At 47.9% G+C, this 115,343-nt stretch carries 89 protein-coding genes and 1 pseudogene (2 of these 90 only partly in view); 31 read left to right on the forward strand and 59 right to left on the reverse strand.

Annotated features, from left to right (window positions below):
• The 8 genes from I3X05_RS17600 to I3X05_RS17635 form a co-directional block, all read right to left on the reverse strand.
• On the reverse strand, window positions 1–813 hold the 5' portion of the coding sequence (locus I3X05_RS17600) for a hypothetical protein (RefSeq protein ID WP_045572184.1). It extends 24 nt beyond the left edge of the window; 813 of the gene's 837 nt are visible here — the first part of the coding sequence; the start codon lies at window positions 811–813; its stop codon lies off the left edge, out of view.
• Window positions 813–2,078 carry a radical SAM protein gene (locus I3X05_RS17605; protein ID WP_337971351.1) on the reverse strand — a complete coding sequence of 422 codons (1,266 nt, stop codon included), beginning with the start codon at window positions 2,076–2,078 and terminating at the stop codon, window positions 813–815. The genes I3X05_RS17600 and I3X05_RS17605 overlap by 1 nt, the downstream gene beginning before the upstream one ends.
• Window positions 2,079–2,259: 181 nt before the next feature.
• A complete protein-coding gene (locus tag I3X05_RS17610) occupies window positions 2,260–3,537 on the reverse strand; it encodes a glycosyltransferase family 2 protein (protein ID WP_337971352.1) in 1,278 nt (425 codons plus the stop codon).
• Between the two features lie 52 nt (window positions 3,538–3,589).
• Entirely contained in the window at window positions 3,590–4,000 is a 411-nt protein-coding gene (locus tag I3X05_RS17615) for a hypothetical protein (RefSeq protein ID WP_337971353.1), read from the reverse strand.
• A 304-nt stretch (window positions 4,001–4,304) separates the two neighbouring features.
• Window positions 4,305–4,958 (reverse strand): hypothetical protein, encoded by a 654-nt coding sequence (locus tag I3X05_RS17620; protein ID WP_337971354.1) that lies wholly within the window; start codon window positions 4,956–4,958, stop codon window positions 4,305–4,307.
• A 295-nt stretch (window positions 4,959–5,253) separates the two neighbouring features.
• Entirely contained in the window at window positions 5,254–8,313 is a 3,060-nt protein-coding gene (locus tag I3X05_RS17625) for an efflux RND transporter permease subunit (protein WP_337971355.1), read from the reverse strand.
• Complete coding sequence (locus tag I3X05_RS17630) at window positions 8,313–9,374, reverse strand: efflux RND transporter periplasmic adaptor subunit (RefSeq protein WP_045572179.1); 1,062 nt, start codon at window positions 9,372–9,374, stop codon at window positions 8,313–8,315. The genes I3X05_RS17625 and I3X05_RS17630 overlap by 1 nt, the downstream gene beginning before the upstream one ends.
• Complete coding sequence (locus I3X05_RS17635) at window positions 9,374–10,447, reverse strand: efflux RND transporter periplasmic adaptor subunit (protein WP_045572293.1); 1,074 nt, start codon at window positions 10,445–10,447, stop codon at window positions 9,374–9,376. The genes I3X05_RS17630 and I3X05_RS17635 overlap by 1 nt, the downstream gene beginning before the upstream one ends.
• Window positions 10,448–10,607: 160 nt before the next feature.
• Between I3X05_RS17635 and I3X05_RS17640 the strand changes: the two genes are divergently transcribed.
• Window positions 10,608–11,321 (forward strand): TetR/AcrR family transcriptional regulator, encoded by a 714-nt coding sequence (locus I3X05_RS17640; RefSeq protein ID WP_045572178.1) that lies wholly within the window; start codon window positions 10,608–10,610, stop codon window positions 11,319–11,321.
• On the opposite strand, the gene I3X05_RS17645 is transcribed toward I3X05_RS17640, so the two are convergent.
• The 3 genes from I3X05_RS17645 to I3X05_RS17655 all read right to left on the reverse strand — a co-directional run bounded on the left by I3X05_RS17645 (window position 11,267) and on the right by I3X05_RS17655 (window position 14,545).
• Window positions 11,267–12,415, reverse strand: a complete 1,149-nt coding sequence (locus I3X05_RS17645; RefSeq protein ID WP_082069799.1) for a S1 family peptidase — start codon at window positions 12,413–12,415, stop codon at window positions 11,267–11,269. The genes I3X05_RS17640 and I3X05_RS17645 overlap by 55 nt on opposite strands.
• Window positions 12,416–12,496: 81 nt before the next feature.
• Window positions 12,497–13,630 carry a glycine cleavage system aminomethyltransferase GcvT gene (gene gcvT / locus I3X05_RS17650; protein ID WP_045572177.1) on the reverse strand — a complete coding sequence of 378 codons (1,134 nt, stop codon included), beginning with the start codon at window positions 13,628–13,630 and terminating at the stop codon, window positions 12,497–12,499.
• Window positions 13,631–13,921: 291 nt separating this feature from the next.
• A complete protein-coding gene (locus I3X05_RS17655) occupies window positions 13,922–14,545 on the reverse strand; it encodes a helix-turn-helix domain-containing protein (RefSeq protein WP_045572176.1) in 624 nt (207 codons plus the stop codon).
• A 375-nt stretch (window positions 14,546–14,920) separates the two neighbouring features.
• Between I3X05_RS17655 and I3X05_RS17660 the strand changes: the two genes are divergently transcribed.
• The 3 genes from I3X05_RS17660 to gcvP all read left to right on the forward strand — a co-directional run bounded on the left by I3X05_RS17660 (window position 14,921) and on the right by gcvP (window position 19,621).
• Window positions 14,921–16,216, forward strand: coding sequence for a serine hydroxymethyltransferase (locus tag I3X05_RS17660; RefSeq protein WP_045572175.1), 1,296 nt, complete (start codon window positions 14,921–14,923; stop codon window positions 16,214–16,216).
• A 40-nt stretch (window positions 16,217–16,256) separates the two neighbouring features.
• The gene (gcvH, locus tag I3X05_RS17665) at window positions 16,257–16,637 is read left to right on the forward strand and encodes a glycine cleavage system protein GcvH (protein WP_045572174.1); all 381 of its coding nucleotides are present in this window, start codon (window positions 16,257–16,259) and stop codon (window positions 16,635–16,637) included.
• Between the two features lie 119 nt (window positions 16,638–16,756).
• Window positions 16,757–19,621, forward strand: coding sequence for an aminomethyl-transferring glycine dehydrogenase (gene gcvP / locus I3X05_RS17670; protein ID WP_337971356.1), 2,865 nt, complete (start codon window positions 16,757–16,759; stop codon window positions 19,619–19,621).
• A gap of 164 nt (window positions 19,622–19,785) precedes the next feature.
• Here the strand turns inward: gcvP and I3X05_RS17675 are convergent, their stop codons facing one another.
• From I3X05_RS17675 to I3X05_RS17685, 3 genes are all read right to left on the reverse strand, one after another.
• Window positions 19,786–20,754, reverse strand: a complete 969-nt coding sequence (locus I3X05_RS17675; protein ID WP_045572172.1) for a carbohydrate porin — start codon at window positions 20,752–20,754, stop codon at window positions 19,786–19,788.
• 504 nt (window positions 20,755–21,258) lie between these two features.
• The gene (locus tag I3X05_RS17680) at window positions 21,259–21,609 is read right to left on the reverse strand and encodes a DMT family protein (RefSeq protein ID WP_045572171.1); all 351 of its coding nucleotides are present in this window, start codon (window positions 21,607–21,609) and stop codon (window positions 21,259–21,261) included.
• Window positions 21,610–21,828: 219 nt separating this feature from the next.
• Window positions 21,829–23,364 carry a methyl-accepting chemotaxis protein gene (locus I3X05_RS17685; protein WP_045572170.1) on the reverse strand — a complete coding sequence of 512 codons (1,536 nt, stop codon included), beginning with the start codon at window positions 23,362–23,364 and terminating at the stop codon, window positions 21,829–21,831.
• Between the two features lie 459 nt (window positions 23,365–23,823).
• Between I3X05_RS17685 and I3X05_RS17690 the strand changes: the two genes are divergently transcribed.
• On the forward strand, window positions 23,824–24,825 hold the full coding sequence (locus I3X05_RS17690) for a substrate-binding domain-containing protein (protein ID WP_045572169.1): 1,002 nt from the start codon (window positions 23,824–23,826) through the stop codon (window positions 24,823–24,825).
• A gap of 43 nt (window positions 24,826–24,868) precedes the next feature.
• Here I3X05_RS17690 and galM read toward each other — a convergent pair whose 3' ends face one another.
• From galM to I3X05_RS17720, 6 genes are all read right to left on the reverse strand, one after another.
• Window positions 24,869–25,927 carry a galactose-1-epimerase gene (gene galM / locus I3X05_RS17695; protein ID WP_045572168.1) on the reverse strand — a complete coding sequence of 353 codons (1,059 nt, stop codon included), beginning with the start codon at window positions 25,925–25,927 and terminating at the stop codon, window positions 24,869–24,871.
• 17 nt (window positions 25,928–25,944) lie between these two features.
• Entirely contained in the window at window positions 25,945–27,105 is a 1,161-nt protein-coding gene (gene galK / locus I3X05_RS17700) for a galactokinase (RefSeq protein ID WP_045572167.1), read from the reverse strand.
• A 104-nt stretch (window positions 27,106–27,209) separates the two neighbouring features.
• On the reverse strand, window positions 27,210–28,262 hold the full coding sequence (locus I3X05_RS17705; protein ID WP_337971357.1) for a UDP-glucose--hexose-1-phosphate uridylyltransferase: 1,053 nt from the start codon (window positions 28,260–28,262) through the stop codon (window positions 27,210–27,212).
• Window positions 28,263–28,311: 49 nt separating this feature from the next.
• The gene (gene galE, locus I3X05_RS17710) at window positions 28,312–29,322 is read right to left on the reverse strand and encodes a UDP-glucose 4-epimerase GalE (protein WP_337971358.1); all 1,011 of its coding nucleotides are present in this window, start codon (window positions 29,320–29,322) and stop codon (window positions 28,312–28,314) included.
• A gap of 252 nt (window positions 29,323–29,574) precedes the next feature.
• The gene (gene melB, locus I3X05_RS17715; RefSeq protein ID WP_045572164.1) at window positions 29,575–30,948 is read right to left on the reverse strand and encodes a melibiose:sodium transporter MelB; all 1,374 of its coding nucleotides are present in this window, start codon (window positions 30,946–30,948) and stop codon (window positions 29,575–29,577) included.
• Window positions 30,949–31,281: 333 nt separating this feature from the next.
• Window positions 31,282–33,402, reverse strand: coding sequence for an alpha-galactosidase (locus tag I3X05_RS17720; protein WP_045572163.1), 2,121 nt, complete (start codon window positions 33,400–33,402; stop codon window positions 31,282–31,284).
• Between the two features lie 451 nt (window positions 33,403–33,853).
• Between I3X05_RS17720 and I3X05_RS17725 the strand changes: the two genes are divergently transcribed.
• From I3X05_RS17725 to mglC, 4 genes are all read left to right on the forward strand, one after another.
• The gene (locus I3X05_RS17725; RefSeq protein ID WP_045572162.1) at window positions 33,854–36,949 is read left to right on the forward strand and encodes a beta-galactosidase; all 3,096 of its coding nucleotides are present in this window, start codon (window positions 33,854–33,856) and stop codon (window positions 36,947–36,949) included.
• A 305-nt stretch (window positions 36,950–37,254) separates the two neighbouring features.
• A complete protein-coding gene (gene mglB, locus I3X05_RS17730; RefSeq protein ID WP_045572161.1) occupies window positions 37,255–38,229 on the forward strand; it encodes a galactose/glucose ABC transporter substrate-binding protein MglB in 975 nt (324 codons plus the stop codon).
• A 100-nt stretch (window positions 38,230–38,329) separates the two neighbouring features.
• The gene (gene mglA / locus I3X05_RS17735) at window positions 38,330–39,838 is read left to right on the forward strand and encodes a galactose/methyl galactoside ABC transporter ATP-binding protein MglA (protein WP_045572160.1); all 1,509 of its coding nucleotides are present in this window, start codon (window positions 38,330–38,332) and stop codon (window positions 39,836–39,838) included.
• A gap of 10 nt (window positions 39,839–39,848) precedes the next feature.
• Window positions 39,849–40,856 carry a galactose/methyl galactoside ABC transporter permease MglC gene (mglC, locus tag I3X05_RS17740; protein ID WP_193157938.1) on the forward strand — a complete coding sequence of 336 codons (1,008 nt, stop codon included), beginning with the start codon at window positions 39,849–39,851 and terminating at the stop codon, window positions 40,854–40,856.
• A 123-nt stretch (window positions 40,857–40,979) separates the two neighbouring features.
• Here the strand turns inward: mglC and I3X05_RS17745 are convergent, their stop codons facing one another.
• The 4 genes from I3X05_RS17745 to I3X05_RS17760 form a co-directional block, all read right to left on the reverse strand.
• Window positions 40,980–44,027 carry an AAA family ATPase gene (locus tag I3X05_RS17745; protein ID WP_337971359.1) on the reverse strand — a complete coding sequence of 1,016 codons (3,048 nt, stop codon included), beginning with the start codon at window positions 44,025–44,027 and terminating at the stop codon, window positions 40,980–40,982.
• A 12-nt stretch (window positions 44,028–44,039) separates the two neighbouring features.
• Window positions 44,040–45,173 (reverse strand): exonuclease SbcCD subunit D, encoded by a 1,134-nt coding sequence (locus I3X05_RS17750; protein ID WP_193167805.1) that lies wholly within the window; start codon window positions 45,171–45,173, stop codon window positions 44,040–44,042.
• 185 nt (window positions 45,174–45,358) lie between these two features.
• On the reverse strand, window positions 45,359–48,238 hold the full coding sequence (locus I3X05_RS17755) for a two-component regulator propeller domain-containing protein (RefSeq protein ID WP_337971360.1): 2,880 nt from the start codon (window positions 48,236–48,238) through the stop codon (window positions 45,359–45,361).
• Between the two features lie 259 nt (window positions 48,239–48,497).
• Window positions 48,498–49,454, reverse strand: coding sequence for an AEC family transporter (locus I3X05_RS17760; protein ID WP_337971361.1), 957 nt, complete (start codon window positions 49,452–49,454; stop codon window positions 48,498–48,500).
• 334 nt (window positions 49,455–49,788) lie between these two features.
• Between I3X05_RS17760 and ylqF the strand changes: the two genes are divergently transcribed.
• Both ylqF and cqsA read left to right on the forward strand, forming a co-directional pair.
• Window positions 49,789–50,733 carry a ribosome biogenesis GTPase YlqF gene (gene ylqF, locus I3X05_RS17765; RefSeq protein ID WP_045572154.1) on the forward strand — a complete coding sequence of 315 codons (945 nt, stop codon included), beginning with the start codon at window positions 49,789–49,791 and terminating at the stop codon, window positions 50,731–50,733.
• A 273-nt stretch (window positions 50,734–51,006) separates the two neighbouring features.
• Window positions 51,007–52,185, forward strand: coding sequence for an alpha-hydroxyketone-type quorum-sensing autoinducer synthase (cqsA, locus tag I3X05_RS17770; protein ID WP_045572153.1), 1,179 nt, complete (start codon window positions 51,007–51,009; stop codon window positions 52,183–52,185).
• A gap of 38 nt (window positions 52,186–52,223) precedes the next feature.
• Here the strand turns inward: cqsA and I3X05_RS17775 are convergent, their stop codons facing one another.
• Together I3X05_RS17775 and I3X05_RS17780 are read right to left on the reverse strand one after the other, a co-directional pair.
• Complete coding sequence (locus tag I3X05_RS17775) at window positions 52,224–54,269, reverse strand: ATP-binding response regulator (protein ID WP_193157942.1); 2,046 nt, start codon at window positions 54,267–54,269, stop codon at window positions 52,224–52,226.
• Between the two features lie 276 nt (window positions 54,270–54,545).
• Window positions 54,546–55,094 (reverse strand): GNAT family N-acetyltransferase, encoded by a 549-nt coding sequence (locus I3X05_RS17780; protein ID WP_045572151.1) that lies wholly within the window; start codon window positions 55,092–55,094, stop codon window positions 54,546–54,548.
• A gap of 154 nt (window positions 55,095–55,248) precedes the next feature.
• Between I3X05_RS17780 and I3X05_RS17785 the strand changes: the two genes are divergently transcribed.
• The gene (locus I3X05_RS17785) at window positions 55,249–56,385 is read left to right on the forward strand and encodes a fatty acid desaturase (RefSeq protein WP_045572150.1); all 1,137 of its coding nucleotides are present in this window, start codon (window positions 55,249–55,251) and stop codon (window positions 56,383–56,385) included.
• Window positions 56,386–56,445: 60 nt separating this feature from the next.
• Here the strand turns inward: I3X05_RS17785 and I3X05_RS17790 are convergent, their stop codons facing one another.
• From I3X05_RS17790 to rbsD, 7 genes are all read right to left on the reverse strand, one after another.
• Window positions 56,446–57,423 (reverse strand): chemotaxis protein, encoded by a 978-nt coding sequence (locus I3X05_RS17790; protein WP_045572291.1) that lies wholly within the window; start codon window positions 57,421–57,423, stop codon window positions 56,446–56,448.
• An 838-nt stretch (window positions 57,424–58,261) separates the two neighbouring features.
• Entirely contained in the window at window positions 58,262–59,272 is a 1,011-nt protein-coding gene (locus tag I3X05_RS17795) for a substrate-binding domain-containing protein (RefSeq protein ID WP_337971362.1), read from the reverse strand.
• A 21-nt stretch (window positions 59,273–59,293) separates the two neighbouring features.
• Window positions 59,294–60,214 carry a ribokinase gene (rbsK, locus tag I3X05_RS17800; protein ID WP_045572147.1) on the reverse strand — a complete coding sequence of 307 codons (921 nt, stop codon included), beginning with the start codon at window positions 60,212–60,214 and terminating at the stop codon, window positions 59,294–59,296.
• Between the two features lie 155 nt (window positions 60,215–60,369).
• Window positions 60,370–61,248: a ribose ABC transporter substrate-binding protein RbsB gene (rbsB, locus tag I3X05_RS17805; protein ID WP_045572146.1), complete on the reverse strand. Its 879-nt coding sequence runs from the start codon at window positions 61,246–61,248 to the stop codon at window positions 60,370–60,372.
• Window positions 61,249–61,302: 54 nt separating this feature from the next.
• Window positions 61,303–62,286 (reverse strand): ribose ABC transporter permease, encoded by a 984-nt coding sequence (gene rbsC, locus I3X05_RS17810; protein ID WP_045572145.1) that lies wholly within the window; start codon window positions 62,284–62,286, stop codon window positions 61,303–61,305.
• Complete coding sequence (gene rbsA, locus I3X05_RS17815; protein WP_045572144.1) at window positions 62,283–63,788, reverse strand: ribose ABC transporter ATP-binding protein RbsA; 1,506 nt, start codon at window positions 63,786–63,788, stop codon at window positions 62,283–62,285. The genes rbsC and rbsA overlap by 4 nt, the downstream gene beginning before the upstream one ends.
• Window positions 63,789–63,812: 24 nt before the next feature.
• A complete protein-coding gene (gene rbsD / locus I3X05_RS17820; RefSeq protein WP_045572143.1) occupies window positions 63,813–64,232 on the reverse strand; it encodes a D-ribose pyranase in 420 nt (139 codons plus the stop codon).
• 278 nt (window positions 64,233–64,510) lie between these two features.
• On the opposite strand from rbsD, the gene I3X05_RS17825 reads away from it, so the two are divergent.
• The gene (locus I3X05_RS17825; RefSeq protein WP_045572142.1) at window positions 64,511–65,131 is read left to right on the forward strand and encodes a LysE family translocator; all 621 of its coding nucleotides are present in this window, start codon (window positions 64,511–64,513) and stop codon (window positions 65,129–65,131) included.
• Window positions 65,132–65,138: 7 nt separating this feature from the next.
• On the opposite strand, the gene I3X05_RS17830 is transcribed toward I3X05_RS17825, so the two are convergent.
• The 4 genes from I3X05_RS17830 to I3X05_RS17845 form a co-directional block, all read right to left on the reverse strand.
• Window positions 65,139–65,573, reverse strand: coding sequence for a DUF962 domain-containing protein (locus I3X05_RS17830; RefSeq protein ID WP_045572141.1), 435 nt, complete (start codon window positions 65,571–65,573; stop codon window positions 65,139–65,141).
• 20 nt (window positions 65,574–65,593) lie between these two features.
• The gene (locus tag I3X05_RS17835; RefSeq protein WP_045572140.1) at window positions 65,594–65,938 is read right to left on the reverse strand and encodes an MmcQ/YjbR family DNA-binding protein; all 345 of its coding nucleotides are present in this window, start codon (window positions 65,936–65,938) and stop codon (window positions 65,594–65,596) included.
• 132 nt (window positions 65,939–66,070) lie between these two features.
• Entirely contained in the window at window positions 66,071–67,516 is a 1,446-nt protein-coding gene (gene viaA / locus I3X05_RS17840; RefSeq protein ID WP_337971363.1) for an ATPase RavA stimulator ViaA, read from the reverse strand.
• Window positions 67,517–67,525: 9 nt separating this feature from the next.
• Complete coding sequence (locus I3X05_RS17845) at window positions 67,526–69,193, reverse strand: ATPase RavA domain-containing protein (RefSeq protein ID WP_045572138.1); 1,668 nt, start codon at window positions 69,191–69,193, stop codon at window positions 67,526–67,528.
• Window positions 69,194–69,472: 279 nt separating this feature from the next.
• Here I3X05_RS17845 and I3X05_RS17850 point away from each other — a divergent pair, with 279 nt between their 5' ends.
• From I3X05_RS17850 to I3X05_RS17890, 9 genes are all read left to right on the forward strand, one after another.
• Complete coding sequence (locus I3X05_RS17850) at window positions 69,473–69,988, forward strand: NUDIX hydrolase (protein ID WP_039461640.1); 516 nt, start codon at window positions 69,473–69,475, stop codon at window positions 69,986–69,988.
• Window positions 69,989–70,045: 57 nt separating this feature from the next.
• Window positions 70,046–71,050 carry a low-specificity L-threonine aldolase gene (ltaE, locus tag I3X05_RS17855; protein ID WP_045572290.1) on the forward strand — a complete coding sequence of 335 codons (1,005 nt, stop codon included), beginning with the start codon at window positions 70,046–70,048 and terminating at the stop codon, window positions 71,048–71,050.
• A 109-nt stretch (window positions 71,051–71,159) separates the two neighbouring features.
• Window positions 71,160–72,155, forward strand: coding sequence for a succinylglutamate desuccinylase/aspartoacylase family protein (locus tag I3X05_RS17860; RefSeq protein ID WP_337971364.1), 996 nt, complete (start codon window positions 71,160–71,162; stop codon window positions 72,153–72,155).
• Window positions 72,156–72,259: 104 nt separating this feature from the next.
• Entirely contained in the window at window positions 72,260–72,976 is a 717-nt protein-coding gene (locus tag I3X05_RS17865) for an amino acid ABC transporter ATP-binding protein (RefSeq protein WP_277914548.1), read from the forward strand.
• A 20-nt stretch (window positions 72,977–72,996) separates the two neighbouring features.
• Window positions 72,997–73,788: an amino acid ABC transporter permease gene (locus I3X05_RS17870; protein ID WP_045572289.1), complete on the forward strand. Its 792-nt coding sequence runs from the start codon at window positions 72,997–72,999 to the stop codon at window positions 73,786–73,788.
• A 20-nt stretch (window positions 73,789–73,808) separates the two neighbouring features.
• On the forward strand, window positions 73,809–74,651 hold the full coding sequence (locus I3X05_RS17875; protein WP_337971365.1) for a transporter substrate-binding domain-containing protein: 843 nt from the start codon (window positions 73,809–73,811) through the stop codon (window positions 74,649–74,651).
• A gap of 3 nt (window positions 74,652–74,654) precedes the next feature.
• Window positions 74,655–75,548, forward strand: a complete 894-nt coding sequence (locus tag I3X05_RS17880; RefSeq protein ID WP_193167818.1) for an amino acid ABC transporter permease — start codon at window positions 74,655–74,657, stop codon at window positions 75,546–75,548.
• A gap of 48 nt (window positions 75,549–75,596) precedes the next feature.
• Window positions 75,597–75,941 (forward strand): hypothetical protein, encoded by a 345-nt coding sequence (locus I3X05_RS17885; RefSeq protein ID WP_045572132.1) that lies wholly within the window; start codon window positions 75,597–75,599, stop codon window positions 75,939–75,941.
• A gap of 61 nt (window positions 75,942–76,002) precedes the next feature.
• Complete coding sequence (locus I3X05_RS17890) at window positions 76,003–76,398, forward strand: PPC domain-containing DNA-binding protein (protein ID WP_045572288.1); 396 nt, start codon at window positions 76,003–76,005, stop codon at window positions 76,396–76,398.
• Window positions 76,399–76,464: 66 nt separating this feature from the next.
• Here the strand turns inward: I3X05_RS17890 and I3X05_RS17895 are convergent, their stop codons facing one another.
• From I3X05_RS17895 to I3X05_RS17910, 4 genes and pseudogenes are all read right to left on the reverse strand, one after another.
• Window positions 76,465–77,370, reverse strand: coding sequence for a dienelactone hydrolase family protein (locus I3X05_RS17895; RefSeq protein WP_045572131.1), 906 nt, complete (start codon window positions 77,368–77,370; stop codon window positions 76,465–76,467).
• Between the two features lie 113 nt (window positions 77,371–77,483).
• A complete protein-coding gene (locus I3X05_RS17900; RefSeq protein ID WP_337971366.1) occupies window positions 77,484–77,939 on the reverse strand; it encodes a GNAT family N-acetyltransferase in 456 nt (151 codons plus the stop codon).
• Window positions 77,940–78,069: 130 nt separating this feature from the next.
• A complete protein-coding gene (locus I3X05_RS17905) occupies window positions 78,070–79,959 on the reverse strand; it encodes a methyl-accepting chemotaxis protein (RefSeq protein ID WP_045572129.1) in 1,890 nt (629 codons plus the stop codon).
• A 185-nt stretch (window positions 79,960–80,144) separates the two neighbouring features.
• Window positions 80,145–80,423 (reverse strand): annotated as a pseudogene (locus I3X05_RS17910) (methyl-accepting chemotaxis protein); the annotation flags it as partial.
• A 588-nt stretch (window positions 80,424–81,011) separates the two neighbouring features.
• Here I3X05_RS17910 and I3X05_RS17915 point away from each other — a divergent pair.
• The 8 genes from I3X05_RS17915 to I3X05_RS17950 all read left to right on the forward strand — a co-directional run bounded on the left by I3X05_RS17915 (window position 81,012) and on the right by I3X05_RS17950 (window position 92,835).
• Complete coding sequence (locus tag I3X05_RS17915) at window positions 81,012–81,518, forward strand: cytolysin secretion protein (protein WP_337971367.1); 507 nt, start codon at window positions 81,012–81,014, stop codon at window positions 81,516–81,518.
• A 1-nt stretch (window position 81,519) separates the two neighbouring features.
• Window positions 81,520–82,935 (forward strand): leukocidin family pore-forming toxin, encoded by a 1,416-nt coding sequence (locus I3X05_RS17920; protein WP_337971368.1) that lies wholly within the window; start codon window positions 81,520–81,522, stop codon window positions 82,933–82,935.
• 348 nt (window positions 82,936–83,283) lie between these two features.
• Window positions 83,284–84,648: a glycerol-3-phosphate transporter gene (gene glpT / locus I3X05_RS17925; protein WP_045572125.1), complete on the forward strand. Its 1,365-nt coding sequence runs from the start codon at window positions 83,284–83,286 to the stop codon at window positions 84,646–84,648.
• 139 nt (window positions 84,649–84,787) lie between these two features.
• Entirely contained in the window at window positions 84,788–85,846 is a 1,059-nt protein-coding gene (gene glpQ / locus I3X05_RS17930) for a glycerophosphodiester phosphodiesterase (RefSeq protein WP_193157874.1), read from the forward strand.
• 264 nt (window positions 85,847–86,110) lie between these two features.
• Window positions 86,111–87,496 carry a TldD/PmbA family protein gene (locus tag I3X05_RS17935; RefSeq protein WP_193157873.1) on the forward strand — a complete coding sequence of 462 codons (1,386 nt, stop codon included), beginning with the start codon at window positions 86,111–86,113 and terminating at the stop codon, window positions 87,494–87,496.
• On the forward strand, window positions 87,496–88,839 hold the full coding sequence (locus tag I3X05_RS17940; RefSeq protein WP_193157872.1) for a TldD/PmbA family protein: 1,344 nt from the start codon (window positions 87,496–87,498) through the stop codon (window positions 88,837–88,839). Before I3X05_RS17935 ends, I3X05_RS17940 begins: the two co-directional genes overlap by 1 nt.
• Before the next feature lie 256 nt (window positions 88,840–89,095).
• Window positions 89,096–91,306 (forward strand): EAL domain-containing protein, encoded by a 2,211-nt coding sequence (locus I3X05_RS17945; protein ID WP_045572121.1) that lies wholly within the window; start codon window positions 89,096–89,098, stop codon window positions 91,304–91,306.
• 275 nt (window positions 91,307–91,581) lie between these two features.
• Window positions 91,582–92,835 (forward strand): aromatic amino acid transport family protein, encoded by a 1,254-nt coding sequence (locus I3X05_RS17950; RefSeq protein WP_045572120.1) that lies wholly within the window; start codon window positions 91,582–91,584, stop codon window positions 92,833–92,835.
• Between the two features lie 14 nt (window positions 92,836–92,849).
• On the opposite strand, the gene I3X05_RS17955 is transcribed toward I3X05_RS17950, so the two are convergent.
• From I3X05_RS17955 to I3X05_RS18025, 15 genes are all read right to left on the reverse strand, one after another.
• A complete protein-coding gene (locus I3X05_RS17955) occupies window positions 92,850–94,034 on the reverse strand; it encodes a sel1 repeat family protein (protein ID WP_197541325.1) in 1,185 nt (394 codons plus the stop codon).
• The gene (locus tag I3X05_RS17960) at window positions 94,003–94,905 is read right to left on the reverse strand and encodes a hypothetical protein (RefSeq protein ID WP_045572119.1); all 903 of its coding nucleotides are present in this window, start codon (window positions 94,903–94,905) and stop codon (window positions 94,003–94,005) included. The genes I3X05_RS17955 and I3X05_RS17960 overlap by 32 nt, the downstream gene beginning before the upstream one ends.
• Before the next feature lie 26 nt (window positions 94,906–94,931).
• Window positions 94,932–95,501, reverse strand: coding sequence for an HD domain-containing protein (locus I3X05_RS17965; protein WP_045572118.1), 570 nt, complete (start codon window positions 95,499–95,501; stop codon window positions 94,932–94,934).
• A 53-nt stretch (window positions 95,502–95,554) separates the two neighbouring features.
• On the reverse strand, window positions 95,555–96,154 hold the full coding sequence (locus I3X05_RS17970; RefSeq protein WP_193157871.1) for a hypothetical protein: 600 nt from the start codon (window positions 96,152–96,154) through the stop codon (window positions 95,555–95,557).
• Window positions 96,155–96,213: 59 nt separating this feature from the next.
• On the reverse strand, window positions 96,214–98,442 hold the full coding sequence (locus I3X05_RS17975) for a DUF1566 domain-containing protein (RefSeq protein WP_052702608.1): 2,229 nt from the start codon (window positions 98,440–98,442) through the stop codon (window positions 96,214–96,216).
• A 16-nt stretch (window positions 98,443–98,458) separates the two neighbouring features.
• Window positions 98,459–98,989, reverse strand: coding sequence for a tetratricopeptide repeat protein (locus tag I3X05_RS17980; protein ID WP_045572117.1), 531 nt, complete (start codon window positions 98,987–98,989; stop codon window positions 98,459–98,461).
• Window positions 98,990–99,101: 112 nt separating this feature from the next.
• Window positions 99,102–100,064, reverse strand: coding sequence for an ATP-binding protein (locus tag I3X05_RS17985; RefSeq protein ID WP_045572116.1), 963 nt, complete (start codon window positions 100,062–100,064; stop codon window positions 99,102–99,104).
• Window positions 100,057–101,130: a hypothetical protein gene (locus I3X05_RS17990; RefSeq protein WP_045572115.1), complete on the reverse strand. Its 1,074-nt coding sequence runs from the start codon at window positions 101,128–101,130 to the stop codon at window positions 100,057–100,059. Before I3X05_RS17990 ends, I3X05_RS17985 begins: the two co-directional genes overlap by 8 nt.
• Window positions 101,130–101,540 (reverse strand): hypothetical protein, encoded by a 411-nt coding sequence (locus I3X05_RS17995; RefSeq protein WP_045572114.1) that lies wholly within the window; start codon window positions 101,538–101,540, stop codon window positions 101,130–101,132. The genes I3X05_RS17990 and I3X05_RS17995 overlap by 1 nt, the downstream gene beginning before the upstream one ends.
• On the reverse strand, window positions 101,537–102,583 hold the full coding sequence (locus I3X05_RS18000; RefSeq protein WP_226972461.1) for a hypothetical protein: 1,047 nt from the start codon (window positions 102,581–102,583) through the stop codon (window positions 101,537–101,539). Before I3X05_RS18000 ends, I3X05_RS17995 begins: the two co-directional genes overlap by 4 nt.
• A gap of 324 nt (window positions 102,584–102,907) precedes the next feature.
• Window positions 102,908–103,048, reverse strand: a complete 141-nt coding sequence (locus tag I3X05_RS18005) for a hypothetical protein (RefSeq protein ID WP_171816770.1) — start codon at window positions 103,046–103,048, stop codon at window positions 102,908–102,910.
• Between the two features lie 188 nt (window positions 103,049–103,236).
• On the reverse strand, window positions 103,237–105,840 hold the full coding sequence (locus I3X05_RS18010) for a hypothetical protein (protein WP_337971369.1): 2,604 nt from the start codon (window positions 105,838–105,840) through the stop codon (window positions 103,237–103,239).
• A 10-nt stretch (window positions 105,841–105,850) separates the two neighbouring features.
• Complete coding sequence (locus I3X05_RS18015) at window positions 105,851–106,297, reverse strand: hypothetical protein (protein WP_337971370.1); 447 nt, start codon at window positions 106,295–106,297, stop codon at window positions 105,851–105,853.
• Window positions 106,298–106,462: 165 nt separating this feature from the next.
• Window positions 106,463–106,999, reverse strand: coding sequence for a DUF1566 domain-containing protein (locus I3X05_RS18020; RefSeq protein WP_045572110.1), 537 nt, complete (start codon window positions 106,997–106,999; stop codon window positions 106,463–106,465).
• A gap of 134 nt (window positions 107,000–107,133) precedes the next feature.
• Entirely contained in the window at window positions 107,134–108,522 is a 1,389-nt protein-coding gene (locus I3X05_RS18025) for a DUF1566 domain-containing protein (RefSeq protein ID WP_337971371.1), read from the reverse strand.
• Window positions 108,523–108,891: 369 nt separating this feature from the next.
• Between I3X05_RS18025 and I3X05_RS18030 the strand changes: the two genes are divergently transcribed.
• Complete coding sequence (locus I3X05_RS18030) at window positions 108,892–110,367, forward strand: histidine kinase N-terminal 7TM domain-containing diguanylate cyclase (RefSeq protein ID WP_337971372.1); 1,476 nt, start codon at window positions 108,892–108,894, stop codon at window positions 110,365–110,367.
• Between the two features lie 66 nt (window positions 110,368–110,433).
• Here I3X05_RS18030 and I3X05_RS18035 read toward each other — a convergent pair whose 3' ends face one another.
• The 3 genes from I3X05_RS18035 to I3X05_RS18045 form a co-directional block, all read right to left on the reverse strand.
• A complete protein-coding gene (locus tag I3X05_RS18035) occupies window positions 110,434–114,084 on the reverse strand; it encodes a leucine-rich repeat domain-containing protein (RefSeq protein WP_337971373.1) in 3,651 nt (1,216 codons plus the stop codon).
• Between the two features lie 37 nt (window positions 114,085–114,121).
• Window positions 114,122–115,102, reverse strand: coding sequence for an autotransporter outer membrane beta-barrel domain-containing protein (locus I3X05_RS18040; RefSeq protein ID WP_193167770.1), 981 nt, complete (start codon window positions 115,100–115,102; stop codon window positions 114,122–114,124).
• A 194-nt stretch (window positions 115,103–115,296) separates the two neighbouring features.
• Window positions 115,297–115,343 carry the 3' portion of a helix-turn-helix transcriptional regulator gene (locus tag I3X05_RS18045; RefSeq protein WP_337971374.1) on the reverse strand. Its footprint extends 751 nt past the window's final position, so the window shows 47 of its 798 coding nt (coding positions 752–798); the start codon falls outside the window, past its right edge — the gene reads right to left on this strand; it ends in the stop codon at window positions 115,297–115,299.

Genomic DNA, 115,343 nt, shown 5'->3' on the forward strand with positions numbered 1-115,343 from the left:
GTCTGTGGAACTCTGCGCAACGCAAAGATAATCGGTATAAATCTGCGGTGATCCAGAAAATGACGCGAACTGTTTCCACTCCTCATACATTTGTTTGGTATCACGGTGTGCTTTGGCAAAGCTCACTGCCGCGTCAGTTGCGATATCGGGCTCTGGATAGAAAACATCCAATGCCGCGAGGCTGGCTATTTCCATCATCACAACGTATTGGTCAAGGCGATTGCCGCGCTCCCCTTTGAGTAAACGAAACTTCCAATCTGGGTAGTCTTCTATCCGCTGATGATTGTCTGCAATGAAGCGTTCAAACTGCTGCGCGGTCACTCCTTCACGCAACGCCACGTTGTGAATGCCGATAACGCGGGCGATGGTATCTTCATTTGGGCTCTGAGCAGCCTGATATCTTGGGCCTTGTGTCACGTTGCTTTTGACATTCTCAGCCACAAGGCGATAGTCGGTAAAAAGCGTCGGGAGTTGGCTAAATGTCGCCAATTTGCGCCATTGGTGCAAAATCGCCAGGGAATCCGCATGTTGTTGCCAAAAAGCATGAGCGAATACGGTTCTTTCTCCTGTGCGGTTTACGTATCGATCGCGCTGCTTTGTACTTTCAATTTCATAGAGCATGAGGTACTGCCCTACTCGTTCACCGCGCAGACCACGCAGCAGCGTCCAATTCCAGCCCGGATAGTTCGGGAGATGGACACCTTGTTCCCGAACAAAAGATTCAAACTGCGCCTGAGTAACACCCGCTTCGGTATCAATACCGATGTAGTAAAAGCTAAAAACTGGTTTTGTGGATAAAGTTTGCACCTTCATTAACCGTCTCCCTCACCGATTGTCATCGAAAACTGGGTGTTAATAATCGCTTCCACCAAGGTGACACCAATTGGCGTGAGGGTGATCTTATTGCCACTGATGGTGACCAGTGCTTTGCGCTCCAAACGTTTTAGCGTGTGATAGATGGTTGGATTGTCAAATAAGCTTTTCCCATCAAACCGCATTTGGAACACGCTATCGTCGACAGGTACTAACGTCGAAAGCGCCATTTTCACTGCATTCACTTCACGTTGGTTTGCCGAAAAGCCTCGGCTTTCTTCGATGGGCATACGATCTTGATCCAGCGCTTCTTTATACCGCTTATAACTGGTGATATTGATGGCCTCAGAAAGACGAGACTTGGAACTGCCACCCAGCCCTATCGCGACTTCTGGGTATTGTTGATCGAGATCGGTGATCAGCCCTTTCCACTTCTCAGCGGGTTGGTCATTGCGGTGAAAGTACATGGTGGGATGTTCGGTGTAGCGCTTGGCCAATGAGTTTTCGATAAGCTCGCGCATTTGGTACTGTTTACCTAGCCCAGGAAAAGTCATGTTGTTAATACTAATCAGCCCTTTCTTTTGCCAAAGGCTTTCACGCTCACCTGATACGCCAGTGCGGTGTTTAATGAACTCATCTAAATGCAGTTTTGTCCACACCACATGAGAGAGATCGAGTTCCAGCGTCTTTTGCATGTCGAACTTAACGTCATCGACACTTTGCCCAAGCATGCCGTAGATAAGGTCCACGCTCACCCAATCAATACCGATTTCTCGTGCTTGATGGATCGTCTCTTCACACTCGTCTGCCGTGTGCATACGCCCACAAGCGGAGATGATTTCATCTTTAAACGATTGTGTACCAAAACTTATTTTACTGAAGCCGAGCTCTTTCAATAACTCAAGATAATCTCTTTTCAGCGTCCCAGGTTCTCCTTCAAAGCGCATCGTGGCATGCGAGAAGTTAAAGTGACTTTTGTAAAACGCCATCATGCGACGCAACTCTGGCCCAGGTAACAGTGATGGCGTGCCGCCAAAAATATTAAACTCAGCCACTTCAACGTTTGCCAAACTAGGCACTCGCTTTAGCCACATTTGTGCTTCCTTGATGTTGAAATTCACCACATCATTAAACACTTGCTGCGACGAGGGCGCTTTGGGATTGAGGATCACCGTCGGGTACTGACAGAAGTGACAACGATAGCGACAAGTTGGAATGTAAGCCCATAAATGAATTTTACCCGCCTTTTTAATGTCACTTTCCATGTCGGAAAAAAATTGCCTAAAGGATAATCGACAATGTCTCCTGGAAAGACGTGACAACCGAACGGATCTTTATAAACGTATTCAAGAAAAGCGTGATTTTCCGGTTGAGCCAAAAATGAGCCGACTAACGGAACTGGGTAGTTTTCATCGATATCCAGAAGAGATTGCAATGCATCACTCATTAGAAGACCCCTCCATTGCCGAAATAGTTATGCGCCTCTCCCGATTCCCTGTCTTCACAGAAATAATGAACAAAGCGTTTAAAATCCTCCTCTTGCACGGATTCAAAACACGTTGGCAAGGGCGGTGGAAAACCAATTTCATCGCCAACAGCGCGGCGCATTGCCGAAAAAAGTGCGTCGCGATATTCAAAATACAGGCGGTATGCAGGTGTTTTGTAAGCGTGTATTGCTTTGAAATCCACAATACGCATTTCATGTTTTATTTCATGAATACGTCGATATAACTCATCAGCAAGAGATTGTGAAAAGAAGTCTCGTACCGCTGGATTCTCTAACAACATATAAGGATTAAGCAGGACTGGTAGAATAATATTCTTGGGTGTGTAGTCTTTAACAGAATAGAACCAAGCCTGCTGAGATTGCTCCACGTTGGTATCGGATAGCCTCGTATTCTGCTTTTCGCTCTCCGGTCTAACATCCTTCATAATAATGATGCCATCTTTGCCATAGGCGATACCACTAATGACCTCGTCAAGAATAGTATCTACTCGCCTACTATTAATTTCCACATAAGCGTGTTTGGCATAAACAGGTTTACCACCATATGCGATGATCTTAATGCCGAAATCCCAGTCATCAGACAAATGTTCGACAAATCGTCCTTTATTCAATTGGTAAAGTATTTCGATGCCACCTATCGCGTCATAAAGGCGACGCTCTACACCAAAACCTTTACCATCGGGGAATCCACCAAATAATGAGAAAGAGAAATCACGCAGACGCAACGTTTTTTGTATTTCGTTAAACAGATTTGGACGAGTTTTGAAGTCTTCTGCATTGTAGTAGTAGTTGCAAGTGCCCAAATCCCCATTTTGGGTGACCATGGTATTGACCAGCTCATACAACCAGTAGTCATTGACTGTACAATCTGCGTCTGCAGAAACAATATAATGTTTTCTGCTTTTGCCTAATCGGCTATCACGCGCCTTAGAGCGTAAAGAGGCGTAATCCATGCCTCGTTTTCTTGCAGAAGAAACGCCTTGAACCTTCTCATCGATAACGTAAATATCCAGTTCTGGATTGCACCTAGAAAACGCGTTAATCTTTGCTACTGAATCATCAGTTGAATTGTTATCAACAATAATCAATTCATAAGTATCATGAGTAACTAACTCATTTTTAGTTTTTTGATTAAATAATGACTGCAATACTGCATCAATACGAACACTTTCATTATAGACAGGTAGCACTACAGATATTAATATCGAATCTCTCATAATCCCTCCAGAATAGCGATGATTTAAAACACGAATAAATATATTTTTAACGTTATTTAATATTAAAGAATTCTGTCACGTTACTAGAGAGAACCCGGCGACCTAAGTGGAAGTTTTCTTCTGCTACACGTTTCATTTCTTTGCTATTATTAAGAAATTTATATAATTCAAAGATAAATTCATTTGTTGGTAATCCATCTTGCTCAGCAGATATTTCCATAATTGGTGCTTTGAAACCGTATTGACCATAGACCTCATGATAATATTCATAACTCGTTGCTATATAGCAACGTTGTTGGCTTACGGCTTCACCAATTGGGTTGCCATAACTGTCGTAATCATAGGACGTTAGAAAGGAGACTAAATCGCAAGAAAAATATAGGTCTTCAATACAAATTGGATCGAATTCTGTTTTAATATCTTCGTGCGGTAATGCGCCTAAGAATTTAACATATCTACTCACCTTATTTCTTCAGCAAAAGATATTAATTTTTGATAACATTGATTGTCTTCATTTATATCACCAGCAATAACTAAAAACACTCTTCTTTTACTATTTGACTCTTCGAACATTTCATTCAACTTACTGACTAAGATTATATCTCTATCTAATCTTTTCTGGAAAATGACTCTCGTCGTTCGAGCAATTAAAATATCATTACTGTTTATGTTGAGTTGACACCTGATGTTAGTTCTTTTGCCTACAGTAGAGAAATTGTAAGTATTCTTCTTAACTTTGACTTCCACATTATGGTTGCACCACTCTTCTAAGTTTTTTTCAAGTCATTATTGAGTGTTACGTAGGTAATATACCTAGATTTCACAGGTTTAACCGCATAAGTGTAAGGAGGAAGACCATACTTCATTATTGCCTTTTCACTGTTCCACATTAAGTCATTATCTCGCCATATGACAAAGTTATCCAAATTATTTTGATAACCATATTTATCAATTGCAATATATAACGCTTTCGTGTAGATAATATTTTCTGGTAGCGTTCCGTTTTCTACAACAACATGGCCTATATCAAGTTTCTGCCAGCAAGCAACGATAAGATCTGAAATTTCTTCTGCTGTCTTCTCTATTTTCATCAGAAGAGAACTGACTTCCTCATCCGAAATATACAGACTTTTATTGATGAGTGTATTGTGAACATACTCGATAAATGCTGTGTTGTAGTTTGCTATAGAGGTAATAGCTTCAATTCTGATTAACTTGAACACATCTCGATAGATATCTTTTTCAATGCCATAAGGTTTGTTAAACTTCCCTTTATCAACTTTAATGTCATACCCCAAATCCAAGTACGATTGAATCCCTTTCATTTTGAGTGATTTGGCAATCTTAGCGGCTTCAACAGTAATACCGGATACTGCAACCGCATCGAATGAGATAAATATTGCACTTTTTTTATATGTCATGTGCTTACCTCTACATCCCTGCTGGCAAAAAACATATATATCAACAGATTAAATATCACCTAGATACATTCACTAAATTAAGTCTAGCGTTTAACTTTTCTTAAAATCCAGAGTGATATTCGGAACAAACCGTTCCAAAGGAGCACGGCGATGATTTCTAGCCAAATATTCGTTGAAATGTAGATTACAGAGCTTTGAAAACAAAAATGAAATGCTGTGGCGCTGCCCACTGAATACAAAAAAGCCCCATTAGTGTTTCAATGGGGCTTTTTATTAACACATTAATTAGCTTTGTTTAGCATGTCGCATTGGGCTTTATGTGAAACAAAATGGCAAACATCACGGGGACGATAATCAATGTCAGAACCGTAGCAAAGCCTAGGCCTGCCATAATTGTGATCGCCATTGAGCCGAAAAAGGCATCAAACATCAGTGGGATCATACCCAAAATCGTTGTCAACGCGGCCATGCTGACCGGACGCACCCGGCTCACCGCACTGTCGATAATCGCCTGATAAGGTTCTTTACCCGAAGCAAGTTCAATATTGATTTGATCCAGCAGCACAATGCCATTTTTCAAAATCATGCCACTTAAGCTCAATAGCCCCAAAAACGCGGTGAAGCTAAACGGCATGTTGGTGGTCAACAAGCCAAACGAGACACCAATGATCGAAAGTGGCACAGTAAACCAAATCACCAGTGGTTTTTTCAGCGAGTTAAACAGCAATATGGTGATGACAAACATCAGCAAGTAACCCATAGGAAGCGAGCCGAACAGCGCTTGCTGGGCATCTTTCGACGACTCATACTCACCACCCCAAGTGATGCTGTAGCCATCGGGCAGAGGCAGTGCCATCACTTTCGGCTGGATACGCGCGAAAAGACTGGCTGGCGTATCGTCACTCAAAATGTCGTGGTCAGCCAGCACCGTTAGGGTGCGCTTACGGTCACGACGCTGAATCAAAGGCTCTGTCCAATCAAGCGTCACACCATCGATGACCTGATCTACCGGAACGTAAGTCTGTAGCGACGGGCTCCAGATCTTCACATTCTGCATCGATGCAAAATCGACCCGCTCGGATTCGGGTAAACGACCGACGATCGGCAAAATGTGCGTCCCATCTCTCAGTAGCCCCATGGTATTGCCGCCAAACGCCATTTGCAGGGTGTTTGACAGTTCCTCTTTGGAGATCCCCAAACGACGCGCTTTCGACTCGTTAAATTGCGGTACTAGTTCTTTGGTGCGTTCACGCCAGTCGTGACGAATGTTTCTCGCTCCCGGATCAGTGTGCAGCACATCTTCAACTTGCTTTGCTATATCTCGCAATACTTGTGGATCAGGACCTGAAATACGCGCTTCTATCTTAGATGCAGGCGATGGGCCAAATTCCATCAATTTAAACTGGAACGTCGGTTTGTCAAACTGGCTCGGCAGCGCTTGCGTCAGTTCATCCAGCAGTGCAAACATGCTTTCTCTGTCGAGGGCACGCACCTGCAATTGCGCATACGCTTCATAGCTTTTTTCCGGTTGGTAGGTCAAAGCAAAACGCTGCATCCCTTGACCAATGGACGTCGACACAAACTCCACTTGCTCATGCTGGCGAATAAAACGCTCTACCTTTTCGGTCTGCAACGTCGTTTGGCGGATATCGGTTCCTTGCGGCATCCATATATCGACGTAAAACATCGGCGTATTCGACGGCGGGAAGAATGACTGTTTCACCATGCCAAAAGCGAATACCGCCGCCACTAATAGCCCCACCATGGCGGTGACGGTCAACCAACGAAAACGCAGGGCAAATTTTAGCATCGCAGAGAAAATCACAAATAACGCGCCTTTGTAAGGATCTTCCTCTGTGTCACTGCCTTTTTCTTCCTCTTTGAGCAGCAAATCGGCTAGAAATGGCGTAATGGTTAACGCGGTCACCCAACTGAGGAAAAGGGAGTAGCACAGCACCCAAAACAGCGATCCCATAAACTCCCCAGTCGCATCCTGCGACAAGCCAATCGGAGCAAAAGCGGTAATCGCGATCACCGTTGCACCAAGCAGTGGCCATTGTGTTTGCTTGACGATATCAACCGCTGCCTGCACTTTACTGCGCCCTTTCTTCAGACCAACCAGTATGCCTTCCACCACCACAATGGCGTTATCCACCAGCATGCCCAGTGCGATGATCAACGCGCCAAGCGAGATACGGTGAAGTTCTATCTTGTTGTAATCCATCAAGATAAAGGTACCAAACACGGTAAGAAGCAGTACGAGGCCAATGATGATGCCACTGCGCATGCCCATGGCAAACAGCAAAACGATGATCACAATGGCAACGGCTTGCGCGAGGCTGACGATAAAATCTTGCACCGAGGTATCGACTTCGGCGGCTTGATTATAGAAATAGTTCAGCTCAACGCCCGCAGGTTTTATCGATTCGAGCAAAGCCAACTCTTGGCTGACTTTCTGCCCGACTTCCACCACGTTGACACCTGAGGCAAAGGAGATCCCTAAACTGATTGCTGGCTTGCCGTTGAAGGTGACGATGTTGGTCGGCTTCTCTTGGATATCTCGGCGGATGGTAGCCACATCTTTGAGACGGATCAGGTTGCCCGTGTCACGGCCGTGAATGATCAGATTTTCCAGCGCTTGAACAGACGTAAATGTGCCGCTCGGGCGAATGGTCAGGCTTTCACCGTTCACCATCACTTCACCAGAGGCCACCACATTATTCTGTTGGTTGAGCAGCCCAGCAACGGTATTCATGTCGAGGTTTAACGCAGCCAGACGATCAAGCGAGATCTCGACAAACAACATCTCTTGCTGATCGCCAGCAATCGCCACCTTGCCCACACCGTTAATCAACTCCAGTTCACGGGTCAAATGGTCGGCGTAACGTTTGAGCTCCACATAATCGTAGCCATCACCACTGAGCATGATCATCACGCCGTAAACATCACCGAAATCATCAATGATCTGCAAAGACTGGACACCCGAAGGCAATGTGGGCTTGAGATCATTAATCTTGCGCCGCATTTCATCCCAAATCTGTGGCAGCTCATCGGGACCATAATCCATCTTCATGCTCACCATGATTTGCGACATACCATTCGATGACGTCGAAGTAATATGGTCTATATACGGAAGCTGACGGATCTCTTTCTCCAGCGGATAGGTCAGCTCCTCTTCCACCTCTTTAGAGGTCGCGCCGGGATAAGTTGCAATAATCATCGCATCTTTAATGGTAAAAGCGGGATCTTCCAAGCGGCCGAGATTAAGGAAAGAAGTCACGCCACCAATGGCTAGAATAATAATAAACAGCCAGCTAATGACGCGGTTCTTGATGGAATATTCTGCGATATTCATTATTGATTGCTCTCCACCATTTTGACGGTTTTTCCTTCACGCAGTTTGCGCAGATTGGAATTCACTACCACATCCCCTGACGTAATACCTGAAGAGATAATGGCACCTTGACCATTGATTTGACTGACCTTAACTGCCACTCGCGTCACCTGCCCTTGATTGAGCTTCCAGACAAAGAATTCGCCAGACTCACGTCCGGCATCCAAGCTGGTCATTGGTAATTGATAGCCGTCCACCGAGGTGATGCCCGCCGCCTGCATATCCACTTCAACACTGGCGCTGGTACCGGGCAAAATCGGCGGTGAGATCTGCTCCATCGCTAACCACATGGCATAACTGCGAGACTGCGGATCGGGTTCACTGGTGTACTCCAAGTAGTGCACCGGAAACTCGCCCTCGACGCCAGAGAAACGCGCTTTCGGCTGATATGTCGCTGATTGACGATCGGGATCCACTTTGGCGAGCACGTTATCGGATAGCTCAATTTGCACGTAGACCTTATCATCCTGATAGAGATTAAGAATTGGTTCACCAATTTCTGGGCGTTCATAACGCTCTTTGAACACATCGGTGACGGTCCCCGAAAATGGCGCCACCAAGCGGGTGTATTCCAGCTGATTTTTGGCCATCTGATACTGTGCATTGGCGAGCTGGCGATTGGCCGTGAGTTCATCAAGCTCCGCTTGAGAGATCATCGCTCGCTCAAACAGCTCCTTACCGCGTTCATGCTGCTTAAGCGCCAACGCATGTTTCGCTTTGGCATCTTCCAGTGCCTGCTTTTGTTTGCTGTCGTCGAGTTTGGCCAGCAGTTGGCCTTGTTTTACGCGATCGCCCGCACGCACCAACACTTGCAAAATTTCGCCAGTGGTACGAAAGGCAATCGGCGTCTGCTCCGCGGCCACCACTTGCCCTTTAAACACGCGATATTGCGTTGTCACTGGCGCCCCGACTTGGTAAGTCGAAACGGTCAGTACATCACTTTGATGGTCTGGAACGTGCTCTTGGCAGCCGGCTAAACCCAATAAAGAAAGTAGGGTCAGCGTGATTAACGATTTGTTCATTAGATCCCTTCCTCACGTTGCCACGCTTTGACTACCTGCCCTTCGGTAAGATTTTCCACTCCGGCAATCACCACTCGATCTTGACGATTCAAACCTGAAATCACATCCCCGTTCGCATTGAGTGACAATGTCACCTTCTTCAATTGTTGATTCTCTTCATCCAACAGCCAAACGTCACCTTGCGAGCCTTTCTTTGACACCCAAGCCGCTTCTGGCAAGGTTAAAAACGGGGTTATATTCGCTTTACCAATCGAAACTTGTCCTGTCATCCCACTGAGTAAGTTCCTGTCTTGCGGACGTGTGATGGTCACAATCGCCGTGTAGCTGTTGGTATCAGCATCACGGCGCGTGGTGATCTCTTTGAACTGAGCCGGGATAGGCTTATCGGGTTCGCTGTCCATCGTTACCCACATAGGAAGATTCTTCAGCTTGTCTAAGCCATTCGCCTCAACATAAGAAATAGGAACGGTAAACGAAACGTCTAACGAACTGTTGTCGATCAAGTTAAGGATTTGCTGTTTGGCGGCAACCACCTGATTGGGTTTGACGTAGGTATAGGAAACCACGCCACTAAACGGCGCTTTCAACATCGCATAACTTAAATCCGTTTTTGCCTGTTCATAGGTCGCTCTCGCCGCGGTAAATGCGGTTTCTGCTTGATCATAAACATCGGTACTAATGAGCTTCTTGTGATACAAGCTTTGTGCTCTTTGCCACTGAGTTTGCGCCAGCGCGTATTGCGCACTCGCCGCATCTAACTGCAACTGCAGATCGGCTTGATCTAATCTGGCTAACAGCTCTCCTTGTTGTACTTCATCGCCCATGCGCACAGTCAATGCATCAATTTGACCCGCCACTTGAAAAGAAAGTTGCGCTCGTTTGGTAGCATCAATTTGCGCAAGGAAACTGTCCGCCGAACTCGCCATCAAATCGTTCACCGACAAAAGCTTTACAGGTTTCACCGTCAACACCGTCGTTTCAGAAACAGCCTGATTACACCCAACAAGCAAGCCAATCGTAGCTAAAAGCACACTGCTATTGAGCAAAGTGCGTTTTATCAAAGGTTTTCGCACAGTCGCTTCTCCAATCATCCATTTATTACACAGATGTGCAGTATATTAAGATTCAAGAAACGATCAATATATTTTCCAACTGTACAGCAAAAAAATTAGTCAATTGACGCCCTTGTGGTTACACTAGGTCGTTTTTGCAAAAGGGGAAAAATGCTCGGTTATGTCAGAAAGAAAGCAAGGTCGTCGTAGCGCTGAAGCGGCAGAGCAAACCAAATGCGAGATCCTCAAAATCGCGGCAGATATGTTTGCTACCCTCGGCTTTGAGCGGGTTTCGTTACGTAATATCAGCGAGCGAGCGGGTGTCTCGCACAGCCTGATCCGCCATCATTTCGGTAGCAAAGAGAAGATTTGGCAAGAGATCAGTGACGCTTTGGATGACTATCTGCAAACCTACATTACCGAATTGATTCGTGAGATTTCGCAGCAAAATAGCGATTGTGCTCAGCAAATTTACGAATTTTTAGTGCGCATGTGCGCGTTTACGTTGGTGCACAAACAGCCGATCCAATTGATTGCCGATGCGGTTCGCCAAGACGACAATGCGCTACTGGAATATTTCCTGCGTTCCAAAGACGAATTCGCTGCCGCGTTTGAGCCGCTTTACACCCAATACAACTTACGCCACCCTGAAAAACCGATCTGCATGTGGGAAATGAAATGGCAAATGCTACTGCATGCCCATGGCGCATGCAGTTTAACGCCATTTCTTGGCGAAACCTGGCCGGGCATCAGCGATGCCGATACACTTCTACTTAAGCATTGGGAATTGTTTAACCAGCAGATTGCTAGACAACTCAATATCCATCAGGACAAGATGATTCATCCCAGCAAACTGGACGATATTGTTATTGAAGTGGCCTGCCGTACCCAGTAATCCCTCACAATGAAAAATTGCACGAAACGCCGTTGCCAAGCAAGGGCGTTTCTGCACCAGCAAAGCAGTAAGCACATCATTAAGCCAACCCCGAACGCTCCACCTTCTCTCTTCAAGGCCAGCGCGGCTTCCAGCCCAGCCGTTGTATTTGCCGCCTCAGGTACATAATCGCCGTTGAGATAATCGACACGCATCTGTTCTGTGATCACTATTTTGGCCGTTTCTTTGCCGCTAAGCACACGGTTGATCCAAGTCGAGTAGTCTTGAATTTCAGTAAATACCGACGTAACGGGCCACTGCGGATCACCACACGTCTGCGGGCCAAAACTGGTCAAGCCCACTTGGACAAGCGTGCCGTTGTTGTTCCAGTAGACAGGGCCACCAGAATCGCCATGACAAGTGCTGTTTTTCAGCTGCGATGCACTGCTATAGTTGCCATCGAAACAGATCTGCTTTGAGGTAAGGTAACGACCCGCGGAAAATGTCGCAGCGCAAATATCGTTTGCAACATAGTTAAGCGAAGCGGCTAGTAGGCGCGTGTCACTGTCATCATTGGTTTGGGTATTACCATGCCCGACAGTGAAAAATGGCTGCCCGGCACTTCGATACGATTCATCGCTTGGTCGCACTATCACATCATTAATCGCATCGATATTCATCGCTGTGGCCAGTTTCAACACCGCGATATCATCGGGAAACAACACTTGCGCGCTGTCGATAAAGCTGTCCGGGTAGTAGATCTCGCTCACCCGTAGCCTTTGAATATTGCCAAAGGGATACTGCTTTTCATCTTGCAGTTGTGGCACCACCACCATAAATAAAGGCAGTGAAGCGGAACCCGTCACGCAGTGCGCTGCGGTTAATACATGCAGAGGGTCGAGAATACTCGCACCACAATAGGGGCCTGAATAATAGATACCGTTGTATTCGAGCGAGTCATAGTAAAGGCTGGCAATTGAGGAATAATCGGAAACACTGACCACATCGCCATTGACCACACGAGTTTGTGGCAAAGATTGCGCGCATAGCACAGCTGATGCCAGCATGGTGGCGGCAACCAGCGAACAACGGGATAAAGAAGTGATAGAAAACATAACACCGCGCCCCCAGATAGAAGCGCGGTGTTGATTGGAGAAAGCAAGCTCACTTGCTTAGGGATTCAGCACAACGCTTCGTTAACCACGGTAGTAGCGTTGCGGTACAAAAGGCATTTTCTCTACCGCCATCGGTAGCAGCTTGCCACGAACTTCGGCAAACACTTCGGTGCCAATCTCAGTAAGGTCCGCTCGTAAGTACGCCATAGAAACTGGTTTACCTGCATTCGGACCTGCGGTACCACTGGTTACTACACCCACTTTATTACCATCTGCGTCGAAAAGTTCAGCCCCTTCACGAACGGGAGCTTTAGTTAAACCCACCAAACCAACACGTTTGCGGGATACATCTTTGCTTTCAATTTGTTTTAGGATGATGTCTGCGCCGGGAAAGCCACCCTCACGCTCACCGCCTGTGCGACGCACTTTCTGAATTCCCCAAAGCAGGCTCGCTTCCACTGGCGTGGTGGTTTGATCGAGATCGTGACCATAGAGACACAAACCACACTCCAAACGGAGAGAATCACGCGCGCCCAGACCAATCCATTCCACTTCTTGCTCCGCAGTCAGTGCACGAGCCAGCGCTTCTGCTTTGTCGGCGGGAACCGAGATTTCGTAGCCGTCTTCTCCAGTATAGCCGCTGCGAGAGATGATGCATTCTTCGCCCAGCAATTCGAGTTTCTGCACATCCATAAACAGCATCTCAGCCACTGCTGGTTGGAAACGCGCGAGAACTTCAGCGGCTTTCGGACCTTGAATCGCCAACAGAGCGCGATCATCAATCACTTCCAGCTCAACATCCGAAGGAATGTGTGCTTGCAAATGGTTAATGTCCTGCTCTTTACAAGCCGCGTTCACCACAACGAACAAATGGTCGCCAAGGTTTGCCACCATCAGATCATCCATGATGCCGCCCTGCTCATTGGTAAAGAAGGCATAACGCTGCTTACCTTGCGCAAGATCGATAATGTCAACGGGAACCAGAGACTCAAGAAACGCCGCTGCACCTTCACCGTGTAATCTGAGCTGTCCCATATGAGAAACATCAAACAAACCTGCTGCGTCACGCGTGTGCAGGTGCTCTTTCTTCACACCTAGCGGATATTGAACTGGCATATCGTAACCAGCAAACGGCACCATTTTGGCGCCCACTTCAATGTGTAGCGCGTGAAGCGGTGTTGTCAGTAATTCTTGGTCAGAGTGTTCTTGAGTCATTTTCGTCTCCATTAGCTAGACCCAGCACAGCGATCTATCAGCAATTAAGTTGAGCAGTTTTCCACCAAGGGAAAATTCTGTTTCCTATAATAAACACGAGCTAACGAGTTTTGCACGATCAACTCGTTTAGAACCGTTCAAAATGTGACATTTAACAATTTAGTCACAACCGAAAGAGGTAACAACAACGCCGAAATGCGGGTTTTATCAGCAAATCGGCGCTATTGTAATTAAGATTTCCGTAAAAGCAAACGTTTGCCTTCACTATAGGAAATTTACATCTTGTTAGCACTATTTGGCGGTCACCCACAAAATGTGTGCATCTTCGTCACTGACCGACACCAACATGTGCCCCATATTGGCATCGTAGTAGACACTGTCACCTTCGCTAAGCACCACAGGTTCGTAGAATTCTGAGAAGAATTGTACCGCCCCAGAGAGAATCAACAGGAACTCTTCCCCGTCATGGCGAACCCAATCCCCGTACTCATCAAAACTACGCGCATGAACCACGCTTTTGAATGGCATCATTTTCTTATTGGAAAGTTGTGTTGCTAGTAACTCATGCTCGTAGGTTTGGGTTGGGTGTGACTTACCCAGCCCTTTCTTGGTGATATCCCGACGGCCAGTGGCCACTTTTTTTCTTGGTGGCTCAAAGAGTTGTGGCATATCAATCTTCAGACCGTGCGCCAATTTCTGCATCGCTTGAAAGGTTGGCGAGATCTGTTCGTTCTCAATTTTACTTAAGGTTGAACGTGCCAAGCCCGTGCGTTGACTCGCCTCTTCGAGGGTGATTCCCAACTTGGCGCGCACCTCTTTAATTCGCTGACCGAGCTTAAGCGGCTCGATATTTTGCTCTTGCGACTCTTTCGCCAGTGTCAGAGATGGGTACTCATCATAGAAATCTTCCGACATATTTCCCTCGTATTTATTCTTCGCTTCCTGTTCAAAAATCATTGTGCATGAAGCCTAAAGTGGAGAAAAGTGCAGCAGGGTAAATAAAGCGTGCTCTTGTTAACAAAAAACGCAACCATGTTTCCTATAGGAAATTTTCGGTTGATTGTTCAGTTAACAACGGGTATGTTACCAACTTGTTAGTTGAAGAGATGCTTTTTCCGCACGCATTGACCGAAGGAAGTAACGTCGATCTGCGGCCTTTTGTACCCATTTGGGATGGATTTCGCTCTGAACAGGACGGCTAATTTATAGCCGGTTCAGCTAATACAAAGGACTGTCGAATCAGAGAACGACGGTACACAGATTCGACAGATGATTGAAAGGTTATCTACCATGAACAGCACTTACCAAAACCACAGCTTGGAAAATTTTTTCTCCACTAACTTGTCAGCAACCGACGATGCGGTGTTTGCTGGTATCCAAGCTGAATTCACCCGCCAAAACGAACAGATTGAGCTCATCGCTTCTGAGAACATTGTCTCGAAAGCGGTGATGCAAGCCCAAGGCACCTGCCTGACCAACAAATACGCTGAAGGTTATCCCGGTCGCCGCTATTACGGTGGTTGTGAACACGTTGATACCATCGAAGCGATTGCTATCGAGCGCGCGAAAAAACTTTTTAGTTGTGAGTACGCAAACGTTCAACCCCACTCTGGCGCGCAAGCCAACGGGGCCGTTAAGCTCGCTCTCCTTCAACCGGGCGACACCATTTTAGGTATGTCGCTTGATGCTGGTGGCCATCTTACTCACGGCGCTCGCCCTGCGCTTTCAGGCAAATGGTTCAACGCGGTGCAATACGGGGTGGATAGCCAAACACTCGAGATTAATTACGATGACGTTCGCGCCTTAGCGCTTGAGCATCAACCGAAGATGATCATCGCAGGCGGCAGTGCCATTCCACGCACCCTCGATTTTGCCAAGTTCCGGACGATTGCCGATGAAGTTGGCGCGCTGCTGATGGTCGATATGGCGCACATTGCAGGCTTAGTCGCAACCGGCGCTCACCCTAGCCCACTGCCACATGCTCATGTAGTCACGACGACAACGCACAAAACTCTGCGCGGCCCTCGCGGCGGTATGATCTTGACCAATCACGAAGAGATCAGCAAAAAAATCAATTCTGCGGTTTTCCCCGGTTTGCAAGGCGGACCATTAATGCACGTTATCGCGGCTAAAGCGGTGGCGTTTGGTGAGGCGCTTGGCCCTGAGTTCAACACTTATATCGATTCGGTGATCAATAACGCAAAAGTTCTGGCTGAAGTGTTGCAAACTCGCGGCTGTGACATTGTGACTGGCGGAACGGATACGCACTTGATGCTGGTTGACCTGCGTCCGAAAGGACTAAAAGGCAACAAAGCAGAAGAAGCATTGGAGCGTGCAGGGATCACATGTAACAAAAATGGCATCCCATTCGACACGGAAAAACCTATGATTACATCGGGTATCCGTTTGGGTACACCAGCAGGCACCAGCCGAGGCTTTGGCGCACAAGAATTCAAACTCATTGGTCATTGGATTGGCGATGTACTGGATGGATTGGTAGACAACCCTGAAGGTAACGCTGAAGTAGAGCAACGCGTGCGCAAAGAAGTGAAAGCACTGTGCGGCCGCTTCCCTCTTTACCAATAAACCGATTTTAAATCCTAGTAAGATATTTGGAGATTAAGCAATGGACAAAACACTGAAGTTTACAGATAGCCACGAGTGGGTACGTGACAACGGTGATGGTACTGTAACTATCGGTATCTCTGAGCACGCACAGGAATTGCTGGGCGATGTGGTATTCGTCGACTTGCCAGAACTGCAAGCAGAATTCGAGGCAGGCGATAGCTTCTCATTGGTCGAATCCGTGAAAGCGGCTTCTGACATTTATGCGCCTGTCACTGGTGAGATTGTTGAAGTCAACGAAGAGCTTTCTGACAGTCCAGAACTAATCAACGAAGAACCTTATGAGGGCGGTTGGATTGCGAAGATCAAGATGGCTGACCCATCTGAACTGGATAATCTCAAAGATGCAGAAGAGTATCTAAGCTCTATCGAAGAAGATTAATTAAGACATTTCGACATAAAGCTGCCGGCACCGTGGGCAGCTTTTTTTCAAGGCTGAACGACCCAAAGCGCATGCTAAGAAACGCAGAGGACACACAGCTTATTTGAAGGTAAAGGACCATGACTGAATTACTTCAAAGCCTCAACACACAACATGAGTTCGTTGCTCGCCACAACGGACCGAATCAATCTGACCAGCAAAAAATGCTGCAAGCGATCAACGTCGCAAGCCTTGACGCCTTGATCGAGCAAACCGTTCCTGCGCAAATTCGCTTGGAAAAGCCGATGCAGCTTGCGCAAGCGAAAAGCGAAGCAGACATGCTACTAGCGATGAAACAGTTCGCCAATCTAAACCAAGTGAAACGTACTTTCATCGGCCAAGGTTACTACAACACGCTGACACCGAATGTCATTTTGCGTAACGTGCTGGAAAACCCGGGTTGGTACACCGCCTACACGCCATACCAACCAGAAATTTCTCAAGGTCGATTGGAATCGCTGTTGAACTATCAACAGATGGTGATGGACCTAACCGGCATGGACATTGCGAACGCGTCGCTGCTTGATGAAGCCACTGCAGCGGCCGAAGCGATGACCCTTTGTCAACGTGCTGGTAAGAGTAAGAGCCAAGTGTTCTTCGTCGCCGACGACGTTCACCCACAAACCATCGAAGTGGTTAAAACGCGGGCCAAATACTTTGGTTTTGATGTGGTCATCGGCGCGCTAGATGCTCTGCCTCAAACTGAAGCGTTCGGCGCACTACTGCAATACCCGGGCACAACCGGTGAAGTCCGCGATCTCACCGAGATCATTGCTAAAGCGCAAGCGAACAAAACATTGGTTTCTGTCGCCACTGATTTGCTCGCGTCTACCCTACTCAAGCCAGCAGGCGAAATGGGCGCTGACGTGGTTATTGGCAGCGCGCAGCGTTTCGGCGTTCCAATGGGCTACGGTGGTCCGCACGCAGCGTTTATGGCCACGCGCGAGCAACACAAACGTACTATGCCGGGCCGCGTGATTGGCGTTTCTATTGATGCCAAAGGCAACCAAGCATTGCGTATGGCGATGCAAACTCGTGAGCAACACATTCGCCGCGAGAAAGCGACGTCAAACATCTGTACGGCTCAGGCGCTGCTTGCCAATATGGCCTCTTTCTATGCCGTTTATCACGGCGCGCAAGGCCTTCGCACCATCGCTCGTCGCACGCACCACATGACCGCGATTTTGGCAGCTGGCCTGACCAAAGCGGGTTTTGAACTGGCCCACAACGCTTTCTTTGACACCATCACCATCAACACCGGTGACCAGACTCAAGCGCTTTACGCTAAAGCGCAAGCCGCCGACCTCAACCTACGTTTGCTTGAGGGTCAGATCGGCATCAGCTTTGACGAAACCACCACGGTTACTGACGTCGAAGCACTCTTTGCTATCTTCGGCGTGAATGAAACCGTCAACGCTCTTTCAAGTGACATTGCAAGCAACGAATTTGCCGCGATTCCAGAAAACTGTCGTCGCACGAGTGAGTATTTGACCCACCCAGTATTCAATACCTACCACAGTGAAACGCAAATGATGCGTTACCTGAAAAAGCTTGAAAACAAAGACTTCTCGCTGACACACGGCATGATTCCACTCGGCAGTTGCACGATGAAGCTCAACGCAGCGGCAGAGATGATTCCGGTCACTTGGCCAGAATTTGGTGCTCTGCACCCATTTGCGCCGATTGAACAAGCCGCGGGTTACACTGCGCTTGCGGAAGATCTTAAAGCTAAGCTGTGTGAGATCACGGGTTATGACGCGTTCTCGCTGCAACCCAACTCGGGCGCATCTGGCGAATACGCTGGCCTAGTGGCGATTCAACGCTACCATGAAAGCCGTGGTGAAGGTCATCGTAACGTCTGCTTGATCCCAAGCTCAGCCCACGGCACGAACCCAGCCACGGCCTCTATGGTGTCGATGAAAGTCGTGGTGGTGAAATGCGATGAAAACGGCAACGTTGATCTGGTTGATTTGGCAGACAAAATCGAGAAGCACAAAGAAAATCTCTCTAGCATCATGATCACTTACCCTTCAACGCACGGCGTGTATGAAGAGCAAGTGAAAGAAGTATGTGAAATGGTTCACGCTGCTGGCGGTCAGGTTTACCTTGATGGTGCCAACATGAACGCGCAGGTTGGCTTAACCTCTCCGGGCTTTATTGGTTCAGACGTGTCGCACCTTAACCTGCACAAAACCTTCTGTATTCCGCACGGCGGTGGCGGCCCGGGTATGGGCCCTATCGGTGTGAAATCGCATCTTGCGCCTTTCCTTCCGGGCCATATCGAAAACGGCGTGCAAGGCAAAGAGTTCGCGGTTTCGGCTGCCGATCTCGGCAGTGCGTCTATCCTGCCAATTTCTTGGGCCTATATCGCCATGATGGGTGCCGACGGCTTAGCAGAAGCGACGAAAGTAGCTATCCTCAACGCGAACTACGTGATGGAGCGTCTACGCCCGCACTACCCTGTGCTTTACCGCGGTAAGAACGGCCGTGTCGCGCACGAGTGTATTATCGACATCCGTCCGCTCAAAGAAGAGACAGGCATCAGCGAGGAAGATATCGCTAAGCGTTTGATGGACTACGGTTTCCATGCGCCAACCATGTCTTTCCCAGTGGCAGGCACCTTGATGGTTGAGCCAACTGAATCGGAAGATCTGGCGGAGCTTGATCGTTTCTGTGACGCGATGATCGCGATTCGTCAAGAAATCACCGCAGTGAAAGAAGGGGCATGGCCACTTGAAGACAACCCGCTGGTCAATGCGCCGCATACTCAAGTCGATCTGATGGCTGAAGAGTGGGCACACCCATACCCACGTGAATTGGCGTGTTTCCCTTCAACTGCAACCAAGAAGTCCAAATACTGGCCGACGGTTAATCGCGTGGATAACGTCTACGGCGACCGTAATTTGATTTGCTCTTGCCCGAGCATTGATAATTATGCCGAGTAGTTCCGTATAAATACACATCAAGGCGGGCCAATTGTTGGCTCGCCTTTTTTCTATTACTTGGTTTATCGCTTCGGAAAAGACTAAAAACGTTCTGTCCGAGTTGCACATAAAAAAAGGCCCACCAACAAGTGGTGGGCAAAAAAGCAGTTGATCGTAATGGTTAATTAGAAGAAGTATTTGAAGCGAATACGTGCGCCTAGATCTTTATTGTCGCTGTCGCTTTGTTTTGAGTAGTAAGTACCTAAGTAGATGTTTAGAGCATCAACATCCCAAACATTTGCGATTTCGTAAGATGCGTAAGTGGTGTTTAGCTTCGTTTTTGTCGCATTGGTTTCGTCTTGTGAATAAACGTGACCTAGACCAAAACCGCTTACCAACAGGTTGGCGCCAATGGTTGATTGCTCTTTAGTTTGGCTATCAAAATCACGGAACGCGTAGTTCAGGTTTACACTAACTGCATCTGCAGAGTAGTTTGCTGTTACGCCGTAGCCCATGAAATCGTTGTCGGCATCTTTCTTATCAGCCGTTACGTTGGCTTCTAGACCACCCGCTACGCGGAAAGAATCTGTCGCTTGGAACGAAACAACTGGACGCAGGAACACAGCGTTGTTGTCAGCATTTGACTCGTCTTTGAACAGAGAAGCCACTTCGAAGTACACGCTATCGAACGTTTTAGAGAAAGCAACTTGACCGTTGTCACCACGACCACGCGCTGCATTAGCACGGTATGGTTCATCACCCGCATACGCCAGCATAGTGTCTTGGCCTACAGGGAACAGATCGTATGCTTCAAAACGACCCACTTTTAGTTCCCAATCGGCTTTTTTACCCATCGCAAACCAAGCGTCATCTAGATTTACGTTACCTGAAGTATCCAGTAGAGGCTGCGCTTGCATCTTGATGTAGCGATCGCCAGAAACCGTGTGCTCAGCGGCAACTTGTACCAAAATACGGCCATTTTGATTCAGTTCTTGTTTATTTGTTGCATTTTTATCGGTGTAATCAAGGTTAAATTCCACATCACCACCGATAGAGAATGCACCCATATCGTTTTCAATAGAAACGCCCGCTTGAGCGTTAATGGCAGCAGATACAAGTACAGAGGCAAGCGAAAGTTTTACAAGAGTGTTCATTATTGGTTTTCTCCAATGATTTATATCATTTGTAATTATCAAATCATATTTAGGGCGATGTTGCTGCCCTTAATCCCTGCACATCAAAGTGGGTTTTCTCCGATGTGACTCCCGAACGATCACTGCATTGTAAGATTTACACGACCGGAAGCGCTTGCATCATACATTCACCATTCATATTTATTAAGTGATCATGGTCACGAGTGGGAACGTTCCATAGCGATGTGTTTGATAATAATCTATAGGCATCACGAATTTGGAAAATAGTTCGAGCAGTAAAATAAATGTTGGCATGATTTTTATGTTAATTTATTTCACGAATTAAAATAAATCCGTGTGAGACGGATTGTTTCTCAACCTTAAATCAACATTTGTTTTATTTAGAAAAAGCTAATAAATAGAAACCTATTAGCTTAAATGAAGGCATTTCCACTTTAGCAGAAATTAAAATGTGATACAGATAACACTATTAATATAGATGTAACTAAATTAGAAATAACGTTTTTAAGAAAATTTACTGCGGAAAACAAAATACACAGCGCCAAGCAGACATAATCCAGCCCACAAATAGTCCAACTTCAACGGTTCGCGCAAATAAAAGAGAGAGAATGGAACAAAGACGGTCAGAGTAATCACTTCTTGAATAATTTTTAACTGACCGACATTCAACTCCGTGTAACCAATACGGTTCGCAGGAACCTGTAACAAGTATTCAAACAGTGCGATACCCCAGCTGATCAGCGCAGCAACAATCCATGGCTTATTGTTCAGTTCTTTAAGATGAGCGTACCAAGCGAAAGTCATAAAGACATTACTGCATACCAACAGCCCAATGCTGACGACGATAGGATTCATGACCGACTAGACTACAGAGAACCGCAATATTACGGCGGCGATAGCATAGCGTAAATCCATAAGCTGGCAATGGTATCAAGTGTCTATTTTTTCAAGCGCTCAACTGTCGATAACGTCACTCAAACAATCTACTGAACGTGAGGAGTTGCGGTACCGCAAAATAAAACCGCTGACCATAGAAATCGCAATGGTTCAGCGGCTGTTTTGGCTAACGCCAGATTAAACACGAAATGAAAGACCCAAGGCGGCCATCTTATCGGCCATTCCGCGTACATCCTGCGCTTGACCCGCCAACTCATCCACATCTCGCGCATTCGAGTTTGATGCAGTTTTTATGTTAATCAAACTCTGGCTGATCTCTTTAGCCACCACGCTTTGCTGCTCAGCGGCGGTCGAAATATGGATGGCGGAATCATCAATCGCTTCTACCGCTTGATTCAGCGATTCTATCTCAGCACGCGCTTCCCGAGTCGATTCAATACAAGATTGCGCTACGTCAGTGCCACTTTGCATGGTTGATTTCAAAAGATGCAGCGCATCAAAGATCTCTTGCATGGAACTTTGTATTCCTTCGACTGCTTTTTGCGTTCTTTGACTGAGTACCCGAACTTCGTCCGCCACTACCGCAAAGCCCCTTCCCTGTTCGCCCGCACGTGCCGCTTCAATTGCGGCATTCAGCGCCAACAAGTTGGTCTGCTCCGCAACCCCCTGGATTTCAGACATCACGTTATCAATGGCGGAGATTTTGTTCGCCATCAGTTCGGTGTTTTGCGCCGAGGCATTCACTTCTTTGGCCAACATCGAAACCTGCTGTTCTGCCGCAATCACTTTCTCATTAGATCGCTGACAGAGTTGAGCAGCAAGATGCACTTGTTCCGATGAAAGTGCGCTGTTTCTGGCCACTTCAGAAATGGTCGCGACCATCTCTTCAACCGCAGTCGCGATGGAGTCGAGATCCTCGTTCTGAATGCGAATGCTGTTGCTGGTTCTGCCGGAGATTTGTTCCAGTGTTTTGACTCGGGTGAGTAAATCCCGACTGGCGTCCAAGACTCGCCCGAGAATAGTCTGATTGCGCCCTTCATCCATCAACAAATGAAACTCGGCTTGATTGGACGGATTGGTGCAGAAAATCCAACGAGACACACTGTCGTATTGACGCTGAAGTTGTTGGTTAAAGTTCGGATAAACCACCAACTCGTTGTAAAACAGAGTGAAGAAAAGCACAGGAAACAAAAGACTGAGGTAAGCACTATGCAGAATGCTTCCCGCCGTGATCGCCACAGAACAGAGGGCTACAAGCACGAGCTTGAGCTGATTACTGATCACCAAACGGGATTTGACGGGTTTGCTTTGCCGCAGTGCTTGATACGCCATTTCGGCCCTCGCACGTACTTTCGGATCGAGCTGACGCCTTACCGACTGGTATCCAACCAGCTGATTGTGTTCATAAATCGGGGTAACAAAGGCATCCACCCAATAGTAGCGGCCGTCTTTACAGCGATTTTTTACTGCCCCACGCCATGCCGTGCGCTGCTTCAGGTGTTCCCAAAGATCTTTAAACGCCTCTTTAGGCATATCCGGGTGTCGAACCATGTTGTGGTTCTTGCCGATCATCTCTTCACGCTCATACCCCGCGACCTGACAAAACGCGTCATTGGCATAAGTGATCACCCCTCTTGTGTCTGTCGTCGAGACTAACTCCATCTCCTTTCCAAACTTAACCTCTTCGTCAACAATGTGATTATGCTTTTTCATGCTGCCCCCAACTGAGCTCTTTTTTTACAGTATAGGTGCAAATAAGCATATCAATTGATTTTAAAGCTCTGTTTGTTCAATACTCTGATTTATATAGTGATTTCTATCAACACAATTTGTAACAGAATTTAACTTCTTTTAATTCAGCACGATATAAAAATAGTTCGTTAGATAGCGGCACTGAACTACTCAGGGAAAAGTACTAATCCAACCGGTTTACAGGCTTGTTAATTGACTAAGAACGTTCTGAGCGGGTTGCTGCTCTCTTAATCCTGATCACGCTCCTCAATCGGCATTGACCATGGGTCTTCATCGGCATCATGTGAAAACGTTAGCAAGATCTCTAATGAATTGTTTTAGATGGTAAAATTAATACCTATTTTCTTAAACTGCGATGCCAGCAATTGCTTTGTTTTCATTGAGACGGTTTAATAGCGGCAAGCAAAAATGAGGTAGACCATGATCACCATTAAAGAGGTTGCGAAAGAGGCTGGCGTATCCATCGCAACGGTTTCTCGGGTTATTAATAAATCCCCAAAAGCAAGCAAAGCATCGGTAGAAGCCGTTACCCAAGCAATGACTAAGTTGGGCTACCGCCCCAACGCCGCCGCTAAAGCGCTAGTCAGCCAGAGTACCAATACCATTGGCGTATTGGTTGGCGATGTGTCCGACCCGTTTTTCGGAACCTTGGTCAAAGCGGTGGACCAAGTTGCTCGAGAAAACGGCAAACATTTGTTGATTGGCAACGGTTATCACAACGCCGACGAAGAACGTCAGGCGATTGAGTTGCTGATTAATAACCGTTGTGACTCTTTAGTGATTCATTCCAAAGGATTGACCGATCAAGAGTTAGTTCACTTTGCCAACGAAGTCCCCAGTTTGGTCATCATTAACCGCCACATCCCGGAAATCGCTGAGCGCTGCATCTCGTTGGACAATTTCAAAGGGGCCTATTTGGCGACGCGTTTTCTGATCCAAAATGGCCATGAGCAAATCGCCTGTATCGCCTCTAGTCACACGATTGAAGATGCGGATCAGCGCGTGCAAGGCTATCTCGCAGCCCTGCAAGAACACAACATCCAGCTTTCCAACCTGTACATTGAATACGCAGAACCAAATAGCGATGGGGGTGAAAAAGCGATGACCAACTTGCTGAGTAAATCACTGCCTCTAACTGGCATTGTCGCTTACAACGATTACATGGCTGCAGGTGCGCTATCCGTGCTGGATGAAAATGGGCAGAAGGTTCCAGAGCAGGTCTCCATCGTCGGTTTCGATGACGGCTTAATCGCGCGTTATGTTCATCCGCGGCTGACAACGGTACGCTACCCTATCCAAATGATGGCGGAAAGAGCGGCGCAACTTTCTATCGAATTGTCAAAGCAGCAGCCCATTAACGACCAAAGCACGATTCTTTTTTCGCCCACGTTGGTACGACGAGACTCAGTCAAACGTCTGTAGCGCATGAGTTAACCCCTGAAAACGCAGGGCTTAACTCACACTTTCAAAAGGCAAACTGATAACGGGTGGTGAAGTCGTAGTTCTCCTCTGGCCTGAGAATACAACTTGCTTGCGGCCACTCTAAGTGATTTGGCGAATCGGGTAAAAACTGCGTTTCCAGCGCAAGCCCTTGATAATCATGATACTTTTCACCCAATCGATTTGGCGTACCCGCCAGCCAGTTTCCGGTATAGAGCTGCATCGCGGGTTTGTCTGTGACCAGTGTCATTTGCACTTGGCCATCGCTCGACATGACGCGCGCAACAGGCTGCGAAATATCGCGATCTCGCCTAAACAAATAGCTGTGGTCATAACCTTTGGCCAGCTCTTGCTGTGGATCTTGCAAAAGGCGATGAGCAATACGTTTAGGCTGAGAAAAATCAAAACTGGTCTGTTGCACCGGCTGACACTTACCGAGCGGGATACCTGCCGCATCAATCGGCAAAAATAGATCCGCCTCAATCTGCAATTGATGCTCAAGACAAGTGGCACCCTTGTCTGCGCCATCTAAGTTAAAGTACGCGTGATTGGTTAAATTAAGCGGCGTCGCTTTGTCTGTGGTCGCCAAAAAGCGAATGACCATCTGATTGTCTTCACTTAATGTGTAGCAAACTTGCGCATCGACATTGCCAGGGAAACCTTGATCACCATCGCTTGAGTGTAAAGAAAAAGTGACGCTATTGGCTGATTGCGCGGCCACGTTCCAGCGACGTTTGTTAAAACCCTCTTTGCCGCCATGTAAACAGTTACCCGCTTGGTTGGTCGAAACCTGATACTCAATGCCGTCGATTTTAAAGTAGCCATTGGCGATGCGATTGGCATAGCGTCCCACCGTTACCCCCATGTAACTTGCTTGACGCTGGAAATCTTGCATGTTCCCCACTCCGAGCAGGACTTCCCTTCGCTCACCACTCGCCAACGGCAAACGGCAGCTCAACCATGTCGCACCAATATCCATTAGTGTGACCGACATCCCTGAGCAATTGACCAGTTCAATGACACGGACAGGCAACCCATCTTCCGCAGCCTGCTTTGTCATCGACTCTTTGAGTTTCATCATCATAGCGTTCACTTCTTTCTCTACAGCACGGCCATTAAACCTGCGCCCGCTTTCGCTTGGCAGACATAGATAGATGCGTTTAGACCTGTTGCCTGCGGGTATTTCTCTTCGACCACCGCTTTGACAGGTTCGACGAGCGCAGGTGGAACCAGCGCCACCACGCAGCCTCCGAAACCGCCCCCCGTCATGCGCACACCGCCTTGTTCGCCAATCACGCCTTTGACGATCTCAACCAAGGTGTCTATCTCTGTGACGGTAATTTCGAAGTCATCGCGCATTGAGGCGTGTGACTGCGCCATCAGTTCGCCCAATCGTTTCATGTCTTGGGCGCGTAGGGCTTGAGCCGCTTCAACGGTGCGCTCGTTTTCGCTGATCACGTGGCGAGCACGTTTTGCCACCGTTTCATCCAACTGAGCAACTTTTGCCTTGAACTGCTCCATCGTCACATCACGCAGCGCTTTAACGCCGAAACTGCGTGCGGCGTCTTCACATTGCAGACGACGGGTGTTGTATTCACTATCGACCAAGCCGCGTTTTTTGTTTGAGTTGATGATCACCACCGCCATCTCTTCCGGCATGGATACCGCCTCGGTTTCTAAGCTGCGGCAATCTAACAGCATTGCGTGGTTGTCTTTTCCTTGAGCGGAAATCATTTGATCCATGATGCCGCAGTTACAGCCGACAAACTCATTTTCAGCTTGCTGGCCGTTTAGCGCGATCTCCGCTTGGCTGATGTCTAGATGATACAGCTCTTTGAACGTTTGCCCGATAACCACCTCTAAGGCCGCCGATGAACTCAAGCCCGCGCCTTGTGGCACATCACCGCTGACGGAAATATCAGCGCCGCCAAACGGATAACCGCGTGCGAGGAGGCACTTCACCACGCCGCGAATGTAGTTTGCCCACATCTTGTCTGGCTGGAAGAGAATCTCTTGCGTGATGTCGAACTCATCAAGCGCATTGCCGTAATCGACCGAGACCACGCGCACCAGGTTGTCCTCCCGCTTTGCTGCCGCCACAACGGTTTGGTAGTTAATCGCACAGGGCAAGACAAAACCGTCATTGTAATCAGTGTGCTCACCAATCAGGTTCACCCGCCCCGGCGCTTGAATAAGGTGGGTAGGCGTATAGCCAAGCACCGTTTGAAAGGCGCTTTTTACTTTTTGGATCAATTCAGACATTGGACTTCTCACTTCATCTAATTTCAATTTGGGGGAGAATGTCTCACCCAAACATCGCCACGGCGACTGATGTCATGCGCATTGTTGTTGACGATACGCGCTATTTATTGCTCTTTGTAGTGGACATCACTGAGATCGCGTAGACGCTGCGCGGCTTGCTCAGCCGTTAAATCGCGTTGGTTTTCGGCAAGCATTTCATAACCGACCATAAATTTACGCACGGATGCGCTACGCAGCAGTGGCGGGTAGAACAACGCATGCAGTTGCCAGTGGTCAATATCAGTGCCTTCTGCAAAAAATGGTGCGTAGTGCCATCCCATCGAATACGGGAACGAGCATTGGAACAAGTTGTCGTAGCGGCTGGTGAGCTTCTTGATTGCAAGGGCGAGATCATCTCGCTGCGCGTGATTCAACTCACTCATGCGGCGAATATGCGTTTTGGGCAGCAGCATGGTTTCAAACGGCCACGCCGCCCAGTAAGGGACGAGCGCCACCCAGTGCTCAGTTTCGACCACGATGCGCGAGCCGTCTTGCAACTCCGCTTGCACATACTCAAGCAGTAAATTGCGTCCATGCTGTTGATAATACGCTTTCAAGTTCTGCTCTTTGCGTTCAATTTCATTAGGGAGAAAGCTGTTTGCCCATATTTGACCATGCGGGTGCGGCTGAGAACAGCCCATGGTTTCACCCTTGTTTTCAAACGCTTGCACCCAAACATAAGCTTTGCCAAGCTCTTCGATTTGCTCATTCCAGGTGTCAATCACCCCACGAATTTTCTCCACTGGCAGTTCTGGCAAAGTTTTGCTGTGATCTGGGGAGAAACAGATCACTCGGCTAAGGCCGCGCGCCCCTTGGGTTTTAAATAGTGGGTTGTCTGACTCTGGCGCTTCCGGTGAATCTTCTATCAAGGCGGCGAAGTCATTGTTAAACACATAAGTGCCTTGGTAATCTGGATTGACATCGCCAGAGATGCGTTCGTTGGTCGGGCAAAGGAAACACTTTTCATCGTAGCTGGGCAGTGTCGTTACTGCTGGTTTCTCATCAGCACCGCTCCAAGGACGCTTTGCACGATGGGGAGAAACCAGTATCCATTGCCCAGTTAATGGGTTGTAACGACGATGAGGATGGTCCACTGGATTAAATTCAATATTCGACATCTTACTTACTCAATGTTATGTAAAACCGTCGCCTTGCGACGGAGAAATATCAGTACCCTTGCGGATGGTTCGATTGCCACTTCCAAGTGTCTGCGGCCATTTCCGCTAAGGTGCGAGTCGCCTTCCAACCCAACTCACGCTCAGCTTTCTCGGTGCTGGCCCAACACTGCGCGATGTCGCCCGGACGGCGCGGACAAAGCTCATAGGGCACCGCTTTACCACTCGCTTTAGAAAAAGCATCAACCATTTCTAAGACACTAGAACCCTGCCCCGTACCGAGGTTATAAATGTGTAGGCCTACATTTTCGCCCACCTTTTGCAAGGCCGCGATATGTCCATCAGCCACATCCATCACGTGGATGTAGTCACGCACGCCAGTGCCATCGACTGTTGAGTAATCGTTTCCATAGATCGACAGTTTCTCGCGTCGGCCAACCGCCACTTGCGCAATAAACGGCATCAAATTATTCGGAATTCCTTGTGGATCTTCTCCCATCAAGCCAGATGGATGCGCCCCTACTGGGTTGAAGTAACGCAATAAGGTGATGCTCCAATCTTTCTCGGCGTAGTAGAAGTCGCTTAAACACTGCTCTACCATATGTTTGCTACGACCATAGGGATTAGTGGTTGCCCCAGTAGGAGAAGATTCGGTAACCGGGACTTGTGCAGGATCGCCATACACCGTCGCCGAAGAGCTAAATATCAGGCTCTTTACACCCGCTTTACGCATGCAACGAGCTAACACCAAAGATCCATTGACGTTGTTGTCGTAATAGTCTAGTGGTTTACTCACCGATTCTCCGACCGCTTTTAAACCAGCAAAGTGAATCACTGCCTGAATATCATGCTGACGAAAAAGAGAATCGAGAAACGCTTCGTCACGAATATCGCCTTGATAAAAAGTCGCAGGTTCACCGCTTAAGGTTTCAATACGCTCTAACACCGCAATGTTTGCGTTGCACAGATTATCGATGATGATCGGTTTTATACCCGCTTCAATCATCTGCACACATGTGTGGCTACCGATATAGCCGATCCCACCCGTTACCAGTACGTTCACTTGTTATCTCCACCTTGTGCTTATCTCATCTCGGCAATGCTACTTCAGCCAGCCAAATGCTTTGTTACTGACAGTTTAACAATGAAGTGATTGGTGGGTCCGTGATCAAAGCCGCAAAGTGTAAACGTTTCCATGTGCATTTAAATCTTGTGGAGGTGCGGCTCAATATTGATTCATCGTGAAGCGAGAGCGAGCAAAAAAAAAGCCAGCGGGTCACGCCGCTGGCTCAATCATGGACAAAAGGTTGAAAGCTTACTGCGCTGAAACGGGCTCAACGGCGACGTGATCTTGCTGCATGAGCTCCGGCGTAAAACCTTCATGCAAACGGTAAAAACGCCAATAAACGATGCCACTGAGCACCATCATGATGGCGGGAAAGCCGATCATCATAAACTCTAGTCCTGCGATCGTGGCCGCCGATTGCGCCACATTCGGTTGATAACCCACCACGGAAAGGCCAATACCAACAATGAAACCGCCAGCTGCACCCGCGAATTTAACCAGCATGGTCTGCACCGAGAAGATAACACTCTCACTGCGACGGCCCGTTTTATGTTCACCATAGTCAACCACATCTGCCAGCATCACGGTTTGCAAGGCGTTGGCGATACCGACACCAAATTTAATCGCCGCGCCAGCCATCCCTATCATCAATGCGTTGGCTGGTGCAATAAAGCCCATCAGCAGTAAGAGCACGCAAGAAAGCACCGGGAAGCCGCAAGCAATCAGCCAGAGATTTTTCCGTGGTAAGGCTGCGGCGATACGTGGGAACAAAAATACCCCAGCCACTTCAGCCACGCCCGCCACCATCATATACACGGGGAATAGATCCGCATCGCCAAGGGCATAGGAGAAGTAGTAAATCGCGAAACCGCCCACCAATAGGTTAGCAATTTGGAATGAGAGCACAGTACCAATCAAGGCTTTCAACTGATCGTTTTTACCAATAATGGTCAGCACATCTTTAAAGTTAAATTTTTCTGCCGAAGGCGTTTTGACTGGCACCGCTTGCTCTTTCACGTTTCGTGCAATCAAGAAAGCACTCATCACAAACAGCACTGCAATCAGCATCGCCACGTTAAAGAAACCATCGCCTTGATTGCCATTGCCCAACTCACCAACAATATGCAGACCATACGTTCCGGTAATAAACCAAGCTAGGCTCGCAAACAGTCGTGGCCACACCACCAGTTTTTCGCGCTCTTGACGTGAACTCGACAGCGCTGGGATCATCGACCAGTAAGGGATATCCATAATGGTATAGGTCAGCCCCCAGAGGATGTAAGCGGCAGCGGCATAGATGTACAGCGCTGTGCCTTCAAACATATGTGTACTAAAAAGGCCAACCAACACAATCGCGTTTAGCAGTGTGCCGATCACAATCCATGGACGGAATTTACCGAATTTGGAACGGGTGTTATCGACAATCACCCCCATCATCGGATCGGTGACCGCATCGATAATCCGTGCGGCTAAAAAGATCGTACCGACGAAAGCGGCCGATAAACCAGCCACATCGGTGAAGTAGAACATTAAAAAGATGTAGATGGGCGCGCAGGCAAAATCTTTGCCGAGCGCACCCAAGCCGTAGGAGAGTTTGGTTTGTAGAGTAATTTTATCAGACATAATCAATCCTTAATGCCATTTAACTAACCCCATCTCCGAGGTTACGTTGGCGGTTTGTATTTATCGTTCGTATGGAATTTAGCGACTAAGCGGATGGGTTACTGTGATCGGCCATGACTTATTGGAAACGTTTACAATAAGTATATCAAAATGAGATCCAACGCAGGATTAGGTACTTGAACAAGCCGCAAAATCCGCAGGGTAAGCGCATAGATAACGCATAAGTGCTAGTGTGATCGATTACATTATTCGCCGAGAAAAGCACAACGCCAAACGGCAGGTTGCTCATTTGGCGTTGTGTTACCTCTCAGATCGAGAACATGGATAGGAAACTCAGGATGGCACTCGCTCGAATCGGACCAACATCGCGCTTTCGGCATCCAAAATCGGCATGGTTAACCCGACCGTCTCACACCACGCCCCAGACAGCTCACAGCCTGATTCTGTCCAGGGCGGCTGATAGTTCACTATCTCTTGGTAGTTGCTCGGCTTATCCAACACCGTCACCCGGTAGATCGCTTCTGCGGCTAATCCCGGCAGGCGAAAATGACCGCTCAGCGAACTGGTTGGCATCGCCAGTTGAGCGATCAAAACCACCGCTTCGGATTGGTCATTGGCAACCACGGCATGAATTTGATGAGCGTCATCGTCACTGGGCACCCGCCACGTTTTGCCACTGTGCAGTAGCGGACGCAACATTTTGTGCAGCTCAATATAGCGCTCAAAACCCTGCTTTTCAGCTTGCTCTTCTTTGACAGGATCAAGCTCAATCCCCATGTGGCCAAAGAGTGCCGTCAGTCCACGAAATTCGATACTGTGACGGCGACGCGTGCTATGACAATGGCTGGCACCAATATGGCTACCCATCACCTCAGGAGGGAAGAAATAGCTCATGCCTCGCTGAATGGTTTGCCGTTCCAGCGCATCGTTGTTGTCTGAAGGCCAAAAACGGTGAGTGCGTTTTAACACCTCAAAATCAATCCGACCTCCACCCGCCGCGCAAGATTCAATCTCCACCTGAGGATGTTTGGCACGCACTTTATCCACCAATTGGTAGTAACGCACAGTTTGCTGATGCGCTGCCGCTCGGCCGAAATGCGCAGGCTGAACCACTTCACGGTTCATGTCCCATTTGATATAGGCAATGTGGTAAGTCAACAAGAAATGATCCAAGCGCTCAAATACGTAGTGGAACGCCTCATCATTTTGCAGATCGATCACATACTGATGACGACCGGTTGGCTGCTCATACCCCTCGATGGCCAGCAACCAGTCTGGATGTGTGCGGAACAAGTCCGAATCTTTGTTGATCATCTCAGGTTCAAACCACAGACCAAACTCCATGCCGAGTTGGTTGACCCGCTCGATGATCGGCTGCAAACCATTTGGGTATTTCGCCTCACATAAGAACCAATCGCCAAGCCCAGCTTTGTCACCATTACGTCCTTTAAACCAACCATCATCAATGATAAAACGCTCAACACCCATCTGCGCCGCTTGTTCCGCCATGGAAAGGATGTAGTGCGGATCATGGTCGAAATAGATGCCTTCCCACGTGTTCAGATGGATCGGGCGCGGCTTGTTTTTAAAATCGTTTGGCAAGATAACGTGACGAACGTGCGCGTGAAAATGGTGGCTCATGCCATTAAGGCCCATATCGCTGTAGCTAGCGTACAGCCAAGGAGTGGTCACGCTCTCCCCTTCGTTAAGCGCCACTTCACCAGGCAGATAAATCACTTCTGCCTGTATAGCGCGTCGACCATCCGCTTTGACATCGACGCGTAACCTGTGGTTTCCACTCCAAGCAAAGTGAAAGCCCCACACATCGCCACTCATTTCATCAAAATGGCGAGTGCCGACCACCAGAGCCGGATAGTGCTCATGGGAAGTGCGCCCGCGGCGGTTCTCCTGTTGATAACCGCCTTGCAGCAAAGGCTGGCGAACGGTTTGAAACTCATGCACCCAGCGCCCGTAATAAGTCATCAGTTCCTTGGCTCGTGCAGGCAAAGGCAGCGTATTGGCCAAACGGTTGACTTGATACACCCCAGTTTTGATGTTGGTTAAAGTGTGGCGCGTTTGCAGCACGTCATGCTCATCGAGTAGAAGCTCCGTAGTTAGCCGCAAGCCAGCAACACAATCGTCACTTTCAATCAGCACTCCGTTTCGGCCTTGTTCAACTTGGTGAATAACGAATACCGGAGCCCAATCTTGGCCATCACGATGCCCTTCTACGCCTGGGCTGCTGAAAATGCCTCGCCCAAGTTCGGGGCTGAGCGTCATTGCGACATCATTATCCAAACGTCCATAAGGGACAGGCCGCGATAAAGAGAGCGTTTGTTCCGCCAACTCGCCGCCGATTTTCTTCCCCCAGTGCAAAATTTCTGCGTATTCTCCCAACTCCAAAACGATCTGCGTCTGCTGGCCACAAAGCGTAATGATTTTTTTGTCTACCATATTGATTAACCCATGATTGGTGATGCGAGCATGATAACCAACGCAGAGATTCTTTCTGTGAGCCAGTGCAAATCAGTGGAAACGATTACAAACAAGGGTCGTGAATGATGAAATAACCAACAACCATGCACCAACCAAAGTAGAGATACTGAATTCCGCCTGATTACCCGACTTCATACTCCTCAACACGCTTGGTGCTCACACTGGTCAACTCTTATTCTCACGGAACTGAGCCATTTATGGCAGTATAATTTGATCTGCATCACACGGTTTTTGCTGAAATGGTCATGCTAACAAAAATGCCACACACATCATGAAAACGTTTCCAAACTATCTTTACAATCTTATACTGGTTAGCACACCGCCAATACGCTTTACTTGTGCCAATCGACGCAGACGATTTGCTCTGAGTAAGTAGAGCCATTTGAATTCCAAGATACGTAGGCAAACTATGACTGCATTTTCATCTATTCTCCAACGACGCGACTGGGAGAACCCGCAATCCGTCAATATTCACTGCCTTAAAGCGCACAGCCCACTTTCTAGTTTCCGTGACACCATGCACGCTCGGGATGGCATACATGCTCAGCGTCGTTCGCTTAATGGTCGGTGGAAGTTCAAGCTGTTTGATGCACCAGAGCAAGTCGATGCTCAGTTCATGCAATCTGATTTTAATGACACCGATTGGGAGGAGATAGTGGTTCCTTCTAACTGGCAGTTACAAGGCTATGACAAACCCATTTACGCCAACGTCAAGTACCCGTTTGAAGTGAATCCTCCGTATGTTCCGAGTGACAACCCAACCGGATGTTACCGCGTCACTGTGGCACTTTCACCTGCCGATCTGGCACACACGCAACGCATCATCTTCGATGGGGTGAATTCAGCGTTTCATCTCTGGTGCAACGGTCGTTGGGTTGGCTACAGCCAAGATAGCCGCTTGCCCGCAGAGTTTGACCTCACTCCGTACCTGATGGCTGGCGAAAATACCTTGGCCGTGATGGTGATCCGTTGGAGCGATGGCAGCTACCTTGAAGATCAAGATATGTGGTGGCTGAGCGGCATTTTCCGCGATGTCACCTTGCTGTCCAAACCGCAACACTGCATTGAAGATGTGTTTATCACTCCAGATTTGGACGCTTGCTATCGTGACGGTTGGCTATCGATTGTCACCACCCTTTCCGCGCCAGACACTTACCAAGTGCAAGTGCAGCTGTTTGAGGGTGAAACGGCCGTGACGGCGGCGAGCATTGATCGCCCACACAACCGCCGTATTGATGAGCGAGGCACCTATAACGATGTGGTTTTCCAAACACTGCACTTGCGCGAGCCAAAGAAATGGAGTGCAGAAACGCCCCATCTGTATCGTTTGGTGGTCTCTCTTTTGGATGAAAGCGGCGAACACATAGAGAGTGAGGCTTATCACGTCGGTTTTCGTAAAGTGGAGATCAGCGCTGGTCAGTTGAAGCTCAACGGAAAACCTTTACTGATCCGCGGCGTCAATCGCCACGAGCATCACCCAGAGCTGGGCCATGTGATGACGGAAGAGGATATGGTCCGCGACATCTGCCTGATGAAGCAATACAACTTCAACGCCGTACGCACCGCGCACTACCCGAACCACCCGCGTTGGTATGAGTTGTGCGACCAGTATGGCTTGTATGTGTGCGATGAAGCCAACATTGAAACCCACGGCATGCAGCCGATGAATCGCTTGTCGAGCGATCCGCAATGGGCGCATGCGTACATGAGCCGATACACACAAATGGTGCTGCGCGATAAAAACCACCCGTCAATCATCATCTGGTCTTTAGGTAACGAATCGGGCCACGGTAGCAACCACAATGCGATGTATGCGTGGTCGAAAAACTTCGATCCTTCTCGCCCTGTGCAATACGAAGGTGGCGGTGCCAACACCAGCGCCACCGACATCATTGTACCGATGTACGCCCGGGTTAATACCACGATTGAAGACGATGCGGTGCCCAAATGGCCGATCAAACAGTGGATTTCACTGCCCAATGAAACCCGTCCGTTGATATTGTGCGAATACGCCCATGCGATGGGCAACAGCTTAGGAAACTTCAACCAGTATTGGGAGGCGTTTCGCCAATACCCTCGCCTGCAAGGTGGTTTTATTTGGGATTGGGTAGACCAAGGCCTTAGCCAATGGGATGAAAACGGCCAACATTTTTGGGCTTATGGCGGCGACTTTGGCGATGAAATCAACGATCGCCAGTTCTGCATTAACGGTTTGGTCTTCCCTGATCGCACTGTGCATCCTACCTTGGAAGAGGCCAAATATTGTCAGCGCATGATCACTGTGTCACTGCAAGAGCAAACCCACGGATTGTACAGAATGCGGGTAACGAACGAACATCTTTTCCGCGCAACCGACAACGAGCAGTTGAACTGGTCACTGTTGGAAAATGGTCAAGCAATTCAATCTGGTTCACTCGCTCTCGATCTGCCAGCCGACAGCCAAGCAAGCTTTGATATCGCGCTCAACTTTAGCGCAAAATCAGGCGCCAGATATCACCTCAACACCGACATCATGCTGATAGAAGCAACACCTTGGGCAGCCGCAGGTCATGTCATTGCTAGCGAACAGTTTGCGTTGCGCAATCACGCCTCACTCACATTACCAACGCTGGAAAACCAACCTGCGCCATTGCTCACCCTGCAAGGCGATACGATGATTGTCACCAGCCGAGATGAAAAACATCAGTGGCACTGGGATAAGCAAACGGGTTTGATGACAAAATGGACGGTAGACGGCATCGCACAACTGCTTGCCGCGCCAGAAGAGAACTTCTTCCGCGCCCCGCTGGATAACGACATCGGCGTGAGTGAAGTGGACAATATCGACCCGAATGCATGGGTATGCCGTTGGCAGATGGCTGGCATTGGTCAATGGCAGCGCGAATGCATCGCTTGTCACAGTGAAATGCGTGCACAAGCGGTCATGGTGAGCTCGGTTTTCACCTACCACTTCAACGGTAATATTCAGGCCATCACGACTTGGACCTACACACTCAGCAATGATGGTGAGATGCAACTCAGCGTCGAAGTGAAACTGGCTGATAGCCTTCCGCCGATGCCACGTATCGGTTTAGAGCTGCAACTGCCGCTCAATGAGCCAAACACGCTGATCACTTGGCAAGGTTTAGGCCCATTTGAGAACTACCCTGACCGTTTGGCCGCCGCCCGTTTTGCACTGCACAGTCAAACACTTGAGCAGATGCACACGCCTTACATCTTCCCGACCGACAATGGCTTACGCTGTGGCACACAGTGGTTAAAAGTTAACCAACTGGTCATTTGTGGCGAGTTCCAGTTCAGCGTCAGTCAATACGCGCAGCAGCAATTGGCACAAGCCAAACATACTCATGATTTGCAAGCAGAAGAGAAGATTTACCTGCGTCTTGACCACCAACACATGGGCGTGGGTGGCGATGACTCTTGGAGCCCGAGCGTGCATCCAGAGTTTCAACTGACAGACAAACGCTATTGCTATCGCCTGAGCTTACAACCGTGTGAAGGGTAAGTTCTCAATTCAAGTAAACCCAGCGCTTCTCGATTAGAACAGCGCTGGCATCCTCTCGCCTCAGCACACCAATGTAAACGTTGTTTTTGCAACGTTTACATTTGTATAAAAACCACACTCAAATCACAAAAGTCTTACAAAAACTCACATTTATTTACCAGTTTTATGGAAATTTTAGCTACCTCACATTAATTGACTCGATTGTCACTATACTCAATCAGGTAAACGTTTTCATACCCCAATCAAGTTAATCTTGTCGAAAACGGATTACCCTACATAAATCAATAACAATTCGGGATTTTTCTATGAGAAAGGCTACTCTACTTGCTCTGCTGACTGCTGGTTTAGGCTTTGGAACACAAGCATTCGCAGATACGACTCTTGGATTCACTATCTACAAATACGACGACAACTTCATGTCGGTTGTCCGTCAGGCGATCGAAAAAGAAGCGGCGGGCGACAAAAAAACCCGTGTGCTGATGAACGATTCGCAAAACAGTCAATCAATGCAAAACGACCAAGTCGACGTCATGCTAGCGCGTGGTGTTCAAGGATTGGCGATCAACTTGGTTGACCCTGCCGCTGCGGAAACCATCATCAAGAAAGCCAAAATGGACGATGTTCCCGTGGTGTTCTACAACAAAGAACCGAGCCCAGAAGCGTTGGCGAGTTACGATAAAGCCTACTATGTCGGCACCGACTCCAAAGAATCTGGCATCATTCAGGGTGATTTGATCGCCCAGCAGTGGAAAGCGAACCCAGCGTGGGATAAAAACGGCGATGGCGTACTGCAGTACGTGATGCTTAAAGGAGAACCTGGCCACCCAGACGCAGAAGCTCGCACCAGTTACTCGGTACAAACGATTAACGAAAACGGCATCAAAACCGAAGAGCTGCACATGGATACAGGCATGTGGGACACCGCCATGGCGAAAGACAAGATGGACGCTTGGCTCTCTGGTCCAAATGGCAGCAAAATTGAAGTGGTGATTGCCAACAACGATGGCATGGCGATGGGCGCTATCGAAGCCCTGCGCGGCGCTGGCGTTAAACTCCCTGTTTACGGCGTTGATGCACTGGCCGAAGCGCTGGCACTGGTTAAATCCGGTGATATGGCGGGCACCGTGCTCAACGATGCCGAATCTCAAGCGAAAGCGACGTTTGAGCTTTCACGCAACTTAGCTGAGGGCAAAGCACCGACCGAAGGCACACGCTGGCAGCTGAATAATAAAGTCGTCCGTGTCCCTTATGTCGGCGTCGACAAAAACACACTTAACTAAACGTTGTACTGGGGAAGCCTCTCTTCCCCAGTTTTTCTTTCTCGCTATGTCGTTAGAACACATTTCTGTTGTCCGTTCATTAAAGAAATAAAGAGAAGCTATGGTAAGTCAAACGCATGAATTCCTGTTAGAAATGACGGGGGTAAGTAAAGAATTTCCTGGCGTAAAGGCATTAGATAACGTTAATTTAAAAGTCCGCCCCCATTCTATTCATGCCTTAATGGGTGAAAACGGCGCAGGAAAATCCACGTTACTAAAATGCCTTTTTGGCATTTATGAAAAAGATGCCGGAAATGTTCTTTTCTTGGGAAAAGAAATTAATTTTTCTTCTTCTAAAGAAGCATTAGAGTCGGGTGTTTCCATGGTTCACCAAGAGCTAAACCAAGTTAAGCAGTGCTCGGTGATGGATAATATCTGGCTAGGTCGCTATCCGAAAAAAGGATTTTTTGTTGATCACGACAAAATGTATCGTGATACCAAAAAGATCTTTGCCGAACTCGATATTAATATTGATCCCAAGGTGAAAGTCGCCACCCTTTCTGTTTCACAAATGCAAATGGTTGAAATCGCCAAAGCGTTTTCCTATGACGCCAAAATTGTGATCATGGATGAACCGACATCATCGCTGACCGAGAAAGAGGTCAGTCACCTGTTTACCATCATCAATAAGCTTAAAGAGAAAGGGTGTGGCGTGGTGTATATCTCGCACAAAATGGAAGAGATCTTCGCCATTTGTGACGAAATTACTATTTTACGCGATGGGCAATGGGTCGATACAAGGCCACTGAAAGGGCTCGACATGGACCAAATCATCGCCATGATGGTTGGTCGCGAACTCACTCACCGCTTCCCAGAAAAAACCAACACACCCAAAGAGGTGATTCTCGAAGTCGAAAACCTGACTGCACTAAACCAGCCCTCGATCCAACAGGTATCCTTTGAGCTTAAAGCGGGGGAAATCCTTGGCGTAGCAGGGTTGGTTGGTTCTCGTCGTACCGACATTGTCGAAACCATTTTTGGCGTGCGTGAGCGCAGTGATGGCCACATTCGTTTGCATGGGCGAGAGATGAAAAACCGCGACGCCCACGAAGCGATTCAAAACGGCTTTGCTTTGGTTACCGAAGAACGTCGTTCCACCGGTATCTATGGCAACCTTGACATCACGTTCAACTCACTGGTGGCCAATGTCGACGAGTACAAAACCAAAACTGGGCTACTTAGCGACAAAAAAATGAAGAGTGACACGCAATGGGTGATTGACTCAATGCGGGTAAAAACCCCCTCTCATCAGACGCACATCAGTTCTCTTTCTGGCGGCAACCAGCAAAAAGTTATTATTGGTCGCTGGCTATTGACTCAGCCTGAAATATTGATGCTAGATGAGCCAACGCGCGGTATTGACGTTGGGGCTAAATTCGAAATCTATCAACTTATTCTTGAACTGGCGAATAAGAATAAAGGCATTATTATCATCTCCTCAGAAATGCCTGAACTTATTGGTATCACAGATAGAATATTGGTGATGAGCAATGGCCGCGCCGCTGGCATTGTTAATACGAAAGAAACTTCACAGAATGAAATATTAGAACTGGCTTCTCGCTACCTCTAGGAAATAAATTATGGACGCGATTAAATCTTTTGCTTTGAAGCATTTAAAAGAAAGCGCAATTTATGCTGTGCTACTTATTCTACTGGCGGTGATTGTCATTCAAGAACCCTCGTTTTTGAGCTTACGAAATTTAAGTAATATTCTTACTCAGTCTTCTGTTCGAGTGATTATTGCGCTTGGTGTTGCCGGACTGATTGTGACCCAAGGCACCGACCTTTCCGCAGGTCGCCAGGTGGGTTTAGCGGCGGTAATTTCTGCCACCCTACTGCAATCAATTGATAATGTTAACAAAGTCTTCCCTGGAATTGGCGAAGTACCGATTGTGGCGGTCATTCTGTGTGTCTGTCTGATCGGGGCGATTATCGGATTAGTCAACGGTGTGATCGTCGCGTATCTTAAAGTCACGCCGTTTATTGCCACGTTAGGCACCATGATCATCGTCTACGGCATCAACTCGCTCTACTATGACGCAGTTGGCGCTTCACCGATTGCTGGTTTTGACGAACGCTTCACTGCTTTTACCCAAGGCTTTATTCAACTCGGCGGTTTCCGTTTCTCATATATCACCTTCTACGCCATTATCGCCATCATCTTTATGTGGGTGCTGTGGAACAAAACCGTTTTTGGCAAGAACATCTTCGCCGTTGGCGGCAACCCAGAAGCGGCCAGAGTATCCGGTGTTAATGTGCCGCTCACGCTACTCAAAGTCTACGCGCTCTCCGGTGTGTTGTACGCTTTTGGCGGCATGTTAGAAGCGGGACGTATCGGCAGTGCCACCAACAACCTTGGCTTCCTTTACGAGTTGGATGCGATTGCGGCGTGTGTCGTCGGTGGAGTCTCTTTTGCTGGCGGTGTGGGCAGTATCGCCGGGGTTGTCACCGGGGTGCTGATTTTCACCGTGATCAACTACGGCATGACTTACATTGGCGTCAGCCCATACTGGCAATACATCATCAAAGGCTCGATCATCGTCTTCGCAGTGGCACTCGATTCGATGAAATACGCCAATAAAAAGTAAGCTTGTCGGCATCGCTCAGAGTCTCTGGCGATGCCGTTTTTACTTCGCCCTGCGTGGCTTTATCTGTGCGAATTCTTTATCTGCACGAATTTGGAGCCCATCTTTTCGCGACTCTCAGTCGCCTCAGTGCAGTGCCCCGTTAACAGAAATCGCAGAACCGCTTCGCGACGGCACTACATCAATACGCTGCGCCATTTGCTCTTTCATTTCCGCGACATGGGAAATCACCCCGATCATCCGCCCACTCTGCTGTAAATCCACAAGCGTTTGCACTGCCAGATCGAGCGATTCCGGATCCAAGCTGCCGAATCCTTCATCGATAAACAGCGTCTCGAGGCGAATACCACCACTGTAAGATTGCACCACATCCGACAAACCGAGCGCTAAAGAGAGCGCCGCCATGAAGGATTCTCCGCCAGATAAGGTAGCGACGTCGCGCGATTTGCCGGTGTAACTGTCTTCCACCACTAGATCTAAGCCTCGCCCCGCCACGCCTTTAAAGCCGTCGGTTTTGCGGCTGAGGATGTATCGACCACGACTCATTAAGCTCAAACGTTGCGACGCTTGGATCAACACATCATCCAGCAGCACGCCAAGCACAAAGCGATGTAAACTGATTCGGCTGCCCGTTTTACCACTGGCGACATCGTAAAGCGTACCGTAAACCTTGTATTCCTCTTCAAGGCGATGATTGTGTTGGTGTAACTCGGCGATCTTGCGCTGCACACTTTCCAGTTTGGTGACCAAAGAGCGCACACTATCTCGCTCATTTTTGACTTGCAGATAGCGCTGCTCACACTCTGTCACCGCCAGCTCTTGCTGCGCCAGCTCAGGCGGCTGCTTATCTTGCAATCGCTGCTGAAAATCCTGATAAGTCTGCTGCAAACGGGTGGTTTGCAGTTGGAACTGCTCCAACTCTTGCTTCCATTGCTCCAACTGGCTGGGCTCTGCCCGCTGCGCCAAATAGTGCTGCTCGTCGCTAAAAGCTGACGCGTCGAGAGCCTCACGCCAAGCCAATTGATGTTGTTCACTCCGATGCTGCATTTGCGACAACATGTCGCTGTGCGCTTTTAGTTCACTACGCAGTGCCGATAGCGTTTGTTTTATCTCATCAAGGCGTTTTTGACTGCGATCTTTAGCTTGTTGCCATGTTTCAATCTGTTGGCTGAGTATGGCAATTTTCTGCTCAACCAAAGTCACGTCGCGCCATTCGCTGGCGATCTGCTGACTAAATTTGCTTAGCTGTTCACGCTTTTCTTTTAACGTCGCAGAGGCAGAAATGAGTTGTTGGGTGAGCTCTTTCTCCATGGCATCACCTTTGCCACAGCGCTCGGTCAGTTGCTGGACATTACTCTCCAACTGAGCGAGGTTGATCGCTTGCATTTTTTTGAGCTCGGCTTGCAGCTCCAGTAACTGGGCTTGCAGCGCCTCAATTGAGGTATCCAATAAGGCGCCCAGCTGTGCTGCGCTTTGTGCCACCGCTTCTTGCTGTTGAGTGATTTTAGACAGGTGTAACGCCAGCGCATTCTCGCTCTGGTTAAAAACGGCGAGCACGTTTTTCTCCCGCTCGCGTGCCTGCTCCACTTGCACTTTACTAACTGGCTCTCCGACAAAGGTCGCTTTAGCCGGATGCTCTCGGCTGCCACAGACCGGGCAAGGTTCGCCTTGGCTAAGACGTTCAGCAATGATCGCCGCTTGTTCATTGTGCCAGCTCAGCTCAATCCGATCGGCACTTTGCTGAGCGTTTAACCAGTGCTGCTTTGCCTGTTGTTGCACCTGCTGCTTGGCTTGCGTCTGCGAGTGCAAATCGTGCAAACCTTGCTGAAGTTTCAGGTGGTGCGTGTAGTCGTTGATCTGGCGTTTCAGCTCCCCTTCACGCGCTTCAAGCCGTGGCTGCTCCGCCAATGCCTGCTTGCCTTGGTCAAAAGCGCTGGTGGCCGATTGCAGCTCTTGCTGCATCACCGCTTTGTGCGCTTGTACGCGTTGCAATTGATGCTCAAGCTTTTCTACTTCTGCGCCCAAATGGGCAATCTCTTGTTCAAATTGCGCTTTTTGCGTCAGCTTGGCCTTGGCGGTTTCTAAGGCAAACTTTTCTTGCTGTAGATCAGGAATACGTTCGACTTGTTGCTGGGCCTGAGTTAATTGTTGCTCTAACTCATTCGCTTGCTGTGTTGCACTGCTTAGTGAAGCATTAAGCTCATCAATCTTGCTTTGCTGTTGAACAATATCGTTAAGGATACTCTTCCACTGATGATAAGGCCCATCGAGTTGCTGCGCTTGGCGGGCATGCTCAAGCTGCAGCGCTAAAGCTTGCATCGACGTCTTTTTGGCCAGATGAGTATCGAGCGCACTTTTCGCTGCCGCCTGTTTATTGAACTCTTCCAGCAAGGATTTGGCCGCAATCAGGGCTTGCTTGGCGTCGTTGTAGCGGCCTAAATGTTGTTGTTCTTGCAAGTTCAACTCAGTGAGCGCACTTTGCTGCTCTTTCAATGTCTCTGTCAGAGACGATTCATCGCTGACCTCAGCCACATCCAGCGCACCACGGATCTGCTCATCGAACTTCTCTTTGGCGCTGCTGATCGCCTGCGCTTTCTCTTTCAGGGCAAATTCAATGCGTTTGTATATTTCCGTTTGGAACAACTGGCCAAATATCTCTTCACGCTCTTTGGAACTCGCAAGCAACAGTTCGCGAAATTTCCCTTGGGGTAGCACCATCACTTGGCGAAACTGAGTCTCGCTCAGACCAATCAACTCAGTTACTTTGCCTTTCACTTCGTTGGTTTTGGCGGTGATCAGTTTCTCTTCGTCATCGAGTAAATAGAGCGACGCGGTGTGTTTTTTCACCGTCGTCCCTTCGCCACGCGCCTTGGCCGCTTCTTGCTCTGGCGAACGTTGAACGCGGTAACGTCTACCGTGCAAGGCAAATTCGAGAGTCACTTCGGTCGGTGTTTTCACATCAGCGAGATCACAACGCATCTGCGTGCCCTGCCGTTCGTTGCCTGTGGTTTCGCCATACAAGGCGTAACAGATGGCATCCAATATCGAGGTTTTCCCTGACCCCGTTGGCCCGTTGATCAAAAACAGCGGGTTAGAGCCGAGTAACGTAAAATCGACCTCTTCACGGCCAGCAAAAGGGCCGAATGCTTGCATGGTGAGTTTGATGGGTTTCATGCTGTTTCGCCCTTACTGTTTCAACAAATCTTTGACAATGGCGCTGAGCGCCTGATCTTGCGCGCTGCTCAATTCGCTCTCTTGCGCTTCGCGGAAAAAATCACGGAACATATCCGCTTCGCTACGCGCCAGTTTTGCTTGCGCCATTTGTTGTTCAACGCCAATCAACATGCCCGGTTTCTCTAAATGCAAAACGTTCGGATAGACCGCACGAAGCTTGTCCATCGGATTAAGGATCGCGTGCTTATCCAGCAAGCGCACCAATAGGTAATCGTCCGCGTTAGGATCTGTTTTGCCACGTGCAATGATGTCATCCAGTTCCCCCTCTAGCACGCGCATTTCTCGCGGTGCTTTGAACGCGACATGTTCAGCGTTGGCAAATCCGTTTTCATCGAGCGTTACCAGCGTAAATCCTTTCTTTTGGTGCTGCTCGGAAAAGCTGTATTTCATCAGCGAGCCACTGTATCGAATGTGGGCTTCACTGCGCTGCTGCGGCTGATGCAGATGGCCAAGCGCAACGTAATCAAAGCAGCGAAAATAGTCCGCACTAACTCGATCCGAACCACCGATGGAGAGCGGCCGCTCCGAATCACTGCTCTCTCCACCATCCACAAAACAGTGGCTCAGCAGCACATTTTTCTGCGCGTGTTGGAAACGGCCCTTAATCTCTTCAACCAATACTTGGTGCGCTTGGTCGTAGTCTTTCACATCAGCGCCAAAGGCAAAACGCACCTGCTCTGGATCGCTATAGGGCATGCCGTAAAAAGCCACCAGACCCGCTTGCTCACTTTCCAGCACGACGGGTTCCAGCATTTGGCTGAAGTTACTGATGATGTGCAGCCCGGCTTGTTTCATTTGCGAGGCACCAAAACCGAGTCGCTGCGCGCCATCATGATTGCCAGGAATGATGATCATCGGCGTGTTCAGATCGCCGCAAATGCGCCTTACTGTCTGGTCGAGCAACTCCACCGCCGCAGTTGGTGGCACCGAGCGATCAAAAATATCCCCCGCCACGACAACGGCGTCGACCGGATGCTGCGCAATGTATTCAATCAATTGTTCAAGAACGACACTTTGGTCTTCTAGCAGAGAGACGTTGTGAAACTGACGGCCAAGATGCCAGTCTGAGGTATGGATGAATTTCATATATGACCACTTATACCAACGAACGTATAACGAATTGCTCCGTCTTTAGTAGCCGCTAGCATAGCCTGATACAGGCACTATTTCATCGCGCAATATACTTTAATCTCGAGACGAAGCGATTGAAAGCACACTAAATAGACGAAAACGCCCATAGGTTCACGCTTCGGGAGGTAGAGTCATAAAATTTAACACTCCGTGCGGTTACGCCCATTACGTTTGGCTTTGAGCAGTGCGTGATCGGCGCGTTTAAGCACTTCTTCATAACTCTGCGCATTGTCGCTATCGGCAAAACCAATGCTGGCGGTGATAGTGAGATGCGGATCGATATCATCAAAACGGCTCTGCTCGATACGCTCTCTCAGCTGATCAAAATAGGCGTACGGCTGGTCGCCTTGGTACAACAGGGTGAATTCTTCCCCGCCCCACCTTGCCGTTTTTTCAGGTGATTGCGCATAATCTCGCAAAATGTGAGCGATAGCGATGATCGCTTTATCACCTGCCAGATGGGAATATTTATCATTGATTCGCTTAAAGAAATCGATATCCAAGATCGCGACAAAGAAACGCTGCTGATTTTCCTTAGCGTGATTGAAAGTCGCTTTGATCTCATTATCAAAGGCGCGGCGATTCGCCAAGCCAGTTAAGACATCTTCTTTTGACAGTCTTTCATACTTCTCCGCTTGCGCTCGGATCTCTTGCGTTTGCAGTGCCACTTGTTTTTTCAACTGAAGCTCATTGCGTTTAAGCGCGCTTAGCCGCCAGCGAATCGCAGCCACTAGCAGAATCAGTGCTGCCAGCGCAACAGCAATGCGAACTTCCGTGCGCTGCCAAAAAGAGGGGTAGACGGTAAATTGGTACACATGCTGCGCATCATGCCACTCACCGTACGGCGAGCGCGCGCTGATGCACAAACGGTATTCCCCTGGCGGCAGATAGGTGTACTCGACCGTGGTCGCATTGCCTCGATAGGACCAATCGTTGTCAAACCCTTCCAATTTGGTACGGTATTGCAAACGTTCAGACATAACATAGCCAAGCCCGACGTAAGAAAAGGAGACGCGCGTCGTGCCTGCAGGAACGTGACCGCGTGAGTCAACATCGACATTGGTAGAATCAAACTTCACCGATTCGAGCACCACCGGCAGTTGATGTTTGACGTCGTGCGCCAAGCTGTCAGGATGGATCGATGCCGCGCCTTTTGCAGTAGCAAAATAGAGATGGCCCGCCTTAGTGATTATTGCGGCCGGGTTCGAGCCACCGTTTGCCTGACTGCTCGCCATGCCATCATTTTCATCATAGTGCTCAAACTCTAAGCTAGCATACATGCCGTCTGCGACGCGATGTGCCTGCTCGTAGCCAATGCGCCAAATACCTCGGTTACTTGACAACCAGAAATGACCTTGGCCATCGTTGACCACTTGGAAAAATTTGTCGATGGGCAACCCTTGCGGACGCCCAACAAGCGCGGTGGTTTTATCCCGTTGCCGATAGCGCACCACACCGCGATCTGTGGCGATCCACACATAGCCCGGTTCGGTGTAAAAGCCGAAAGCGTATTGGGCGGCTTCCAGCTTGTCTAAATTGAGGCTGGTAAAATGCTCCTCGGCAAGATAACTGACGCCAAGCCCTGTCCCCACCCAAATTTTACCGAACTCATCTTCCGCCAGCGCCATCACATAGTTATCAACCAGCTCGCCATTTTCTTTGCTAAAATAGCGCAAAGCACCGTCTGGTGAACGTTTGATTAAACCCGCGGGCGTTCCAATCCATAAATTATTCTGACTGTCTTGAAGCAGGGCTCGTATTTCATTAGTCGGTAAACCACTATTTTCACTAAGAAACAAACTCAGCTGTCCAGCTTGAAACACCATGAGGCCATGTTGGTAGGTGCCAACCCAAGCGCTGTCTGCGCTTCGCTTTGCCAAACTCAACACGGAGAGATTCTCACCGTGACTCGGTACCGCTCGCGCCCCTGCTCTATCCAGCACACTCAAGCCATTACTGCTGCCGATTAGCAGATGATCGTCAGCGACCTCCAGCAGAGTGCGTACATAGTTGCCTACTAAACCTTGTTCTTGAGTCACAGAAACAAAGGGAGCTTCTCGCAAACGGATAATTCCGCCATTGGTGCCGATCCAGATGTTACCTTGCTGATCTTCAAGCCAAGAGAGCACGCGGTTATTCGGCAGCCCTTGACGAACGTCTAGCCATTCCAGCCCATGTGCACTCAAGCGTGCCACACCTCGATTGATAGTGCCAAACCAAATACTGCCCGCGCTGTCTTGCTCAACCACCGTGACCACGGTACTCGCCAGAGCATTCTCTAAAGGGCTCAAGATTTGCCCGTCCCAGCGCCAAGCGCCACGGTTTGTACCCAGTAGAATATCGCCGCTCGGCGCTGATGAGACATAAGAGACGCGCTCAAATTGCGTTGAAGAGAGTTTTTGTGCTGCACTATCGGTTAGGCGATAGAGACCGGCATCCGTTGCCGCAATAATCGCACCAGTCGCATCCTGAGCAAGACGATAAGCGCTCGTATTGGTTAACCGCCATTGGTCCTCGCCATAACGGCCATCCTTGAGATGAGGGCGAAACACCACCCCTTGTCCTTCAATGGCAAACCATAAATTTTGCTGCAAATCGACCAAAATGAAATTAATCAAACCTGGTAACGGGGTTTGCGCATGCCAAGTATAACCTTGCCGAAGTGCTAAACTACCCCGGGCACCGCCTACCCACAAACGATTGGCGCTGTCTGCAGCCAGCGAGCGTGTGCCGGAATCCAGCATATGCGTCTGCGGATTTCGATCAAAACGTTTGAAATTGAGACCATTGTAACGGGCAACCCCTTCCCAAGTGGCAAACCATAAGTAGCCATCTTGCGTTTGAGCAATGGCGTTGATGCTATTGTGGGGTAGCCCCTGATTTGAACTCCAGGTTTCAGAGAAATAATCGGATAGACGTAGTGGCTGAGCAAAAAGAGACGTCGAGAACAAAGCGATCAGCAGCAAAATCGCCAATCGCCTGAACTGCATGCAAGGGTTTGCCCAATTTACTTTACTCATTACGTCTTTTTCCTTCACTGCGGTTTTAAACCAAACGGCAACCAACGAAACCGCCGCAAAACATTATTTATGATAGAAATATAAATTAACTACTAAGCCACAACAATGAAGTGGTGATTTATACGGGCGGTATGGCGTATGGAATTCGCCACCTTGTGACAAAACTCTCATGCTCAGAACAAAACCAGACTCAAGCAAAGTAATAAGGCCAATACATCATTCGACGTTTCGCCAAATACTTCTCTTCGCTCTAAGCTCGTTACACCAATTGGTGGGTTTTTAAAAACACCAACCCAATCGTACAGGTGATGGTCGAAAGTACCGTGGTCAAGGCAATAATGTTTGCCGCTAATGTGGCATTGCCTCCCATTGAGCGCGCCATCACATAACTTGCCGCTGCAACAGGCGAAGCATTCATAAAAAAGAGAATGCCCAGTTCTATCCCGCGAAATCCGAGCAGATATGCGGCGCTGGTCACAAGCACTGGCGCCAAAACCAATTTGTAGCTGCTGGCAAACCAAGTGGGGCGACTTTCATTTTTGAGCAAACTAAAGTTGAGTGAGCCACCCGTACACAACAGCGCCAATGGTAGCGTCATCTTAGACAGGTAGTTACCAGCATCTATCGCCACTTGCGGAACAGGAATAGACAACAAGTAAAATGCGACGCCTGAGAGGATAGCGATGATCAGCGGATTTTTGGTCAGGGTTTTAAACACCACTTTGAGCGCTTTGTCACCGCTATTTTTCCCTTTCGGCGACAAGCAGATCACGGCTTGAACGTTGTAGATAAAAGTGGTCACCGCAACATAGATCGCAGCCAGCGCGACACCCTGAGAGCCATAGGCATTGGCCACATAGGCGATACCAATAATGCCCGTATTGGCGCGAAAACCACCTTGAATCACCACGCCTTGATCGGGGGATGATGTAAACAACAGCTTGACGGATATGAAAGTAAAAATGAAAAAAGCGATATTGGCAACAATGCCAAAATTGACAAAATGACTGGCGGCGGAAAAGTCGTGTTCAGCGCTGACCAGACTGAGAAACAGCATGGTGGGCAAAGTAACTTGGAACACCAGTTTGGAACCGACTTCGATAAACGACTCGTTAATCAATCCGATACGTTTTAAAAACACCCCCAGCAGCAACATCAGACAGATAGGTCCTGTGACCGACAAGGAAAACTGCAACTGAGTTAAAAGTGATTCCATCAAACATCCCGCTGGCAAGTAAATTTGAAGTGACTGATTGTTGTCTCAGCGCAACCTTTCGTCCAGTTATTTTGCAGTTTTTGCAATAATTGCCATACATTCTAAGCGTTAAGGTTCAAACCATTCACCGGCCGTGCCTTTCTAGCAACCCCTGCTTTCCCGCAGACTTTTGCAATAGAAGCTTAAGCAAAATGAGCAATAAACCTAAGCAAAATGGATACCGCAGCCAATCTCAAGTACAATGCTCCACATCCAATTTGCGCAAAGCATTTCTTTTTATGTGAACCGCAAGGTTTCACTTAAAAATCGATAAAGTTAAGGATTTAAATTCCCAATGGTGAACAACTCAATTCAATGGTTTCCTGGGCACATGCACAAAGCCCGCAAAGAGATCGAAGAAGCCATTCCACAAGTCGACGTGATTATTGAAGTGCTTGATGCACGTATCCCTTTTAGCAGTGAAAATCCGCTTATTTCTAAGATTCGCGGTGATAAACCTGTGGTTAAGGTCCTGAACAAACGCGATTTGGCCGACCCAGAACTGACCCAGTTGTGGATCGAGCATCTTGAAAAAGAGCAAAACGTGAAAGCGATGGCGATCACCACCTCTCAAACGCAGGAAGTGCACAAGATCATGGAGCTGTGCCGTAAGCTGGCCCCGCATCGAGAAGAGATCGGCAAAAACATTCGTACCATGATTATGGGCATCCCGAACGTTGGCAAGTCAACCATCATCAACACGCTTGCTGGACGAGCCATCGCTCAAACAGGTAACCAACCTGCCGTGACTCGCCGCCAGCAACGTATCAATCTGCAAAACGGGATTGTGCTCTCTGATACTCCTGGGATCTTATGGCCTAAAGTTGAAAACCCGCACAGCGGCTTTCGCCTTGCAGCCACCGGAGCCGTCAAAGATACCGCCATGGAATACGATGAAGTGGCTTTTTACACCGTCGAGTATCTTGCCAAACACTATCCACAAAAACTCAAAGATCGCTATCAGATAGAGCAACTTCCAGAATCCGATGTCGAGCTGATGGAAGAGATTGGCCGCAATCGCGGAGCATTGCGCTCTGGTGGCCGAGTGGACCTACATAAAGCCAGTGAGATCCTACTGCATGAGCTGCGTAGCGGCACTTTAGGGCAGATAACGCTTGAGAGACCCGAGATGATCACTCAAGAGCTTATCGAAGTTGAAATCGAAGCCGCCCGCCGCGCAGAAGAAAAAGCCAAGCAAAAAGAGGATCGTAGAAAACGCTACCTCAAGAACAAGCGCTGAGGCAGAAAAGTCTGTTCTAATGGTTATCACTTATTTTCTCAGGGACGTATTTAACGTCCCTTTTTTATTGCTTTTTATAACCAATCTCTAAGAATTCTATTTAGGTTATACTCCCTAATGGTAGATAAAGATTAAAAGTATCAAATAGGTAACAACTATATTTGCTACTTCTCACAAAAATATAATTATTCTCCAATGACATTCGTTGAATACTGATCGATAAATTACTCGTCAGCTGGCGCTTGTCTGTGTATTTTTATAGAGAATAGAATTATGAATAACATGTTTCCCAAACAGTTACCTGAATTTATAACAAATCGCTTATTATTTCAGGTAGAAGACCTGATTCATAGTAATAAGAGCAAAACACATTTAGTCATGGGCAAAAGCCCAGAAAGTGACTCGATCATCATGCAGAGCAATGATTATTTATCAATTGCTAATCATCCAGAAATCAAACAGGTTCATACTGATGCAATAAATAAGTGCGATGCCAGTGTTGTCATGTCGGCTATTTTTTTGCAAAGTGAAAAGAGCAAACCCAATTTTGAAAAGCAACTCGCCGACTACACTGGAATGTCATCTTGTTTGCTGTCTCAATCAGGCTGGGCAGCCAATGTTGGTCTTTTGCAAACTATCTGTGCCCCGACAACCCCTGTCTACATTGACTTCTTTACCCATATGTCACTTTGGGAAGGAGCACGTATCGCCGATGCGGCCATCCATCCTTTTATGCATAACAACCTCAATCACCTGATTAAGCAGGTTGAACGCTATGGTGCTGGGATCATCATTGTGGACTCTGTCTACAGCACGATTGGCACCGTCGCACCACTAAAAGAGCTATGTGACATCGCCGAACGATATGGGTGCGCCATTATTGTCGATGAGTCTCACTCGTTGGGAACACACGGCCCACAAGGCGCGGGATTGGTCAAAGAGTTAGAGTTGACTGATAAAGTTGACTTTATTACTGTCAGCCTAGCCAAGTCGTTTGCTTATCGGGCCGGAGCCATTCTTGGCCACGATCTCATTTCACAAACTCTGCCGTTTGTTGCCTACCCGGCGATATTCAGTTCTGCTTTGCTGCCATTCGAAATCGACAGATTAGAGAAAACACTGGAGATTGTTCGAGGAAGTGATGAAAAAAGAGCACAAGTCGTGCACTTGGCAAAACAGCTGCGTCTAGGGCTCAAGCAAATCGGTTTTCAGGTTCGCAGCCAATCTCAAATTGTCGCCATTGAAACGGCCGATGAGCGTAATACCGAGCATGTGCGAGACTATTTAGAGGATAATGGTATTTTTGGCTCGGTATTTTGTCGTCCAGCAACGGGGAAAAATAAGAATATCATCCGGTTTTCTATTAACGCATCGCTTAGCGAGCAAGATATAGAAAAAACAATAGCAGTATGCCGCTCGGCTTATCAATCTGGACAATTTATTTTTGTTTAGAAAGCACTCTCAATAAAGAAGAGCTCTGTGGGCTCTTCTTATATCCAATGCGAAATTTTATCTAGTAACTTATTTTTATCGGCTGGTTTTACTAAATAATCAGACATACCTGACTGATTAATTCTCTCCAGTGTCACAGGAGTGCTGTCACCAGTATGAGCAATAATTGGAACATGGGCATATTTTTGATTTGACTGACGGATCTGAATTGACGCTTCTATACCGTCTAATATCGGCATTTCAATATCCATCAAAATGAGATCAACATGATGTTTATCCAGCGCCTGAATCGCTTCCTGACCATCTTCTCTTTGAATCACTTCAAAACCCTGTTTCTCCAACAACAAGGAGGTGAATTTGCGCAGCGAATCATTATCATCAACCACCATAATCACCCGTTTGCCATCGTCGGATTTTCTAACCGGAGCGGGCATGTACGCATCAAAGTTCGCGTCAAACATCAGTCTATCGATAATCTGCGCTGTATTGAGTAACCAAGATTGCGTTTCCACCCACAATACTGGCAACGTACTTTGGTTGCGGCGATTCACTATCGCATCTTGATACAAGTAAACAATGCGCGCTTCGGTAAAATGCAATAAAGATTCTAGCTTGTCTAGCTGGCTGTTCTTTAAATCGACCGAGCTCAAATCAAGAAAAATGAGATCATATTCAAACTCATGCTCGGCCATTAAACATGCTTGCTCGGCTGTTTTTACCGTGAGAGCGAAACCACTTGAGCGGGCTGATTCCACCATTTTTTTACACAGGATCTCTTGCTCACTGATAAAAAAGACCGACTTGAGTTTCATCAGCTCATACTTGATTTCACCAACTACTTTAGCTTTCACCAGCGGAAAGGTCAGCGTAAACTCCGTCCATTGACCTTGCTCCGATTGACAAGCGATAGTACCACCAAAGGATCGCATCACCTTTTTACAAAAAGGCAATCCTAAACCATAGTTGCCACTTTTCCCTGTGGTATAGAAGTCCTTGAAAATATGTTCCATCGAGGCTGGCGCAATTCCCTGCCCGTTGTCTCGCACGATAATCATGTTCTCTGCTTCATCGCGGCTTATCGTAATATCTATGCTGAATACCTCGGGATTGCGATAGTTAAACGCATTTTTGACGAGGTTATAGATGACGTACTTAAGTAGCGTGTGGCTACCAAAAAATTCAAACTGCCCTTCTTCGTGGTAGCGAATGCACTGCCTGTCTGCCGCTTTTTTATAACTAAAGCTCTCAATGGCGTTTTTCACCACCTCATTGGCCGAATGCCGCTTAAAGGTTGAACGAGAGACACGATTTTCATCAATCGAAGTCAAAAGCAGATCAATCGTCTCATTGCCCGAATGAATAATCTTCATCGCTTCTTCACTCACTTCGCGTAACAAAGCGACATCTTTGGCACTTAACGCGTAGCTACTGCGTTTCTCAACTTTATCGTCGGGAATCACCGATTGGATCACATCGATAGAAGCAACCAAGCCACTCAGCGGGTTACGCATTTCATGGGCGATTCCGGCACCAAACGCTTTGGCGATCGAGATCCGTGATTCATGCTCAACTTGATTGCGAAAATAGAATAGGTTGCCAAACAGATAGATAAAGAGAAATATCGGCACATGACGCCAGTCGACGGAAATCACCAGATGGTAGTCATTGCACACATACGCGGCAAGTACTGCCATGCCAACACCGATAAATGTTTGACTAAACATCACCTTAGTCATATGCACTAACAAGATGTGTAAGAAAATCGCTGCCATAAAGGACATGACCCAAACGTTCGACCATTCATTCATCAACAGCATAAAAAAGAAGAAAAACGGCAAACAGGTCGTTATCACTACTAAATAGACGAAAGGCATACGCGTGCGGATCGGCATGGGTAGCCGCTCTCGCAAAACCAGCAGCAAGAACAAACCTGAACAGAGTAGCCTAAGCGGCAGATTCTCGTAAGACTGAGGAAAAAGATGCGTCCAAACCCAGTAGTAGGTCGGAAAGCCGAGAAAACCCATCCAGCCGACAAGCGTCAAGTTAGGGTTAGCGTATTGATAAACCTTGCGAATCGATTCCATGTCACTACTAGCCAATAGTGGTTAATGTCATAGATTGCGTTAGCGCAATCTTGCATAAGCCTTGTTATTTTAGGTATTTTTCAGGTAGTCACCCCGATTAGTGGTTAGTATATATCCTTATGAGATATGGTAAACAAAGAAAAGCTGCAAAACGCCGCTAAGTGCAAGATTTTTCTGGTTATACAAAATGGCATATTGAACTGACGACATATTGAACTAAAAAGAAGGCCGCGTTTGTTGCGGCCTGTTTACTTATCATTTACTAGAGTTTGTCGCTCAACTAAAAATCACTGCGGCTAATAACCCAGCGGAGAGCTTTTCTAGCGACGGCCAAATGATGACCTGCTCAATCATCTCGGTACCATCGGAGGCATGTCGCTTTCTACACTCAGTGAGTGTGCCACCAATGCTTTGATAAAACTCGATCGCATCTCGATTGCTGATATTCACTTCCAGATACAGTCCGCGATCTGAAAAATAGTGCTGCTGCCAGTTGGAAACTTCTTGCAGTAATTTCTTACCGATCCCGCGTCGCTGAAAATCACCATCTACATGCAGAGAATCGATAAAGGTCCCGAGTTCGAAGTCATGGTTGCCAAAAACACAAGCAAAACCCAACAAAAGCCCCCCCTCTTCGGCCAGAATGACGTGCTGACCAAAAGGCGGATTGGTCAAACGAGTTTGCCACAGGGCGAGTTTTTCCGTTTGCACATCGTTTTGCAGGTAACGTCTGCTGAGAATCTTGCTGTAATGCCGCTTTAAGCTATCCGCATGCAGATAAGCGACTCTCTCATAATCCACATATTCTGCCGTTTTAAATTCCATTTAACAGTCCGTCCGTCTATTAGAAATCCTTTTATAGAGCATTAATACTACATCCTCTCACCAACAAAGCAAAACATGTTGTTCACATTATTTATCAATTAATTTGACTTACACGTGTACGCTGATAATCTAGCGAACAATTGTTAGCTCAAAAATGAGGTGTCCTTTGGAGACGCAAAAACCACCACTCATCTGGTTGAATATATTTATTTTCAGCTTTTCACTCTTGTTAGCGTTGGTAGTCACTCCTTGGTACGCATTAGCGCGTGGACTGACCGTCTGGCATGTACTTTGGTTTTTTGTTGCTTTTAGCTTCACCAACCTTTCGATTACTGCAGGCTATCACCGACTATGGAGTCATAAGACTTATGAAGCACATTCGCTGCTTCGAGTGCTTTTCGCCATAGGCGGTGCCTTTTCGCTGCAAAATAGCATTTTGCATTGGTCATCCGATCACCGACGCCATCATCGTCATGTCGATGATTTCGATAAAGATCCCTACTCAGCGTCGCGCGGATTTTGGTTCTCGCATATCGGCTGGATGCTACGTCACTATAATCAAGAGAATTATTCTGACTACTCAAACTGCCGCGATTTACAAAAAGATCCCATCGTGATGTGGCAGCACCGCTACTACGTGCCTTTGGCGATAGCCACTAACCTAGGTATTCCTTTATTGCTTGGTGCGTTTTATCAAGATTATATCGGTATGTTGCTCGTGGTTGGCGCACTGCGTTTGGTCGTGAGTCATCACAGTACTTTTTTCATTAACTCACTCGCCCACATTTGGGGCTCTCAGCCGTTTACCGATAAGAACAGCGCTCGGGATAATGGGATATTAGCCATCTTCACCTTCGGCGAGGGCTATCACAACTTCCACCATATTTTTGAGAACGATTATCGGAATGGCATCTATTGGTGGCAGTACGATCCGACGAAATGGCTGATCAAAAGCTGTTCTTGGATTGGGTTGACGAAAAAACTGCGCGTAACCCCGCAACTGAAAATCGATACCGCAAAAGCGGCGCAAATGTTTAAAAAGGCCAAAGTGAAATTGGAACAACAAGCAGAAGCGGCTTCACTGCATGAGCAATTACAGAGGGAATTTGATAGTTTAACCGCGCTCATGAAGGAGTATTACGAAGCGAAGAAACAATTACTTGAAAGTAAGCGCCAAAATGCGACGCAGAAGTATGAAAACGCACTGCTCACCATTCGTTACAAGCAGCTTAAAGCCGACCTCGCGGAACGTTACCGCTTATGGAATCAATTCGTCGAAGCGTACGCATAACCTGCAGTATATAAAGAATCGGGGCTCCGTTTGGAGCCCCGATTCTGTCGACAAACCGCATTAAATCTTCAGGACGTATTTGTCCATCATGGCCACCATCCGGCCAATCTCTGGTTTCGTGATAGTGTCATTGGCACCTAAAGCCAACGCTTTCGCGCGGTTGTCTTCACTCATCAACGAAGAGAACATGACGATCGGCATCGAATTGTACTCTGCCGTCTCCCGCAGACGCTTCACCAAGTGCATGCCATCCATACGAGGCATTTCGACGTCGGTTACCACTGCATCAATCAACTCACTGACAGGTAATCCTTCCTCTTTCGCCACTTGGATTAGGCTCATTAACTTCTCAAACGCTTCGCCGCCATCTTTACAAGCAATGATGTTGTAGCCTGCAGAGCTGAGCGTATCTTGGATCAGTGAACGAATAAACGCTGAGTCATCAACCACCATGACCGTTTTCGCATTGCGCTTAGAGACCATACGCTGGTTAAGATCGACCGAGCGATCCACCTTAACATCGTATTTTTCCATGCTCAGTTCAGGGTTGATATCGGCGATGATCTTTTCGAAATCTAAGATCATGATCAGGTTGCCATCTTTACGCACGACAGCGACCACGCAATCTTGCTCACCGGCTTCCAAAAACTGGCTAGGTGATTCGACATCATTCCATGAAATACGGTGTATGCGGCTGATACTATCGATCAGAAAGCCGTTAGTCATCTTGTTAAAATCGGTCACGATCACAAACTTGCGCGCCAAATCTTGGCGGGTTGGCACGCCCAACCATCCGGCGAGATCCACCAGAGGAGTTAATACATCTCGCGAGGAGAAAACGCCAATCATGTGAGGCTGGGCATTCGGATAGTCTGTGGTTTCCGGCACCTGAATCACTTCACGCACCTTAGCGACGTTAATCCCGTAGTAGCAGGTTTTCGTTCTGCCGTCAGGTAACGTTTTCTCTAAGTGAAATTCAATGATCTCAAGTTCATTGGTCCCACTTTCTGTCAAAATTGTACTACTTGGATGGCTCATGTCTTTACATACTTCAGGTAGTGAAAGCGCCGCAAACATTGCGTCGTCTTTATTATTTATTAGTTTATTTTTAACTGCTTAGACCCTATTTGTAAATCGGCAAACTTCCTAGCAGTTCAAATAATTCGCTAAAAGTGCCGTAAGTGAGTGCTTTCTAGGGCAGACACCACTCTACCATCAATAATAGTCACTGTTTGCCGAGTTTGTAGAAGTTTTGCAATTAAACCACACAAAAAGCAATAGATTGCACTGCGTGTTGATGAACAACAATCCTGACGAGTAGCAAAATAAAGGGGGAATACAATGACAAAGTCCGGTTTAAGCAAACGCTCAAACCGGACCATCGTTCTTTTAAGCTTGACCTTAGCGTACTATTCGATGTGCACGTACTTGCGCTTAAACTCAGAGGCCGACGCAAAAACGATAATCGACAATAAGGTAACCAAAGCTCCAACACTGTAAATTAACTGTTCATGGACTAGCAATTGGTAGCCGCTTACCAAGGATATTAACAACACTACCAACAAGTTCAGTCGATGCAACCAAGGATGCTTGACTGAAAAAACCGCGTATTTTGCACCAATCATCTCTTCTCATTCTTTATTAGATTAATAATTTACAGCTCAATAAAACCACACTATTTGTAAAGATACAATTAATTACTGAGCTTTCTGGGCAAAAAAATCACACACTTCACCCTCGCATAAAACATCTTTTATATCATAAATATAAGGATAATTTATAGACCGATTAGTAATAGCAAACGCACAGAAATGAGCCAATTTAAAAACAAATTATTGAATAGCTTTAAATTCAATGTGTTCCGCTTTCCAACAGCTCATTCAGAGTGAGATCGCACACTGTTTCTCTCAACCAGTGTAGGTTCCAATTGGACAACTTGCACTTCCTGAGTCTGCTTATTGATCTTCTTCAGTAGCGTTTCTACTGCCGCTTTGCCTAAACGGTATTTGGGTTGATGGATGGTAGTCAGTGATGGGGTCATAAATTTGGCGATATGGATGTCGTCATAGCCGACAATGGAAAGCGACTTAGGAATCGCGATCCCCGACTCATTGGCCGCATTGATCACACCCATTGCCATCATGTCATTACAGACGAAAATGGCACTGGGTAGTGAACCCGACGCGTGCATTTTCTTAAACGCTTGATAGCCACCTTCGCACTCAAAATCCGCTTCCACAATCCAGTTGGCATTGAAGCATAAGCCCGCTTCATTGAGAGCGCGCTTATAGCCTTCATAACGCATCTGTGCTTGATGCTTAATCAGTGGTCCGGTAATGCAGCCTATTTGTGTGTGTCCAGAATCGATAAGATGCTTGGCAGCTAAATAGCCGCCACGTAAAGAGTTGTCTTGGATTTTGTCACTTTGGAACAGCATGGGGCCCCAATCCATCACCACGATAGGGATGTCAGGATACTGTTCAAACACATCTAGCTTTTCTCCTTCGAGAGAGGAACACATCAAGATCAATCCATCGACTCGCTTTTGCAATAGCGTATTAATCGAAGACTTCATGCGCTCGTTATCGCCTTCGGTGTTACAAAGAATCAAGTTGTAGCCTTGAAGAAAACAACTGCGCTCTACTCCCTTAACCACCTCACCAAAAAAGGGATTGGTTGAGGTGGTCACAAGCATGCCAAGCGTGTTGGTACGGTTGACTTTTAGGCTACGAGCGAGTGCTGAGGGCGCGAAATAGTGGAGTTCTTTGGCGGCCTTATTGACTCGCTCAGCAATCTCTTCACTGACAAATCGGGTTTTGTTGATAACATGGCTAACCGTTGAGGTAGAAACCCCGGCAAGTCGGGCGATATCTTTCATGGTTGCCATGTCGTTCTCCTTGATATACGGCTAGAGGTGCTCAGCGAGAAAGGCGTCAACTTCTTTACGGGTTGGGATAGAAGTTTGTGCCCCAAAGCGGGTCACGGAAATGGCCGCCGCGGCATGAGCAAATTTGATGGCTGATTCTAAAGGCATCTCTTCTAATAAGCCAGTGACCAAGGCCCCATTAAAGGTATCTCCTGCGGCGGTTGTGTCAACTGCGTCCACTTTGAATCCCCCAATCAGTTGGCCTCGCCCATTTTCGCTCAGCCAAACGCCTTTTGCTCCGAGAGTAATCAACACCATTTCTACCCCTTTGGCGTGTAACTTGTTGGCCGCTTGCTGCGCGCTCTCATCGTCCGTGACCGTGACACCAGTCAGCAACTCAGCTTCGGTTTCATTCGGGGTAATCATCGCCACGCATGCTAGCAGTTCATCCGACAACATTCTGGCGGGCGCTGGATTTAAAATCACATTGGTTTTCGCTGCTTTTGCCACACTTGCGGCGCGTTCAATGCCACAAATGGGTGTTTCCAGTTGCATCAACAAAAAGCGCGCAGCGCGGATCCTATCCAAGTCCGATTCTATGGCTTGTGCGCTTAACTTCGCGTTTGCTTCTGCGGAGATACAGATGCTGTTTTCGCCACTGTCTGCCACTTGGATCATGGCAATGCCCGTTGGGCAATTCGGCTGCATTTTAACGCCGACAGTGTTGATGCCATCCATTTTGAAACTTTCGCGGATATTGATACCAAAAGCATCATCCCCAACACAGGCAATAAACCCCGTGTCCGCGCCCAAGCGAGCCGCGGCGACGGCCTGATTGGCTCCTTTTCCACCTGGGATCACTTGATAATTACGCCCATGTAAGGTTTCACCAGGACGTGGAAAAGAAGGCACTTGAAGGACATGGTCAGCGTTAACACTGCCTAATACCACTAACTTATTCATAGGGAATCCTCAGCTCAGACGAGCTTACTTGCTTTGAATGTAACCGATGGGTTTGCGCTCTTGAGAAAAACGCACAGCCATCGGCTGGCAAATGCCTGAAAAATTTGGCTCCCAGCCTGGGCCATCATCAAATGCCGGGAGCCAGAGGTTTACACTTACTTAGTCACGACTTTGAGTGGTACAGGAATGTACTGTTCGACTTCACCACCTTTAAGTACTTTGTCGGCCGTTTCGATGCCCAATGCACCAATCAGATCAGGTTGCTGGGCGATGGTTGCTGCCAACTTGCCACGATTCACCGCCGCAATCCCGTCTTCTGTGCCATCAAAGCCGACGATCACAACCTGTTTTCCAGACGCTTGTACTGCGCGCAGTGCGCCTAGCGCCATCTCATCGTTTTGCGCGAAAACCGCTTGCACATCCGGATTCGCCGCCAGCAGGTTCTCCATGACGTTCAACCCCTTGGTGCGGTCAAAATCAGCGGGCTGGCTGGCGAGCACTTGCATGCCACTCTCTTTCACCGCGTTCATAAAACCTTCGCCACGCTCACGAGCAGCGGAAGTGCCTGCGATGCCTTCAAGCTGAATGACTTTGGCTTTTTCACCCACTTTTTCAATGATGTAGTTACCTGCCATTTCACCACCAATCACGTTATCAGAGGCGATATGACTGACGACTTCACCACGGCTCGCGCCGCGATCGAGTGTCAACACAGGGATCTTCGCCTGATTGGCCATGCGAATAGCATTGGAGACGGCATCCGAATCGGTTGGGTTGATCAAAATGGCTTTTACACCGCGAATGGTTAGATCTTCCACATTAGAAAGCTCTTTGCTTGGGTCGTTTTGCGAATCGAGTACGATCAAATCGTAACCCAATTCTTTCGCTTTGCTTTCTGCGCCATCTTTCATGGTGACAAAGAACGGATTGTTTAGCGTTGAGAGTACGATTGCCATCGTATCTTGTGCCTGTGCAGCAACAGAAACAGTGGAGCTCAGCAGCGCAGCAGAAATTAAAGTGGCCAGTTTGTTCATGTTATCGTCCTTATTGTTGTGTAGGGGGAGCAGAATGGTCCTTCCGCTCATTGGTTACTTATTCTTGTTGTCCACCATGACGGCCAGCAGGATCACCGCTGCTTTTGCAATCATCTGGTAGTAAGAGGAAACATCCAATAGATTCAGTGCGTTATTTAAGAAGCCGATGATCAGTGCGCCAATCAAGGTGCCCATAATGCGCCCTTTGCCGCCCATTAAGCTGGTTCCACCGAGTACCACGGCCGCAATCGCGTCCAACTCGTACCCCATACCCGCGGTAGGCTGTGCGGACGAGAGACGCGACGTGACGATGATGCCAGCCAGCGCGGCCAACAGACCACAGATGGCGTACACACCAATCTTGACGCGATCAACATTGATACCCGAGAGGCGAGTTGCCGATTCATTGCCCCCCAAGGCGTAGACATAGCGACCAAAACGGGTGTGATTAAGCAAATACCAAGCCGCGGCAAACACCACCACCATTAACCAGACTGGCACCGGAATGCCTAACGCATAGCCTGTACCGAACCAAGCAAACGCATCAGAAGCATCACTAAAGCCGGTTGAAATAGGACGGCCGTCGGTATAAACCATGGTCACACCACGCAGCAGCGTCATGGTCACCAGCGTGGCGATAAATGCCTGTACTTTGCCTTTGGCGATAATGATGCCGCTGATCGCGCCCAACGCAGCGCCAGCAACCAAAGCAGTGGGAACGGCAATAAGCACCGACACTTCCATTGCGACCAAGCTGGCCGCAAAAGCGCCGCACAACGCCAACACCGAGCCGACACTCAAATCGATCCCCGCGGTGAGAATCACCAGCGTCATGCCCACCGCAATAATCGCGTTAACGGATGTCTGGCGCAGAATGTTCAAAATGTTGTCGAGGGTGAAAAAGTTTGGATTCAAAAAAGAGACAACAACGATCAAAAACAGCAACGCAATCAGCGATTTCTGTTCAATCAACCACTCTTTACTCAGCAGTTTTTTGCCGCCTGTGTTGCTCGGCTTACTCATGGTTTTACTGTTCATGCTGCTTCCTCAGATAGCGTTTTACCGACTGCACACGCCATCAGTTTTTCCTGATTCGCGTCTTTTGCATCAAACTCACCGGTGATGCGTCCTTCGTGCATAACTAAGATGCGATCACTCATGCCAAGCACCTCAGGCATTTCCGACGACACCAAAATGATGCTCATCCCCTCGGCCTTAAACTTATTGATTAATTGATAAATTTCTTTTTTTGCCCCGACATCCACACCACGTGTCGGCTCATCGAGGATCAGTACTTTAGGCCGCGTCATCAACCCTTTGGCAATCGCCACTTTTTGCTGATTCCCACCCGATAGGTTGCCAATAATCTGTTCGCGGCTTGGCGTTTTGATATTGAATAGCTGGATAAAGTCATCCACCGCCGTCACTTCATCGCCATGCTGGATTTGCATCCCTTTGCTCAGTTTATCCAGCGCGCAGAGTGTCATATTCTCTTTCACCGACAGCCCCAACACCAAGCCATCGCCTTTGCGATCCTCGGAAATGTAGGCGATGCCGTTAGCTAAGCCATCTTGCGGGCTCACCGGATTAATGGTTTTCTGGTCAAGGTTTATCACCCCGCGCTCACTCGGCAGCGCACCGTAAATCACCTTCATCAGTTCGGTGCGCCCTGCGCCCATCAAACCGGAAATGCCGAGGATCTCTCCACGTTTTAGGCTAAAGCTGACATCATGCACACCAGAGCCTGTGAGCCCCGCTACTTGCAAACAGGTCTCGCCATGTTTGACTTCAATGCGTGGGTACTGCTCTTCTAGCTTACGGCCAACCATCATCTCGATCAGCCCCTCTTCATCTGTCTCCGCCACAGCACATTGAGCAATGAATTTTCCGTCGCGCAGCACGGTAATGTCGTCGCAGATCTCGAAGATCTCTTTGAGACGGTGAGAGATATAGACGATGCCGCAGCCTTGATCGCGCAGTTCGTTGATCACACTAAACAAGGCTTGCGTTTCCGTGTCCGTCAAAGCGTCGGTTGGCTCATCCATGATGATGACGCGCGACTCAAACGAGAGCGCCTTGGCGATTTCCACCATCTGCTGCTCGCCCAAACTCAGTTCACCGAGTAGCGTTTTCGCGCTGTGCTTCACTTTCAAGCGGGCCAGCAGTTTATCTGCCATCTGGTACATTTTGGCCCAGTCAATGCGGCCAAATTTGGTGGTTATTTCACGGCCAAGAAAGATGTTTTCCGCGATAGTCAATTGCGGGATCAGATTCAATTCTTGGTGAATAATGCTGATACCGGCTTGCTGGGAATCTCGCGGACCTTTAAATGTGGTTTCACGACCTTGATAGAGGATGCTGCCAGCGTCTTTGTGGTAAATCCCCGTCAGCACTTTCATTAAGGTGGACTTGCCCGCACCATTTTCCCCCATCAGCGCCATCACTCTGCCGGGATAGACATTGAGTGACGCTTTATCCAGCGCTTTAACGCCCGGAAATGCTTTCTCAATGTTGTTCAGTTGCAGTATCGCCTCGCTCATACTTTGCCCTCACGTTCTCGCCGCTTAAAAAACCACGCCGGCCTGAAAAATGACGTTTGCATAAGGCGTACATTCGCCCGTTCTCACCACCGCTTTGCTTTGCTGAGTACGTTGCTTAAACTCTTGATGAGACACATAGGAAATGGCGATGCTCTTGCCAGTGCGTTCTTGCTCTTGCTGCAATTGAACAAGCAGCGCCTGATGAAGCTCTGGGCTAACTTGAGCAAACTCCTCCGCCATTACCACCCCTTCAATCTGTGATTCTGACAAGAAAACGCCAACCGTTTCAATAAAACTGGGGACGCCATGGGTCAGCGCCAAATCAATGCGCGTCACTTGATCGGGAATGGGTAAACCCGCATCACAAATGGTGATCTCATCGGTGTGTCCCAAAGTGGCCACTAGGTAAGAAAGGTCAGAGTTTATCAGGGTACTTTTTTTCATTGTGCGTCTCTCGGTACGTTGGAAAAATCCGAGTCATCCTCGTCGGAAAATCATCATCGAAACGTTTCGATGAGATAGTATATCGCGCGGTATAATTTGCTATTGCTCCCCACTCAATCTGTGATAGCGATCTTGCAAAGTTTGGCTCGTGGTAAAAAAACAGCGCAATCGATCACAAATAGATTTCGACAAAATTCACGAAACCAGTATTCTATGTCGAGCAAATTGTTAACAAATGATCTTTCTCGTCACGTTTTGTTTCAGGAAACCTTAGCCCTATGAACCTTGCATTGCTCTCTGCTTTTGTTCCAACCTTCTTCTTTGTCTCGATTACGCCCGGCATGTGCATGACGCTGGCGCTGAGCTTGGGCATGAGTATTGGCTACAAACGCACATTATGGATGATGATCGGTGAACTCGCCGGAGTGGCGTTGGTCTCGGTGTCGGCGGTGATTGGTATTGCGGCTATCATGCTCAACTACCCGATGCTGTTTGTCAGTTTCAAAGTGCTAGGCGCGCTCTATTTGATCTACCTTGGCGTACAGATGTGGCGCTCGAAAGGCAAGCTAGCATTATCAGGCGATGGTAGCCCCGTCACGGTCGGTGGTAACTGGAATTTGGTGATGCAAGGCTTTATCACCGCCATTGCGAACCCCAAAGGTTGGGCGTTTATGATTTCGCTGTTACCGCCTTTTATCGATCAATCGGCGCCACTTACCCCACAACTAATGCTGTTAGTCGGCATTATTCTTATCTCGGAGTTTGTCTGCATGACGCTCTACGCCACCGGCGGTAAGGGGCTAAAACGCATTCTTGGCAAGTCACAAAATGTGCGGACGCTCAACCGAATTGCAGGCAGCTTGATGGTCGGCGTCGGCATCTGGTTGTTCTTTAGCTAAGGAGCCATTAGCGCTTTCTGAACACCCAGATCGGCCCGATGAGGAGAAACTGCACGTCTTCAAAAAAGGACGGCTTTTTACCTTCAATTTTATGGCCGATGAACTGCAACAGCCACAAGCAGACAAACAGCGCCAGGGCGATAGTAAAAACGGGCAGTTGCAAAAGCGCTAAGCTCCAAGCCAGCGCGATGCAAGACAAGGTATAACCGAGCATCAGCAAGAAGACGCTCAGTGAAAGGCGAAAATAAAACACCCACACGGGTAAGGCAGCGAGCCAGACCCAATTGAGTGTCATGCCAGACAAAGTAATGGGGGGAATGGACCAGATCAGCGCCACCACAGAGAAAAAAATCCCCGGCACTGCGATGGTGTGGATACGCTGATTGATCGGGTGTTGATGGCTTTGCCCGTAAGCGTCAAGCCACTGAGTCAAGGTACGCATCGTTTCCCTTCCTAATTGCGCTAAAGTGGCCGCTGTGATTTGGGCAGTTTGGCCACCACTAAGTCATAAGAGCGCTGACACAAATCTTCGATCAAGCCATCCTCGACATCGCCAGCAAAATAGACTGTAATCCAGTGGCGCTTGTTGGTGTGATAGCCTGGCGTGATGGCGCTAAATTGTGCACAGAGCACTTCGCCATCTTCAGGTTTCGCTTTGAGCGTGACGTACTCTTTTCCTTCACGCGTGGCCAAAATAGCAAACATTTTCTCTTTAACCTTATAAACCAGAGCGTCCGGGCCAAAAGGAAAATCACTTTGCGCGCAGTTGAAGGTGTCTAGGTATTGCTGTAACTCGTTGATCGTCATCGCTCTCACCAACTATGGAATCCGGTGCATCATAAGATGCCACTGATTAATGATAAGTTAAGCATTAGAAATGCCTTGTTGTGAAGCGACACATAAAAAAAGAGAGCTCACGGCTCTCTTTCGTTTTTCTCGTTACCATTTTTTCATTAAGCGACCGACCAAGCTCGGGTGGTAAGTCCAACAGTGATCAAACATCGACATCAACTCAGGGTTGCCATATTTGGACAGACTTACCGCGTGAAAACGGTTTTGTTGCAACTTAAGCTGCTCGACCTTCGCCAACATCTCTTCCGACTGTCTCGGCGCGATAAAATCAGACAACACCACCAGATCCGCGTTGCGATACTTCTCACCACTCATCAGCTCAATCGATTTAAGCAACACGGGCTCAAACGCGGTGCCGCCATGAAAGGTATAAGTAAGGAAGTCCGCCGCTTCACGCAAGCCATCTTGGCGAGTCAGCTCATAGGTGATCTGCTCGGTGGAGAATAAGATCACATAACAGTCTCGCTCTTCTGCTAACGCAATCTGCATCAGCGCATACGCCATCGCTTTAGCGCTTTGCTCTGGAAAACCACTCATCGAGCCCGATGCGTCAACACAAATAACAAACGGCCCTTTTTCGATTTCAACTTGCTGGTTATCTGGTTTATGCGCTTTTACTTTACGCAGGGTGCGCGATTTGCCTTTGACTCGATAGTTCATTAAACGTTTATCGGCCAAATGCTTGTAAAACACCACTTCCAGCTCCGGATAGGCGAGAAACATGGTTTCATTCGGCAGCAGTTTATTAAGATCATCACTCTCGTGAATGCCGACAATGTCATCGGTGGCTTCATCGCTTTTCTCTTCCACCATCTGCAGCTCTTCCGCTGGTGTACGGTAGAGATCCGGATCATCCACCTCATTCGCCATGCGGCCAAGCTGCTCGGCTATCTCTTGCAAGCCTTTGTTCTTTTTTAGAAACTCGGCGTAGCGTTTCATTACGGAAACGTCCGTTTTGCTCAGCTTAGCCGCCGCCATATCCCACAGACGACCAACGCTGCCTTCATCTCCACCGTCGGTCACTTTGTCCATGCTTTTCATGGTTTCCATGCGCTGATACATGTCGGCGAGCATTTTCTCTTTGTTCGCTTCCAGCTCAGTCACCTGCGCTTGTTTGACCGCGTCGCTTAAACTCTGATACCACTGATCGCAGAAGTAGTGTGGAAACATGGGGTTAAACACCCCTTTGTTTTTCTCCAGCAACCTACGCGCCTGCATGTAAAACGCGGAATGCCACTCCAGTTTTTTCACTACCTCATCGATCTGCTCGAAAAACTCGCGCTCGCTAAGGTGAATGACGCTTTGATAGAGCGAAAACTCTTGCTGGAAGCGCTCGGTTTCACACACTTTGGTAATACGCCGTTTAACGCTACCGCGCCATTGAAGCAGATGGTTTTTTACCGAAGATTTTACACCTTGGTTTTCCGCCATCACCATGAGTTGCGAACGGGCCATTAAATCATTCACCGCAGACTCAACAATGCCTGAGTCTGCAATCATTAACGCGAGGTTAAGGCTATCGGCTCCCAGCATGGCGGCTCCTTACGAAAAGTACTCGTTGAGATGCTTAATGCGGAACATGGTTTTCTCACTCTCGCTTTTGGTGGTTTCCAGCGTGTGATTGACCTGTTGCAGCGTTGCTTCCATTAAACGAGGCAGTTCCGGATCAATGAAGTTGTGCGGCAAGGCACCATGAAAATCGCTGCGCGCTTTACGTAAGTGGTGTTCAGCCTCCGTGAGTTTGCTAAAAGCGCTGTCACATTTTTCTACCCACTTTTGGTAGTGTTCTTGATTAAGCCCCTCTTTCGTCACCAAACTGACCAGCACCGCGCGGTTGGCAATATCACGAACGACTAGGTTGTTCGAGGCATCAAGGTCGAACTTAAGGCGGCACAAATTGGTATTTTGATTAACAAAACCATAGAGGTCGCCATGACCTTCTTTGATCAAGCGATCCAACTCATCTTTTTGCACATACACCCATCGGCTATCGCCTCGTTCAGATTCAGAGACTGACATGTTGCTTTGCAGTAGCACCAGTTTGACCAAATTGCGCGTTGGCCCAACGCTGTAAATGCGCGCTTCTGAAGTATCAAAATGGTGTACTTCTTTCCCTTTACGCAAAAGACCCGCCGAGGATTCCATCGACAACACTATGCCGTACTGCTCTTCCAGCTCCTGCTGAATGTCCGCCAGCTCTTCGCGACAATGGTCGATTTGGTGCTGTACGTTCTTTTGATCAAACGCGTGGTTAAGGGCAAATTCTTGGATGACAGAAGTGACCACGTCACGAGAGTCAGGACTATTCCACAAGCAGTCTTGCAGTAACAGCAGATCCAGTGGATTGATCTCATCACGACCATTGAAAAAGGCACTCGCTTTGAGAAGGCGCACCGCCTTTTTCCAGCGACGGTCAGAGACATAGAGATCCATGTCAGCCGCATCGTAGCCTTGGGCTTCCACTTTCTCTTCCAGCATCGATTTGAGCTGATAGAGCTTTTCAAACACTTTATCGTTGAGTTTGAGTGACTCGAGCGCCTGCTGCCACTGATGATACTCTCCATCGGTGATCGCCAAACCTTCAGGAACGCGCGCTTCTTCTGGCGTACCGACCGTCAGCATCGATTTGAAATTTTGCTTGTTCTGAATTCGGTTGACGAAGACACGTACCAACATTCGATCGTACAAGGCTTCGAGGCCACTATCTTCATCCGGTAATTCGTTAGACGCAGAAATCAGCAGACGCATCGGCACACGCTCGATATCGCTGCCATTTTTAAAGGTCTTTTCGTTCACCACGGTAAGGAGCGTGTTTAGGATCGCTGGTCCTGCTTTCCAAATTTCGTCTAGAAAAACTACTTGCGCCGTCGGTAGATAGCCTTGGGTTAAGCGCACATAACGGCCATTGTCTTTCAGCTCTTGAATGCTGAGCGGACCAAACACTTCTTCTGGCGTGGAAAAACGCGTCATCAGGTATTCAAAATAGCTGCTGTTGTCAAATGCTTGGATAAGGCGCTTTGCAATCAAGCTCTTAGCAATACCTGGAGGGCCAAGAAGAAACACGCTTTCGCCAGCCAAAGCGGCCAACAGACAAAGTTTGATGGTGTATTCACGTTCATAGACGCCATCAGCCAGCGCTAAGGACAGTTTGTTAATTCTTTCGGAAAGTAACGCTTTGTCTGCGTTTGACGCAAAAGAGGGGCGAATCATTACGTTACTCCTGATTCAGATCGATATGGTTACACGTACTTTTATACATTTGTTATCACTTTGTTACAAGTGTATTTTGTGCGGAGGAGTCCTTATATCAGAAGTCGCTTTCGCTTGACAACGGGTAAACAAAGATTGCATTTATGGGGCGCAAATCACTGATTGCGCAATCGATAAAGCAGCGTTTGCACAATTACTGCTTTTTTTTGGCTTGGTTAGTGCGTATCTTGTCTGCTGAGTTTTTTTTACAAATCTATTAACTAGGAAAGTCGTTTTGACATGAGAAAAATCATACATAAATGGAAAAACATCGCCCTGGTTGAAGAAAATGTTGCCCTACCTAACGGCAAATCTGTCTGCCATACCACCATCCAACATCCCGGCGCAGCGGTCATTTTACCCGTCACAGCATCAGGCGAAATTGTGCTGATCAATCAGTATCGCCCTTCGTTAAAAAAATGGCTGTTGGAACTTCCGGCGGGCACCAAAGAGGCCAATGAAGATCCACTCACCTGTGCTCAACGAGAGTTAGAGGAAGAAACAGGTTACAGTGCAGAGTGCTTTTACTCACTGGGTCAAGTCACGCCGCTGGCTGGATTTTGCGATGAGATCCAATATCTGTATGTGGCAAAGCAGCTGCGCCTAACCAATCGCTATCAATGTGATGACGATGAAGTGATTCAAGTCGTCACTATGCCAGTCTCGCAATTAGAAGAGAAAATTATTGACGGCAGCATCAGCGATGGCAAAACCATTGCTTGTTTGAGTAAAGCCAAACTGTGCGGTTATCTCTAAAGAGAAAAAGTCACCAATAAAACAGTAAAGTCAGGAGAAATGATGGCTAGTAATAAAATTGATTTTCGCTCCGATACCGTCACTCAGCCTACCCCGGCGATGCGTGAGGCCATGGCCAACGCGATGGTTGGCGATGATGTCTACGGCGATGATCCAACCGTCAATGAGTTAGAAGCGTTTGCCGCGAGCGAAACGGGTTTTGAAGCGGCGCTTTTCACCACTTCGGGCACTCAGGCAAACTTACTCGGCTTGATGTCTCACTGTGAACGTGGTGACGAATACTTGTGTGGCCAACAAGCGCACAACTATCGTTACGAAGCGGGCGGCGCGGCGGTGTTAGGCTCGATTCAGCCGCAGCCGATTGAGAACAATCCAGATGGCACATTGCCTTTTGATAAACTCGCCGCTGCGATTAAGCCCGATGACAGCCATTTCGCCCGTACCAAGCTGCTTAGCTTAGAAAACACCATCAACGGTAAAGTGTTACCACTAAGCTATCTTCAACAAGCGCGCGCTTTTACCAACAAACATGGGCTGAAGATGCATCTTGATGGGGCGCGTGTCTACAATGCCGCCGTAGCGCTGGATGTTCCAGTGCGTGAAATCGCTCAGTATTTCGATTCCATGACCATCTGCCTGTCTAAAGGGCTCGCCGCGCCTGTCGGTTCTTTGCTTTTGGGAAGCAAAGAGTATATCACTAAGGCGCGTCGTTTGCGCAAAATGGTTGGCGGCGGTATGCGCCAAGCGGGCATTTTAGCCGCCGCAGGTAAATTGGCACTGACCGAGCAAGTGAGCCAACTCAAAACAGACCACGACAACGCGAAAGCGCTGGCACAAGGGCTTGCGACACTGCCCGGGTTTGATGTGAATCCGCAATGGGTGCAAACCAATATTGTGTTTGCCAAACTCGATGATAGCGTCGATATCGCAACCATAGCGCAAAAGCTAAAGCAAGAGCAGATCATCGTGTCTCCTGGAAATCCAATCCGCTTTGTCACTCATAAGGACATCCGTCGCGAAGACATCGATCGGTTGCTCAGCGTATTACGCTCCTATTTATGATTTTCATGGCAGAGCATTGTGATTTTTATGGCAGAGCGCGTCACTGACGATGCTCTGCCCATTTTACTCAGAGCATTTTGTTTAACCGTCATTTGGAGTCTCCACTGCAATGGCCACACAATTCTTAGCTGATTCTCTCCAAGGTCTACGTGTGATTGACGCTTTGGATGTCGATGATTTACCCAGCGGCGAGCACAAATTCTGGTTTCGCGTTGCCAGCAACGCTTTATCTCAGTGGCAACATCTGCCTGTGCTGGTCTTTAAAGGTGAGAAACCGGGCAAAAAATTGCTCATCACTGCTGGCGTTCATGGCGATGAATACAACGGCGTACTCAGCGCACAAAAAGTGGCGCGTGATCTGGTCGGGCAGAGCTTAGCTGGCGTCGTGACTATCGTCCCCACCATCAACTTAAGTGGTTTGCTCAATCACAGTCGCGATTTTCATTCCGCCGATCCAGACACGTCGGCCGTCAATCTCAACCGTCACTTTCCCGGCAATGCCAAAGGGAATGAAGCCAACCGCTACCTCGATACCTTGTGGCAAAAACTGTTAAAGCCCAACGCACAATTGGCCATCGATCTGCACACACAAACCAGCGGCGCAGCGTATCCTCTTTATGTTTTTGCCGATTTTCGCCTGCAAGCTTCGCTTGATATGGCTCGCTGGTTAAACCCAGATGCCATTCTCGATGACCCGGGAGATGCGGGCGTGTTAGAAACGGTCTGGAATCAACACGGTGTCCCCTGCATTACGGTTGAAGTGGGCATGGGGCGATACACGCAATTTGACCTTGTTGAACGTACAGCCACGGGAATCAATAACATTCTGACGCACTTGAAGATCAAAGACGGCGTCCCCTCAACGCCGATATCTTGCGTGCAAGGCAAAGAGATTATCTCACTGCGCGCCGAGGTGGGCGGCTTTGTCATTCCGCAGGTTGAGCTGCTACAAGCCGTTTCCCCGGGCCAATTGCTGGCTCTTCAGTACGACAGCTTTGGTGAAGAAATGGCTCGCTACACCGCGCCTGTCGCCGCGACGGTTCTAAGCCACAACCTTGAACCCCTGCGCGCGCCGGGCGCTTTAGTGGTGCGTTTGATTCGCTAAGCCCACTCGCCTCTCAACACGTTGAGAGGCGAAACGACTGATGAAATAGCTTATTGATTTTGCTAAGGTATGGTCAAAACAATAATCAAGAATAGCCAATGAGCGTGATAGAGTTCTGCCAAGTCAGCAAGTGGTACGGTCAATTCCAAGCGTTAAAATCAATCTCGCTGTCCGTGCGCAAAGGGGAAATTCTCGTGATTTGCGGCCCATCCGGTTCGGGGAAATCGACGCTGATCCGCACAGTCAATGGCTTAGAATCGATCGACGCAGGAGAAATCCGTATTCTGCCCGATTTGCAGGAAAATCCTCAAAACCGTGGCAAAATCGGCATGGTTTTTCAACACTTCAATCTCTTTCCTCACCTGACAGTGAGACAGAACTTAACCCTGTCGCCGATGAGAACCTTGAAATTAAGTCGCCATGAAGCCAATCAAAGAGCAGAACAGTTGCTTGAACGAGTAAAAATCGCCGATCAAGCCGACAAATACCCAATCCAACTTTCTGGCGGGCAACAGCAGCGTGTGGCGATTGCACGCTCTCTGTGCATGCAACCCGAGATTTTATTGTTTGACGAGCCAACATCGGCACTTGACCCAGAAACCATCAACGAAGTGCTGGATGTGATGGTTGATCTGGCCAATGATGGCATCACCATGATGTGTGTCACGCATGAAATGGGCTTTGCACGCAAAGTCGCCCATCGCGTGGCGTTCATGGACGAAGGAGAAATAGTAGAAATCGCACCGCCAGAGCAACTTTTCTCGGCAGCGCAGCACCCGCGTACGCAACAATTTCTCCAACAAATTTTAGGTTCGAGGTAGCGATGGTTAGCAATAAAGCCATGCGCTTAATTAAACCTATTCTGCTGGCAATGGTTCAAGCGCTGCTGATGTTTGCCGCACTGGTCTGGTTGCTCGATTCAGGAGCCAAAGCAATGGGCTATCAGTGGCAGTGGCATCGAGTTCCTGACTACATTCTCTTTTTTGAAGATGGCGAATGGTGGGCCGCTGAACTACTGCAAGGTCTTATGGTCACGTTGCAGCTCACTGCCATCAGCCTTCTTTTCACCTTGTTACTGGGGCTGACCACCGCCCTACTACGTCAGTCACGTTCGATTGTCGGCCGAGCCCTTGGCACTGGTTATGTCGCAGTGGTCAGAAACACACCGCTGCTGGTGCAAATTTACCTGCTCTATTTTGTTTTTGGCCCAGTCATTGGGCTGGATCGCTTTTCAACCGCCGTGCTCGCGCTAGCGCTGTTTCAAGGCGCTTATACTGCTGAGGTTTTGCGTGGCGGGCTCAACGGCATTGCGCAAGGGCAATACGAAGCAGCAAAATCACTTGGCTTGTCGACCTTCTTTACTTTCTACGATGTGATCTTACCGCAACTTTTGCAACGAACTCTCCCACCGTTGACCAATGAAATGGTGTCTCTGATCAAAAACTCGTCTATCGTCAGTGTGATGGCCATTTTCGATCTCACCACCCAAGGCAGGAATATCGTCTCTGAAACGGCAATGCCCTTTGAGATCTGGTTTAGTGTCGCTGCCATCTATCTGTTACTCACGTTAAGTCTGTCAGCACTTTCTGCTTGGCTGGAACATCGCCTCGGTGCTCGCTGGCGTTCACATTAAACACATTTAAGGGAAGAAGCATGAAACTGTTTAAACACCGAATCGCTCGCTTAAGTATTGCAGGGCTTCTCACTGGCCTACTCGGGATCAGCCTGACCACACCATCACTGGCTAGCGAAAGTACAACTGCCAACCTCGATAGTATCAATCAACGCGGTACGCTGCGTGTTGGTATGTCTACCTTCGTTCCATGGGCAATGCGTAACAAACAAGGAGAACTGATTGGCTTTGAAATTGATGTCGCCAAGCGCTTAGCGGCTGATTCCGGCTGGAAAGTCGAATTTGTTCCAACCGCTTGGGATGGCATCATTCCCGCTCTCTTAGCAAAGAAATTTGACGTCATCATCGGCGGTATGTCCGTCACCCCAGAGCGTTCAAAAAGCGTGCTGTTTACTGCGCCCTATTCTCACTCCGGCGTGCAAATTGCAGCCAGTAAAACGCTAGCAGCCGATTTCACCTCGATGGAAAAATTCAATTCGCGCCGGGTGAACATCGCCGCTAGACGAGGCGCATTTACCGTGCAAGTGGCCCGCGAAACCTTCCCGAAAGCAACCATTCTACAGTTTGATGACGATGCTCAAGCGTTCCAAGAAGTGATCAACGGTAATGCTCACGCCGTAATTGCCTCCAGCCCAAAACCTGAACACGAAACCATTAAACATAGCGATAAACTGTTCCTGCCGTTTAGCGAGCGCCTTGCCAAAGGCAATGAAGCGTTTGCGGTGCGCCTTGGGGAAGAAGACAAAAAAGCCTTTTTCGACACTTGGATCCAAACGCGCATGGCCGATGGCTGGTTGCAACAACGTTACGAGTACTGGTTCTCGACGTTAGATTGGCAAGATCAGATTGCATCGGGCCAATAACCTATGACGGTTAAATCGCATCCACCTTTTCGCTATAAACTCAGCCCGCTGGATGTCGGGCTGAGCCTCTTAATTATTGGCCTGCTGGCTTGGCTCTACCACCGTTCTTCAGTTGGCATTCATTATCAGTGGCATTGGCAAGAGGCGCTTGAACTCATTTTCACTCCGCGCGCCGATGGCAGTTTGCCATACTTTTTTCAAGGAGTGCTTGCCACGTTGAGGCTAAGTTGTTGGTCGATGCTACTGGCTTTGATACTGGGCACCTTGATTGGCATTGCCAGAACAAGCGAACGTTCGATGCTGCGCGTTCCTGCCAATGCGTTTGTGCAGTTAATCCGTAATATTCCACCATTGGTGTTTGTCTTTATTTTCTACTTCTTTATTTCTAACCAACTTATTCCGTTACTTGGTTTGGAAACACTTTTGCGCAATTACCCAGCAACGCCACCAGCGGCGATAACTTGGCTGTTTGGCCCCGCCAATTTGTGGGAAAACTTGCTCTCCGGTGTGATGTGTCTCGGTTTGCTCTCTTCGGCTTACATTGCCGAAATCGTTCGCGCAGGACTGCGTAGCATTGCCAAAGGTCAGTGGGAAGCTGCGGATTCACTTGGCCTCTCCGCTTGGGTCAAGTATCGTTTTGTGATTGGTCCACAAGTATTGGCATCCATTACGCCAGCGTTAGCAGGGCAAACTATCTCGCTGGTGAAAGAAACCTCTATCGTCTCTTTGATTTCCATTCAAGAGCTAACCTTTGTGGGCAGTGAGGTCGCCAACTCTTCCGGTTTTATTTTCGAAATTTGGCTGATTGTCGGTTTTTGCTATCTGCTGCTTTGTTTCTCTTTGTCTACCGTGTTCAAGCGTATTGAACTGCGCAGCTTAAAGTATTTACGCCGTTAGAGCGTCTTATAGCAAACAGGGTTTAAGAAAAACTCCTCTCGTCCGTTAATGAGTGCTTACCTCGTGGCGAGAGAAAATGGTGAAGAATTGGACTATCCGCAGGATGCCGCTCGTGTGCTGTACAAAAATGATTTTGATGGTTTGTATCTTCGCCTTGAAAAAGCCTCCACAACCAATAATCTTGATCGCTTAGTCGTAGAAATTGACAAGCTGGCGTCTGAGTTACCCGCTAACTTCAATGATATCGCTGAGCTGCGCTTTCAAACTGCCAACAAGTATTTGCAGTTTTCAGATATCCTGCTTAAAAAGCGCCAAGCCAATAATGCGCGCAGTGCGATGAAAAAAGCCAATGAACTGCTTCAGCAAATCGAGCGTGGTAACCTAAAAAGCTAACTTTGCAAAACGCCATAAAACGAATGTCTTTATGGCGTTTCTGAAAATTAACAGGACAATCATGGCAATCAATATTCTGGTCACTCGCCTTACGCGCGGTGACGATTTGAAAAAAGCGCTGGCTGACATAGTCACCAAGCACTCTATTCGTGCGGGCAGTATCACCTCGTGTGTGGGCTCACTCTCTGCGCTGAACATCCGCCTTGCGGGCGCTGAGCAAACGTTGTCACTTGAGGCACCTTTTGAGCTGGTTTCGTTGATGGGGACACTAACGGCCAATCACCAGCATGTGCATATTGCGGTGTCTGACACACAGGGCCGCGTTTGGGGCGGACATCTTCTTGAGGGCTGTTTGATTGACACCACCGCTGAGCTCATCATTCATCACTATCCCGACTTAGTCTTTCAGCGAGCATTTGACGAGCAGACTGGATTTAGCGAATTGGTTGCCGATTAGAACTCTCGCCACCCACCCCACTTTGCACTTTAAAACGCAAAGGCGGGGGGATGTTCGTCTGCTTGGCTAGCGTAGCTGCTGGTTAAAGAAGCCAAGCGTACGCTGCCAAGCCAACTCTGCCTCTTCTTTCGCGTAGCGTGCGGTCGAATCGTTGTGGAAACCATGATTAACATTGGCGTAGATAAACGCTTGATAGTTGGCATTGATCGCTTTGAGGTCCGCCTCGTAATCTGGCCAAGTATCATTGACTCGTTTATCCAGCTCGGCAAAGTGCAGCATCAGCGGCGCTTTGATGCTCCGGCGCAGAGACTTAGCCGCGGGTGTACCATAAAATGGAACGCCTGCATTCAATTCTTCACCCAGCACCGCTGCCAACAGATTGACCACGTAACCGCCGAAGCAAAAACCAACGGCACCCAGCTTACCGCTACTATTTGGATGTGACTTGAGATATTGAGCGGCAGCAATAAAATCTTGCTCCACTTTCTCTCTGTCGAGGCTTTTTTGCATCTCTCGCCCCTGATCATCATTGCCGGGGTAGCCACCCAGCGGCGCTAATGCATCCGGAGCAAAAGCAATAAAACCCACTTTGGCCAAACGCCGAGCGACATCTTCAATGTAAGGATTCAGTCCCCGATTTTCATGCACCACCAAAACCGTGGGAGTCGGCTGAAGGATCTTTGCTGGCGTGACCATATAGCCTCGTCCTTCCCCATACCCCAGCGGCGATGAAAAGGAAACATAGTTCGCTTTGATATCGGGATCGTTAAACGACACTTGCTCAGCTCTGGCATAGTCGGGTAGAAGCGCCGCCGTGATAGAGCTGACACTAAAACCAAGGACTGCCAAACCGGCTAATTTGCCTAAAAACTCACGGCGATCAATTCGGCCGTGGGCATAGTCGTCATACCAATCGAACGCTTCTTGCGGAATCGCTTGGTCTACTTCCTGTTGCAGCGTATTTTTGTCCATTTGCTTGCTCTCTTTTCACTAGGTTCATTAACCATAGTTAACTCGGCGAAAATCACCAAGTGGCATATCACTTGCAAAATAACGTACCCAAACAGTAGTAAACTAACGCTTTCTTAAGCTGTTGACTCGCGTTGATAGCACATCACCAATCGTTCTTCACCATCTCCAAAGTAATTACTTTCTCTATCAATGAGTTGAAAGCCTTCCGATTGATAAAGGCGCAGTGCGGGCTCGTTTTCTGGTGCCACCGTCAGCTTGATTTTTTGATATTGCCCAGTGTGAGCGAGTGCGTGACGCACCAGTTTGCGCGCAATTCCCTGCCCTTGATGGGACGATGAAACGGCGAGTGAAAGCATCCACGCTTCATCTGCAGAGTGATCCGTCGGAGCAATCAAAACATAACCAGCAAGCTGTCTGTTAACCTGCCCAACATACACGCCAGCAGGCCAACAATCGAGTGCTTGGCGGATGAAAAAAATCGGGTAACCGTGTTCGGCGAAAAGTTGCTGTTCGAGCTGTGCAATGGCGTGAATGTCTTCTCTATTTGCATTGCGGATGTGTAGATTCATGTCGGTATTTCATGGAGAAAAATCAAGAGGCATAAGATAGCGCAATTATCCTGTTGTGCCAAAGTTAGCCTGATTTCAGGTGATGATTTGCATAAAAGCAACTCGGCACCCTAAGGTGCCGAGTTAGTCTTTACAATCTGAAACGCGATATCTCCTTGTCAAGATCGCCAGCCAAAGCGTGTAGACGTTTTGCTTGCTCAACCGCATCCAGCGCGTCGACAGCCAAACGATCACTCACCTCTCGAACTGATTCAGTATTGCCGTTGATGTCGGCCGTTACTAATGACTGTTCTTCTGCGGCCGAAGCGATCTGCGTTGCCATATCACTGATGGTTTGAATCGCATCACCAATCGCCGTCAAGCTTTCACCGGTGAGGTTAACGTCTTCAACACTGGTCGCCGCAAGCTCATGGCTTTGCTTCATCACCGCAACAGCACTGCTGGTTGCGCGCTGCAAGCCTTGAATTTTTTCTTGGATTTCTTCGGTCGAGGCGTGGGTACGCTGCGACAACACGCGGACCTCATCAGCAACCACCGCAAAACCACGCCCTTGCTCTCCGGCACGAGCCGCCTCAATCGCCGCGTTGAGTGCCAACAAATTCGTTTGCTCTGCGATGGCTCTAATTGTGGCTAAAATGGTCGAAATTTGCTGTCCGTGCGCTTCCAGTTCACCAATGATATCAACGGCATTGGTAAGTTCTTGCGCAAGAGAATTGATCGAGCGCTGGCTCTTTCTCATCTGCTCAAAGCCATGCTGGCTCAACTCAACCGATTGGTTGGCATTTTTCGCCGTGTTATCGGCATTACCTGCAATTTCGGCTGTTGCGGAGGCCATTTCCGTCACGGCGGTAGCCACCATGGTGATCTCATCCTGCTGATGACGAATGCTCTCGCTGCGTTGACTGGCTGAGCGCGCCGCTTCATTCGCTCCAAGGTTGAGCGCGCCAGAAACATCGCGCACGTTCTTCACCATCACATGCAATCGGTCGACAAACTTATTGAATTTCTCGGCCAACTGACCAACTTCGTCTTGGCTAGTCACTTGCAAACGAACAGTCAAATCACCGTCGCCTTCGGCGATATCAGCCAAGGCTTCACTGACGCGACCCAGTTCGACCAGCTGTTTCGCCACGAACCAAGACGTGGCCAGTGCCATCACTACGAGCACCAGCATACCGATTAACGTCTGATTAAGCAGCATGTCAGATAACGGCTCTTCCAACGTTGCCTTATCCATCTCCATCACGAGTAACCAGTCGGTGTATTCGATCGGTTGCGCCATAATCACTTTGGCAGCCCCTGCAACATCAACGTATAACGCACTATTGCTATCAGCGGCGCGAATCAGATCCGAAATGCTCAGCTCTGGCGCTATTTCGGCTACTGGTTTAAGCAGTACTTCTTTATTCGGATGAGCAACTACATTGCCTTTACGATTAACAAGAATCGCGCGGCCATTGCCCGGTACCTGAATGGCTAAAACGTCTTTGATCAGTTTGTTGAGCGCCAAATTTGAAGCGGCAACGCCGATCAATTTGCCATTGTGTCGAACAGGTTCGGTTAACGTCACCACTAGAGTTTGCATGGTAACACTGACGTAAGGCGCAGTGGTGATAGCACTATTAGCGGCTTTGGCCTCTTTATACCAACCACGTTCTCTGGGATCGTAGCCCGCCTTGTTCAGTGAAGGATCATGACGAAACATCTCTCCTTGTTCATTCCCGTAATAACTTAGGCCAAATCCCCCCGCGACAAGCGCTTGACGTAAATGCGGCACAATATCGAGCTGCGGGTTGCGCTCGATTTCCTCTTTCAAACCTTTAACGGCGAGCTGTTTGTCATGAAACCAGTCCGCAATCCCCTTGGCATGAGCACTGAGTGTGTTGCGGCTTTCACTTTCAATCGCTTTCCAGCTGTGAGTTTTAAAGGTTTGATACCCAACAAAAAGAAGTGTCGCGGCGGTAATCGCAATCGCTAAAACGACGGAGGAAACCATTTTCCTCTTTAAACTGAATTGCATAGATGGCTCTCATTGCTTATTAGAAATTCTATAAAGCGTAGATTATCAATCTAATTTGTGAAATTCTGGCTATGCGTCTAACTTTATATCCAAGCTGTTTGTCTTTGCAGTAAGGTTGTGATCTTGCTTCAAAACAAACGGCGCCCAATAGCGCCGTTCAGAGGTGGATCGCGACATCATCGCTTTCAGGATAATTTAAAGGTCGCCACTTTGGCACTAAGTTCAGAGGCTTGTTGCTTCAATTGGTTGGACTCGCTTGAGCTGTCTTGCGAACTGACCACCAGTTGATCGGCAACATCTTTGATTTAGGTGATGTTCTGGGTGATTGCGCTGGTAACGTGCGTCTGCTCTTCCGCCGCCGTCGCAATTTGCGTCGCCATATCACTAATTAAATTCACCACCGCAAAACCTCGGCCTTGCTCACCAGCACGCGCGGCTTCAATTGCCGCGTTGAGCGCGAGCAAGACGTTGCTTCGTTTGTGCGCACTGAACACAAAAACGTTTTTGCTTTTGACCGAGTTTATTTTCAATCATGGCCATTTTATTTTATATAAAAGAGCATTTTTAATAATATCTAATTTAGCAAAACGAAATTTAGCCAATGTTACAAATCAAAACTGGAAATCAAAATAAAATTACCAAAGAATAATCATTTTAAATCTAGAGAATGAAATAAATTAGCATTAGATTATCTATGCAAAGCTAATAAAACACCACCTCATTAAGCAATCTCTTATTTTGAAATGTAAAGAACAAATAAAAAACAACAACTTATCATTATACTTATAATAATTAAAAAGATATCAAAGGTCATTATTACATCAATCAATATTTGTCAACAATAAATGGTTACATTATTTATTTTTGTGAAAATAAGCCAGAATAAGAATTTATTGCCTTCCCATTAACATTCATGGCGGTTAAAAATTAGCCACTTGATGAAATAAGAACGTTTCAACATTCAAGGATGAGGACCAATACCCTTACGATTATTAACATTATTTCGTGATCGGTAGTTTAATATAATAAAACCAACTCGTAATGAGGAAACTATGCGAAAAAACAACAATAAAATAGCAGGAAGAATACTCCTTCTTTCAAGCTTGTTTGCTGCACAGGCTTTCGCGGATGTCCAAATTTTGGGCAGTGAAAGTGAAATCTCTCAGGCCATCGCACAAAGCTATCGCCAACCTGTGACGCTCTACAGTGGCCATTTATCTCAGCAAGATTTGCTTTATGTCAACGCAGGCAGCGCTTCTGAAGATGAACTCAACCTCGCTCAACAGCACATCGCTAATGGTGATACGGTTGTGCTCGATCTCACGACAATTGCTGGCGAAGAAGCGCAATTCTCACTGAGCCAAAAGCTCACCGGACTGGGCATTTCAGCCCCAGTGGTCGTGACTGGCACCTATCAAGGGGATTCCTTAGTCAATGCGATTGTCAGCGATGTGACCGATGAGAACGGTAACTCGCTCAATAACCCCGCCGCAGAACTAGACAGCATCACCCACTCTGTGCAACACGCACTTGATCGTTTTGGCTTCGGAGGTAACTAAGATGAAAACACCGGTTGTATTTACGTTTTCTTTACTCGCCGCGGCGATGAACGCCAGTGCACAAGAATATGTGCCGATTGTCGAAAAGCCGATTTACATCACCAGCTCAAAAATTAAATGTAACCTGCATACGTCTGGCGATTTTGATAATACCCGCGATTGGTGTAATGCTGGTGCGTCAATTGATGTTCGCGTTAACGTCGCACAAATGCGCTCGGTGCAATCCGCTACCGCCGCAGGCTTTACCCCGGATGCAAAAATTGTCCGCTTTACTGTTGATGCAGACAAACCCGGTACAGGCATCCACCTTGTGAACGAGCTGCAGCAAGAGCATAGCTGGTTCCAAAGCTGGGCGAACCGTCGCACCTATATTGGTCCGTTTGCCAGCAGCTACGATTTGTGGGTTAAGCCTGTTTCTGGCTATACACCGAAAAAGGCACGTGATTTCCCACAGAATGAGAACAAAAACTACCAGCACCGCGACACGCATGGCTATTCGATTGGTGTGAATGGTAAAGTGGGGGCTGAGGTCAATAAAGACGGCCCTAAAGTGGGTGGTGAAGTCAGTGGTTCGTTCACTTATAACTATTCGAAAACCTTAGTGTTCGATACAAAAGACTACCGCATCAACAACCGTTCTTCGCTAAGCGATTTCGATATCTCCTTTGAACGCGAGTTCGGTGAGTGTGATGAACTGCGCCGCCAGGAGTTGGGTTGCTATTTTACCGCAGCTCACTGGGGTAGCGGATGGGTGTTTGACAAAACCAAGTTCAATCCGATCTCCTACGCTAACTTTAAACCCAGCTATGACGTACTTTACGAAACGCCTGTCAGTGAAAGTGGCACCACAGACTTTGAGATTGGGGTAAAGCTTAACTACCGTGCTCGTTTTGGTACTGTGGTACCTTCGGCGCTGTTCTCTGTCTATGGCCCTGCGGGGTACTCTTCAAACAGTACAACCGTTAAACAACGAGTGCGTGTAGACTGGAATCATCCGTTGTTCGAAGCCGAAGCGCACGTTACCTTGCAATCTTTGAGCAATAACGATTTGTGTCTCGATGTGTATGGTAAAGATGGCGATCAAAAAGCCATCGGTGGCGAGGTCAACGGCTGGAGTTGTCATGGCAACTGGAATCAAGTTTGGGGTCTTGACAAAGAAGAGCGCTACCGCAGCCGTGTTGCGCCAGATCGCTGCCTGACTGTTGGTAGTGACCAACGCCTCACCGTTGAGCGATGTGGAGCAAACCTTGCTCAGAAATGGTTCTGGGAAGGCGACAAGCTGATCAGCCGTTATGTCGATGGCAGCAACACTCGCTACGTGCTAGATATCATCAGCGGCCAAACTGTCGGCGTCAGCCCTGAATCCTCAGCAACGCATGCACGCTGGAAACCCACGCTGCAACAGATCAAACTTTAACCAGCCTAGCGCTCTCGCATTCAGCGGGAGCGCTTTAGTTCTAACCAGCGAACGTTCGTTTGCTCAAAAACCAATCACAAAAGTTCCAAAACGCCATTTTGTAACACGTTGAAAATGAGAGATATCATCCATATTCGCAACTTAATATCCTGTTTTATTAATATTATTAATTGAAATGTAACATTTCTCACAGAAAACTTTGTCAATCAATACGAAAATCCGACCGATTTCGAACGAAAAGTTTTTGCTCGTTCGCACTTTAGAAGAAACCACCCGCTCTCTACTCAACATTCTTTTGTTCGGGGCCGTTTCTATACCATCGCAAAACACAAAGTAAAGAGGCTTACCATGTTTGGTATATTCACACCCAAAGCGCATATCAATCGCCTACCTGGCGAGAAAATCGATAGTGCTTACTCCCGCCTGCGCTGGCAATTGTTTATCGGCATTTTTGTTGGTTATGCTGGCTACTATCTGGTACGTAAAAACTTCAGTCTGGCGATGCCATATCTGATTGAACAAGGCTTTAGCCGCGGCGACCTCGGTGTCGCTCTGGCTGCGGTATCCATCGCTTACGGTTTATCTAAATTCTTAATGGGTAGTGTTTCCGACCGTTCTGATCCGCGCTACTTCCTCAGCGCAGGCTTGGTGATGTCTGCCTTAGTCATGTTCTGCTTTGGCTTTATGCCTTGGGCAACCGGCAGCATTACCGCCATGTTTATCTTGCTGTTTTTGAACGGCTGGTTCCAAGGTATGGGGTGGCCTGCCTGTGGCCGAACCATGGTGCACTGGTGGTCTCGCAAAGAGCGCGGTGAAATTGTCTCAGTGTGGAACGTGGCGCACAACGTAGGTGGTGGTTTGATAGGCCCACTCTTCCTCTTCGGTTTGTGGATGTTCAATGACGACTGGCGCACCGCTTTCTACGTACCTGCCTTCTTCGCTCTACTGGTAGCGGTATTTATTTGGATTACCATGCGTGATACGCCTCAATCTTGTGGCCTGCCACCGATTGAAGAGTACAAAAACGACTACCCAGACGATTACGACACCTCGCACGAAAAAGAGATGACGGCCAAAGAGATCTTCTTTAAGTACGTGTTTAACAACAAACTGCTTTGGTCTATCGCAATTGCGAACGCCTTCGTTTACTTGATCCGCTACGGCGTACTCGATTGGGCTCCGGTATACCTGAGAGAAGCCAAAGAGTTCACGGTTGACAAATCTTCTTGGGCTTACTTCCTCTACGAGTGGGCGGGCATTCCGGGTACCCTGCTGTGTGGTTGGATCTCAGACAAACTGTTCAAAGGCCGTCGTGCGCCAGCGGGCATTCTGTTTATGGTGTTGGTAACGCTTGCGGTACTAGTTTACTGGTTTAACCCAGCAGGTAACCCTGGTGTGGACATGGCAGCGCTGGTGGCTATCGGCTTCCTCATCTATGGCCCTGTGATGCTTATTGGTCTATACGCACTCGAACTTGCACCGAAAAAAGCCGCTGGTACTGCTGCAGGTCTAACGGGTCTGTTTGGCTACTTGGGCGGCGCAGTGGCGGCAAACGCGGTACTGGGTTACACCGTTGACCACTTTGGCTGGGATGGTGGTTTTATCATCTTGATCGGCTCTTGTATCACCTCCATTGTTTGTTTGACTTACGCACTGCTGGGCGAACGCGCTCATCACGAAGCGAAGAACAAACAGAAAGAAGCCGTTGCTTAATTAAACTTCCTCAAGCCCGTTTTTTTACTGCCGTAAGCTAACGGGCTATTTTCTGCGCGAAAGTGTCATCATAGTTACATTTTCGAACGTCAGGATACTCCTTCGAAAATTTAGTGAAAACAAACACAAGGAAAATTCCATGAAGCTCTCTCCTCTCTATTTCGCTCTCGCTGCTTTGGCAGCTGGCAGCGTGACCGCAAAACCCTTGGTGATTGCTCATCGCGGCGCTTCTGGCTATTTGCCAGAGCACACGCTGGAAGCCAAAGCGCTGGCTTACGCCATGAAACCAGACTATATCGAGCAAGATGTGGTAATGACCAAAGATGATCAGTTGGTTGTGCTGCATGACCATTATCTTGACCGCGTAACGGACGTCGCGGATAAGTTTCCAGATCGTGCCCGTGCGGATAAACGCTACTACGCCATCGACTTTACTCTAGCTGAGATCAAATCGCTGCGAGTCACCGAAGGTTTTAACCTAGATGACAAAGGCAACAAAGTGGCTGGCTTCCCGAACCGTTTCCCGATGTGGAAAGGCGATTTCACTGTACCCACCCTGCAAGAAGAGATTGAACTGATCCAAGGGCTTAACAAAACGTTAGGTTACGATATCGGCATCTACCCAGAGATCAAAGCACCTTGGTTCCATCGCCATGAAGGTAAAGACATCAGTACTGCGGTATTGAAAGTGTTAAAGCAATACGGCTACACCAACCAAGAGAGCAAAGTCTACCTGCAATGTTTCGACCCGATTGAGCTTAAACGCATTAATGATGAATTGATGCCTGCGATGGGAATGGATCTGAAACTGGTGCAGCTTCTTGCCTACACCGATTGGAACGAAACTATGGTGTACCAAGGTAACACTGCAACACCCTACGATTACGACTGGTTCTTTAAACCCGGTGCGATGAAAGAAGTGGCAACCTACGCAGAAGGGATTGGCCCTTGGAAACCGATGCTCGTGGATGACAAATCAACCAAAGACAATCTGATTGTTCTACCGCTCATGCAAGAGGCCAAACAAGCCGGCCTTGCTGTGCACCCTTACACGTTCCGCGCAGACCCTGGCCGTATTGCGCCATACGCAGAAAATTTTGCTGGCATGCTGGACGTTTTCTATAACAAAGTCAAAGTAGACGGTCTGTTTACCGACTTCCCGGACAAAGCGGTGCACTTTTTGTCCGAGCAAAAATAGACTCAATCCAGTTTCAATCATGCCCATTTTTGGAGGCCGATTTACGGCCTCTTCTTTTATTAGCTTTTACTAAAAACCGATGATATTCCTTACTTTTCGCTGCATTACCGCGTAAGATCGCCCACTTTCAAGTTCCAATCCTCCAGCTTTAGAATAAAAAATCTTTAATAAAATGTTAACATAACGCCTAGCTTCAAAAAGGCTGCGCGCTATTTTTGAAGGCATTAGGGCCTCGCGCCTAGGACAATTTCTCAAGGAGATTTCATGCTTAACGCTGTCACCGCCAAAGCGGTCATTGATCATGCTCTGTTTCTTGGAGCCGACTTCGCTGAGCTGTTTGTAGAACATCATCAAACCAGTTCTGTTTCGCTAACTTCCAAAGAAGTGGACAAAATCAACTCAGGTATCGATTTTGGTATCGGTATCCGCCTATTCTTTGGCCACAAAGTGCTTTACGGCTACACCAACAGCACGGATGAAACAGAGCTAAAACGCGTGACCAGCTTGCTCGCAGCCAAAGATAAACGTGAGCAAATCGCCCATGCTGGCGCACTCAACCTTATTCGCTACCCTGTGCAGCACGGCTGCACTATGCCGCTCAAGCACGATCCGAACTTAGAGTCCAAAATCGCCTTTTTGCGCCAAGTGGATCTCGCTGCGCGTGCCCAGAGCGAAAAAATTGTTCAGTTTATCGGTAGCGTGCTGCAACGGGAACAGCAGGTTGAAATCTTCAACTCTGAAGGGCTGCACATTGCCGACACTCGCCACTATGTTCGCGTAGCAGGTAATGCGGTTGCCCAAGATGGCAGTGAGCAAAGTACAGGGATGGACGGCCCCGGTGCGCTGGCAGGCTGGGAGTACAGTCAGCAGTTGGACGCCAAAGCGCTCGGTTGCGACATCGCCGCCCAAGCACTGGTGAAACTCAACGCCGATGCCTGCCCTTCCGGTGAGATGCCTGTGGTCATTGGCAACGGTTTTGGTGGCGTTATTTTCCACGAAGCGTGCGGTCACTTGCTTGAGACCACTTCCGTGGCAAAAAAAGCCTCGGTATTTCACGACAAAATGGGCGAGATGATCGCACATCCGGTGGTGAACGCGGTGGACGATGGCACCATGACAAACGAATGGGGCTCTATTCACATCGACGATGAGGGTATGGAAACACAGCGTACTCAATTGATCAAAGATGGCCAACTGACCAGCTTTATGGTTGATAAGATGGGCGGAATGAAAACGGGTTACGCGCGCACTGGTTCAGGACGTCGACAAAACTATAAGTTCGCACCAACCTCTCGCATGCGAAACACCTTTATTGAAGCAGGTAACAGCTCACTTGAGGAGATGATTTCCAGCATCGAAAAAGGCATCTACGCCAAAAAAATGGGCGGCGGCTCCGTTCAGCCTGGCACGGGCGAATTTAACTTTGCCGTGCGTGAAGCCTACCTGATTGAAAACGGCAAGATCACTAAGCCACTGAAAACCGCAACACTGATCAGCACCGGGCCAAAAGTGCTGAAAGAGATCAGCATGGTTGGCAAAGATATGGCGCTGGCACCAGGGATGTGCGGCTCTGTCAGTGGTTCTGTGCCAACGACTGTGGGGCAACCGTCATTGAAAGTAGACAATATTCTGGTTGGAGGGGGCAACTAATGGACCAAAAACAACACCTGCTCGCGGCAATTGATCATCTGCTCACGCAAGCCAAAGCAAAGGGTGCGCAAGCCGACATCGTGGCGCAGACCAGTGATAACTTCTCACTCAAAGCCAGCAAAGGCCAGTTGGATGAGTACAAAGTCAGCACTTCTCAAGTGATTGGTGTTCGCGTCGTGAAAAACGATCGCGTCGCCACCAGCTACTCTGAATCGCTGGCCACAGAGAGCTTGGATGTCATGCTTAATAACGCGTTAGAAAGCGCCAAGTACGCGAAAGTTGACCCTAAGCAAAAGATCAGTGTCATCGATAGCCAACTGACTGCCGACTACCCAGAACTCAATCAAGCTTGTGATGCCACTGTCGATGACAAAATTGCCCTAAGTCTGAGATTGGAACAAGGCGTGGTCAGCCGCCCGCATGCCAGCAACTCACCCTACAACGGCTACAGTGATGTAACCAGCCAAGTATTGATTGCCAATACCCAAGGCAGTTTATGTCAGCAAACGGAACGTTACCATTCCGCTTACGCCTATACCCTGTTTGAAAAAGACGGCAAACAGTCGATGGCTGGCGCTATGAGCTTAGGCCGACGTTACATCGATCTCGATCCTGAGTATTGCATTGATGCAGGCTATGAGCAGGCGCGTGATCTGCTCGACGGTGCGCCAGTCAAAACGGGCAACTACTCTGTGCTGTTCACCATTGACACCTTAAGCGAGCTGTTTGGTGCTTTTTCTGCCTGTTTCTCAGCGTCCAGTGCCATGAAAGGGTTCAATCCACTGCGCGATAAAATCGGCGCGGCCATTGCCAACCCTCTGTTAACGGTTTCCAGCCAAGCTTACGTTGAAGGGGGTTTTCGTATCCGCCGTTTTGATAGTGAAGGCACAGCGGCGCAAGATCTGGTCATTGTTGGCGCAGGCGAACTCCATTCTTTGCTGCACAATAGCTACACCGCCGCCTACTTTGGCGTCGCCAATACAGGCCATGCCTCTCGTGGACCGAAAGACAGCTTAGAAGTTTCGGCTCATCACACCGTCATTGGCTCGGGCAACAGCAGCTTTGCAGAAGTGACTGCAGGCGAATACTTAGAACTGGTCGACTTACAAGGCGCTCATTCTGGCGCAGATTTTATCAGTGGCGACTTTTCCTTTGGCGCGAGCGGATTTCTGTGTCGCGATGGCAAACGAGTCCAACCAGTACGCGGCATTACTGTGGCGGGGAACTTCTATCAAATGTTGAAAGAGATCGAGGCTGTTGGCTCCTTGGTCGAAGCCAACGATTCATACAGCTTTTACTCGCCGAAGATTCGCTTTGCTCGTTTGAGCATTGGCGGGAAATAAAATCATTGCTTGGAGGGCAAATGCCCTCCTTTTTCCCGTCGCACACCGCTCTCCCTTGTGCGCCTAGCCAAACCAGCCCTTCTCTTTGACAACTTTCGTGACAGTGTTGTTGAAATCATCAACATTGCTTTGGTCATTTTCACAACTTTTTGTACAATGCGCCGCAAACAGTGTGCCATTCGCCACTACAATAAAACGAGTTATAAGCAAGGTTCGGTGTCATCGCCCACCGCTGCGCACACTTTCAGGAACTTACATGTTGTCGTCACTGAGATCGTTTTTCGCCAAAGATATTACGCAGAACCGGCGTTTTCTGCTTTGCCAAATCTTGGTGTTTGTGGCTATCCAGTGCAGTTTCTCCTTATCCAATTTCTATGTGGTGCAAGCCGATCGGGTGCACGTGCTCTCCTTCACCGCCGCCTTCATCATGGCGATTTTCCTCAAATACTCATGGCGCGTGATTCCTGGCGTAGTCTCCGGATTGCTGTTTTACTACAGCTATTTTTCTCATCGAGCGTTAGTGATTGCATTACTTTTCTCAACTGCTTTGCCTGCAATCCCGCTGCTTTTTTCTACCATTTATCAGCGTATTACGCAGACCTTTGATGCACATAATTTTCCTTTGCGGCTAGTCTATTACATTCTTGTGTTGGGGCTCGTTTATCCCATCGCCAATAGCCTGCTTTTGATCAGCATCAGTGACTATTTTGGCACTGCAGCACCGTTTGATATTCAGTTTCTATTTTATTCCGTGCTCAGCGGCGCATTGACACAGTTGGTATTAACGCCCTTGTTTACGCTGGTGATCCACTATCTCGCCGAGGGAAGTAACGCGCCTTATATCCAGCTCGACAAAGCGATGCATGAAGACAGCCTCACCAGCTATCACTACCGCTTGTGGTTCACCATCTGCGTTCTAGTTTGTGTCTTCACCCTGTTTGGTGAAAGCTCGCTCTATCGCGACACCATGTCGCTGCTGCTGATCTGTCTGGTGGGCGTCGGCATTGGCAAATATGGCCTTGTTCGGCCAGTGCTGTTTGCAACTTTTGTCTTGCTACTGACGATCGAAGACGGCGTGAGTCGCCTCAATCAAGGCATCCTCTCTGAGCGCCACTTTTACGGTATTTTGCTGGTTCTGTTTGTCATGACCGCTTTGATGTTTATGCTTGGCGCGCACTCGATCAAAAACTACCTCACCACCCGCGAGGCGATCGTGCGCGAGCGGATAGACCCTTATACCGGGCTGTTTAATCTCGCGCAGATGCGTGAAGATATCGAACAAAGTGGTCACGTAGTACTCATTTTCATCAATCTGACCCCGACCGTTTCCAAGCTGAGCAGTTTGGGGCATCGAGGCCGTGCGCAACTGATTAAACAACTGAGCCACTACCTCAACGAGAAAACTCAGTACATTAAACGCTGCTACCTGCCACCTTTTTCTGAAGGCTTGGTTTGCTACGTGCCACGTCTACCGTATCTCAATTCCGAGCTAAAGAGCCTGATCCGTCTACTTGATCAGTTCCATTTTTACTTTCAAGACACCTCGATTAGCCTAGTCAAACGGACGATTCATTGCACTGACCTAAAGTACGATCAGGATCTGGAAAGCTTGGTCTCATCACTGTGTGAACAGTACAGTGATGCGCAAACGGACATCAAATGGCTCAACCAGCACACCACGCCATATTCCGAATTGGAAAAGCTCAACTTCATTCAAAATTGTTTTAAAAACAATCAGTTTGAACTTTATTGCCAACCCTATCGCAACCTACACGGACGCTTAAAAGAAGAGTACTTCGAGGTACTACTACGGCTTAAAGTTGACGGTCAGGCGATGATGTCGCCAGCGGAGTTTTTCCCGCTCATCAACGAGTTTGGTTTGGAAGTGGAACTCGACAAATGGGTTGTCAGCCACACTTTTATTTGCCTGAGTCGATTTGTCGACGACTGGCAGAGTATCGGCCGCTGCTCAATTAATCTCACCGCCAAAGCGCTCAGTGATGATAGTTTGGTCAAAGGCGTGGTTTCCTTAGCCCAACAATACGGTGTGCCGCTGGGCAAAATCTGCTTTGAGATCACCGAATCGGATGCACTACGCGATGAGGAACAAGCGATTATTGCCATTGAGCAGTTGCGTAAAATCGGTTGCACTATTGCGCTGGACGACTTTGGCACCGGTTACGCCAGCTTTGATTATTTGCGCCGTTTGCCTTTGGACATCATCAAAATTGACGGTTCGTTTGTACAAGAAATTACCCACAGTGATAGGGACAAAACCATCGTCCAAGCGATCAGTCAGGTCGCCAAAACCATGAACTTGACCACGGTTGCCGAGTTTGTCGAATCTGAGCAACACGCTGACATTTTGTGTGATTTAGGTATCGACTACGCGCAAGGTTTTGGCATTGCCAAACCGCTGCCACTGCTTAGCCATTTAAAACGTTGTCAAAAAGACAGATTTATCTAAAGCAACCCATTTTCCCCACCAATCGCTCAAATGTGTTGGCTTTTTCGCCACTTTGAATGCAACACCAACATCCAAAAAATAACAAATATTTGCAATATTAAACCAGTAAATATCACACATTAAGTTCTTTTATCTATTTTGTCGAAAAAATAGCAAACAGATAATTTACATAATCTGCCGATCTGCAGCAGATATCGCTAGCTTGGCCATGTGATATATCAAACTAAAATGTATAACATTCGCGAAATTATTATTTTCACAAAGGCAGTATCAAAGTGAAAGAATCTCGAGAAACGTTAAATTTTAGTGATCAGGCACAAACTGGCACTTGGTCCAAACACGATACCCATTGGGTACTGAGCCTCTTCGGCACCGCGGTAGGAGCGGGCATTTTGTTTCTGCCAATCAACTTAGGTATTGGCGGTTTCTGGCCACTGATGCTGATGGCACTGGTCGCATTTCCTATGACCTTTCTTGGCCACCGAGGATTAGCACGCTTTGTCCTTTCTTCTCAACAGCGCAACGCGGACTTCACCGACGTGGTGGAAGAACACTTTGGCAGCCAAGCCGGCCGTTTGATTTCACTGCTCTACTTTTTGTCTATTTTCCCTATCCTGCTCATCTATGGCGTTGGCATTACCAACACAGTCGATAGTTTTATGGTCAACCAAGCGGGCATGGCTTCATTGCCACGCGTGCTACTCTCCGGCGTATTGGTAGCGAGCTTAATCGCCATCATGCTCGGCGGAGAAAAGCTGATGCTCAAAGCCTTTGCGGTAATGGTTTATCCGCTGGCCGCCATTCTGGCATTTTTGTCTTTCTACTTGATCCCAGATTGGCAGTTGCCATCATTGACGATACCGAGTGGCGTTGATTTCATGCAAACGGTATGGCTTGCCGTACCCGTTGTGGTGTTCTCTTTTAGCCACGCTGCGGCGATTTCCAGCTTCGCTAATGTGCAGCGTCGCCATTACGCAGAGCACGCTGAGAAAAAATCGGAACAGATCCTAAAGCGCACCAGCGTTATGCTGATTGCTTTTGTCCTGCTGTTTGTCTTCTCTTGTGTGCTGGCACTTTCTCCAGAACAGCTCGCCGAAGCGAAAGCACAAAATGTCTCGGTACTTTCTTACCTAGCCAACGCCACCAACAACCCATTTATCGCCACGTTTGGCCCTCTAGTCGCCTTCATCGCCATTACGTCTTCGTTTTTAGGGCATTTCTTAGGCGCGCGGGAAAGTCTCAATGGCCTTATCACCAAACATGCGCGCATCAGTAACAACAGCGCTGACAAAATCACCATCGTGCTGCTATTTGTTTCCATTTGGATTGCGGCAGTCATCAATCCAAGCATCCTCGGCATGATGGAAACCCTATCAGGACCAGTGATCGCCATGATCCTCTTTATCATGCCTGTGTACGCGATTTACAAAATCGACGCCTTGCGTCAATACCGCCATAAACTGAGTACTTGGTTTACTCTGCTTAGTGGTCTGCTGGCCGTATCCGCACTTTTGTTCTCGATGGTGTAGTCGCGCGGATAACTTCAACGCGGCCTGTGAACAACCTCACACTGCCAACGGCCATGTTGCTCGCTCACTTGATACCTCATTTCACGGTATTGCCAAGAAATGGGCAAAATGGCTTGCGGTTGGTTGAGCTTTACGTTGAGTTTTAAATAAGTTTCTGCGTTTGCGCCTGAGAAGGTATCGACCCAAATCAGCCGATTCAGCCAACCACACGCTTTTTCCAGCTGAGCTGGAGAGGTTGTCGTTGCGGTGATGCTCTGCCATTGGCCGCCTTCATCCCAGCGGGTAGTGAGCACAATTTCCGCGGTTTGATCGTCAAAATAGGCTGGCTCTGGCAACAGGTGTTGCGCTCTGGCCTGCAAAAGATGACGCTGCTCAACTGCGCTGCCTTGGCGCAACGCTTGCCAATGTGCTTGTTCCGCACTGCGGCCAATCAGCAAGGGATGCGATAACACGCTGGCACACTCGGCATCTTGCCAACTGCACTGGCTAAAGTAGTAGCGGGCTTTATCTAGGTCGCGCTCAGTATTGAGGTAGTACACCCCCAAGTTGTACTGAATATCGCTGTCGAAGGGTTCAAGTTTTGCCGAGCGTTGCCAGTACTCCCCGCCTAATCGTTGATCCTGCTTCACGAGTCCGTTGTAATAAAGCGTACCGAGATTGAGGTAAAGCAAGGCACTCTCGTTATCGGGTAAACAACTTAAGTAGAGTTGTTCCGCTTGTTGAAACTGCTTTTTCGTTTCGAACATGACCCCTAAGTTAACACATGCATCGGCACTGCCTTTGGCTATCGCACGGCGATACCAAGTTTCACTCTCGGCCAGCTGACCAAGCTGCGCATAGCTGTACCCTAACTGATAGAGCACACTCTGCTGAGTGAACTCGTTCAGTTTCTCTACATCCGCATAGGCGCGTTTCAACCATTCAATCGCCAGCAGAGAGTCATACGCTTGAGCACTGTAACTGCCAAGCAAATAGGCTTGGTATTCGGCTGGGTGCTTTTCAAATAGCTCTACATCCAGCGATGCGCCATGTTGCTGCAATAGCGTGTAGGCCTTTTGAAAAGTGGCGGAATTGTTATCCCACTGTTTGAGGTTGTTTTGTACGGCATAAGCCGAGCTGCTGATTGCTAGCAATAAGAGTAGGTTGGCGCTATGCAGCGGAACTCTTTTAGTGACCATTGGTGTCGCTGTCGTTGCCATTGGGGGCTTCACTCTCTGTTATGCCAAGCAGGCGCGCCATTGCTTCATCACCGAGCTGCACATGCAGCAACTGATAGAGATTGGTGAATGATTGATACGCCTCTCGCCAATACGCCGCCAGCGGTTGGCTGCGTCTGACACCTTGCCAATGATGTTGATAGCTTTCATGGAAATGGCGTTGAGTCCGCTGGGTCAGGTTATCTGCCAACCGTTGCCATAATGGTTCACTTTGCACCAGCCACAGCAGATTAATCCAGTCGCTGGCCTCAGCTTCACGCAGTAACGCTTGTAACTGTGCATCGCTTAAATGGGCGAACAAAAAAGCGGCGCGCCACGGGGTTTGCTCGCCGGGCGCGTGGTTCTCTAACTCTTGTTGTAGCTGAGCGTCCGTGAATGGCTGCCAAACTAATGGTGCAAGCGGATACTCTCTTTCGCGCGCCTGCTCTGCCTCTTCCAAAGCCGCTTGCCATTCAAAACCGAGTGACGCGAGCATGATGTCGCGCAGATAATCACGTGGCCTGCCCTCGCTCAGTGCCAGCATACCATCGCTAAACAACAGCAGCGCCAGTTGTTCAAACGCCGAAAAAGGCTGATTCAACAACCCTCTCTGGCATACTTGCGCCACTGCGCTGGCATCATGCCCCCACAGCAAAAGTTCGATCACTTTGTCACAATAACTTTGTGCAGCTTGGCTCAAAACCGGTTCGACAAAGGGTTGATGCGCCACTTCCAGCACCAACCAACCTTGGCGAGCCACTAAATCGCGATAGTGCAGTACCTGCTGCACTATAGGCAGCAGCGAAGCCCTTTGCGCTTGGTTTAACGCCTGAATATTTCTGTGTGTCGCTTCACTTAGCGAGAGTTGGCTCATGCGCTTTTCACTCCATTCATTTACTGCTACTCAGCTTGCGGTGAACAAAACGCCGCGTAATCGGCAATGCGTGCGCTTAATCGCTGCGCAGCGCCTGCATCGGCACGGCCCAAGGCATCCAAAATGCGCTGCGCTTCATCGCGATAGGCAGCAATTTTTTCACGGCTCCAGTGGTGTGGCGGTGGCGATAAGTTGGTGATGCGATCGCACAGCTTCACCAGCCATATTTCATCTGGCTGCTGTTGTATCCTCGCCAGTGAATCGGCCATTTGCGCTGCCTTATCGCCTACCTGCTTATTTTTGCTCAGTGCCAACACGCCTTGCGCCACTTGCTCCCCAAACGCTTCTTCCACTTGCTGATAACGGGTTGAAGTATCTTCAATCACATCATGCAGCAGCGCCACTTGCAGTGCTAAACGGCCATCAAGATCGGGGCGCGATTTAAGTGCATGCATCACCTCCATTGCCACTGCGCCTAAATGCACACAATAAGGCAAGTGCTCATCATGCCGTCGGCCTTTGAAGGTTTGCCCAGCATGGGCGCGCGCTGCAAAGTACCACGCGGCTAAGTAATCATCGGGGTTCCAGTTCATCATCTGTCCTACTTGCTTACACTTACCTCAGCATGCCACCTTTAACCTTGCCTTTATCACCACACTTTCGGTACAAACTGGCAGCGCAGTTGACCGCGCAGCCAGTTATCTTGCTGGATGGTTTGGCGCAAACCTCGGTGGTAGTCGTTAAAGGTGCCGAGCATCAGCGCGCACTCTTGGCGGCGGCTGTTTTCATGGCGGCACAGGCTGAGGGTTTGGCCATCAAACTGTGCGTAGAGGGTGAAACTATAACGGCCATCTGCGGTGCTTTGTTTCACCGCTTGCGCCGGTTGCTTCGCCAAGAGATCGAGCGCCAAGGGCTCGCTCGTGCGCCATTTTTTATTAAAGTACAGCTCACTGTTTTGCAGCACGCATTGCACCCGCTCGCCATACTTGGCGTTTTCACGCGCCAACTCCAGCTGCGCTTGCTGCTCTTTCAGCGCTTGTTCGCGTGCTTGTTGCTCGGCCAAACGGCGCGCTTCACGTTGCCTATCCAACTCGGCTTGTTTTAGCTGCGCGTCATATTGCTGCTCGGGGGTTAATGCCAGCCATTGGGCTTCACTCATTCCTAATGGGTAACTGGCGCACGCCGTCAGCAGCAAAGCGCACACCACACAGCTCAAATAGGGTTTGAGTGGGTTTAAGCGAGGTTTCATTTTGCTTCTCTATAGTGATGCAATTCAATGCGCAGTTAGACACCGCTACATTAGGTATCTTAACGTCCATCGCGAACGAAACGAACACGGCTTTCAGCCCCTCCTATCAATTCGTCCACTACTGCACCATCTCCAAAATAAACTCCCCATCCTCCTATCGCTGTATCTCGATAAATAAATGGTGATGAAGACCAATACGATTGATTGCCTGTATTAGGAAAGGCAATTAAATTAATGGTTGGTTTCTGATAACTCTCACCACGGCATTGACCAGCTAACTTATTTGAAAACATAGAATAATAAAAATAAGTATCAAACAATTGATTAATAAAATTACTCGAAAAATGACGACCTTCAGAGCATAAAACTAACGACTCTAGCTCATCAATTGTGGGTAAGCGCCAAGCCGTTGAGCCTGCAAAATTGTGCTTTAGCTTTATTGCGTCACGCCATTTATATTCTTTCGCCTCACCGTTGCAAGTTTTGCCATCCCAGCTTTGACCTAGGCCACAGCGCATCCAAGTAAGGTTGGTTTCTTTGTCATATACCGTTCCATTCGGATTAACCACATATTGGTTCACGGTTGCAGGCGGCTCTTTTTGTTCAGAAGAAGGGAGCACTGGTTTAGGTGTACTTGGATTAGCTTCGGCTCGCACCAAACGGACGTGGTAGTCGTTGAGCTTATTGTCGTTGTCGACGTCACCACCGTAGAAGTTGACGCTCCACGCGCGGTTACTATTGCTGGCATCGGGCGAAGACGACCAATAATAACTAAAACTATCTGACATGTTGGGAAAAGCCCTGATGTTGATGGTCGGTTTTTGGTAGTTGTTACCAAGACATAAGCCATTGGTATCATTTACATACTTACCATTGGGACGCACTGAAGGCTTACGCCCGTTCGAGCAGTAAACCAATGAATCCAGCTCATCAATTGTGGGTAAGCGCCAAGCGGTTGAGCCCGCAAACTGGTGTGTTAGTTTGGTTGCGTCATTCCATGTATATTTTTTCGCTTCACCAGTGCAGGTTTTGCCATCCCAGCTTTGACCTAGGCTGCAGCGCATCCAAGTAAGGTTGGTTTCTTTGTCATATACCGTTCCATTCGGATTAACCACATATTGGTTCACGGTTGCAGGCGGCTCTTTTTGTTCAGAAGAAGAGAACGCTGGTTTAAGTGTACTTGGATTTGATTCGGCTCGCACCAAACGGACGCGGTGGTTGTAGCTCTTATGGTTGTTGTCGACGCGACCAGTCTCGAAGTCGACGAGCCACGCGTAGTAACTTTTATTGTAGAAATAGGGCGAAGACGACCAATAAGCATAATCCAGCGTGTTAGGAAAAGCCCTGATGTTGATGGTCGGCTCTTGGTAGTTACCAAGGCAAAAGCCATTGGTATCCCCCACATACTCACCATTGGGGCGCTCTGAAGGCTTGCGCCCTTTTGAGCAGTAGACTAAGGAATCCAGCTCTTCAATTGTGGGTAGGCGCCAAGCGGTTGAGCCCGCAAAATTGTGCGTTAGCTTGGTTGCGTCATGCCATGTATATTTTTTCGCCTCACCGTTGCAGGTTTTGCCATCCCAGCTTTGACCTAGGCTACAGCGCATCCAAACCAGCTGAGTTTGTTTATCAAACACGGTGCCATCAAGGTTGTCGTAATAACGGTTAGCGATAAGCGGAAAGGTCTCTATACGTGCGTTAACCTGCTGAACATATTTCCCTTGTGGGAAACGCTTTAAATACTCTCGTGCAGTTTCTATTGTGGTGGATTTTTCAAAATACAACGTTTCAATCTTTTGCCTAACTTCAATCGAATACTTGCCATTGGGATATAGCTTGAGATATTCATTCACACCCGACAAGTCGGTTGCGTTTTTGTAAATCGTATATTCTAAATTTTCACTCACTTGTTGAGCATATTTCCCTTGTGGGAAACGCTTTAAATACTCTTGCGCATCTGCAATTTTGGTGATTTTTTTGTAGTAATAGTTTTCGCCGTAGATCTGTTGTAGATCAAACTTAACCCGCTTATTGACGTTTTCAGCCAACATCAGGCTTTGGCTGCCTTCAAGGTAACTGGCATCGGCAAAGATTTTGTTCACCGAAATGTCGGTTTGCCCAGCGTGGGTCATAATATCCAACGGGCAATCTCCGATGGGCTTGCCGTTTAAGGTGATGGCGACACCTTGATCATTAAACTCACCGCAATCAATACGCAGTGCCACATTGGGTTCAGGCTGACAGGCGGTGATGGTTAGCGCCGCTATGGGAAGGAATATTTTTTTCATCATGATGATCAACTCTTTTTTATAAATTGGCACAAACGGCTTGGTAGTAAGCGGTATAAGAACGGTAGTAACGCGGTGCATCACTACCATACCAACCCACAGCGGAGTCAAACATTGCAAAGAGACTATTTTTCTTTCTCTCTTGGCCATTTCCATTGACACAAATAACGTCACAGTTAATCGAATTATCACTATAGCTATTACAGTATTGTGTCTCTCTTAACTGCCAGTTGCGTGAGTTTTGCGCATACATTTGCTGCTTTTGTTGCTGAGCTTGATTGGCGCGCTCTTGAGCGGCTTGCGCCTCTTTTTTAGCTTGGGCGGCTTGTGCTAACGCTTGCTCCGCTTGTTGCTTGGCTTTAAGTGCTGCTTGCTTTTCTGCCTCGGCACGCTCTTCCGCTTCCAACGCATCAAAATAGGCACTGGCCTGCTGTAAGCGGTTAACTTTCGGTTTGCTGAACTCTTGATAGGCAAAGTAACCCGCAATGCCGACCACCAACAACGCGATGATCCAGTTTTGCGGAACTTGCCAAAAGGGCTTTTTACTCATGGAATGTTCTCTATTAGCTTTAAATGTGAATAACATACTCTCTATTGATAATTTTAATCAATGTGTTACATCATCAAATGGCATGGCTTCTCTCTGCTTAATGTGATCCTGTTTAAAAAAATCCCATGCGGCGTTTTTTGCCGGTGGGGTGTTGCTCTAGATAACGGGCTAGTTCATCAAATACGCCGCTGTGATTGGCGTATTCCACGACCTGCTTGGCCGATTCAAACCACTCTAGAGTGCTTGGCTGACGCTGGCGAATGTGCTCGCTGAGATCGGCCATGGTGATGGTGCTGTCTTGTCCGGTGCGCAGAATTTGCTCTATCACTTGCTCACTCACGGCATCGACCCAGCCTTTAAGATCCGCACCGGAATGCCCCTCACTAAGCTCAGCAAGCTGGCGGTAGTCGAGCGGTTCAATCGGTAAATCAGCGAGTAAACGTTGCAAAATATCTTGCCGCGCTTTGGCATCTGGCGGGCTTACAAATAAGGTGAGATCAAAACGCCCCGGGCGACGAAAGGCGGAATCCACATCCCACGGTGCGTTGGTTGCGCCAATCACCAATAGGTTTTCATTGTCGCTTTCTACGCCATCCAACTCTGCCAGAAAGTGGTTGATGGTGGTGGTCAGTGAGGTGTGGCGCAGCAGCTCGCGCTTGCGGCCGAGGGCATCAATTTCATCAATAAAAATCACTGCCGGTTTGTGGGCTCGCGCCGTCGCAAACAGGGCTTGGATATTTTTCTCACTGTTACCAAGGTACATATCCAAAATATCGTCGATGCTGACGTTGAAAAACGCGGCGTGACACTCACCCGCGATGGCGCGAGCAAAGTAGGTTTTTCCGCAGCCCGGCGGCCCGTAAAGCAGCAAACCTCCGCCTGCGGATTTGTTAAAACGTTTAAACAGCGCAGGGTTTTTAAAGGGCTCGATAATTTTCATTCTTGCTTGCTGTTTTAGCTCATCCAAACCGCCAACGTGTGAAAAATCAACGAAATATTTGCTACTCAGCGGGCTAAAGTGGCGCGCTGTCGGGGGCGAGTTGTCCGCGGGTAGCGGCTCGGCTTGTTCATTCATCGGGGGTTTCCTTGGTATTCGTCAATCCGCGCCAACCTTTGGCTTTCCACACTTTCCAACTGGCTCTGCAAACCTGCCAACATTGGCTTGGTGAGTGGGCGGTGAGTTTATGTTGCAGCCAAGCCAGTAAGCGACTTAGCCAATAAGCGTTCAGCGTTAATACTGCGGCAATCCCGCCACTGATTAAGAAAGTGATGAGATCCCACTCTTGCGGCGGAAAAACCTGCGTTAACATCAGCAGCATAAGGCCAAGCGCGGGGATCCTCTCATCCCAGCTAAATACCCAAACGGTAAGGGCAAAACTGACCAACAGTAACCCTACCCTGATCCCACCCAAGAGATCTTCGCTGGCTAAATACGGCCATAGGTGGGTCGTGATGCCGAGCAGCGCCAACACGGCATACGCGAGCCCCGCTTGGATCTGGCGACGCACCTGTTGATTGAGTTGCTGTGCCACTTCGTGGTTGAGGGGATCAAAGCGTAAAATTTGCTGCAACAGGCGCTGCTTTTGCCAAGGGGAGGTACTGTATTGCGCCAACAACTCCAGCGCGAAGGCATCTTGTGGCTGGTGCTGTAGATGCTCACGCAAGAGGGTTTTGGCTAAATCAGGGCGCAAACAGAGCGAGCCATACAACTGCGCAAGATGCAGCCGCGCTTCGCGATGCCAAGGGTCGAGCGACAGCGCTTCAAGCAAATGGAACTGCGCTTTGCCAATCTGCTGCTGATGGAGCATCACCTGCGCAAGATTATCGTGGTTGTCGGCATCATGATACGCCAACGATAACGCGCGTTGAGCACACTGCTCTGCTTGTGTTAGCCGATTGAGACGCAGCGCGATTTGGGTTTTAATGAGCCAGAAAAAACTGTGTGAATGGCATTGGCTTTGCAGCCGCTGCGCCGCTTGATCCACCTCATCAAAGGCTTGTTGGCTATAGAGTGCTAACAAATGGTAAAGCGCTGCCGCCACATCGGTATGATCACTGGCGAGTTGGCGCTGCGTTTCATCAAGCAGTTGTTGGTAGCGGTTAAGTTGATACAAGAGCTCCAAGCGGTCAATATGCTCCATCACCCATTCCCTCGGCTTGGATTCACCAGCTCAATGCAGCCTTGGCAGCGATAGTGCATGCAGGCAAGGCTCAGCAGGTACGGCACAATAAAATAGTCAGGATTGATTGGAATGGTCGCCACCATCATGGCGATCCCCACCCCTTGCACTGCCCACAACTTGCGCGGCGGGTAGTAGTGCTTCCACATCGCCCATGCCCCATTTAACCCAAATAGCAGTATTAGCAACACCAACCAATACAGGGGCAAGGTAAACTGTTTGAGCCAGATGGTCATAAAAGTGAGGTGGCAAAGTACCAGCAACAAATGCCACAGCAGCGTGCGTAAGGTTAAGCTCATCACTAATCGAAGTTGCGCCAACGAATCGGACTGCGTGCGTAACAGGGTAAAGAGTGTGCGAGGTAACATCATGGCTGCCATTCCTGCTGTGAGTACAACTGCCACACGGTTAGGCAAGGTGCTTTACCTTGATAACAGCGCAAACGATGTTGATTTTTGCCTGAAATGGCACTCAACTGAGGCTCTAGCGCAGCCTGTTGCCGCAAATACTGTACGCTGCGCTGCATGATGGCTTTATCGTCAGGGTAATAATCAATATCGTCGATTTGTTGCAACTTCGCTTCGGCGTACGCTATGGCCTCGGTTTTATCTAAACCAAACAGTGTGATAAAGCCCAAATACTCATCGATATGCGCGATGATGTTGTCTTGCCATATGCGGGCATCGAGCAGTTCAAATCGGATCACCTGCGGCCACACCTTGGCGGCACTTTGCACATCACCACGCGCAAGGTATTGATCGATTTGGTGCTCTAACAGCAGAGCAAAAAAGTCATCAATAACAATGCCTTTGCCGCTGCCATTGTCGGTAAGGTAGATCGGCACAGCCGTGAGGGAGCCATCATTCTTGACCCGCTTCGCCCATTGCAAGCAGTGCTGTTCACTTGGCCAATCTGCCCACGGCCACCAAGGCTGGCTCACTTTTAGCTGATGATCCAATTGCTGAAACTGTTCAAGCTGTTTTGCCATACGTTTTTTCAGCCAAGCACTAAAGGTGATGCTTTGCTCTGCAGTGCTGCGTTGCAAGAGCGTTTGCAACTCGCCACGTAAAAATGGCCGCTCCTGCTTAAAACGAAAGCGTTCGTTCAGCAGTGCAAGGCGGCTTTGCAGATAAGCCTGCTGGGAAAACTCATTCTGCTTTTGCAGCACTTCTTGCAATAGCTGGTTATCGTAAGCGAGATAAGGCAAGGGCCAATCGTCTTCACCTTGGCACAGTGCCAGCGCATACTGTTTCTGCGCCCGAGGGATGAGGCGGGCATACTCGCCCTGTTCAAGGTTTAAATAATAAGGCACAGGCATAGGAGATAAAGGGTCGCTGTCCGTAGCCATTGCCACATCACGCTCTGGCATGCTCAGCGCATAAACCACAGCGCTGAGTAACCCTATACCCTGCATAACGAACCCAAGCCTTTTTGTTTGCTTCCATTGCGGCATCCGTGCCTACTCTTATTTTTATACCCTAAAGTGCGCCACAAAGGCGCACTGCCAAAAAACCAATCACTGTCCGGCTCGCACCAAGCGCCATTTATAAATCACGTTCAATAATCACTAACATACTTGCTATTGATAAAGTTAATCACTGCGTTGCATCATCAAATTGCATTATTGTTTACTGCCTTCGTCAATGTTCTTGATAGTCTTTCTCTAACGGCAACTTTTCTAACAACTGATGTTGTTGCAACGTCATTCGTGCCAGTTCGCGCCAGCGTAGGCACAGTTCTATCGGCAGTTTGTCGGCCAAATCTTTGGCAGTTCACACACTTGTTGCAGCACCTGTTGGTTTTGCGCGGGCGTAAAGCCTTGCTGGGGCAGTGAAAGTAGGATTTGCAGCAACAATTCTTCGCTGGTTTGTTGCGCCACGGGGTAGCGTGCTTCTTAAACGCCCCGCTATCTGGGTTTGGCCAAAACCCAGATAGCGCGGGGCGGTAGTAGGTTGTGTGAGTAGATCTGCTAAAGTATGGTGTCTACTGCAATCCTTTCTTATAAGTGTGCGCAATTAACCAGAGATTAGGTTGTAAGGTATTTGCGTTTTCATCACAGGTCGAACGCTATAGTTTTGTACAAACATACTTTTCAATCTCACTTTGAGACAAGTTATTTAATCCCATACGACCCAGAAAACCATGGTTCCACTCACCATCCCAGAAGTAGATGATATGGTCAGAACCTTGGGTACATTCCACACGATACGAAGCGGCCCCCATTACTTTGCCATTCGAAACAACGCGCTTTACTCCTCGTTGATTTGAAGCAACTGTATTTGATTTAGCCACGGCGCCTGCTGCAGCCGTAGTAGCAACAGCCGTTGTCGCAGTATCTACTGCATCTGTACTCGCATAACGCCGCGATTCCATACGCTTGGTATCTTCACCAATGAACTGATTGTAGAGCTCGCCTGTTTTGGTGACTACAGAGTACATTGATGCTGATTGCCTTGGCGCCGATGGTAGTTGTGCAAACGCGCTGAAAGCTAGCTTTTGGGTACCTTTGGCTTTCGGTTCTTTTGCGGCAACAAGTGACACTGATTTAATTTCTGCTGATATTTTCGCTACACCATCGGGATACACCGCTGTGTATCCACCTAGCGTCCCGCGATCAAAATACGCAGTCTGAAATGCGCCAAACCTTACAGCATTCCGAGCCGTTGCATTGTCTGAACTCAATCTCGAACTCACGACCTGTTCCAAACTAATGTGTGGTTTGGTAGTGGACGTTCCGAAAAGCTTTGCTTTTACTTCCTTTTCCAGTGGTAGATTGAATGAAAACTCAATCACCACATTAAAATCATGATACTCGGGGATAAAAGTCGCATTGCTCCCTAACCTCAATTGGTAACCAACGCTGGCGGTCGCGTTAACTTCGTAAGAATACTCAGAAGCCAAACCCCAACGCGATATTTTTCGGCCATCAACGGAAGAATCTAAGTCTGTCAACTCGAGCCTAAACAGCCCATCTTTGTTTTTGATTGATTCAAAGGCAAAAGCCTCCAAAGTCTTATGGTGTTCAGTTGTTTTGGCCAACTGCTGTGACTTTTGACCATCACTTGGTAACAACGTTAATTGATACGCTCGGAATTGTGCTAAAAATTGCCCCTTGTCTCTTAACAAAGCAACATAGGTCTCTTTGGTCTGTTGGTATACGTCTTGATATTTCGTCTTAGCAAAATCCTTTAGATATTTTTCATAGTCGTTTTCTGAAGTCAGTATCTTTGAAATGCTGGCGAGGTCCTGTTTTTCGCCGGACAAATCGTATGCTTTCTTCAAAGATGCGTACGTATTCTGCGTTCTGTACAGCGACAGTAATTTCACCTTGGCCAAGGCTGAAATTTCCGAATTTTTAGTATTACGTTTAGAGAAAGCAATCAACTGCTCTTCTGAGGTCAATAGGGCCAGTTCAGATTTCAAATCGCCATTTTCCTTTGACCAAAGGTACGCGTTTTGGAAACCCGACACTGTTTGTTTCGAACGATATAAACCGATCAGTTCACTCTTTGCCGAATACACAACAGGTAACGCGACCGCAGGCGAGTAGAGCTTTACAAATTCTAAAAGTGCGTCTTCACCTTTGATCAACACGTACTCGGAAGATAAATCGTTCGAATCACCAGACCATTTAAACGCATTGCGATAACCTTGCACACTTTTCTGTTCTCTATAAAGACCAACTAGTCGATTCTTCACGTCTGATGCAGAGCTGTGCGCTTTGTATTGCCCTAAGTAACTGACTAATACTGCCGTATCTTTAGAATGCATCGCGTCTTTATATAAGATCGTGCGAATCGCCTCTTTACTGGATGCAGTAATTGATTGATATCGTATCTGTTGCTCTTTACTGGTCGCCAACGTTACATCTTTACTCATTACCCAACCATGCTGTTGGTTCTCTAACGTTACCCATAATGCATCGGAGTTACTCTCGATCACCATCAATTGCATCACTGGGGTAAGACGAGCCTTAACATTTGTAAACTGCGGAGAGTCGTATAAGTTTGTTTCCCGAACCAATTTAGGTTCAGAGATCAAAGTATTTACTTTTTTATCGTTATATTTCTGAATAAAATCTCTCAGTTGAGCGATATTTTGAGTATCCAATTTTTCATATTCAATCTCCAACACTGAAAACAGTGCTTGCCGAGAGAAGTAGCTTCCTTTCGTTACTTCGGAAAACTCTTCTAATCCCTCTACGTCTTTTGCATTGGTCAGTCTAGTCAGTTCATTTATTAATAACTTTGAATATTCATCTGGGTCTTGCTGTGAAAGATATTGATGGTAGATGGATGCATCGTTCTTTGCTTTTGATAATTGATAATATGCCTCTCGCTCTTTTGCTTTATGACGAGACTTAATTGAAACGTCCAAACTAAGCCGGTTATTCACTTCAAACTCTGAGGCATTACGAAAATATTCTATTGCTGATTGAGGTTGATCTTTGGCTAATTCAAGTTCACCTAGTGCAGTCAGTGCATAAAACTGGCCGATACTCACACCCGATGCTTCATATCCTTTTAATGATTGCTCAAAGTGGCTTTGAGCACTATCTAATTTATTTTCAGACAAGGATTGATAGCCATGCTGCAAGTGCTCTGTATTGGACAGCTGTCCAGCACAACCCAATAGCAAAAATAACAGTAAATAGCTGATTCTCTTAGCCACGGAAATCACCTCAAAACTTAAAAGTAACGGTATAAACAAACTCATTATTCTCAGGGATGTAACTTAAGCCCTGAGAAATGTTGCTCGCTTCAGAACGTAGGCTGGAGGCTTGATTGTCAAAGTACTGCCCCACGAAATAACCAACAGCAAAGACTGCAAGCCCAGCATACAGAGCTATCTGACCATTTTCACTAAACTCATAATCACCACCTCTTGTTTCTTCTAATGTAGCTAGGGCATATATAAAACTGCCACCCCCTACAACATAGGAACTCCAACGTGAGGTATCTGCATAGATGTCATTTCTATCTGCTGCCGAAAGTAAATCTTGGTAACGCTCCTCTTTTTGCTCTAATTTTTCGAGTTCAAGAGCAGGGGGAGCGGTATTTGCCATGGTGTTAGCTAAACTACTGTTGACAGACAAAACCAAAGATAAAAAAGTAATAATTTTTTTCATTTCAACTCCATAAAAATAAGATTAAAAGCAATCTCTACTACATAAAAATTGGAATATAACCAATTATATGAGCAGTTATTTTCGGTTTTAAAAACCATAAAGATTTTCAGTCACATTGATATGACGAGTCCCACGCTCTACCTAAGCAAAAGCACCAAAAGCCAATCACTGCTCGGCTCGCACCAAACGGACGACGTTGCTTGTTGCTTTACCCCTGGAGAAGACGTCACCAGAGACAAAGTTGACGAACCACGCGTAACCACTGTTATCGGCATCGGGCGAAGACGACCAATACCAACCTGACGTATTGGGAAACTGTTGGTTATTAATTGCAGGACCAAAGCAGCGGTATTCAACAATTGAAGCCAGCTCGTTTTTGTTCGGCAAGCGCCAATCGCTGAATCCTGCCAAGGTATGTTGCGCGCCGGTAGCTAAAGCCTCCGCCCATGTAAAGCGAGTGGCATTACCGGTGCAATCGGTGCCATCCCAGCTTTGCCCAAGACTGCAGCGCTGCCAGATAAGCCCGGTGGTATGGTGGGTAACAGTGCCATCACCGTTATCGCTAAAATCCGTGTTTGGCGTGATGGCGGTGATAGCCCCATTTTCTCTACCTGCACATAAGCTGCTGGCATAGGCATTCACGCCCAGCAGTAACGGCAATAACACCAAAACCCGTGGCCAGTGATGATTGATTGTCCGCATAATATCTATCCTTTATCGCAAAACGTGTCACTGCGGCGGGCAACCAACCGCCGCACAATGGAAGAGGATGCGCAGCGCCCGTTAGGCAACTGAGCACGTTTTCGCATCATCTCTCCTTATTTTCCAAAAATCTATTATTGTCCGGCTCGCACCAAACGGACGAGGGCGCTGTGTTCCTTACTGCCGCTAAAGACCTTACCAAGGCCGAAGGTTACGACCCACGCCTCGCCACTGGCGTTGGCATAGGGCGAAGACGACCAATACGCACCAAGCGGACTGTAATGCGTCGGTGTATGTGGGAAATAGCTTTGCTCTATCGCGGGTAGAGTTCGCCCACTATGAACAATGCTGAGTAACTCATTTACTGAGGGCAGTCGCCAATCGCTGGCACCACAGAACCCTTGGTTATTAACCGCATTAACAAAGGCTTGAGTATTGCATTTACTGCTTCCGCAGTTGCTACGGCTTTGCTTGCCGGCATTACCGCCATTGGTGCTGTTATCGGGGTTGTACCAAGTGTAGCTATACGTAGCATCGCGCAGTCCATTCCAGCCAGCGGGTTGTTTGACTTCCCAAATCAGGCCAGTGACGTTATCGCGCACGCAGCTCCAATTTCTGGCACTGGCGGCTAATTCATCGCCGTTGGCATCCAGCTTGGTAAAGTCAAAACCGCCATCACCATCACCGACTTTGGGCAATTTAGCAGCTAATGCTTGGGCATCACGACCAAAGTGGCCATCTTGACCATCGGGAAGCGCAATGCCTTGTGGGTCTTGCGCGACACTGCAATCTAAATCGTTACTGGGTATGCCACCTTCGGGCACAGGGCCTTCACTGGTGGTATAAACAGCATTAGCGCACCAATCGATGCCGGTGTCGTTGAGTGGTTGGGTGGCGGCAAACGCGTTGATTTCGCCACTGGGGGCACTTTCTCCCTCAGGATGCACCGCGGTAACCACAACATGCCATACGTGTGGGGTTAAGTTACTGATGCGAATCGGTGGCTGCACATTTTGCAACCAAGTGCCATCGGCTTTGCTGGCGTAACTGTCGGGCTCGATGCCCGGTTCACGCGCATAATACACATGGTAACTGGTAGCGCCTTCCACCGCTGGCCAATCGAGTAACAAGCTGCTGGGGCCTTTACTGAGTCGAACATCGGTCACGGCAGGCAACTGGCTAAAGGTAACATTGACAGTACAGGCCTGAGTAACATTTAAAATGGTGATGCTGTACCCTTCGATTGCGCTATCACACCCCACTACCGTATCGACTTTAAAGCCAGCATCAGGTAGAACGGTAAAGACAGTCTTTTTACCCAACTCAACAGAGGCACTTTCAGGTATCACCGCGCCTCCAACTGATGTTTCCGTGCGGACTACAACACGCTGCCCCACTTGCGGTTCACCGCTATTTTGTCCACTGTCATCCCCACCACTTTCACCGCCGCCGCAACCGATGAGTGCGGTAACTAACAAGGTGCTAATAAGCACTTTCGCATGATTTATTTTCAGTTGAATCACGACTATTTCCCTATTTTTGCTTTTGCTCGCAGCAAAAAGGCGTATTGGATGCCCACCAAATGGATTGATCTGACGGACGACGCGAATTTCTATAGAGCAAATCAGTTAAATACGCTAACCACTGAAAAATAAAGAGTTTATAAATCCTCATCAAGCTCGTTGGCGTGTTTGTGCTAGTGGTTGGCGCGTTTATCCAGATCTTTCTGCACAAACTCACGAGTGTTCAGGAAAAGGGAAGATATTGAGTTGGCTGCTACGCAGTATGATCGCTTTGGCAATTTAGTCGCTCTCATCAGCTCGCATGCTTTGCACTGCCGATTAAGCTAGGTAAAATCGCTCGATATTCAGGATGATGATCAGGATGAACACTTGACGATTTACAGTTGGCTGCTGATTTTAATTGCTTTCGGCTGCGGTGGATTGGCCGTTTACTCGCTGCGGTATCGCTATCAGGCAGTCAGTATTTGGTTTGCGGCAGTACTGATGGGCTACGCGATTCAAGCACTGGGCTACGCGCTTGAGTTGGCCAGTGGTCATGTCGAGTGGGCGCGATATTGGCTCGACTTTATTTTTATTGGTGCGGCGTTTATTCCTAGTTGTGTGTTGTTAATGGCGCTCAGCTATCAAAATCCTAGTCCTCCCCCGGCTTGGCTGCGTAACAGTGTCTTAGCCATCAGCAGTTTGGTTCTGTTAGTCCAATGGACAACACAAATTCATCAGTTAGGTATTAATTATCTCTCCGTACGAATGGTCAACTCACTGACTATTGGCGATTTGCAATTTGGGTTGGTCTACCAGCTCTATATCGTTTATACCCATCTTTGCGCCTTGTTGGCTACCTTGATTATGCTGACTCGAATGTGGCAGGCCCCACGCTTTTTCCAAGCGCAGAATTTGAGCTTGTTAATCGGCATGATTTTCAGTTGGATAAGCTACGGCTTGTTTGTTCTAGGCTGGGCACCTAACGGTTTAGATCTTACGGTATTTAGCGGCGGGATTATTGGTCTGTTCTTTGCCTACGGCATATTTGGTCATCAATTCTTGTTGCTCGCCCCCGTAGCTCGTCATCGATTGTTTGATGCTCTCCCTGATGCGGTCCTCGTGTTAGACGAGCAAGATCAATTGATCGATTTCAATCCACAAGCAATCCTTCTGTTTTCTGAATTAAACCCGAAGCGTCTCGGTTTACCGCCCCCTGACGTCATAAGCGATTGGATGGAACAGCAAACCAAAGCTCAAGCGCCAATTGCACTTCGGATCGGCGAGTCGACTTACCAGGTCATCGTGACACCGCTGCAAATTCATGCCAATACGCCTGCACAAGGATTGATTCTCGTACTGCGAGATGTGAGCGAGCAACAAGCAATGATCACCCAGTTACAGCATCACGCTGAGCGCGATAGTCTAACTGGATGTCTCAATTATGCTGCTTGGCAGCAACGTTTGTCCGCTGCAATCGACCAAAACGAGTCTTTTTCTGTGGTGATTTGGGATTTAGTTCGGTTTCGCGATGTGAGCGATGGCCGAGGCGAGTTGATTGGCAATCATCTTTTGCAAAACTTTGCCCGTCATCTTGAACATTTCAAGCCACCACACAGCGAATTAGCGCGTTTATATGGCGATCGGTTTGTATGGCTGGTAAAAGAGGCTGACCCAACTCAGTTGGTAGAAAATTGCCAAACCATTAAAGCCAAAATGGAGTATTCATTGGTCAACGATATTACTTTCGCACAGGTGGAGTACCAACCACCGGAAAGCCATCGTTATGTAATGATGCGCCTGTTTGATCGCTTACGTGAAGAGAAAACCAACAAACAGACGCAGAGCAAAACCAGCCGAGTTTAAATATAAACTGACTGAACGCCTTCCCAGCCGCCAAACAGCGGATGGGAAGGTAGTGAGCCGACAAATTTAGAAGTATAAATTGCTATAGCCTTGGTTTTGTAAGTCTCTGAGGTAAGCTTCAAACTCTAACGCAAAGGGATTATTGGTTAAGTCAATAAATGCGTTTACGTTTAACTCTTCTATACCGGAAATCGTGGTGAGCTGGTTAGAGGAAGCATTTACGTTTAGTAGTTTTGTTTTATTGATAAGATCCAAATTTGTGAGTTGATTACCCTGTACTTGTAGGAACTCAAGATCACGCAGGTGATCAACGTTGAACTCTGTTAATTGGTTAAAAGCAACAGATAACCAATACAGCATTGGGTTTTGACTAATATCTAAATGGGTAAGTTGATTACCCATCACGTCAAGTGATGATAGTTCTGACAAGTGACTGATATTCAATGAGGTAAGTTTGTTTTCGTTCGCATTTAGGTGACGAACTTTAGGATTATTACTAAGGTCCAAACCGGTGAGTTGATTGAGACCTACTTGGAGCCATTGAAGTTCTGGCAAGAGTTTGACATCCAATGAAGTAAATTGATTATCGGAAACGGACAAAAAGTACAGTTTTGGATTGTTACTCAGATCTAAACTGGCTAGCTGATTGCCGTCGACATTCAGTGAACGAAGCTCTGGTAAACTACTGATATCTAGTGATGTCAATTGATTATTAAGAGCAAAGAAATTCTCCAGTTTATCGTTGCTACTGAGATCGAAGCTAGATAGTTTATTCTCAAATACATAGAGTTCTATTAGTACTGAGTTATTGCTTACATTCAAACTAGTTAACTGGTTCCCACCAACATTAAGGTATTCCAGCTTGTTTAGCTTGCTCACGTCAACATCGGCTAAATTATTATTAGCAACGTTTAGGCCTTTAAGAAAAACATTGTTGGCCACATCGATTTGAGATAACTTATTTCCACCCAGTATTAAATATTCCAATTGTTCCAAATGGCGAACATCAATGGAAACCAAGTTATTTTCCCATGCATAGACTTCTTTTAGGTTCAGATTATGAGTCAAATCCAATTCGGACAGCTGATTGCTACCAATTCTGACATCGATTACGTGGTTTAAATTTCTAATATCGAGTGACATTAGTTGATTGGACTCAGCATATAACCAAAGTAAGTTTACATTATTACTCACGTCCAAACTGGTCAACTGATTTTTATCAACATTAAAGTATTCCAGCTGCGCTAGGTTGCTAATGTCAATGGCAGAAATATTATTATCAAACACATTTATACTTTTTAACAAGACGTTATTTGTCACATCTATCTGTGATATCTGATTCCCACCTATTATCAAATGTTCCAATTGTTCCAAATGGCGAACATCAATAGAAATCAAGTTATTTTCCCATGCATAGACTTCTTTTAGGTTCAGATTATGGGCTAAATCCAATGCTGTTAACTGATTATTGCTAACAAAAAGATGAGTCAATTGGTTTAAGCCTTTGAGATCAATTTCAGTCAATTGATTGCCATTAAGATCCAATCGTTCTAGGTTGGTTAAAGCACTCAGAGCACTCTGCGAAAGTAAATTGGGATTATCTGGTAGGTATAATTCCGTCAATTGTGTTAGCGATGCAAAGTCAATAGCGTCAATCACTGTGTTCCTAATATTCAATACACGTAATTGCTCTAAACTATGAAGATCAACGCTATATAACTTTGAGTTATGAATCGTTAGCTCTCTGATCGATGATGGAAAATCGCTTGATGAAAGACTTGTAGGTTGTAAATAACCTAAGTGCAATTTTTCAAGTCCGGTTAAATTACTTAATCCTTGTAAGCTGCTGATCGATTGCAGATCTGAATCAGCACAATATAAATCTTTTATCGAAGACAGATTGCTAAAACCACTCTCATCTAAACATTGCGCTAAAGTTGGATCTTGGATCTCCGCTTGCTGCGACAAAGGGCGGGTATCGGGCTGAGATGGCGACTCCATTAATTTAGTAAAGGTGCCGTAAATGACTTTTAAGTTTGAGCCATCGTCATAACGATCGATCGCGAAAAATCGATAAGTTGGGAAACTCTCACTGCTTTGTTCGCCAACTTCACCCAAGAGTGTTGTAAACCAAATCTCAGTTGTTGAGGGCTGGCCATTCTCGTTATACGGCATTAACAGGCGATTATTCGCCAATTGCCAACTCCCGTTTGACTGTTCTGCATAATCGTAGCTGCTGCCGTGTTCATTAAGACGTACATTGAACGTTTCGCCTTGATAGATATCTTCACTAATCTGCCAGTCACCGAGTAGGGTCTGATAAGGAACCAATAAAGTATTCCGGTTATTTATCACGATGGCATCGTCCACTAACGTTAGCTCATCTTCAAGCGAAGCATTATGGATACGATCAAACACACGGGTGATGTTCGCCATTGCCCGTCCGTTACTTTGGTTGATCACCTGTAATTCAATTTTTTTCAGTCGCTTCAGCCATCCGTCTTCATCTCGGTATGTTTCAACCGGGTTGGCGACCGTAATGGTGTGAATGCGGTTTGCATAACTCCAAGTGATATTGCTGCTGGTGTAGGCATGAATTTGACCTGTGCCATCGGCATTAAGATGCAAAGCAAAAGCATCATGGTCTAATTGCACAATATACTCAGCAGCAGCCAGCTTGGCATTGTCACTGACTAGTTGTTTATCTTCTAAAATCTGTTTCTGTGTATCATCAAAATCCGTATTTCCGTTAGCTGTAGCTTGCTCTTCAATTTGCTGTTTCGCTTGGCTATCTTGCAAAAACGCGACTGTATCATTCACCCCTTCAGGTAACGGATACTCGGCGGGTTTATCCACCAAAAGCTTAATCAAAGTCGCACGGCGTAATACTTCAGCTGTGTCAATAGAAAGCAGTGCTTGATTGAGCGACTGGTCGCTCTCCAATGTGGTTTGAGGTAGTAAGGAGCTGACCGCACTGGTGACGTTGGTAATGTTAACGCCGAAATCGACAGAGGTATCAATCGTGACCTGATCTGAGGAAGTCTGCTCACTCTGGGCAATCAGACTGTTAAGCGATGGAATGACCGACTCAAATTGAACGAAATCCAGTGCTGATTCACCACTCGCTTTGAGAACCACTGGCTGAGTTAAACCCGTATTTTCGTCAAGGGTGAGATTCATGCTATACATACCATTCTCATCGGCTTGAGTGCTACCAAGTGTGGTGCTACCGAGCATGGCCGTCACCTTAGCGTTAGCAATGACTGTATCCGTCACCATGCCCGTTATGGTCACCGTTGATACGCGACGCAATACGCGGATTTGATGCACATGACGCGCGAGATTATCCTTGCTGTCTTTGATCTCAACAGCCATTTGGTAATTCGTATCTTGCGTCACTTTAGGCGCTTTTATCGAGATTTTCCCTTCACTGTCGTCATCGCTAGGCAGTCGAGTAAAACCTTCCGGCAGCGTCCAAGCAATTTGCAACACACCTTGCTCTTGACTAAAAGCGTTAAGAGAAATCGCTAGCGTACCTTCGCTATTGATTCGCTCAGGCGCTTCAAATTGCAGACTAATTGCCGCGTTTTGTACGGGTTTTAGCACCACAGCAGGCGGCGTTGGCTGACTTTCACCGCCTCCGCCACAAGCCGAAAGCCAAAGAGCGGCAAACAAAAGCCATATGCTGCGCCAAAGTAACTGAGAGGTCATTTTCATCTTCTATCCTTAGCAACTGAAGTTGTTGTGATTTAATCTAGTAGCGCCATTGCAAGCCAATAGTGAACGCAAGGTTGGAGTAAGTGACTTCCGGTACGCGAATACGCCGCCCACTCGACAAGTGGCTGATAATTTCATCACGTTGTTTTACATAACCATCAACACTCGCCAGCACGGCAATATGCTCAAGCAGGTTGTATCGCACGCCAAGTTTTCCACTCAGCCCATAACCATTGAAGTAGTCTTTAAGAGTCAGCGTTTCAAACTGGGTATTTTGCGTTTGTGAATAGGCATCGACACTTAATTCCGCCTCAGAAAACCAGCTCCATGAACTGTTCTTTTCAGCACCAAACTGAGTGTCATAGCGTATACCTGCCAATAAAATCACCCCCATATGATCTTCTGACACGGAGATGACTGGCACCAAGTGGTCAGGATTATTGGATTGTGGTGTGTCAGCGTCGGTGACATTTTGCCCAGGCAAGTTGAAACGCGGTACATCATCACCTTCGTTCCGAGGCAGATCGATCAACGCTTGATCAAAACGGCTCGCACCGGGATCAACAAAGGCGAAGTTGGAACGCGTAAAACTGTTAGTGTAAAAGCGTCCTCCCATCAGCCACTGCAACTGCGATGTTTGGTGATAGGCCAACTTAAAACCCAGTTCATTGGCTTTGGTTTTAAACGCGTTCTGCTGCACACGTCCAAACTCACCAATTTCCCAATATTCAGTTTCAATGTCGGTGGCCAACGTACTGGCGCTCTGAATATAGATGCCCCACTGTTGATTTATTCCAGTGTAAGAGAGTTGGCGGATGGCTGGGTTAATCACAGCGATGGATTGAGTCAACTTGCCCATACCGGCTACATCGCCTAATTCCTCACTGTAACTAATACGCTCAAAACCCACGCTTACTTCGCTAAAAGAACCATGATCGTCTGGCTGCGCACTAGAGAAACCACTAAACGTTATGGCAGCAACCGTACCAACGGTCACGAGTGAATGATTTAACTGCATGTTTATCCCTAAGTTCGACTTGAAAATAAATCTTTGGTAAAACGCAAATGCGAATCGCAAACCACGAAGATTTGAGAGTGCTTTGAATAGCAAGTTAGCGCTTCAAATAGCTTGAATGAAGACAGTTGTCGCGTTTGTGCTAGTGTTTGGCGTGTTAGTGCTAATGCTTTTGGCATCAATAGCAGCTGATGCTATTAAGTTTGCTGCGCGCGAAACTGTGAAGGAGTGAAGCCAAAGTGAC

It is taken from the genome of Vibrio navarrensis (assembly GCF_015767675.1).
In the GTDB taxonomy this organism is placed as follows: Bacteria; Pseudomonadota; Gammaproteobacteria; order Enterobacterales; family Vibrionaceae; genus Vibrio.

Bases quoted from the DNA above. Each gene is read 5' to 3' on its own strand.
- I3X05_RS17605 (WP_337971351.1), bottom strand. From the start codon at position 2,078: ATGGAAAGTGACATTAAAAAGGCGGGTAAAATTCATTTATGGGCTTAC.
- I3X05_RS17610 (WP_337971352.1), bottom strand. From the start codon at position 3,537: ATGAGAGATTCGATATTAATATCTGTAGTGCTACCTGTCTATAATGAA.
- I3X05_RS17620 (WP_337971354.1), bottom strand. From the start codon at position 4,958: ATGACATATAAAAAAAGTGCAATATTTATCTCATTCGATGCGGTTGCA.
- I3X05_RS17625 (WP_337971355.1), bottom strand. From the start codon at position 8,313: ATGAATATCGCAGAATATTCCATCAAGAACCGCGTCATTAGCTGGCTG.
- I3X05_RS17630 (WP_045572179.1), bottom strand. From the start codon at position 9,374: ATGAACAAATCGTTAATCACGCTGACCCTACTTTCTTTATTGGGTTTA.
- I3X05_RS17640 (WP_045572178.1), top strand. From the start codon at position 10,608: ATGTCAGAAAGAAAGCAAGGTCGTCGTAGCGCTGAAGCGGCAGAGCAA.
- I3X05_RS17645 (WP_082069799.1), bottom strand. From the start codon at position 12,415: ATGTTTTCTATCACTTCTTTATCCCGTTGTTCGCTGGTTGCCGCCACC.
- gcvT (WP_045572177.1), bottom strand. From the start codon at position 13,630: ATGACTCAAGAACACTCTGACCAAGAATTACTGACAACACCGCTTCAC.
- I3X05_RS17655 (WP_045572176.1), bottom strand. From the start codon at position 14,545: ATGTCGGAAGATTTCTATGATGAGTACCCATCTCTGACACTGGCGAAA.
- I3X05_RS17660 (WP_045572175.1), top strand. From the start codon at position 14,921: ATGAACAGCACTTACCAAAACCACAGCTTGGAAAATTTTTTCTCCACT.
- gcvH (WP_045572174.1), top strand. From the start codon at position 16,257: ATGGACAAAACACTGAAGTTTACAGATAGCCACGAGTGGGTACGTGAC.
- gcvP (WP_337971356.1), top strand. From the start codon at position 16,757: ATGACTGAATTACTTCAAAGCCTCAACACACAACATGAGTTCGTTGCT.
- I3X05_RS17675 (WP_045572172.1), bottom strand. From the start codon at position 20,754: ATGAACACTCTTGTAAAACTTTCGCTTGCCTCTGTACTTGTATCTGCT.
- I3X05_RS17680 (WP_045572171.1), bottom strand. From the start codon at position 21,609: ATGAATCCTATCGTCGTCAGCATTGGGCTGTTGGTATGCAGTAATGTC.
- I3X05_RS17685 (WP_045572170.1), bottom strand. From the start codon at position 23,364: ATGAAAAAGCATAATCACATTGTTGACGAAGAGGTTAAGTTTGGAAAG.
- I3X05_RS17690 (WP_045572169.1), top strand. From the start codon at position 23,824: ATGATCACCATTAAAGAGGTTGCGAAAGAGGCTGGCGTATCCATCGCA.
- galM (WP_045572168.1), bottom strand. From the start codon at position 25,927: ATGATGATGAAACTCAAAGAGTCGATGACAAAGCAGGCTGCGGAAGAT.
- galK (WP_045572167.1), bottom strand. From the start codon at position 27,105: ATGTCTGAATTGATCCAAAAAGTAAAAAGCGCCTTTCAAACGGTGCTT.
- I3X05_RS17705 (WP_337971357.1), bottom strand. From the start codon at position 28,262: ATGTCGAATATTGAATTTAATCCAGTGGACCATCCTCATCGTCGTTAC.
- melB (WP_045572164.1), bottom strand. From the start codon at position 30,948: ATGTCTGATAAAATTACTCTACAAACCAAACTCTCCTACGGCTTGGGT.
- I3X05_RS17720 (WP_045572163.1), bottom strand. From the start codon at position 33,402: ATGGTAGACAAAAAAATCATTACGCTTTGTGGCCAGCAGACGCAGATC.
- I3X05_RS17725 (WP_045572162.1), top strand. From the start codon at position 33,854: ATGACTGCATTTTCATCTATTCTCCAACGACGCGACTGGGAGAACCCG.
- mglB (WP_045572161.1), top strand. From the start codon at position 37,255: ATGAGAAAGGCTACTCTACTTGCTCTGCTGACTGCTGGTTTAGGCTTT.
- mglA (WP_045572160.1), top strand. From the start codon at position 38,330: ATGGTAAGTCAAACGCATGAATTCCTGTTAGAAATGACGGGGGTAAGT.
- mglC (WP_193157938.1), top strand. From the start codon at position 39,849: ATGGACGCGATTAAATCTTTTGCTTTGAAGCATTTAAAAGAAAGCGCA.
- I3X05_RS17745 (WP_337971359.1), bottom strand. From the start codon at position 44,027: ATGAAACCCATCAAACTCACCATGCAAGCATTCGGCCCTTTTGCTGGC.
- I3X05_RS17750 (WP_193167805.1), bottom strand. From the start codon at position 45,173: ATGAAATTCATCCATACCTCAGACTGGCATCTTGGCCGTCAGTTTCAC.
- I3X05_RS17755 (WP_337971360.1), bottom strand. From the start codon at position 48,238: ATGAGTAAAGTAAATTGGGCAAACCCTTGCATGCAGTTCAGGCGATTG.
- I3X05_RS17760 (WP_337971361.1), bottom strand. From the start codon at position 49,454: ATGGAATCACTTTTAACTCAGTTGCAGTTTTCCTTGTCGGTCACAGGA.
- ylqF (WP_045572154.1), top strand. From the start codon at position 49,789: ATGGTGAACAACTCAATTCAATGGTTTCCTGGGCACATGCACAAAGCC.
- cqsA (WP_045572153.1), top strand. From the start codon at position 51,007: ATGAATAACATGTTTCCCAAACAGTTACCTGAATTTATAACAAATCGC.
- I3X05_RS17775 (WP_193157942.1), bottom strand. From the start codon at position 54,269: ATGGAATCGATTCGCAAGGTTTATCAATACGCTAACCCTAACTTGACG.
- I3X05_RS17780 (WP_045572151.1), bottom strand. From the start codon at position 55,094: ATGGAATTTAAAACGGCAGAATATGTGGATTATGAGAGAGTCGCTTAT.
- I3X05_RS17785 (WP_045572150.1), top strand. From the start codon at position 55,249: ATGAGGTGTCCTTTGGAGACGCAAAAACCACCACTCATCTGGTTGAAT.
- I3X05_RS17790 (WP_045572291.1), bottom strand. From the start codon at position 57,423: ATGAGCCATCCAAGTAGTACAATTTTGACAGAAAGTGGGACCAATGAA.
- I3X05_RS17795 (WP_337971362.1), bottom strand. From the start codon at position 59,272: ATGGCAACCATGAAAGATATCGCCCGACTTGCCGGGGTTTCTACCTCA.
- rbsK (WP_045572147.1), bottom strand. From the start codon at position 60,214: ATGAATAAGTTAGTGGTATTAGGCAGTGTTAACGCTGACCATGTCCTT.
- rbsB (WP_045572146.1), bottom strand. From the start codon at position 61,248: ATGAACAAACTGGCCACTTTAATTTCTGCTGCGCTGCTGAGCTCCACT.
- rbsC (WP_045572145.1), bottom strand. From the start codon at position 62,286: ATGAACAGTAAAACCATGAGTAAGCCGAGCAACACAGGCGGCAAAAAA.
- rbsA (WP_045572144.1), bottom strand. From the start codon at position 63,788: ATGAGCGAGGCGATACTGCAACTGAACAACATTGAGAAAGCATTTCCG.
- rbsD (WP_045572143.1), bottom strand. From the start codon at position 64,232: ATGAAAAAAAGTACCCTGATAAACTCTGACCTTTCTTACCTAGTGGCC.
- I3X05_RS17825 (WP_045572142.1), top strand. From the start codon at position 64,511: ATGAACCTTGCATTGCTCTCTGCTTTTGTTCCAACCTTCTTCTTTGTC.
- I3X05_RS17830 (WP_045572141.1), bottom strand. From the start codon at position 65,573: ATGCGTACCTTGACTCAGTGGCTTGACGCTTACGGGCAAAGCCATCAA.
- I3X05_RS17835 (WP_045572140.1), bottom strand. From the start codon at position 65,938: ATGACGATCAACGAGTTACAGCAATACCTAGACACCTTCAACTGCGCG.
- viaA (WP_337971363.1), bottom strand. From the start codon at position 67,516: ATGCTGGGAGCCGATAGCCTTAACCTCGCGTTAATGATTGCAGACTCA.
- I3X05_RS17845 (WP_045572138.1), bottom strand. From the start codon at position 69,193: ATGATTCGCCCCTCTTTTGCGTCAAACGCAGACAAAGCGTTACTTTCC.
- I3X05_RS17850 (WP_039461640.1), top strand. From the start codon at position 69,473: ATGAGAAAAATCATACATAAATGGAAAAACATCGCCCTGGTTGAAGAA.
- I3X05_RS17860 (WP_337971364.1), top strand. From the start codon at position 71,160: ATGGCCACACAATTCTTAGCTGATTCTCTCCAAGGTCTACGTGTGATT.
- I3X05_RS17870 (WP_045572289.1), top strand. From the start codon at position 72,997: ATGCGCTTAATTAAACCTATTCTGCTGGCAATGGTTCAAGCGCTGCTG.
- I3X05_RS17875 (WP_337971365.1), top strand. From the start codon at position 73,809: ATGAAACTGTTTAAACACCGAATCGCTCGCTTAAGTATTGCAGGGCTT.
- I3X05_RS17880 (WP_193167818.1), top strand. From the start codon at position 74,655: ATGACGGTTAAATCGCATCCACCTTTTCGCTATAAACTCAGCCCGCTG.
- I3X05_RS17885 (WP_045572132.1), top strand. From the start codon at position 75,597: ATGAGTGCTTACCTCGTGGCGAGAGAAAATGGTGAAGAATTGGACTAT.
- I3X05_RS17890 (WP_045572288.1), top strand. From the start codon at position 76,003: ATGGCAATCAATATTCTGGTCACTCGCCTTACGCGCGGTGACGATTTG.
- I3X05_RS17895 (WP_045572131.1), bottom strand. From the start codon at position 77,370: ATGGACAAAAATACGCTGCAACAGGAAGTAGACCAAGCGATTCCGCAA.
- I3X05_RS17900 (WP_337971366.1), bottom strand. From the start codon at position 77,939: ATGAATCTACACATCCGCAATGCAAATAGAGAAGACATTCACGCCATT.
- I3X05_RS17905 (WP_045572129.1), bottom strand. From the start codon at position 79,959: ATGCAATTCAGTTTAAAGAGGAAAATGGTTTCCTCCGTCGTTTTAGCG.
- I3X05_RS17915 (WP_337971367.1), top strand. From the start codon at position 81,012: ATGCGAAAAAACAACAATAAAATAGCAGGAAGAATACTCCTTCTTTCA.
- I3X05_RS17920 (WP_337971368.1), top strand. From the start codon at position 81,520: ATGAAAACACCGGTTGTATTTACGTTTTCTTTACTCGCCGCGGCGATG.
- glpT (WP_045572125.1), top strand. From the start codon at position 83,284: ATGTTTGGTATATTCACACCCAAAGCGCATATCAATCGCCTACCTGGC.
- glpQ (WP_193157874.1), top strand. From the start codon at position 84,788: ATGAAGCTCTCTCCTCTCTATTTCGCTCTCGCTGCTTTGGCAGCTGGC.
- I3X05_RS17935 (WP_193157873.1), top strand. From the start codon at position 86,111: ATGCTTAACGCTGTCACCGCCAAAGCGGTCATTGATCATGCTCTGTTT.
- I3X05_RS17940 (WP_193157872.1), top strand. From the start codon at position 87,496: ATGGACCAAAAACAACACCTGCTCGCGGCAATTGATCATCTGCTCACG.
- I3X05_RS17945 (WP_045572121.1), top strand. From the start codon at position 89,096: ATGTTGTCGTCACTGAGATCGTTTTTCGCCAAAGATATTACGCAGAAC.
- I3X05_RS17955 (WP_197541325.1), bottom strand. From the start codon at position 94,034: ATGGCAACGACAGCGACACCAATGGTCACTAAAAGAGTTCCGCTGCAT.
- I3X05_RS17960 (WP_045572119.1), bottom strand. From the start codon at position 94,905: ATGAGCCAACTCTCGCTAAGTGAAGCGACACACAGAAATATTCAGGCG.
- I3X05_RS17965 (WP_045572118.1), bottom strand. From the start codon at position 95,501: ATGATGAACTGGAACCCCGATGATTACTTAGCCGCGTGGTACTTTGCA.
- I3X05_RS17970 (WP_193157871.1), bottom strand. From the start codon at position 96,154: ATGAAACCTCGCTTAAACCCACTCAAACCCTATTTGAGCTGTGTGGTG.
- I3X05_RS17975 (WP_052702608.1), bottom strand. From the start codon at position 98,442: ATGATGAAAAAAATATTCCTTCCCATAGCGGCGCTAACCATCACCGCC.
- I3X05_RS17980 (WP_045572117.1), bottom strand. From the start codon at position 98,989: ATGAGTAAAAAGCCCTTTTGGCAAGTTCCGCAAAACTGGATCATCGCG.
- I3X05_RS17985 (WP_045572116.1), bottom strand. From the start codon at position 100,064: ATGAATGAACAAGCCGAGCCGCTACCCGCGGACAACTCGCCCCCGACA.
- I3X05_RS17990 (WP_045572115.1), bottom strand. From the start codon at position 101,130: ATGGAGCATATTGACCGCTTGGAGCTCTTGTATCAACTTAACCGCTAC.
- I3X05_RS17995 (WP_045572114.1), bottom strand. From the start codon at position 101,540: ATGATGTTACCTCGCACACTCTTTACCCTGTTACGCACGCAGTCCGAT.
- I3X05_RS18000 (WP_226972461.1), bottom strand. From the start codon at position 102,583: ATGCAGGGTATAGGGTTACTCAGCGCTGTGGTTTATGCGCTGAGCATG.
- I3X05_RS18015 (WP_337971370.1), bottom strand. From the start codon at position 106,297: ATGAAAAAAATTATTACTTTTTTATCTTTGGTTTTGTCTGTCAACAGT.
- I3X05_RS18020 (WP_045572110.1), bottom strand. From the start codon at position 106,999: ATGCGGACAATCAATCATCACTGGCCACGGGTTTTGGTGTTATTGCCG.
- I3X05_RS18035 (WP_337971373.1), bottom strand. From the start codon at position 114,084: ATGAAAATGACCTCTCAGTTACTTTGGCGCAGCATATGGCTTTTGTTT.
- I3X05_RS18040 (WP_193167770.1), bottom strand. From the start codon at position 115,102: ATGCAGTTAAATCATTCACTCGTGACCGTTGGTACGGTTGCTGCCATA.